The 115343-nt window shown below is 50.0% G+C and carries 120 protein-coding genes and 2 riboswitches (2 of these 122 running past the window's edge); of the genes, 19 read left to right on the forward strand and 101 right to left on the reverse strand.

Features of this window, described 5'->3' with window-relative positions:
- From Q0757_RS07420 to Q0757_RS07435, 4 genes are all read right to left on the reverse strand, one after another.
- Positions 1 to 282, reverse strand: partial view of a hypothetical protein gene (locus tag Q0757_RS07420; protein WP_298785830.1) — the 5' portion only. The gene continues 39 nt to the left of window position 1, outside the view; the window shows 282 of its 321 coding nt (coding positions 1-282); its start codon is at positions 280 to 282; its stop codon lies off the left edge, out of view.
- A 129-nt stretch (positions 283 to 411) separates the two neighbouring features.
- Positions 412 to 1104 (reverse strand): hypothetical protein, encoded by a 693-nt coding sequence (locus Q0757_RS07425; protein WP_298785832.1) that lies wholly within the window; start codon positions 1102 to 1104, stop codon positions 412 to 414.
- Between the two features lie 292 nt (positions 1105 to 1396).
- Positions 1397 to 1786, reverse strand: a complete 390-nt coding sequence (locus tag Q0757_RS07430) for a type II toxin-antitoxin system PemK/MazF family toxin (protein WP_022792199.1) — start codon at positions 1784 to 1786, stop codon at positions 1397 to 1399.
- Between the two features lie 58 nt (positions 1787 to 1844).
- Positions 1845 to 2111 carry a hypothetical protein gene (locus tag Q0757_RS07435; protein WP_298785835.1) on the reverse strand — a complete coding sequence of 89 codons (267 nt, stop codon included), beginning with the start codon at positions 2109 to 2111 and terminating at the stop codon, positions 1845 to 1847.
- Positions 2112 to 2391: 280 nt separating this feature from the next.
- Positions 2392 to 2571, forward strand: a riboswitch (Lysine riboswitch).
- 149 nt (positions 2572 to 2720) lie between these two features.
- Between Q0757_RS07435 and dapA the strand changes: the two genes are divergently transcribed.
- Both dapA and yidD read left to right on the forward strand, forming a co-directional pair.
- Complete coding sequence (gene dapA / locus Q0757_RS07440) at positions 2721 to 3608, forward strand: 4-hydroxy-tetrahydrodipicolinate synthase (RefSeq protein WP_298785836.1); 888 nt, start codon at positions 2721 to 2723, stop codon at positions 3606 to 3608.
- Between the two features lie 107 nt (positions 3609 to 3715).
- Positions 3716 to 3946, forward strand: a complete 231-nt coding sequence (yidD, locus tag Q0757_RS07445; protein ID WP_298785838.1) for a membrane protein insertion efficiency factor YidD — start codon at positions 3716 to 3718, stop codon at positions 3944 to 3946.
- On the opposite strand, the gene Q0757_RS07450 is transcribed toward yidD, so the two are convergent.
- The 7 genes from Q0757_RS07450 to Q0757_RS07480 all read right to left on the reverse strand — a co-directional run bounded on the left by Q0757_RS07450 (position 3943) and on the right by Q0757_RS07480 (position 12617).
- Entirely contained in the window at positions 3943 to 4884 is a 942-nt protein-coding gene (locus Q0757_RS07450) for a DMT family transporter (protein WP_298785840.1), read from the reverse strand. The genes yidD and Q0757_RS07450 overlap by 4 nt on opposite strands.
- Before the next feature lie 21 nt (positions 4885 to 4905).
- Positions 4906 to 6306, reverse strand: coding sequence for a hypothetical protein (locus tag Q0757_RS07455; RefSeq protein WP_298785842.1), 1401 nt, complete (start codon positions 6304 to 6306; stop codon positions 4906 to 4908).
- A 107-nt stretch (positions 6307 to 6413) separates the two neighbouring features.
- On the reverse strand, positions 6414 to 7637 hold the full coding sequence (locus Q0757_RS07460; RefSeq protein WP_298785844.1) for a M24 family metallopeptidase: 1224 nt from the start codon (positions 7635 to 7637) through the stop codon (positions 6414 to 6416).
- A 35-nt stretch (positions 7638 to 7672) separates the two neighbouring features.
- Positions 7673 to 9112 carry an aldehyde dehydrogenase family protein gene (locus Q0757_RS07465; protein ID WP_298785846.1) on the reverse strand — a complete coding sequence of 480 codons (1440 nt, stop codon included), beginning with the start codon at positions 9110 to 9112 and terminating at the stop codon, positions 7673 to 7675.
- 12 nt (positions 9113 to 9124) lie between these two features.
- Positions 9125 to 10165: a homoserine dehydrogenase gene (locus tag Q0757_RS07470; protein ID WP_298785848.1), complete on the reverse strand. Its 1041-nt coding sequence runs from the start codon at positions 10163 to 10165 to the stop codon at positions 9125 to 9127.
- Positions 10166 to 10181: 16 nt separating this feature from the next.
- Positions 10182 to 11396 (reverse strand): M20 family metallopeptidase, encoded by a 1215-nt coding sequence (locus tag Q0757_RS07475; RefSeq protein ID WP_298785850.1) that lies wholly within the window; start codon positions 11394 to 11396, stop codon positions 10182 to 10184.
- Between the two features lie 15 nt (positions 11397 to 11411).
- Positions 11412 to 12617 carry a cystathionine gamma-synthase family protein gene (locus tag Q0757_RS07480; protein WP_298785852.1) on the reverse strand — a complete coding sequence of 402 codons (1206 nt, stop codon included), beginning with the start codon at positions 12615 to 12617 and terminating at the stop codon, positions 11412 to 11414.
- Between the two features lie 204 nt (positions 12618 to 12821).
- Here Q0757_RS07480 and Q0757_RS07485 point away from each other — a divergent pair, with 204 nt between their 5' ends.
- Positions 12822 to 14531 carry a PucR family transcriptional regulator gene (locus tag Q0757_RS07485; protein ID WP_298785854.1) on the forward strand — a complete coding sequence of 570 codons (1710 nt, stop codon included), beginning with the start codon at positions 12822 to 12824 and terminating at the stop codon, positions 14529 to 14531.
- 41 nt (positions 14532 to 14572) lie between these two features.
- On the opposite strand, the gene kapB is transcribed toward Q0757_RS07485, so the two are convergent.
- From kapB to Q0757_RS07510, 5 genes are all read right to left on the reverse strand, one after another.
- A complete protein-coding gene (gene kapB / locus Q0757_RS07490) occupies positions 14573 to 14950 on the reverse strand; it encodes a sporulation phosphorelay system protein KapB (protein WP_298785858.1) in 378 nt (125 codons plus the stop codon).
- 19 nt (positions 14951 to 14969) lie between these two features.
- A complete protein-coding gene (locus tag Q0757_RS07495; RefSeq protein WP_298785860.1) occupies positions 14970 to 15194 on the reverse strand; it encodes a hypothetical protein in 225 nt (74 codons plus the stop codon).
- A 123-nt stretch (positions 15195 to 15317) separates the two neighbouring features.
- Positions 15318 to 16802, reverse strand: a complete 1485-nt coding sequence (locus Q0757_RS07500) for a glutamate synthase subunit beta (RefSeq protein ID WP_298785863.1) — start codon at positions 16800 to 16802, stop codon at positions 15318 to 15320.
- 90 nt (positions 16803 to 16892) lie between these two features.
- Positions 16893 to 21494, reverse strand: coding sequence for a glutamate synthase large subunit (gene gltB / locus Q0757_RS07505; protein ID WP_298785866.1), 4602 nt, complete (start codon positions 21492 to 21494; stop codon positions 16893 to 16895).
- A gap of 197 nt (positions 21495 to 21691) precedes the next feature.
- Positions 21692 to 22444 (reverse strand): NRDE family protein, encoded by a 753-nt coding sequence (locus Q0757_RS07510; protein WP_298785868.1) that lies wholly within the window; start codon positions 22442 to 22444, stop codon positions 21692 to 21694.
- Positions 22445 to 22833: 389 nt separating this feature from the next.
- Here Q0757_RS07510 and Q0757_RS07515 point away from each other — a divergent pair, with 389 nt between their 5' ends.
- From Q0757_RS07515 to Q0757_RS07525, 3 genes are read left to right on the forward strand one after another with little or no spacing between them, the layout of a single operon-like run.
- Complete coding sequence (locus Q0757_RS07515; protein ID WP_298785871.1) at positions 22834 to 23889, forward strand: toxic anion resistance protein; 1056 nt, start codon at positions 22834 to 22836, stop codon at positions 23887 to 23889.
- A 30-nt stretch (positions 23890 to 23919) separates the two neighbouring features.
- Entirely contained in the window at positions 23920 to 24831 is a 912-nt protein-coding gene (locus Q0757_RS07520; protein ID WP_298785874.1) for a hypothetical protein, read from the forward strand.
- Between the two features lie 21 nt (positions 24832 to 24852).
- Entirely contained in the window at positions 24853 to 25815 is a 963-nt protein-coding gene (locus tag Q0757_RS07525; protein ID WP_298785876.1) for a DUF2777 family protein, read from the forward strand.
- A gap of 36 nt (positions 25816 to 25851) precedes the next feature.
- Here Q0757_RS07525 and Q0757_RS07530 read toward each other — a convergent pair whose 3' ends face one another.
- Genes Q0757_RS07530 through Q0757_RS07545 form a run of 4 tightly spaced genes read right to left on the reverse strand, consistent with a single transcriptional unit; the run spans position 25852 to position 29205 of the window.
- Positions 25852 to 27330 carry a PH domain-containing protein gene (locus Q0757_RS07530; protein ID WP_298785878.1) on the reverse strand — a complete coding sequence of 493 codons (1479 nt, stop codon included), beginning with the start codon at positions 27328 to 27330 and terminating at the stop codon, positions 25852 to 25854.
- Positions 27314 to 27835, reverse strand: a complete 522-nt coding sequence (locus Q0757_RS07535) for a PH domain-containing protein (protein WP_298785880.1) — start codon at positions 27833 to 27835, stop codon at positions 27314 to 27316. Before Q0757_RS07535 ends, Q0757_RS07530 begins: the two co-directional genes overlap by 17 nt.
- The gene (locus tag Q0757_RS07540; RefSeq protein WP_022792221.1) at positions 27832 to 28041 is read right to left on the reverse strand and encodes a hypothetical protein; all 210 of its coding nucleotides are present in this window, start codon (positions 28039 to 28041) and stop codon (positions 27832 to 27834) included. Before Q0757_RS07540 ends, Q0757_RS07535 begins: the two co-directional genes overlap by 4 nt.
- A gap of 24 nt (positions 28042 to 28065) precedes the next feature.
- Complete coding sequence (locus Q0757_RS07545) at positions 28066 to 29205, reverse strand: conserved virulence factor C family protein (RefSeq protein ID WP_298785885.1); 1140 nt, start codon at positions 29203 to 29205, stop codon at positions 28066 to 28068.
- Positions 29206 to 29370: 165 nt separating this feature from the next.
- On the opposite strand from Q0757_RS07545, the gene Q0757_RS07550 reads away from it, so the two are divergent.
- Positions 29371 to 30096: a metallophosphoesterase gene (locus Q0757_RS07550; protein ID WP_298785888.1), complete on the forward strand. Its 726-nt coding sequence runs from the start codon at positions 29371 to 29373 to the stop codon at positions 30094 to 30096.
- A gap of 47 nt (positions 30097 to 30143) precedes the next feature.
- Here Q0757_RS07550 and Q0757_RS07555 read toward each other — a convergent pair whose 3' ends face one another.
- The 5 genes from Q0757_RS07555 to ilvA all read right to left on the reverse strand — a co-directional run bounded on the left by Q0757_RS07555 (position 30144) and on the right by ilvA (position 33576).
- Positions 30144 to 30569 carry a TlpA disulfide reductase family protein gene (locus Q0757_RS07555; RefSeq protein WP_298785890.1) on the reverse strand — a complete coding sequence of 142 codons (426 nt, stop codon included), beginning with the start codon at positions 30567 to 30569 and terminating at the stop codon, positions 30144 to 30146.
- Entirely contained in the window at positions 30523 to 30909 is a 387-nt protein-coding gene (locus Q0757_RS07560) for a thioredoxin family protein (protein WP_298785892.1), read from the reverse strand. The genes Q0757_RS07555 and Q0757_RS07560 overlap by 47 nt, the downstream gene beginning before the upstream one ends.
- A gap of 78 nt (positions 30910 to 30987) precedes the next feature.
- The gene (locus Q0757_RS07565; protein ID WP_298786162.1) at positions 30988 to 31512 is read right to left on the reverse strand and encodes a type 1 glutamine amidotransferase domain-containing protein; all 525 of its coding nucleotides are present in this window, start codon (positions 31510 to 31512) and stop codon (positions 30988 to 30990) included.
- Between the two features lie 31 nt (positions 31513 to 31543).
- On the reverse strand, positions 31544 to 32290 hold the full coding sequence (locus Q0757_RS07570) for a DUF3891 family protein (protein WP_298785893.1): 747 nt from the start codon (positions 32288 to 32290) through the stop codon (positions 31544 to 31546).
- A gap of 38 nt (positions 32291 to 32328) precedes the next feature.
- Positions 32329 to 33576, reverse strand: a complete 1248-nt coding sequence (gene ilvA, locus Q0757_RS07575) for a threonine ammonia-lyase IlvA (RefSeq protein ID WP_298785895.1) — start codon at positions 33574 to 33576, stop codon at positions 32329 to 32331.
- A 286-nt stretch (positions 33577 to 33862) separates the two neighbouring features.
- On the opposite strand from ilvA, the gene Q0757_RS07580 reads away from it, so the two are divergent.
- Positions 33863 to 34171 (forward strand): phasin family protein, encoded by a 309-nt coding sequence (locus Q0757_RS07580; protein WP_298785897.1) that lies wholly within the window; start codon positions 33863 to 33865, stop codon positions 34169 to 34171.
- 32 nt (positions 34172 to 34203) lie between these two features.
- The gene (locus tag Q0757_RS07585; protein ID WP_298785900.1) at positions 34204 to 35880 is read left to right on the forward strand and encodes an AarF/ABC1/UbiB kinase family protein; all 1677 of its coding nucleotides are present in this window, start codon (positions 34204 to 34206) and stop codon (positions 35878 to 35880) included.
- A gap of 54 nt (positions 35881 to 35934) precedes the next feature.
- Here the strand turns inward: Q0757_RS07585 and Q0757_RS07590 are convergent, their stop codons facing one another.
- The 3 genes from Q0757_RS07590 to Q0757_RS07600 are packed head-to-tail and all read right to left on the reverse strand — an operon-like array spanning position 35935 to position 37474.
- Positions 35935 to 36777, reverse strand: coding sequence for a sulfurtransferase (locus Q0757_RS07590; RefSeq protein ID WP_298785902.1), 843 nt, complete (start codon positions 36775 to 36777; stop codon positions 35935 to 35937).
- A gap of 15 nt (positions 36778 to 36792) precedes the next feature.
- On the reverse strand, positions 36793 to 37152 hold the full coding sequence (locus Q0757_RS07595) for a DUF1798 family protein (protein ID WP_022792232.1): 360 nt from the start codon (positions 37150 to 37152) through the stop codon (positions 36793 to 36795).
- Positions 37153 to 37207: 55 nt separating this feature from the next.
- Positions 37208 to 37474, reverse strand: coding sequence for a DUF370 domain-containing protein (locus tag Q0757_RS07600; protein WP_022792233.1), 267 nt, complete (start codon positions 37472 to 37474; stop codon positions 37208 to 37210).
- A gap of 146 nt (positions 37475 to 37620) precedes the next feature.
- Here Q0757_RS07600 and recU point away from each other — a divergent pair, with 146 nt between their 5' ends.
- Together recU and Q0757_RS07610 are read left to right on the forward strand one after the other, a co-directional pair.
- Complete coding sequence (gene recU, locus Q0757_RS07605) at positions 37621 to 38223, forward strand: Holliday junction resolvase RecU (protein WP_298785907.1); 603 nt, start codon at positions 37621 to 37623, stop codon at positions 38221 to 38223.
- Positions 38224 to 38310: 87 nt separating this feature from the next.
- Positions 38311 to 40851 carry a PBP1A family penicillin-binding protein gene (locus tag Q0757_RS07610; RefSeq protein ID WP_298785908.1) on the forward strand — a complete coding sequence of 847 codons (2541 nt, stop codon included), beginning with the start codon at positions 38311 to 38313 and terminating at the stop codon, positions 40849 to 40851.
- Between the two features lie 37 nt (positions 40852 to 40888).
- On the opposite strand, the gene Q0757_RS07615 is transcribed toward Q0757_RS07610, so the two are convergent.
- The 17 genes from Q0757_RS07615 to Q0757_RS07695 form a co-directional block, all read right to left on the reverse strand.
- Entirely contained in the window at positions 40889 to 44431 is a 3543-nt protein-coding gene (locus tag Q0757_RS07615) for a dynamin family protein (RefSeq protein ID WP_298785910.1), read from the reverse strand.
- Positions 44432 to 44445: 14 nt separating this feature from the next.
- On the reverse strand, positions 44446 to 44970 hold the full coding sequence (locus Q0757_RS07620) for a YpoC family protein (protein ID WP_298785912.1): 525 nt from the start codon (positions 44968 to 44970) through the stop codon (positions 44446 to 44448).
- Positions 44964 to 45626, reverse strand: a complete 663-nt coding sequence (gene nth / locus Q0757_RS07625) for an endonuclease III (RefSeq protein ID WP_298785914.1) — start codon at positions 45624 to 45626, stop codon at positions 44964 to 44966. Before nth ends, Q0757_RS07620 begins: the two co-directional genes overlap by 7 nt.
- Before the next feature lie 11 nt (positions 45627 to 45637).
- On the reverse strand, positions 45638 to 46324 hold the full coding sequence (locus tag Q0757_RS07630; protein WP_298785916.1) for a DnaD domain protein: 687 nt from the start codon (positions 46322 to 46324) through the stop codon (positions 45638 to 45640).
- Between the two features lie 78 nt (positions 46325 to 46402).
- Positions 46403 to 47692, reverse strand: coding sequence for an asparagine--tRNA ligase (gene asnS / locus Q0757_RS07635; RefSeq protein WP_298785918.1), 1290 nt, complete (start codon positions 47690 to 47692; stop codon positions 46403 to 46405).
- A 38-nt stretch (positions 47693 to 47730) separates the two neighbouring features.
- Positions 47731 to 48900, reverse strand: a complete 1170-nt coding sequence (locus Q0757_RS07640) for a pyridoxal phosphate-dependent aminotransferase (RefSeq protein ID WP_298785920.1) — start codon at positions 48898 to 48900, stop codon at positions 47731 to 47733.
- A gap of 90 nt (positions 48901 to 48990) precedes the next feature.
- Positions 48991 to 49467, reverse strand: coding sequence for a PepSY domain-containing protein (locus Q0757_RS07645; RefSeq protein ID WP_298785922.1), 477 nt, complete (start codon positions 49465 to 49467; stop codon positions 48991 to 48993).
- Positions 49468 to 49478: 11 nt separating this feature from the next.
- Complete coding sequence (locus Q0757_RS07650; RefSeq protein WP_022792243.1) at positions 49479 to 49652, reverse strand: YpmA family protein; 174 nt, start codon at positions 49650 to 49652, stop codon at positions 49479 to 49481.
- 21 nt (positions 49653 to 49673) lie between these two features.
- The gene (locus tag Q0757_RS07655) at positions 49674 to 50981 is read right to left on the reverse strand and encodes an amidohydrolase (RefSeq protein ID WP_298785925.1); all 1308 of its coding nucleotides are present in this window, start codon (positions 50979 to 50981) and stop codon (positions 49674 to 49676) included.
- Between the two features lie 12 nt (positions 50982 to 50993).
- Positions 50994 to 53798: an ATP-dependent DNA helicase DinG gene (gene dinG / locus Q0757_RS07660; RefSeq protein ID WP_298785927.1), complete on the reverse strand. Its 2805-nt coding sequence runs from the start codon at positions 53796 to 53798 to the stop codon at positions 50994 to 50996.
- Between the two features lie 21 nt (positions 53799 to 53819).
- Positions 53820 to 54803 (reverse strand): biotin--[acetyl-CoA-carboxylase] ligase, encoded by a 984-nt coding sequence (locus tag Q0757_RS07665; protein ID WP_298785929.1) that lies wholly within the window; start codon positions 54801 to 54803, stop codon positions 53820 to 53822.
- Entirely contained in the window at positions 54796 to 55953 is a 1158-nt protein-coding gene (locus Q0757_RS07670; protein ID WP_298785931.1) for a hypothetical protein, read from the reverse strand. The genes Q0757_RS07665 and Q0757_RS07670 overlap by 8 nt, the downstream gene beginning before the upstream one ends.
- The gene (gene bshA / locus Q0757_RS07675) at positions 55953 to 57080 is read right to left on the reverse strand and encodes an N-acetyl-alpha-D-glucosaminyl L-malate synthase BshA (RefSeq protein ID WP_298785933.1); all 1128 of its coding nucleotides are present in this window, start codon (positions 57078 to 57080) and stop codon (positions 55953 to 55955) included. The genes Q0757_RS07670 and bshA overlap by 1 nt, the downstream gene beginning before the upstream one ends.
- Before the next feature lie 2 nt (positions 57081 to 57082).
- Complete coding sequence (gene bshB1 / locus Q0757_RS07680) at positions 57083 to 57793, reverse strand: bacillithiol biosynthesis deacetylase BshB1 (protein WP_298785935.1); 711 nt, start codon at positions 57791 to 57793, stop codon at positions 57083 to 57085.
- Positions 57783 to 58202, reverse strand: a complete 420-nt coding sequence (mgsA, locus tag Q0757_RS07685) for a methylglyoxal synthase (protein WP_091611155.1) — start codon at positions 58200 to 58202, stop codon at positions 57783 to 57785. The genes bshB1 and mgsA overlap by 11 nt, the downstream gene beginning before the upstream one ends.
- Positions 58203 to 58214: 12 nt before the next feature.
- Positions 58215 to 59018, reverse strand: coding sequence for a 4-hydroxy-tetrahydrodipicolinate reductase (dapB, locus tag Q0757_RS07690; protein ID WP_298785940.1), 804 nt, complete (start codon positions 59016 to 59018; stop codon positions 58215 to 58217).
- Positions 59015 to 59356, reverse strand: coding sequence for a nucleotide pyrophosphohydrolase (locus Q0757_RS07695; RefSeq protein WP_298785942.1), 342 nt, complete (start codon positions 59354 to 59356; stop codon positions 59015 to 59017). Before Q0757_RS07695 ends, dapB begins: the two co-directional genes overlap by 4 nt.
- Before the next feature lie 127 nt (positions 59357 to 59483).
- Between Q0757_RS07695 and Q0757_RS07700 the strand changes: the two genes are divergently transcribed.
- On the forward strand, positions 59484 to 60353 hold the full coding sequence (locus tag Q0757_RS07700) for a YitT family protein (RefSeq protein WP_298785944.1): 870 nt from the start codon (positions 59484 to 59486) through the stop codon (positions 60351 to 60353).
- Positions 60354 to 60428: 75 nt separating this feature from the next.
- Here the strand turns inward: Q0757_RS07700 and Q0757_RS07705 are convergent, their stop codons facing one another.
- From Q0757_RS07705 to prsW, 36 genes are all read right to left on the reverse strand, one after another.
- Positions 60429 to 61106, reverse strand: coding sequence for a zinc metallopeptidase (locus tag Q0757_RS07705; RefSeq protein WP_298785946.1), 678 nt, complete (start codon positions 61104 to 61106; stop codon positions 60429 to 60431).
- A gap of 71 nt (positions 61107 to 61177) precedes the next feature.
- Positions 61178 to 61780, reverse strand: a complete 603-nt coding sequence (locus Q0757_RS07710) for a DUF1405 domain-containing protein (RefSeq protein ID WP_298785948.1) — start codon at positions 61778 to 61780, stop codon at positions 61178 to 61180.
- 51 nt (positions 61781 to 61831) lie between these two features.
- Positions 61832 to 63091, reverse strand: a complete 1260-nt coding sequence (locus Q0757_RS07715) for a tetratricopeptide repeat protein (RefSeq protein WP_298785950.1) — start codon at positions 63089 to 63091, stop codon at positions 61832 to 61834.
- Positions 63092 to 63375: 284 nt separating this feature from the next.
- Positions 63376 to 64476, reverse strand: a complete 1101-nt coding sequence (locus tag Q0757_RS07720; RefSeq protein ID WP_298785952.1) for a prephenate dehydrogenase — start codon at positions 64474 to 64476, stop codon at positions 63376 to 63378.
- An 81-nt stretch (positions 64477 to 64557) separates the two neighbouring features.
- Positions 64558 to 65658, reverse strand: a complete 1101-nt coding sequence (hisC, locus tag Q0757_RS07725; RefSeq protein WP_298786164.1) for a histidinol-phosphate transaminase — start codon at positions 65656 to 65658, stop codon at positions 64558 to 64560.
- A 35-nt stretch (positions 65659 to 65693) separates the two neighbouring features.
- Positions 65694 to 66518 carry a tryptophan synthase subunit alpha gene (trpA, locus tag Q0757_RS07730; protein ID WP_298785955.1) on the reverse strand — a complete coding sequence of 275 codons (825 nt, stop codon included), beginning with the start codon at positions 66516 to 66518 and terminating at the stop codon, positions 65694 to 65696.
- Entirely contained in the window at positions 66511 to 67713 is a 1203-nt protein-coding gene (gene trpB / locus Q0757_RS07735) for a tryptophan synthase subunit beta (RefSeq protein WP_298785957.1), read from the reverse strand. The genes trpA and trpB overlap by 8 nt, the downstream gene beginning before the upstream one ends.
- The gene (locus Q0757_RS07740; RefSeq protein ID WP_298785959.1) at positions 67691 to 68356 is read right to left on the reverse strand and encodes a phosphoribosylanthranilate isomerase; all 666 of its coding nucleotides are present in this window, start codon (positions 68354 to 68356) and stop codon (positions 67691 to 67693) included. The genes trpB and Q0757_RS07740 overlap by 23 nt, the downstream gene beginning before the upstream one ends.
- Positions 68331 to 69113 carry an indole-3-glycerol phosphate synthase TrpC gene (gene trpC / locus Q0757_RS07745; RefSeq protein ID WP_298785960.1) on the reverse strand — a complete coding sequence of 261 codons (783 nt, stop codon included), beginning with the start codon at positions 69111 to 69113 and terminating at the stop codon, positions 68331 to 68333. The genes Q0757_RS07740 and trpC overlap by 26 nt, the downstream gene beginning before the upstream one ends.
- Positions 69106 to 70131: an anthranilate phosphoribosyltransferase gene (gene trpD, locus Q0757_RS07750; protein WP_298785962.1), complete on the reverse strand. Its 1026-nt coding sequence runs from the start codon at positions 70129 to 70131 to the stop codon at positions 69106 to 69108. The genes trpC and trpD overlap by 8 nt, the downstream gene beginning before the upstream one ends.
- Positions 70124 to 71632 carry an anthranilate synthase component I gene (gene trpE / locus Q0757_RS07755; protein ID WP_298785964.1) on the reverse strand — a complete coding sequence of 503 codons (1509 nt, stop codon included), beginning with the start codon at positions 71630 to 71632 and terminating at the stop codon, positions 70124 to 70126. Before trpE ends, trpD begins: the two co-directional genes overlap by 8 nt.
- Positions 71633 to 71872: 240 nt before the next feature.
- Positions 71873 to 72253, reverse strand: a complete 381-nt coding sequence (aroH, locus tag Q0757_RS07760; protein WP_298785966.1) for a chorismate mutase — start codon at positions 72251 to 72253, stop codon at positions 71873 to 71875.
- Between the two features lie 13 nt (positions 72254 to 72266).
- Complete coding sequence (gene aroB / locus Q0757_RS07765; RefSeq protein ID WP_298785968.1) at positions 72267 to 73346, reverse strand: 3-dehydroquinate synthase; 1080 nt, start codon at positions 73344 to 73346, stop codon at positions 72267 to 72269.
- 3 nt (positions 73347 to 73349) lie between these two features.
- On the reverse strand, positions 73350 to 74522 hold the full coding sequence (aroC, locus tag Q0757_RS07770) for a chorismate synthase (protein WP_298785970.1): 1173 nt from the start codon (positions 74520 to 74522) through the stop codon (positions 73350 to 73352).
- Between the two features lie 113 nt (positions 74523 to 74635).
- Positions 74636 to 75451 (reverse strand): protein-glutamate O-methyltransferase CheR, encoded by an 816-nt coding sequence (locus tag Q0757_RS07775; RefSeq protein WP_298785972.1) that lies wholly within the window; start codon positions 75449 to 75451, stop codon positions 74636 to 74638.
- A gap of 183 nt (positions 75452 to 75634) precedes the next feature.
- Complete coding sequence (locus tag Q0757_RS07780; RefSeq protein ID WP_022792269.1) at positions 75635 to 75808, reverse strand: YqaE/Pmp3 family membrane protein; 174 nt, start codon at positions 75806 to 75808, stop codon at positions 75635 to 75637.
- A gap of 69 nt (positions 75809 to 75877) precedes the next feature.
- On the reverse strand, positions 75878 to 76327 hold the full coding sequence (gene ndk / locus Q0757_RS07785; protein WP_298785976.1) for a nucleoside-diphosphate kinase: 450 nt from the start codon (positions 76325 to 76327) through the stop codon (positions 75878 to 75880).
- Positions 76328 to 76410: 83 nt separating this feature from the next.
- Positions 76411 to 77391, reverse strand: coding sequence for a heptaprenyl diphosphate synthase component II (gene hepT / locus Q0757_RS07790; RefSeq protein ID WP_366139523.1), 981 nt, complete (start codon positions 77389 to 77391; stop codon positions 76411 to 76413).
- 2 nt (positions 77392 to 77393) lie between these two features.
- The gene (locus tag Q0757_RS07795) at positions 77394 to 78254 is read right to left on the reverse strand and encodes a menaquinone biosynthesis protein (RefSeq protein ID WP_298785978.1); all 861 of its coding nucleotides are present in this window, start codon (positions 78252 to 78254) and stop codon (positions 77394 to 77396) included.
- A gap of 50 nt (positions 78255 to 78304) precedes the next feature.
- On the reverse strand, positions 78305 to 79165 hold the full coding sequence (locus tag Q0757_RS07800; protein ID WP_298785979.1) for a UbiA-like polyprenyltransferase: 861 nt from the start codon (positions 79163 to 79165) through the stop codon (positions 78305 to 78307).
- A gap of 30 nt (positions 79166 to 79195) precedes the next feature.
- Positions 79196 to 79900, reverse strand: a complete 705-nt coding sequence (locus Q0757_RS07805; RefSeq protein ID WP_298785981.1) for a demethylmenaquinone methyltransferase — start codon at positions 79898 to 79900, stop codon at positions 79196 to 79198.
- Between the two features lie 14 nt (positions 79901 to 79914).
- Positions 79915 to 80673: a heptaprenyl diphosphate synthase component 1 gene (locus Q0757_RS07810; protein ID WP_298785983.1), complete on the reverse strand. Its 759-nt coding sequence runs from the start codon at positions 80671 to 80673 to the stop codon at positions 79915 to 79917.
- 98 nt (positions 80674 to 80771) lie between these two features.
- Positions 80772 to 80999 carry a trp RNA-binding attenuation protein MtrB gene (mtrB, locus tag Q0757_RS07815; protein WP_298785985.1) on the reverse strand — a complete coding sequence of 76 codons (228 nt, stop codon included), beginning with the start codon at positions 80997 to 80999 and terminating at the stop codon, positions 80772 to 80774.
- An 82-nt stretch (positions 81000 to 81081) separates the two neighbouring features.
- Positions 81082 to 81648, reverse strand: a complete 567-nt coding sequence (gene folE, locus Q0757_RS07820; protein WP_298785987.1) for a GTP cyclohydrolase I FolE — start codon at positions 81646 to 81648, stop codon at positions 81082 to 81084.
- 113 nt (positions 81649 to 81761) lie between these two features.
- On the reverse strand, positions 81762 to 82799 hold the full coding sequence (locus tag Q0757_RS07825) for an NAD(P)H-dependent glycerol-3-phosphate dehydrogenase (protein WP_298785989.1): 1038 nt from the start codon (positions 82797 to 82799) through the stop codon (positions 81762 to 81764).
- A gap of 14 nt (positions 82800 to 82813) precedes the next feature.
- Entirely contained in the window at positions 82814 to 83470 is a 657-nt protein-coding gene (gene plsY / locus Q0757_RS07830) for a glycerol-3-phosphate 1-O-acyltransferase PlsY (RefSeq protein ID WP_298785991.1), read from the reverse strand.
- A 33-nt stretch (positions 83471 to 83503) separates the two neighbouring features.
- Positions 83504 to 84817 carry a ribosome biogenesis GTPase Der gene (gene der, locus Q0757_RS07835; protein WP_298786168.1) on the reverse strand — a complete coding sequence of 438 codons (1314 nt, stop codon included), beginning with the start codon at positions 84815 to 84817 and terminating at the stop codon, positions 83504 to 83506.
- Between the two features lie 142 nt (positions 84818 to 84959).
- Positions 84960 to 86015 carry a type 2 isopentenyl-diphosphate Delta-isomerase gene (fni, locus tag Q0757_RS07840; protein WP_298785993.1) on the reverse strand — a complete coding sequence of 352 codons (1056 nt, stop codon included), beginning with the start codon at positions 86013 to 86015 and terminating at the stop codon, positions 84960 to 84962.
- A gap of 12 nt (positions 86016 to 86027) precedes the next feature.
- A complete protein-coding gene (rpsA, locus tag Q0757_RS07845; protein WP_298785995.1) occupies positions 86028 to 87182 on the reverse strand; it encodes a 30S ribosomal protein S1 in 1155 nt (384 codons plus the stop codon).
- Positions 87183 to 87243: 61 nt separating this feature from the next.
- On the reverse strand, positions 87244 to 87849 hold the full coding sequence (locus Q0757_RS07850) for a 1-acyl-sn-glycerol-3-phosphate acyltransferase (protein WP_298785997.1): 606 nt from the start codon (positions 87847 to 87849) through the stop codon (positions 87244 to 87246).
- Positions 87839 to 88525: a (d)CMP kinase gene (gene cmk / locus Q0757_RS07855; RefSeq protein ID WP_298785999.1), complete on the reverse strand. Its 687-nt coding sequence runs from the start codon at positions 88523 to 88525 to the stop codon at positions 87839 to 87841. Before cmk ends, Q0757_RS07850 begins: the two co-directional genes overlap by 11 nt.
- Positions 88526 to 88684: 159 nt before the next feature.
- Positions 88685 to 89359, reverse strand: a complete 675-nt coding sequence (locus tag Q0757_RS07860; RefSeq protein ID WP_298786001.1) for a flagellar brake protein — start codon at positions 89357 to 89359, stop codon at positions 88685 to 88687.
- Between the two features lie 47 nt (positions 89360 to 89406).
- The gene (locus Q0757_RS07865) at positions 89407 to 91248 is read right to left on the reverse strand and encodes a bifunctional homocysteine S-methyltransferase/methylenetetrahydrofolate reductase (protein WP_298786003.1); all 1842 of its coding nucleotides are present in this window, start codon (positions 91246 to 91248) and stop codon (positions 89407 to 89409) included.
- A gap of 26 nt (positions 91249 to 91274) precedes the next feature.
- Positions 91275 to 92378 carry a methionine biosynthesis PLP-dependent protein gene (locus tag Q0757_RS07870; RefSeq protein ID WP_298786005.1) on the reverse strand — a complete coding sequence of 368 codons (1104 nt, stop codon included), beginning with the start codon at positions 92376 to 92378 and terminating at the stop codon, positions 91275 to 91277.
- Between the two features lie 92 nt (positions 92379 to 92470).
- Positions 92471 to 92577, reverse strand: a riboswitch (SAM riboswitch).
- Positions 92578 to 92635: 58 nt separating this feature from the next.
- Complete coding sequence (locus Q0757_RS07875; RefSeq protein ID WP_176967630.1) at positions 92636 to 92800, reverse strand: hypothetical protein; 165 nt, start codon at positions 92798 to 92800, stop codon at positions 92636 to 92638.
- 23 nt (positions 92801 to 92823) lie between these two features.
- Positions 92824 to 93471, reverse strand: coding sequence for a glutamic-type intramembrane protease PrsW (gene prsW, locus Q0757_RS07880; protein ID WP_298786008.1), 648 nt, complete (start codon positions 93469 to 93471; stop codon positions 92824 to 92826).
- A gap of 103 nt (positions 93472 to 93574) precedes the next feature.
- Between prsW and Q0757_RS07885 the strand changes: the two genes are divergently transcribed.
- Positions 93575 to 94549 (forward strand): asparaginase, encoded by a 975-nt coding sequence (locus Q0757_RS07885; protein ID WP_298786010.1) that lies wholly within the window; start codon positions 93575 to 93577, stop codon positions 94547 to 94549.
- Positions 94550 to 94582: 33 nt separating this feature from the next.
- On the opposite strand, the gene Q0757_RS07890 is transcribed toward Q0757_RS07885, so the two are convergent.
- Positions 94583 to 95569, reverse strand: coding sequence for a YpdA family putative bacillithiol disulfide reductase (locus Q0757_RS07890; protein ID WP_298786012.1), 987 nt, complete (start codon positions 95567 to 95569; stop codon positions 94583 to 94585).
- Positions 95570 to 95581: 12 nt separating this feature from the next.
- The gene (locus Q0757_RS07895) at positions 95582 to 96346 is read right to left on the reverse strand and encodes a metallophosphoesterase (RefSeq protein WP_298786014.1); all 765 of its coding nucleotides are present in this window, start codon (positions 96344 to 96346) and stop codon (positions 95582 to 95584) included.
- A gap of 184 nt (positions 96347 to 96530) precedes the next feature.
- Between Q0757_RS07895 and Q0757_RS07900 the strand changes: the two genes are divergently transcribed.
- Positions 96531 to 96683: a hypothetical protein gene (locus tag Q0757_RS07900; protein WP_298786016.1), complete on the forward strand. Its 153-nt coding sequence runs from the start codon at positions 96531 to 96533 to the stop codon at positions 96681 to 96683.
- Here the strand turns inward: Q0757_RS07900 and Q0757_RS07905 are convergent.
- The 3 genes from Q0757_RS07905 to Q0757_RS07915 are packed head-to-tail and all read right to left on the reverse strand — an operon-like array spanning position 96664 to position 99467.
- Positions 96664 to 96954: a hypothetical protein gene (locus Q0757_RS07905; protein WP_298786017.1), complete on the reverse strand. Its 291-nt coding sequence runs from the start codon at positions 96952 to 96954 to the stop codon at positions 96664 to 96666. The genes Q0757_RS07900 and Q0757_RS07905 overlap by 20 nt on opposite strands.
- A gap of 1 nt (position 96955) precedes the next feature.
- Complete coding sequence (locus tag Q0757_RS07910) at positions 96956 to 98440, reverse strand: ATP-dependent DNA helicase RecQ (RefSeq protein WP_298786019.1); 1485 nt, start codon at positions 98438 to 98440, stop codon at positions 96956 to 96958.
- Positions 98412 to 99467: a helix-turn-helix domain-containing protein gene (locus Q0757_RS07915; RefSeq protein ID WP_298786021.1), complete on the reverse strand. Its 1056-nt coding sequence runs from the start codon at positions 99465 to 99467 to the stop codon at positions 98412 to 98414. The genes Q0757_RS07910 and Q0757_RS07915 overlap by 29 nt, the downstream gene beginning before the upstream one ends.
- Positions 99468 to 99639: 172 nt before the next feature.
- On the opposite strand from Q0757_RS07915, the gene Q0757_RS07920 reads away from it, so the two are divergent.
- Together Q0757_RS07920 and Q0757_RS07925 are read left to right on the forward strand one after the other, a co-directional pair.
- Complete coding sequence (locus Q0757_RS07920; RefSeq protein ID WP_298786022.1) at positions 99640 to 99888, forward strand: ferredoxin; 249 nt, start codon at positions 99640 to 99642, stop codon at positions 99886 to 99888.
- Between the two features lie 123 nt (positions 99889 to 100011).
- Entirely contained in the window at positions 100012 to 100503 is a 492-nt protein-coding gene (locus Q0757_RS07925) for an inorganic diphosphatase (protein ID WP_022792297.1), read from the forward strand.
- Here Q0757_RS07925 and Q0757_RS07930 read toward each other — a convergent pair whose 3' ends face one another.
- Positions 100504 to 100662 (reverse strand): hypothetical protein, encoded by a 159-nt coding sequence (locus Q0757_RS07930; RefSeq protein WP_298786025.1) that lies wholly within the window; start codon positions 100660 to 100662, stop codon positions 100504 to 100506.
- Positions 100663 to 100756: 94 nt separating this feature from the next.
- Between Q0757_RS07930 and serA the strand changes: the two genes are divergently transcribed.
- The gene (serA, locus tag Q0757_RS07935; protein WP_298786027.1) at positions 100757 to 102373 is read left to right on the forward strand and encodes a phosphoglycerate dehydrogenase; all 1617 of its coding nucleotides are present in this window, start codon (positions 100757 to 100759) and stop codon (positions 102371 to 102373) included.
- Positions 102374 to 102496: 123 nt separating this feature from the next.
- Here serA and Q0757_RS07940 read toward each other — a convergent pair whose 3' ends face one another.
- The 9 genes from Q0757_RS07940 to Q0757_RS07980 all read right to left on the reverse strand — a co-directional run bounded on the left by Q0757_RS07940 (position 102497) and on the right by Q0757_RS07980 (position 110867).
- Entirely contained in the window at positions 102497 to 102931 is a 435-nt protein-coding gene (locus Q0757_RS07940; RefSeq protein ID WP_298786029.1) for a hypothetical protein, read from the reverse strand.
- Positions 102928 to 103515 carry a cob(I)yrinic acid a,c-diamide adenosyltransferase gene (locus tag Q0757_RS07945; RefSeq protein ID WP_298786031.1) on the reverse strand — a complete coding sequence of 196 codons (588 nt, stop codon included), beginning with the start codon at positions 103513 to 103515 and terminating at the stop codon, positions 102928 to 102930. The genes Q0757_RS07940 and Q0757_RS07945 overlap by 4 nt, the downstream gene beginning before the upstream one ends.
- A 15-nt stretch (positions 103516 to 103530) precedes the next feature.
- A complete protein-coding gene (locus Q0757_RS07950; protein ID WP_298786033.1) occupies positions 103531 to 104853 on the reverse strand; it encodes an ABC transporter ATP-binding protein in 1323 nt (440 codons plus the stop codon).
- Positions 104853 to 105929 carry an iron ABC transporter permease gene (locus tag Q0757_RS07955; RefSeq protein WP_298786035.1) on the reverse strand — a complete coding sequence of 359 codons (1077 nt, stop codon included), beginning with the start codon at positions 105927 to 105929 and terminating at the stop codon, positions 104853 to 104855. Before Q0757_RS07955 ends, Q0757_RS07950 begins: the two co-directional genes overlap by 1 nt.
- Positions 105880 to 106824, reverse strand: coding sequence for an ABC transporter substrate-binding protein (locus Q0757_RS07960; RefSeq protein ID WP_298786037.1), 945 nt, complete (start codon positions 106822 to 106824; stop codon positions 105880 to 105882). Before Q0757_RS07960 ends, Q0757_RS07955 begins: the two co-directional genes overlap by 50 nt.
- A gap of 19 nt (positions 106825 to 106843) precedes the next feature.
- Positions 106844 to 107578, reverse strand: coding sequence for a bifunctional 2-polyprenyl-6-hydroxyphenol methylase/3-demethylubiquinol 3-O-methyltransferase UbiG (locus Q0757_RS07965; RefSeq protein ID WP_298786039.1), 735 nt, complete (start codon positions 107576 to 107578; stop codon positions 106844 to 106846).
- Positions 107579 to 107599: 21 nt separating this feature from the next.
- Entirely contained in the window at positions 107600 to 109345 is a 1746-nt protein-coding gene (locus Q0757_RS07970; RefSeq protein WP_298786041.1) for an ATP-binding protein, read from the reverse strand.
- On the reverse strand, positions 109342 to 110061 hold the full coding sequence (locus Q0757_RS07975) for a response regulator transcription factor (protein ID WP_022792306.1): 720 nt from the start codon (positions 110059 to 110061) through the stop codon (positions 109342 to 109344). Before Q0757_RS07975 ends, Q0757_RS07970 begins: the two co-directional genes overlap by 4 nt.
- Before the next feature lie 92 nt (positions 110062 to 110153).
- On the reverse strand, positions 110154 to 110867 hold the full coding sequence (locus tag Q0757_RS07980; protein WP_298786043.1) for a pseudouridine synthase: 714 nt from the start codon (positions 110865 to 110867) through the stop codon (positions 110154 to 110156).
- 83 nt (positions 110868 to 110950) lie between these two features.
- Between Q0757_RS07980 and Q0757_RS07985 the strand changes: the two genes are divergently transcribed.
- Entirely contained in the window at positions 110951 to 111478 is a 528-nt protein-coding gene (locus Q0757_RS07985) for a hypothetical protein (protein ID WP_298786045.1), read from the forward strand.
- Here the strand turns inward: Q0757_RS07985 and scpB are convergent.
- Together scpB and Q0757_RS07995 are read right to left on the reverse strand one after the other, a co-directional pair.
- The gene (gene scpB, locus Q0757_RS07990; protein WP_298786047.1) at positions 111463 to 112035 is read right to left on the reverse strand and encodes an SMC-Scp complex subunit ScpB; all 573 of its coding nucleotides are present in this window, start codon (positions 112033 to 112035) and stop codon (positions 111463 to 111465) included. The genes Q0757_RS07985 and scpB overlap by 16 nt on opposite strands.
- Positions 112032 to 112772 carry a segregation/condensation protein A gene (locus Q0757_RS07995; RefSeq protein ID WP_298786049.1) on the reverse strand — a complete coding sequence of 247 codons (741 nt, stop codon included), beginning with the start codon at positions 112770 to 112772 and terminating at the stop codon, positions 112032 to 112034. Before Q0757_RS07995 ends, scpB begins: the two co-directional genes overlap by 4 nt.
- A gap of 132 nt (positions 112773 to 112904) precedes the next feature.
- Between Q0757_RS07995 and Q0757_RS08000 the strand changes: the two genes are divergently transcribed.
- Positions 112905 to 113435 carry a DUF309 domain-containing protein gene (locus tag Q0757_RS08000; RefSeq protein WP_298786051.1) on the forward strand — a complete coding sequence of 177 codons (531 nt, stop codon included), beginning with the start codon at positions 112905 to 112907 and terminating at the stop codon, positions 113433 to 113435.
- Positions 113436 to 113491: 56 nt separating this feature from the next.
- Here the strand turns inward: Q0757_RS08000 and Q0757_RS08005 are convergent, their stop codons facing one another.
- The 3 genes from Q0757_RS08005 to Q0757_RS08015 form a co-directional block, all read right to left on the reverse strand.
- The gene (locus Q0757_RS08005) at positions 113492 to 113869 is read right to left on the reverse strand and encodes a GNAT family N-acetyltransferase (protein WP_298786053.1); all 378 of its coding nucleotides are present in this window, start codon (positions 113867 to 113869) and stop codon (positions 113492 to 113494) included.
- 209 nt (positions 113870 to 114078) lie between these two features.
- A complete protein-coding gene (ribE, locus tag Q0757_RS08010; protein WP_298786055.1) occupies positions 114079 to 114552 on the reverse strand; it encodes a 6,7-dimethyl-8-ribityllumazine synthase in 474 nt (157 codons plus the stop codon).
- 12 nt (positions 114553 to 114564) lie between these two features.
- A protein-coding gene (locus Q0757_RS08015; RefSeq protein ID WP_298786057.1) for a bifunctional 3,4-dihydroxy-2-butanone-4-phosphate synthase/GTP cyclohydrolase II crosses the window boundary here: on the reverse strand, positions 114565 to 115343 show its 3' portion. Its footprint extends 430 nt past the window's final position; only the last 779 of its 1209 coding nucleotides appear in the window; its start codon lies beyond the right edge, outside the window; the stop codon is at positions 114565 to 114567.

Raw genomic sequence — 115343 nt, forward strand, 5'->3', positions numbered from 1 at the left:
CACTTTTGCATCGAGTATTTTGCTTTCAATAAATTTCTGCTGTTTCGTTTTAAATTCTTTCTGCCAGTCGATATTTAGTTCCTCAGCAAGCTCCACAGTAGTGAGCAGCTCCTGCCAGGCTACGTACCGTTTATACCAGAAAAACTGCGGCTGTTCATTCATATAAGGGTATAAGTCGTCAAAAGCTGTGTGTTTACAGTCAATGGTGCGCTCAAATTGAGTTTTGGCTTCCTGCAATTTGTCGGCAAAAAACGTGCTGAGATTCGTTTTGTTTTGACTCATCAGCTCTCCATCCCTTCTGTATATTTACCTACATTCTGCCACAGAAACGCCTGATCGAAAAGAATTATGTTTTCCCTGAATTTTCAGAGCAATAAAAAACGCTGCGTTTGGCAGCGTTTTGTTCGTCGATTAACCAATCCGGTCAAGGCGGCGCTCCATCCGTTCAAGCTGATGGTCGCCCGCTCTCTTTTTATTCGAGGATTTAATTATTTTTTTCAGCTTTTTCTTTGTCGTTCCTGCCGGAAGAAGACCTTCACTGATCAGAAACTTGTAAAAGAAGTCGAGACGCCCCGTTTCGAGCTGATAAGAACGCGGCACCTGCTGCAGGTACGAAGTGACCGCATCTGACAAGGAATCGTTGTGAGCATCCAATTCGCTGTAACGTTCTTTATACATGCGGTAATTGTTTTCACTGAGGCGGTTCATAAGCGTCAGCAGAAAACGTTCTTCATTTCCCTGAAGCTGAAAGCCTTTCTTTTCAATCAAACGGAGAAACACCGCAAGATCCGTGTTGTAAAAGTCGAGCGCAAGCTTCATTTCACTTGTGACAGAAAGCGTCAGTGAATACTTTCCCTGCGCCCGGGCAAGCAGCCGGTTGTAAAGCGCCCGGTTCACACGGTCATTTAACAGAAACGACGGATGGATCGTATACAAATATTTTTCAATATCTTTATTGAGAAGTTCATCAGTCCAATCATCGTTTTCACGCCTCTGTCTCATCTGTACCTGCAGATCCGTATTATAACCCTGAATCCGTTCTTCTGTTTGACGGGCGAGCTGATCGCGCTTGTCCATCCATTTTTGCTTCATTGCTTTAAGCATATGAAAGCCTCCCTTCCTTATCCTCTCTCTTATAGACTGGTTGATCCAGTCCTCTCTTTATTTCCTAGAGCAGTGTATCACATCACAACTTAAAATAAAATAGAGCATTTAAAAGTTTTTCGTATGAATTTACATCTTTGCGCTACTGAGTGCTTTTATTAGACTCACAGGACGATATATCGCATTTTAAAGGCACTCACTTCTTTTTTTGCAGTAAAAAAACCTTCCCAGATTGGGAAGGCTTCAGGTATTCATATGCCGGCGGGGGCCCGCAGTCGTTATGTATGATGGACTAATTGAACTCATGAAGGCCGAGGCTTATTTCCAAACCTTTACGCACCTGCTCCATGGTTTCATCATCGAGGTGGGTAATCTTATCGGTTAACCGCTGCTTATCAATAGTGCGAAGCTGCTCAAGCAGAATAACGCTGTCACGGTCAAAACGATGCTTGGCGGCATCAATTTCCACGTGTGTCGGCATTTTTGCCTTTTTAATCTGTGCCGTAATAGCAGCCACAATCACTGTGGGACTGAAGCGGTTACCAATATTATTTTGAATAATAAGTACGGGGCGGACGCCTCCCTGCTCTGACCCGACTACCGGAGACAGGTCCGCAAAAAATACGTCCCCCCGTTTAACTACTTTTTTATGATGCTGATTGTTTTGTTTCGAATCACTCAAACCACCCATTCACCTCCTTTTCCGGTTGCGCGCTTATGCTGCCGGACAGGATGAACAGCTAGTCTTGTTCGTTCAGCCGCCGTTCTGTCGTCTGTGTAGATTCTGTTTCAGCATATTCAAATTCAGCGCATATTTCAGCATTTAGTGCAGCCATTTCTGCATATCCGTTCTTCAATTGTTCCTGCATGTCTGTGGATTTTTGTTTTTCAATCTGATCTTTTAATACCTGATGAAAAAAAGAATCCTTTTCTGACTGGGACAGATGTTCGATTTCCGTATAGAGTTCTTCTGGAAGTTCTAGAGCGATCTGCTGAAGCTGCGACATACGTAATTGGCCCCCTAATGTTCTGTTTTCCCTCTCTCATTATATAAGAAAGGTTCCCTAAAATGAAATGTGTTTTTAAAATTTTTTTGCCAGCCTCGTCCTTTATCCGCCCAAACAGGGGTGGTGAAGGGAAATGCAGGCGATATTTAATTATGTTTATTCACGCCAAAATCAGGCAATACGTAATTTATAATTGATTTTCAGCCGTACTATTGTCTTTCGGGGCGTTATCTGCTATGGTGTAGTTAATTAATTTCATATCCTGCTTCTTTATTTGAGAAGTGAGGTTAGAGGCTGCGAAAACTATTAGTACGCTTTAGGAAGAGAATGAGCTCTGGTGATTAAAGCGGAAAGGGGTTTTTGCCGAAGCTGCGGACGACTCAATCGTTCAACGCTGGTCTCGTATTGAATAAATGCGGGACTGTCATACAGATTTTCTGTATGGAGGGCTATCTCACGCACGTGCGGTTCTGCTTAACAGCTGAAACGTTCCTGCAACGATGGGCTCTTTCCATGGTTGCTTTTTTCGTGTCCGGACGGAGACGAAGACGTGAAACCGCAAGCCCTCTCTTTTTAGGCAAGACTATACTTTTAAGAGGGTGAGTAAACATGAATTTTGGCAGACTGAGTACAGCGATGGTGACTCCATTCGATGAACATGGAGATATAGATTACACTGCATTAACCAGACTCATTAATCATTTGATCAGCACAGGAACAGAAAGCATCGTGGTTGCAGGGACAACCGGCGAGTCTCCAACGCTTTCCCATGAGGAAAAAATCTCGTTGTTCCGTCACACTGTACAGACTGTAAACGGCCGGGTGCCGGTCATTGCTGGCACAGGATCCAACGATACAAGGGCTTCACTCGCCTTGTCCCTCGAAGCGGAAAAAACCGGCATTGATGCCGTTATGCTCGTTACTCCGTACTATAATAAACCTTCCCAGGAAGGGATGTACCAGCACTTCCGTACAATTGCTGAAGGAATTAACACTCCGGTGATGCTTTATAATATTCCGGGGCGGAGTGCAGCCGGCATGACGCCGGAAACCATTGTACGACTGTCCCATGTCAGAAACATCTGCTCCATTAAAGAAGCGAGCGGTGATCTCGAAGCTGCGGCCTATATCCTGCAGCATGCACCGCAGGACTTTACTTTATACAGCGGCGATGACAGCCTGACGCTTCCACTTCTGTCTGTTGGAGCTACCGGCGTCGTTTCTGTGTCTGCCCATGTGGCTGGAGAAAGCATGCAGGACATGATTCAAAGCTTCTTTAACGGACAGCCGGTTTATGCCGCTTCCCGGCACCGTGATCTGCTTCCGCTGATGAAATCGATGTTTGCGGCTCCAAGTCCGACTCCTGTCAAAGCTGCGCTTGAGATGCGCGGTATCATTTCCGGCGACGTCCGCCTCCCGATGGTACGTTTAAACGCAGAAGAAGAAGCGCTTCTCCGTCAGGTCGTTGAACCGGCAGCCTCCTTCTACGTCGGCTGATACAAATTTACGGTTTTAAACCCCGCTCATTCAGGCGGGGTTTTTCAGTTATGTGCTTATTTATGCTACGCTTTAAGTGTAAAAAAAGTCGCTAGGAGTGCGTATATATGAAAACATTAATAGTGGCGCTGATCCGGCTGTATCAACGTTACATTTCCCGGTTCACACCTCCCTCCTGCCGGTTCTATCCCACCTGTTCCCAGTACAGTATTACCGCCTTTGAGCGTTTCGGCTTTTGGAAAGGGTCCTTTTTAACAGTCAAGCGCATTGTCAAATGCCATCCCTTCCATCCGGGCGGTTTTGACGAGGTTCCGGATAAAAAAACAGACATCCGCTAAGCATGGCGTTTAGCGGATGTCTGTTTACGTTTTTTTAACAGCAGCTGATCCACCCAGCCGGTGCCAAGCAGCACTCCGGCCACAATAAATACAAATCCTCCAAGCTGGGCCGGTGATACGTTTTCTCCGAGAATAAGCGCTGAGCTTAACAGACCGAAAAACGGTACAAAGTTGTTAAATATGGCTGTTTTCCCCGGTCCGATTTTAGAGATCGAGGCGTTATATAAAATCTGCCCGAGACCGGTGGCAAAAATCCCGGAAAGTAAAAACACGAGCCATACCCAGCCTGGAGCCGTTATATACGACTCCCACCCGGAGGGAGAAAGCACGAAGCTCACTACGAACAAACCAACAGAGCCAAGCATCAGTGTGTAAATCGTTAATACTCTTGGGGCCACCAGATCAGAAGCTTTTTTAATGAACAAAAAGCTGACGGCCTGGGCAGTCATTGCCGCAAAGATAAAAGCGTCTCCCCTCGCGGCGCCCTGTACCGCTCCCCCGCCTTCTCCGGTGACATTAATAAGTACTGCTCCTGCAAACCCGGCAAATACCCCGAGCCAGCGAAGCTTCGTAAAGGCATCCCCCAAAAACAGCATGGACAGGAGCGCTGTCGTAATAGGAAGAAGCGCAAGGATGAGCGAGCTTTTCACAGCGGTTGTTTCACTCAATCCTATAGCTAAAAACGTATGGTGACCGGTCATGCCAAACACCGCGGCCAGCAGTATATACATAAAAGCAGCCTGGGGTACCCGTTCATGTTCTTTGCGCAGAAACACAAACAAGGCGACAGACAGACCGGCAAGCAAAATCCGGGCTGCCTGCATATAAACCGGGCTTATTTCAGCCACCAGCACCTTCAATGCCACGACATTCAGCCCCCACATCAGCATCACAAGCATGACTGATCCATATAATTTTCCAGCTTCAAGTGGACGCATGCTGCATTCTCTCCTTCATTTTTACATTACTGTTTCTCCGAGTATAAATAACACAAGGCTCAGCACGACGGCTGCGCTTAGAATAAATGCTGTATTTTTCCTGATGACCTGAATGGTGGTCGTCCCCATCAAATGGGATGTCATAAGTATTGCTCCTGTAAACGGAGACACCTGGACGCCGAGCATCCAGGACATGAGCAGCAGCACAGCCATAAACGGAGCCCCCACCCCGAAAATTTCCGGCGAAAGGGCCCCTCCGAGGCCAGTGACAATGATAACGGGATGAATACCCACAGCAGATAGTCCCATTACGATAGCAACCACCCAGGCAATCAGCAGAATCATATAGCCCTGGGACAGAAAGCTGATGGCTTCAGAAAGCCACACCCCGGCATCACTGCTCCGAAGCGCAACACTGAAAAATCCGGCCGTCACAAAAATACCAATTTCGTTGTACAGTCGTTCAAACGAACCGCCTACGTGTTTCCACGTTGACTGTGCAAACGAGGCGGCCTGTTTTCGTGCAATGGCCCACACCCACGGATACAAAAGAGCAAACACAGAAACAATCGTCAGCATATTGTAGGGCAGCAGCGCTTCAAGCAAAAAAGAAGCAGCAAGCAAAATACCTAAAAAGAGTATAAACGTGCGCATCGAAGAGACGGTCGGATTAGCTTCTTTTTCCTTGTCCGGAACCGTCCAGCTGTCATCGGCGAACGCCGACGAACGGAAAAATACAACGACCAGACCCGTTAATACCGCAGCCATCACGATCCCGTACGGACCAACCTCTCCCCAACTCAAATCATAGATGCTTAAAATCAGGGCCATGTTTACAAAGTACGGCGACCAGAGCATGCACGAGCCAAATCCTCTGAGCACCGTTAACGCCATTCTTTTTTGTTCAAACGACGGAAAGCTTTCCTTGGCTATGCCGTACACAAGCGGCATAGAGCCGAGATTAAGAATAGCACCGATGCTTGCCGTCACTCCGTAGCCAAGCCGATGCGGCGGCACTCCCTTTTTATCGTTTTGACGTTCAAGATACTGCTGAAACGCATGCAGATGTCCGGCTTCTGACATGTACGTCCCAATCAGCGGTACCGTCAAAAAGAGGGCCAGCAGCGGCAGATTTTCCCCGAAGCTTGTCCATACTGTCTGCCAGGAGACCCCGTAGGTCCAGAACAGAGCAATACCGACAGCGATCAGCACGTAAACCACCCGCCGGTTCAGGGGCGGCATCACAGGCATTGATGCCACAAGCAGCACACCGGCAATCAGGCTGTACGCGTATTCGACAAATGGAACGCTTAAAAGCACTTCTAAAAAATAGCAAAATACAGCCGCAAAAGCAGCAGCTCCAAGTGTTGGTTTTATGTAGGCCTGCCGGTTCATGATCATTCCTCTTTTTCGTCCAGTCATCATTGCAAACACCTTTATGCTATCACTATCCGAAAAAAATAGCCAATACCTGCATTCCCATCCATAAAAAAGCGGACTTCCAAAAAAAGAAGTCCGCTGCCTGTTTCTTATTTGTAATGGGCGTTCATCCGGTTTTCCGCAAAGCCGTCACCGAGCACCCCGGGTTCTTTGATATACATATCCCTTGGCACATGGCTGAGCAGTTCACATCCGTTTTCCGTGATGCGGATCGACTCGGTAATTTCCACACCGTGATCATCGAGCCAGATGCCAGGCATCAGGTGAAACGTCATATTCGGCTGCAAAATAGTGTGATCGCCCTTCCGGAAGCTGACTGTATGCTCGCCCCAGTCCGGCGGATAGCTGAGCCCGATGGAGTAGCCAAGACGGGATTCCTTAAAATACCCGCGTCTTGCGATTGTCCTGCTCCACACACTTTCCACCTCTTCAGCTGTCATCCCAGGCTTAATTGCATCCATCGTCGTTTCGATGCCTTCAACGACCGTTTCCGACAGATCATACATTTTTTCAGGGGCCTGGCCGATCGCCATCGTTCTTGCCATCGGAGTGTGATAGCGCATATACGCTCCGGCAATTTCGATCGTCAAAAAGTCCCCGTAGTTATATCTGCGATCCGTCCATGTCAAATGCGGAGTGGCTGTGTTTTCGTTTGCGGGAATCATCGGCACAATCGAAGTATAATCGCCGCCAAATTCCTTTGTCCCGAGAATCTGGGCATTGGTGATAGCCGCAGCCACTTCATTTTCACGAACGCCGACATCCACCGTATCAAAACCAGCCTGCATGGCATTTTCCAGTATCCGGCCAGCGCGGTACATGCATTCAATTTCCGCTTCCGATTTTATCAGGCGGACCCAGTTAACGAGTGTGCTGAAATTACGGAATTCGGCATTCGGGAGACCAGCCTGGATTCGTTCGTAGCACATCGCGGTAAAATAAAATGCATCCATCTCCAGTCCGATTTTCCGGTTGCCCTGGCCGATTTCGGTCAGGATGTTTGCTGCAAAATCCATCGGATGCTTGATTGTCGACTGCACAAATTCATCAGGGTACGGAATGATATGGTCGTCGTCGAGCCAGGTGGTGACCGCGGCACTGTGGGCATCCATTTCTCTCCCGATCCATAACGGCTGATCCTCATCAATCATCACAATCACCATTTGATGCACATAAAATGACCATGCATTATATCCTGTTAAATAATACATATTGGATGGATTGGAGACCAATAGCACTTCAATACCATATTCCATCATTTTCATTTTTGTCTGATTCATCCTCATCAGGTACTCATCTTTTTCAAATAACATGAGCTGATCCCCCCTTTTATCCCGTTTACGTTTAATTATTCATCAATGGTGAAGCATACGAGCCGTTTTTCTGACATTTCTTCAATTGCAAACGCTACGCCTTCCCGGCCGATGCCCGAATGCTTCACGCCGCCAAACGGCATGGCATCGATCCGGAAATCGCTGCTGTCGTTTACCATAACACCGCCAACGTGAAGCTTGCGTACTGCCTTCAGCGCTAAATTAATATCATTCGTGTAAATACCGGCCTGCAGCCCGAAAGGTACGCTGTTCGAGCGTGTGACTGCTTCATCAAATGTTGCCACAGAAGCAAGTATCACTACCGGCCCGAACACTTCTTCTTTTACAATTGTTATGTGCTCCGGCACATTCGATAGAACCGTCGGCTCGATAAAGGCCCCGTGCCGTTTTCCGCCGGCAAGCACTTTGGCTCCCGCCTCCACTGCTTCTTCAATCCAGCTTTCAATCCGTTTGGCTTCTTTTTCGTTGATGACCGGTCCGATATCTGAATCCTTGTCCATCTTTCTGCCGGCGCGCACCTGTTTGGCTTTATCCACAAACGATGCTTCAAACGCATCATAAATTTCTTCATGAGCGTACACCCGCTGAACACTCAGGCAGTTCTGGCCGGCCGCTCCAAACGCTCCGTCCACGCCGGATTGCGCTGCCTTTTCAATGTCTGTATCCTTCCATACGATAAACGGGGAATTCGAGCCGAGCTCCATGGAAAGCTTTTTCAGCCCTGCTTTGTGGGCAATGCTTTTTCCTGTTTCATAGCCACCGGTAAAGCTGATCATCTGTACGTCCTCTGCTTCAACCAGAATGTCGCCAATGTCACGGCCTCTTCCGGTAATCACTGTCATCACCTTTTTCGGAAGACCGGCAGCAATAAATGCTTCAGCCAGCTTTAATGCGCTGAGCGGTGTTTCTGTTGCCGGCTTCACGATAACAGCGTTACCAGCAGCAATTGCCGGTGCTACCTTATGGGCCACCAGGTTCAACGGATCGTTAAACGGCGTGATGGCTGCTACCACACCCACCGGAAAATGATAGTAATAGCCCATCCGGTTCGTATTACCTTCCATTTGGTCGAAATTAATCGATTCCCCGGAAAGACGGCGTGCCTCCTCTGCCCCAAGGCGTATCGTTTCAGCAGTTCTCCGTGCTTCGCCGGAAGCTTCCGCTATCGTTTTGCTTCCTTCAAGCGCAATGATTTCTGCAAACTCCTCTGCATGATCGAGCACATAATCCGCCACTTTATTTAATATATCCATGCGCTCCCGGATACTCAGCGCTTCGGCGATTTCTTTTCCTTCAACAGCAATCCGTACGGCTTCGCGTGCATCGTCGCTGCTAGCCATTGGGACTGTACTGATAACAGACTGGTCTTCGGGATTGACGACGTCCAGTGTCTGCTCCCGGCCGACCCATTCTCCGCCGAGCAGCATCTTTTGCTCTGTGATTTTTGTTGTCATATTATCCCGCCTTTATATAGTATTTCGGTCCATGTTAATCAAATCGATTAACAAGGCAAATCCTGTTTCCGGCACCCCGGCCCCGGCACCCATCAGCGTAATCGGGCCGCTCAGGTCGCATTCATAGGTAACCGCGTTTACCGCACCGCCCACGTTGGCGAGGGCGTCGTCTTCGGAGAGGAGCTCCGGTTTTACAGACCCTTTGATTGTGCCGTTGACGTTTTCAACGCGCCCGATCAGCTTCCAATGCTTGTTTTCATTTTTTGCCTGCTGCATATCTTCGGCAGAAAGAGACGTAATTCCCTGGCGCTCCACATCTTCTTTTTTCAAATCAGCTCCCATGACGACATTGGCAAGAATGACTACTTTATACAATACGTCATAGCCTTCGACATCGCTCGTGGGATCCGCTTCCGCGTATCCGCGGGACTGGGCTTCTTTTAAAGCTTCGCTGTATCCCATGCCCTGCTCCATCTGAGTGAGCATGTAATTTGTTGTGCCATTCATAATCCCTTTAATGGACGTAATCCGGTTTCCGGAAAGACTTGTAAGCGGCATCCGGAGCGCCGGTGTTCCGCTCATGACCGTTCCTTCGAATAAAAACCGTACACCGTTCTCTTCTGCCAGTGCCTGAAGCTCTTTATAGGCAAGTGCTACGGGACCTTTATTCGTAAGAACGGCGTTTTTGCCGGCCTTAAATGCCGTTTTGCAGTGATCAATCGCCGGCTGTCCGGTCTCCACGTTGGTGAACGTAATTTCGATTACAGTATCAGCGTTTGACTGGGTAATGGTTTCGATGCTGTCCCAGCCGCGCACGAGCCCTTCGGTATCAGGATAGTTTTCGACTGTCCCATCTTTTTTCAGGCAGTCAAGCACCTTCTGCATGTCAAGGCCTTCCGGGTGGTGAAGGGAGCCTTTGTACAAATCGGAAACGGAAACGACCAAAAAGTCGGAACCGAAGGTATCCTTCAGCCAGTCTCCCCGTTCCAGCAGTATATCTGCAAGTCCGCGGCCCACTCCGCCAAACCCGATAAAATCTAATTTATGCGGCATATTTTTTCCTCCCAGTCTAATCTGTCTTGTGCTTTGTCATATAGTGTACAGCTGCTCCTGCAAGCAGGGAAGCGCCAATTGGTAAAATGGTTTCTTCAATATCAAACTGGGGCATGTGCAGCCCGCTGTCTGCACGATCAGGGTAGCCTGCGCCGAGAAACATCATGCAGGACGGCACCTGACGGGCCATGTAGCTGAAATCTTCTCCGCCCATGCCATAGGATTCTTCGTGGATCATCGTGTCCGGGTACAGTTCCTTTAGCACGGACCGGTAAGCCTTCACCGCTACAGGACTATTAACGAGTGCCGGCTCACCTTCTGCAATCGTTACCTCCTGGGAGGCGTTCATCGATTCTGCTATACGGAAGGCCTGCTGAAGCTCCTCACGAAGATGCTTGCGGGTGTCATCCGAATAGCTTCGCATCGTTCCCCGGATACGGACTTCGTCCGGGATAACGTTCGTCGAAGCTCCTGCCTTTAATTCACCGATACTCACAACCGCCGGTTCAAGCGGAGACGTCCGCCGTGAAACGATCCCCTGCATCGCCTGCATCACAAACGTGCTGATCCACACCGGATCCGTGGCGAGATGAGGATACGCCCCGTGGCCGCCGCTTGCGCGAATGACCCCTTCAAACGTATCAATACCTGCCATGGATGGGCCTTCCTGCAGCCTTACATGACCCGGCGTAAACTCAGGGTCCATGTGCAGCGCAAAGGCTGCTTCAGCTCCTTCAAGCCACCCACGGCTGATCAAGTACGGGCTGCCGGTGCTTCCGTACTCATCCGTATCTTCTTCTGCCGGCTGAAAAATGAACCGGATGGTTCCGTTCAAATGCTCCTGCTGGTTGTGAAGCACAACGCAGGCACCAAGCAGCATAGCAGTGTGGGCATCATGCCCGCACGCATGCATTTTACCTTCGTGCGTGGAAGCATAGTCACAGTCATTTTCTTCCTGGATCGGAAGGGCATCAATATCAGCGCGCAGAATGACGAGAGGGCCGTCACCGGCCCCGAGCTCTGCGATCACGGCCGTGTCGAGACCCGTTTCTTCTCTCCCGCTGTATAATGTTAGATGCTGAAGACCGGCAAGCGCCTGTTTAATAAACGCTGACGTTTCATACTCTTCAAAGCTCAGCTCCGGGCGGCGATGCAGGCTGCGCCTCCATTCGACCAGCTGCTCTCTGATCGCTTCTGCTTCTTCTTTAATCGTTTTTGTCGCTATAGTCATCGTTCAAACCGTCCTTTAGTTTTGCACGCTTGCGGTTTTTGGCAGCGAGGCCAGCGCCTGTTCCAAATCGTTAATGAGATCCTCTGTATCTTCAATTCCGACCGAGTAGCGCACAAGGCTTTCCGGAATACCGAGCGCTGCCCGCTCTTCCGGCGTATTTTCCACGTGGCTTGTCGTTCTTGCCGGCCCTACCGTTGTTTCCACCGATCCCAGGTTTGCTGCCCGGTTGGCATACTCGAGTTTTGGCAGGAACTGGCGAACAGCATCCATTCCACCTTTTAACGAGAAGCTGAACATGCCGCCAAACTGGTTCATCTGTTTTGCTGCAATATCATGACCAGGGTGTGTTTTGAGCCCCGGATAGAATACCTGATCCACCTGCTCATGATTTTGCAGGTGTTCAGCGATTTTCATCGCGGATTCACACTGCTGGCGTACCCGGAGATGAAGCGTCTTCATGCCCCGGATCATCAGGTAGGCAGCCATTGGATCCATCGTCGCTCCATTAATTTCGCGGTAATGAAATATTTTTTCAACCAGATCTTTCCGGCCGCATACCGCTCCGCCAAGGGCATCTGCGTGTCCTCCCAGAAATTTCGTCGCACTGTGAATAACTAGGTCCACGCCAAATTCGAGCGGGTTCTGGTTGATTGGAGTAGCAAATGTGTTGTCAACGAACACAAGCGCGCCCACTTCCTTCGCTACCCTGGTCATTCGTTCAATGTCAGTAATTTTTACCGTTGGATTGGTTGGTGTTTCCAGATATAAAATATCGCAGCCTTTACGAACTTCTGTCTCAATTTCTTCATGATTGCCTGTTTCGCATAGTGACACTTCGATATCCATATGCGGCAGAAATTCAGTAAAGATTTTATTTGTACCACCGTACGTGTCCTTCATCGATACCACCCGGTCGCCCGGACGGAGGAACGTAGCCAGAGAGTTGCTGATTGCAGCCATGCCGGTTGAAAAGCTTGTAGCCGCTTCAGCGTCTTCCAGAATTCTGATTTTTTCTTCGAACGATTGCAGGGTAGGATTAGTGTTCCGACCATAGATATGCCCTTCCTTTTTTCCTGTTGCCACGTCATACCAATGGTCTAAATCATCGTAAGTATAGGCAACACTGTGGACTACCGGGACCTGGGTAGCTCCAAATGCCCGGTATTCTTTTTCTCCTGCCCATACTGCTTTTGTCGAACGATTAATGTGTGTGTTTGTCATGATTGAACACAACCTTCCCTGGTACTATTTTTTCTCTATCTTCAGTGTATAGGTTATCTGTTCAAATTCCATTCACACAATTGTATGAAGTTTCGCACTTTCTTTTGCACAATGTGCATGACACATTATCTTCCATGCAAATATGGTAAAATAATAATCAGAAGATGAATTTACGTTTTTGGTATTGTAAAGGGGTGTCTGGCGATGATTTCTATGCAACAAGTATTACAGCTTCCAATTATGAACACGGCCCTTCCACTGACATCAAATGCCGATTCAAGCTCTATTACCGTCTACTGGGCATCGGTTATAGAAACACCTGTGGAAGATTTCGTCCGTCCGAGAGAATTAATTTTAAGCTCGGGGATCGGCTGTCAAAATGAAAGGGATCTGCTTGAATTTATTGAAGAGCTGATGGAGGCGGGTGCGAGCGGTTTGATTTTATCTATCGGCCACTACATCTCGTCAATTCCTGACAACGTGATCGACTTTTGTGAAACAAAGGCATTTCCGCTCGTGGAAATCCCATGGGAAATCCGCTTTTCGGACATTACAGAAGCCATTTCTGAAGCCCTTCATAAAAGCTCGCTGCGCTCGATCGACGTTTCGAATAAAATCCGTACAGATCTTCTCGAAATTATTCTTGAAGGCAAGGGCATGGAGGCAATTGCCTCTTATGTATACAAGCAGCTGCATATACCGATGCTTGTAGTGGATAAGCGGGGGCGCCTGAAGACCCAGACAGAGCATTCGTCGGACCTCGCCGAATGGTGGAACCAGTATTTAAGCCAGGGGGGAAATCCGCTTTTTCCTCCTTTTCAGCAGACAGATCCTGAAAAGAGCCTGCCGGCGAACATGGAATGGATGGACACAGACGCCGGGATCCTGCTGCGCTTAACCGTGCAGACGACCCAGGACATTCAGGGCTATATGATCCTGCAGTGGCCCCCTCATAAAGAAAAGCACGATGTTTTTGAAGAATACACCCTGCTTCTGCTTGAACACTCGGTCACCACTTCCGCTCTCTGCTTTTTGCATGACCAGACGGCGCTTGAAACCGAGATGCGCCTGAAGGATGATTTTGTCTGGAGTCTGGCAAAGGATAATTATGAATCCCGGGACCAGGCGCTTTCGCGCGGCAAATCATTAGGCTATAACCTTGAGCTTCCTTATATCTGCTTTGTCGCCAAACCCGAAAATGTTGAACGGGTCTTTCACGCAGAATCTCCGCCGCTTTCCTATGACCACTGGCTCGAACAGATTGGGTATATGTTTGAAGAGGAAGTCTCTCACGCAAGCCGTTATTTAAAAGCACGTGTGATGAGCACGTTCCAAAAATCGGAGCTGATCGTATATCTGGAAATGCATCCAACCATGATGTATGACACAGTATATTATTTCGCTGAGACGGTGCAGTACCGCCTCGAACAAAAAATCCCTCATCTTGTCATTTCCTGGGGAGTAAGCAAGACGGCCGCACCGTGGGAGTTTGTGACAAGCTTTTCAGAAGCCTCTTCTGCTCTTGATGCCGGGCGCAGACAGCGGGGGTTCGGCTACATCCATACGTATGAAGATACACGCTTTGACCGGGCTCTCATGTCTCTGGCTAAAAATGAAGAAATCCGCCAGATTGCTGAAGCTACAGTTGCCCCCCTTCATCATTATTCTGTCGAACGCGGCATTGATTTAATGAAAACGGTTCGCACCTATAATGAGTGCAAGGGCAATGTCAGCCAGACATCCCGGGAGCTAAATCTCCACCGTCAGTCCTTGTTATACCGTTTGAAAAAAATTGAATCACTCACAAGCTGTGATCTGAATAATTCCGATGATCTGTTTTTAATCGAACTTTCCATTCGGCTGCACACAGCCGGGGCTCTGTTTGTCACCGATGAACGGACTCCACACGTATAAATAAAATAAAGATACGAAAATAACTCTGCCCGCGGGCAGAGTTATAATAGTTTTTGCCGTTCATAATCGGCTTTTACTGCATAGAGCGTTTTCAGCGATTTCTGGGAAAATTCATCTTCTTTACTTTCGAGCTCCTGCTCATAAGCATCAAACGCCTGTCGCAGAGATTCTTTATACGTCATGTCCGGTACTGTTTCGAGCGGCTTCACCGCTTTTTTCTGCACCCAGATTTTTTCTTTTTCCGCCAGCGCCCGGCGTTCGTGAAAAATCGGCACATTTGTTTTCTTCGGCTGATGCAGATCTCCCTGCCGGGGGTGCTCCAGCACGACTTGTACTTCCATCAGCCACTGTTCGGGATTTTCTTTAACAGGGATTCCAACGTAAACTCCTGATTTATAAGGAAATCGATATTGTTCCATTCTTTTTCCACCTTTCCTGTCAGCCTCCTGGCGTTATAGCAACAAACCATTCCCACAGTATCTCTGCCCAGGGAGCCAGATGCGTGTTTGTCCATTCATTGTATTCGTCCCATCCGAGAAGTACCTGGGCCATCTCTCCGGAAAATGAAACCATTACAAACAATAACGCCGTTGCCAAAATAAGTACGATGATGACTGCGTAAACCATTACTGCTGTTAAAATCCCTTTTGCAACCTTTTTCAATGTGACTCCTACTCCAACAAAGTTTTAATCTATTGTATCAGATTATTAATAAAAATTCATTACAGTACGTGAAATTTAAAAATCTTTTCTTGAAAAAGCCCGGATTAACCGGACTTTTTCATTTTACTGCAGGTTAGTCGTTCCCATCAGGAAACGGTCGCACTCCCGTGCTGCTTCACGTCCTTCATGGATAGCCCATACTACAAGGCTCTGACCGCGGCGGTTATCGCCTGCTGCAAATACGTTTTCATGATTTGTGACATAGCTTCCGTATTCGGCATTTACCGTGCTTCGTTCTGTGCGTTCGACTTCCATCTGCTCCAGAAGCTCCTGCTCGGGACCGGTAAAGCCGACAGCAAGCAGTACGAGGTCTGCTTTCCAGACGCGCTCGGTTCCAGGCACTTCGTGACGAACTTTTTTGCCGTCTTCAAAGACCGTTTCCACTTCCACCGTATGAATTTCTTTTACCTGGCCTTTTTCGTTTCCGACAAATTTCTTTGTCATAACTTTATATGCACGCGGGTCCTCGCCCTGAAGCGCGGCTGCTTCTTTGTGCCCGTCTTCCTGCTTATAAACAAGTGGATACAGCGGCCATGGATTGTCTTCCGGACGGTCGTTGTCCTTTTCTTTATTAATATCGAACTGTGTCAGAGAGGCACAGTTGTGACGAAGCGAGGTCGTAATACAGTCCACCCCGGTGTCCCCACCGCCGATAACGATCACATGCTTATCCTTCGCGCTGATATATCTTCCGTCTTCGAGGTTCGAGTCCAACAGGGATTTAGTGTTTCCCCGCAGAAAGTCCATCGCATAATGGATTCCTTTTAGACCGCGTCCTTCCGCCGGCACATCGCGGTGATTCTGCGCACCGGTACAGAGAATAACTGAATCGTATTCTTCATCGAGCTGTTCAGAGGTAATATCTTTTCCTACATCGACACTCGTCCGGAATTCGATGCCCTCTTCTTCCATAATGTCTGTTCTTCTTGTAATTGTTTCATTTTCAAGCTTTACTTCCGGAATGCCGTAGGCAAGCAGCCCGCCGATGCGGTCGTCTTTTTCGAACACCGTCACCATGTGGCCGGCCCGATTTAACTGCTGGGCGGCTGCAAGTCCTGCCGGACCGGAACCGATCACTGCTACTTTTTTGCCAGTTCTTGATTTTGGCGGATCAGCCGTAATCCATCCTTCTTTAAAACCTTTTTCTACGATGTGGTATTCAATGGATTTGATAGTTACCGGATCATCGTTGATGGCTACTGTGCAGGAGCCTTCACAAGGAGCCGGGCACACTCTGCCGGTAAATTCCGGGAAGTTGTTTGTTTTATGCAGACGTGTCAATGCTTCCTGCCATTTTCCACGATAAACAAGATCATTCCATTCCGGAATCAAATTGTATACGGGACAGCCGATTTCATCGGAACCAACCATGGAAGTACCGGCCTGACAGAACGGGATCGCACAGTCCATACAGCGGGCGCCCTGCTCCTGAAGCTTGTCTTCCGGCATCATGACTTGAAACTCCTGCCAGTTTTTCACCCGTTCGAGCGGGTCCAGTTTACTTGGAGCTTCTCTTTTATATTCCAGAAAACCTGTTGGTTTCCCCATTTCCCTCACTCCCATTTTTAACGTTGTATGCTGTGCATTCAACGCCTTTATTCGAAAAGCCAGGAAGGCTCTGAAAGCCTTCCCGGACTATTAATTTCCAGTGACTTTTTCTTTATCTTTATCTTCTTCTGTCGTGGCTTCCTGGAAAGCTTCGAGCACAGCGTCTGATTCGCTCAAGCCGTTGTCTATTCTTTCCTGGATCGATTGCAGCATTGCCTGATAATCATACGGAATAACCTTCACGAAATGCTTGCGTTCGGTCTCCCAGTCGGCCAGGATGCGCTCTGCAGCTTCACTGCCCGTCTGCTTTCCGTGAGATTCAATCATTTGCCGGATCTCCTGCTCATCCCCGGCAGATTCGATCACCTCAAGGCCTACCATTTCGCTGTTGTATTTACTTTCAAGCGTATGGTCAGGGTCGTATACGTACGCTACGCCGCCCGACATACCCGCTGCAAAGTTTTTCCCGGTAACGCCAAGATTAACGACAACACCGCCAGTCATATATTCACAGCCATGGTCCCCAACGCCTTCGACGACGACTCTTGCACCACTGTTTCTGACACAGAACCGCTCACCGGCCACCCCGCGGATATAAGCCTCCCCGGACGTAGCTCCGTAAAACGTCGTGTTTCCAATAATGATATTATCTTCCGCATCAAATGTAGAAGTATCCGGCGGCGTGACGATCAATTTTCCGCCTGACAGACCTTTGCCGATGTAGTCATTGGCATCGCCAATCAGGCTCATTGTCATGCCTTTAGGAATAAACGCCCCGAAGCTCTGGCCGGCCGAACCGTAGAAAGTAAATCTGATAGTGTCCTCCGGCAGGCCTTCGGCACCGTACTTCTGCGTAATTTCGCTTCCAAGCATCGTCCCGGCCACACGATTGGTGTTTTGGATATCAAACTCCCCAAACACCGGTGTCTGTGATTCTAGAGCGTCCTTCGCCGCATGCTTTAGCGTCGTTTCATCAAGAGATATATTCAGCTCATGGTCCTGTTTAATGTGGGCCACATGCTTGGATTGATTTTTCGCTTTCGGGCGGTGAAGCAGGTTCGACAGGTTCACGGTCTGTGCTTTTTTATTATTCACCGAGTCCACCTGCTTCAGCACTTCGGTGTGCCCCACCATATCATCAATGCTTTGGAAACCGAGCTCCGCCATGATTTCACGAAGCTCTTCAGCCACAAATGTCATGAAGTTTACGACATTGTCCGGCTTGCCCATGAACTTTTTACGCAGTTCAGGGTTTTGGGTTGCAACACCTACCGGGCATGTATCGAGATGACACACACGCATGATGACACAGCCGAGTACAACGAGCGGCGCTGTGGAAAATGCATATTCTTCCGCACCGAGAAGAGCGGCTACCGCGACATCGCGGCCCGTCATCAGCTTGCCGTCTGTTTCCACTGAAATCCGGTTCCGCAAATTGTTCATGACAAGCGTCTGATGCGTTTCTGCGAGACCGATTTCCCACGGAAGGCCGGCATGCTTAATGCTCGTGCGGGCAGCGGCTCCTGTGCCGCCGTCATAGCCGCTGATAACTACATGGTCAGCTCGGCCTTTCGCGACGCCGGCAGCAATCGTACCAACGCCGGTTCCTGAAACAAGCTTCACACTGACCCGGGCGTTTGGATTGGCGTTTTTCAAGTCATGGATCAGTTCGGCTAAATCTTCAATCGAATAGATATCGTGGTGTGGAGGAGGCGAAATCAGGCCCACGCCTGCAGTCGTTCCGCGCACTTCCGCAATCCACGGATACACTTTTTTGCCGGGAAGCTGGCCGCCTTCGCCAGGCTTTGCCCCCTGGGCAATTTTGATTTGTATTTCGTCAGCATTAACCAGGTAGTGACTCGTAACCCCAAAGCGTCCCGAAGCCACTTGTTTGATCGCGCTCCGGCGAAGGTCGCCATTTTCATCCGGGGTAAACCGCTCTGGATTTTCCCCGCCTTCACCCGTATTCGATTTCCCGCCGATACGGTTCATAGCGATTGCAAGCGCCTCGTGAGCCTCCTCGGAGATGGAACCGAATGACATCGCTCCAGTTTTAAAGCGTTTGAAGATATTTTCTGCCGGCTCCACTTCATCGATACTGATCGGCTCGCGGACACCTTTATCAAACTCAAGCAGACCGCGGAGCGTTGTCTGCTCCTGTTCCTGTTTATCGATAGCGTCTGAATACTTTTTAAACAGCGTAAAATCATTGGTTTTTGCAGCGTGCTGCAGCATATGGATCGTATGCGGATTGTATTGATGAGGTTCACCGTACCGTCTCCACTGCAGGTCGTCCCCTGGATCAAGCGTTGTATCCAGCCCTTCACGGTCATTGTAGGCGCGGAAGTGGCGTTCGAGAACGTCTTCTGCAATGATCTCCGTGCTCACGCCTCCGATTCTCGAGGATGTCCATGTGAAATAGCGGTTGATTACTTCATCATTAATGCCAACGGCTTCAAAAACCTGCGCCCCCCGGTAACTTTGTACCGTGGAAATGCCTATTTTTGAGAGGACTTTCATGATGCCTTTTGTGGCACCTTTAATATACGTGCTTACCGCTTCAACGTACGAGCCTTCCATTAATCCCTCTTTGATCATATCATCGACCGAATCAAAGACAAGGTATGGGTTGATTACCTCTGCCCCGTACCCGAGCAGTACCGCAAGATGGTGTACTTCCCTTGGCTCGGCACTTTCAAGCACAAGGCTTACGTCTGTACGGCGGCCTGTGCGGATGAGATGGTGGTGCAGTCCGCTGACCGCCAGCAGCGCCGGTATCGGCGCATAATTCCCATTCACATCACGATCGCTTAATATAAGAATAGTCGAGCCTTCATCAATGACCTGGTCCGCCTGCTCAAATATACGTTCGAGGGCACGTTCCATTTCATTGGCTCCTTTTGCTGCTTCAAAAACGATGGAAAGCGTGGAAGCTGCAAATCCTTCCAGTTCATTGGAGCGGAGCTTGGCTAAATCTTCGTTATTGACAATCGGTTTTTTTAAATACAGCTGCTGGGCATGCGATGGCTTTGGATCGAGCAGATTGCCCTGCTTTCCGATAGTCGTGCCGACAGCAGTGACTATTTCCTCGCGGATAGCGTCTATCGGCGGATTTGTCACCTGTGCAAACAGCTGTTTAAAGTAGTTGTACAAAAGCTGGGGCTTTTTCGAAAGCACAGCAAGCGGAGAATCGTAGCCCATCGAGCTGACCGGGTCGCCCGAGCCTGTGGCAAGTGGCTTAACCACTTTTTCAAGTTCTTCATACGTATAGCCAAAAGCAAGCTGGCGCTGCTCTAACTTTTCAAAATTGGTATTGTATACGTCCTGGCTTTCAAGCACATCCTCTAAATCCGTCAGGTATTCGTCGGTCCATTCCTGGTACGGATGCTCGCCGGCAATTTTATCCTTGATCTCTCCATCAGGAACGATACGCCCTTCTTCAAGATCTACAAGCAGCATATGGCCGGGATGCAGACGTTCTTTATACAGGACGTCCTCGGGAGCTATATCAAGCACACCTACCTCTGAGGACATAACAATCTGGTCGTCTTTAGTAACGTAATAACGGGCCGGACGCAGGCCGTTTCTGTCGAGACAGGCGCCGATCTGGCTTCCGTCGGTGTATGCGATGGCTGTGGGACCGTCCCACGGCTCCATTAAGCAGCTGTGGTACTGATAAAACGCACGTCTTTTTTCATTCATGAGCGGGTTGTTCTGCCACGGTTCAGGAATCATCATCATTGCTGCATGAGGCATTTTATGTCCTGACAGTGTTAAAAATTCAAACGCGTTATCAAACATCGACGAGTCACTGCCTTCAGCATCCACGACTGGATGAACCTTCTCCATGTCGCTGCCGAAGAGATCCGATTCAAACTTCGGCTCTCTGGCATGCATCCAGTTAACATTTCCTTTAATCGTATTGATTTCCCCGTTATGGATAAGGTAACGGTTCGGGTGCGCCCGCTCCCAGCTTGGAAACGTGTTGGTGGAGAAACGGGAGTGCACAAGCGCGAGCGCCGTTTCAAACTGCCGGTCGTTTAAATCTTTGTAAAACTGATTCAGCTGCTCTGTGGTAAGCATTCCTTTATACACAATGGTCCGCGAGGACAGACTGGCAAAATAAAAGCTGTCCTGGTCATGAAGCTTGACTCCGTGCTCATGCTCAGACCGTTTTCTGACAATATACAATTTTCGCTCAAAATCTTCTCTCGTTTTTACATTTTCCGGGCGTTTAATAAACAGCTGACGGATGGCAGGCATAGCTGAAAGTGCCGCATTTCCAAGCATGGAATCGTCAGAAGGCACCTCGCGCCATCCGAGCAGTGGAAGCCCCTCTTCTTTCACCATTTTCTCAATGGCCTGTTCGCACTGCGCACGCCGGGTGTGGTCTACAGGCAGAAACAGCATTCCAACCCCGTAATCACCTTCCTCCGGCAGTGAAAAGCCAAGCTCATTTTCTTTATTTTTAAAGAAACGGTGTGGGATTTGCAGAAGCATTCCCGCGCCGTCCCCGGTATTTACTTCATCTCCCTGGCCGCCGCGGTGGTCCAGGTTTCTTAAAATTTGCAATCCTTTTTCGACAATGTCATGTGACTTTTTCCCTTTAATATCCGCAAGAAAGCCAATCCCACAGTTATCCTTTTCAAACTGGGAGTCATACAAGCCTTCTTTATAATGTTTTCTAGGCAATAACATATACCCCTCTCCACCTCTCTCCATGGTGTCCAAATTTAAATTGGTTTGCATATTATATCATTTTTCTAAACATTCGACAAATTAAGATTTGAGTTTCACTAGTCATGTAAACGCTTATAGGCAGGCCTGCAAGCTTTTATTCTTTTGATACTTTTTTATATTCATACGCTTCAAAGAATAAATATTCAAACTTATACATGCCATTCATAGTAGCCCGTTCCGGTGCGGGCGTCTGTCATCCGCTCGATCATTGTAATTTTTCCGTCTTTACGCACAATAAACATGGTCTGGCATCTCGTTTTGTATTCCGGGAGATCAATAAACATCGATGAGAGCTGTTTCTCAAGCTGTTTATCCACCCCAGTATCTGGAAGGTCCTGGTCGGCGGCCGGCTCTGCATTTTGCATTGCTTTAAAAAAGGCGTCAGGGTCCAGCGTGCTTTTTGAAGAAGCAAGCAGTGCTTCCACATGCTTTTTTGCTTTTTCGACCTTCGGCCAGGGCGTGTTCAAAGACGCATTGCTGAGCGCGTGAACTCCTGGTGCAAGACGCTCTGCATATGGCCCTTCCTTGTGATTATGTAAATAAAAAATTTCCTTCTCTGAGCCGGCAATCATGTTGAACCCTCTGTACTCGTTCCGGTCTTTTTCCACCGATTCAATGGCCTGCTTCGTTTCGCCCCGCAAAAACCGCAGCGGCAGATGCCCGCGTGATTTTTCACCGGCTTCCATACCTGGCCTCCGAATGTTTGTCACAGCCGCAAACCGTCCGGAAAGACTGCCTCCCATCCATGTACCGCCCTGCTGTAAATCTTTCCCTGCAATGATGCCTTCCCCCTGCCATTTATGAAGGCGTTGTGTCGGCCGTTCTAAAAATTCATCCCGGTTAGAAACAACGACAAGCGGAAACCACGGATGCACCTGGTACGCAAAAGCAATTAAACACATGCCATTCGTTCCTTTCTTATTTCAGCGGTAGTTCTTTGCACGCTGAATCTGATTCGTCGTTATCCGCTATTGTTTTGTGAATAGAGCAAATACTTCTTCCATTGAACAGCACTTGCTGGAGCTGGCAATTCTCCCTGAAAAACCCCCTGGCTGCTGCCGACTGGTTTATATACTGCTTCTATAATATGTTACAAAAAATTTTCAAAATTGCAAAGTAAAATGATTTATTCTGTCCAGCAGGGCAAGGCTCTTTTAATGGACATTTTTTTACTATTGCCCGCTCTAATGCTAAACTATAAGTATTATACTTCCTGTTTATAAACTATTATTAATGATTATACGATATATAAGTAAAGGCCCCGCCGAATTCACTATGAGGAGGAATCCGTATGACTGATGAGCCCAACACAAATCAAGAAGATTTAACTCCCTCCACGAACGAAGGGAAAAGCAAGGAAGAAGCTGAAAAATTCATTGAACGCTTTAAAAGTGAAAAAGATACAGATCAGCTTGTAAGTACTCTCGGTGGTCTTGGGGAAGCGGAGCAGCGCAAAGCCGGTGACTCCCTTGAAGCATTGAAGCGGCCCGTCCGGGAAATGATGGATCAAAAAGACAATGAGCTTCCCGATAAGCTTCATGAATTAAAAACAGTGGTCGGCGAACTTGAACCGGAATATTTGAAAGAAGGCCGCCTGCAGAAAACGATGAACAAAATTTTACGCCGGGATCCGGTCGAACAATACGCGAAAAAATATGAAACCGTGGAATCCCAGGTGGACAATATTATTCACGGCCTACTCGCCGGCCGGGACAAGCTGCAGGAAGACAACGTCATGCTTGAAGAATTAAAAGAAACGGCCATTAAGCGCATTGAAGAACTTGAAATACAGATTGAAACCGGCAAGCAGCTGAATTCCATGCTTGAGGAAGAAATGCTCGAGGAACAATGGCGCGACAACCCGGCCGCTATTCAAAAGGGACAGCAAAAAGTAATATCCCGGGTAAAAAACATGACCCAGGCAGTTATGGTCCTTCAGCAGTCAATTGCTTCAATCGATCTGATTGTCGATAACAATGGAAAGCTCGAGGAAGCGATTTTTAACGCCATTACCATGACGAAAAACATCGTTACCGTCACCGCTTCCATCCAGCTTGCTCTCGGCAACCAGCGGAAAGTGATCAATGCGGTGCAGAGTGTTAACGAATCTACTGAAAATATGCTCACCAACAATGCACGTATGCTGAAAGAAAACACGGCCGACACCCTGAAGACACTCGAAGAGCCGGCGATCGCCCTCGAAACGTTCCAGCAGGCTTACCAGGATGTGTACGAGGCCATCCAGATGACGGAGCAGTCCAATGAACGTATTGTCGCCTCCAGTAAACAGTTCATTTCCGAAATGGACGAATTAAACAAGCAGATGAAGCACAAATTGTTAAACTGATAGATATCAACGTATAGGACGGTGAATCCCTTGGCTAACAGATGGTTCGAACATCCCTGGGTTGAACGCTTCCTGCCGGACCATATGCGCCCGGTGGATGATCATATCTTCTCCGACAGCCACGGATTGTTTATCGTGGAGGAAATGGAAGCCGCAATCGACCGGGTGATTGCCCGCGCGGATGAACTCCGGCAGTCCAGGCGCCTAAAACGCGAAAACGAACTTTTTTTGTTCCGCATGAAGCTGACCGCCCGGCGCATCCGCATTACAAGCTTTGAAAAAGAGCGGTCCCAGGCGGCCATTCAAAAAACAGTGACGATTGACTACGTACGAAGTACTGACGTCCACACTCCGGCTTTTTTGCGGGAAGCGCTGGTGCATTATATGAAAAACGGAAAAATGCATGCCCGCAATATTGAAAAATCGTCCTACTTTCAGCATATTTTCCGCAAGCTTGAAGTACTCGATTACACCCTTCAGGGCCGGGCGCCCCGAGACATTCAGCTGCAGACAGCCGAACCGGTTCAGAAAGAGGAAGTACCGGAGGACGAGCCAGCAAAATGGCATAAAGCGCTCGACCGCTTTCATCAGCACTACGTGAAGCAAAAGAGCAGCCTCCCGGCAGATATTCACCAGGAGCTGCAGCAGATTGACAGCGAGCTTGAGGAGCTGCGCTCTTCGCCCTCCCTGCAGCTTGATGTAGAGGATGAGTATTTGGTCGAGCGGATGCTTGGCCGTGAAATACCGGACCTGATCGAAACGTACAGACTGCTTGAACCAAATCACAGAAATGAGCAGCACGGTGCTCTGCTGCAGGCGCTTGAAGCGATGCGCGGACGGATCAGCTCACTGCGCATGGAACAAAATGACGTTCATGCCCGGAAAATGCGCCAGCTGTTGAAGGTAAACGAAAAAAGATATAGGCAGGAAAAGAAATTTTAAAGGTATAAAGCGAGGTCCATTATGAAACGACAAGAAGCATTCGAGCATCAAGGCCGCCCCGTGGTTGTCGATTACGGCAGATCCGGGGCCTATTACGGTATTTTAGAGCAGACATCCGCCGCCCCCCGGAAAATTTGGGAAGGGCGTGTCCGGATTCAACAGGCCCACCGCCTTCCGGACGTGGAAAGAAAAGAAGCGGTGTATGAATTTAACCTCGAAACCATTACTGTCCCGGGAACAAAAATCTCCGCTGCTGACGACCGTTCCCCTGTTTCCTACGAGCATTCCGTCGTGCAGCTGCTTGAAAAAGAGATCTCTTCCCCACTCGTCTCCTACAGCGATAAAAAAGAATGGAGGCACCTGCTGCATTCTCTTTCCGCTACTTTTACACCGGAACCAAAAGAGCCTCAGGAAGAGTCGTATATTTATTATGAAATTCACCGCTCGCGGGGAAACGTATTCCTCCGGGAGGCGCCGGATGGCCAGGCCCTTGACATTGAAGACTGCCCGTTTGAACTCGAAATTTCCCCGGCCGGTCTTCCCTGGCGCCGCGCGGTCCATTACTACGATATGTATTTCCGAAACGATCACGGCCAGATATTTGAGTTGCAGGAGCATGATCATGTCCGTATTCACAGTGATCAATTCCGGCCATTCGCTATCTTTTTAAATGAACTCGAAGATCCTTCCCGCTACAGCCTGGTTAAAAATATTCATTCCAACGGATTCAGTAAAGACGATCTGGTTGAATGCCATAACCATTTGCTGTACCAATTGATGCAGGAGCCTGAAGAAACTTCTTTTACCGGAGTGAATTTTCTCTACTTCCGAAAACAGCAGTCTGTACTCATCGTGCAGCACCATTATGAACGGGCCCTGCACGCAGACGATGAGGACTATGTGTTTGACCGTTTTGAAATTACGACCGATAAGGGCGTCCGCAACCTGTTTATCTATACAAACTCGTTTGCCCGTGGGAAGTAATTCCCCACTATGCAAAAAAGGCTTTTGAACCGGAGTTCAAAAGCCTTTTTTTTGTGTTCTCGCAGCACGATCCCAGGTTTTCTGATACCAGGAAAAATAAACTGCTTCATCCTTTTCATCCACATCCCGTAAATAAACCGTCCGCCCGGTAACACTGCTGATAACCGAAGCCGAGACCGTATACAGTCTGCGTCTCCGCTGGAAAAAGGACTGGGTGTTTTCCAAATATTGAATACGTCGTTTAGGCACAAAATTATAAATGGCACTCCAGGCTCTTTGCCGGATAATCAGCTGCTTTTCGTCCACTTTCATGCCGGAGCCTTTATAGCATATCCAGCCCCACCAGGTGAAAAACAGCGGCACCACTGCGGCTGCCCATCCGTAAGGCACCCAGATCACCGTCGGAATAAATACCAGCCACCAAAAAACTGAAGCCCGGAACATATATCTTCTTGCCGCGCGTTTTGGCAGTTTGTTCACCTTTTCCGGAATCAATGCCGTGTCGTCAATCTGCTCCATAAAGGTATGTAGCTGCTTCTGGTGAATCAGCGGCAGCAGCATTATCGAATTCTGGCCCCGTTCAGTACTCCCGCCGGCACTGTCTATATAAACCGCCCACATACCGAGCGCCTGTCTGGCTGGATTACTGATAAAACGAATACACGTTATCCGGTGCATTTGAAGCGTAATCTGCTTTCGTTCGAGGAGCCCCCAATTAATTTCAAGATCATTCCCGGTACGGTTCACTTCGAAATTTCCGTGCTGCACGAGCGTCCATGCCGACGAAACAAGCCAGCTTAGCAGCGCTGTCACTAACAGTCCCCCGATAATAAACCAGTAGCTGAGCTCGATTAAAATGCCAATTGACTGCTCGACCCACGCATCGGGAAGAAGATTTCCCACCTGGGAATACAGGCCTGCAAGCGCCGCAAAAATAATACCCGCCCGGCCGGAGGTAAGCCCGGCTGTGAAAATGGTACTCATTGGCACTTTCCAGGAAAACGATGGTTCTGAAGGCTCCGCAGATATGCCGTCCCCGGAAAAATCTTCCGTTGCTTCAGCAGCAGGAGATTTTTGAATCAGAGCCGCCTGAATAATATCCGCCTCTTCCCGGCGGATCGCCTGAATCGAAGCCTCCGCTTCTGCTCCTCCGCCTGCTGTTTCAATATTAAGACGAACAAGACCGAACATCCGCTGAATGATACCGGCAGTGATATCTACCGATTGAACGCGCTGACTGCGGAGAAATCGTTCTTTTTTCACAAAAATGCCGTAATGGATTTGAAGCTCCTTCTCGATCAGACGGTAACGAAAAAAGATCCATTTCATGATGCTGCTCATGATGATAAACAGCACTAAAAGCAAAAAGATCCAGTTGACTGGAAGCGGCCCGGAAGCGTTACCGCCAGCAAAGAAAGTAATAATCAGCGGAAAAAGAAAATCCTTCAGCTGCCGGAAAAATACGGTGACAATGGCTGCCGGATGCATTCGTCTCCATTCATTCATCGTCATCATCCGTCCCCGCCAAAAAGGCGATCCGGTTGCGCAGCTCCGGCGCCGTCTCTTCTTTAAGCGCTGGAATCTCATGCATCCCGGCTGCGGTGGAAATCGTCACAGTGGAAAGCCCATACCGCTTGTATATCGGCCCCTGGGCTGTATCCACGTGCTGGACGCGCACCATGGGAATCAATACGTGTTTAGAAATAATCACACCGTACTGAAGCTCTACCTCTGTCTCATACACCTCGTAGCGCCAGCGCTGCCATTGCCATTTTGGGAGCACCCATGCATACCAGACAGAAAAAAAAACTAAAAATAGCAGGATCGCGCCGAGGGCCCACCGGACCCATTCGGACCATCCAAACCAGAAGGCAAGCACAAGTAAAGCAAAAGGGATGAAAGAAACAATGGCCATTTCAATCATCCCCTTGAAACGCCAGACCGTCAGCGCATCTTCAGATATGCGCTGCGACGGTGCCGGCCTTGTTACATTTTCTTCCTCGTAGATGCCGTCATTCATTCCTCATCCTCCACGTAAATAATCGTGACTCCTTCGTCCTGCAGCACCTTCAGCACTGCATCGTTCAGTGTTTCATCACGAAGAAGACCGAGAGAAGCGGCCAACTCAAGCTCTTTTAAATCGCCATTTTCAGCGTCCTCAATCAGCTCGAGCACTTCCTCCATATTTCGTTCTTCAAGCTGCTGTCGTACTTCTGCTTTCGTCATCGTTCAGGCTCCTTCCCTTCTCGTTTACGACCTGGGCTTTCGCTCCTGCTCCATTTTCTCACTCATCTGCTTCCAGATGGACCCTTTTGCTTCTTTCCCGCCTTCAATTCGTTTCAGTGCGAGCTTAATCTGCAGATCCACTTCAAACTCCGGATCTCCGTCGGCTTCCTTTAACGCCTCCACGGCCGAAGTGTCACCTACTTCATATAAAAACATTGCCGCACGCCAGCGCACCAGCTTGTTTTTGTCCTTCAGTGCTTCGATCATGTCCGGGATCCCCGCAGGATCCCCCAAATCAGAATACGTGTCTGCTGCTGTTCTTCGCACCGTGACCGATGGGTCCTGCATCGCTTTTTGAAGGTCCGGCAGCACCTGAGGATCTTCAAGCATCCCTAAATACACGACCGCCAGCCGGCGGATGGCCGGTTTTTCATCTGCAAGCCCTTTTTGTATAACCGGGAGGTCTTCCATGGAAGGATCCATCTGATCAAAGGCTGCATAGCGCTGTTTCCAGTCCGGCTCCTCCATCATATCCATTGTGACTTTTTTAAATTTCGGCTCTGTGTTTTCTGCTTCCGGAGTATTTGCGATCCGTACCAGGCGTTTCAGCCGCTCTTCCGGATAGGCAGCAGCAATTTCCTCTGCCATCTCACTGCCGATCTGTTCGAGATCCTGACCGTAACGAACCCCGTAATCCTCCCATTTGCGCTGCATCACGATGTTATCGTCTTCAAGCTGGGCTTCAAACGCTGCGGTCTGAAAACGTTCCGGCAGACCCTGACGTTTTTCTTCCTCACCGGACAATAGCTTTATCTGCATCGGTATGTTTTTAAAAATCTGTACCTGTGCCTGTACCTCCCCAAAAGCCTCCTGTGGCTCCTCCGGCTCTTCGGCCGGCTGCTCCACCTCTTCGCCGAACGCCTGGCGCACCTGGGGCAGCAGCTGCTCCCAGTCGGCTTTTGGATGACGCTCGAGGGCCATGAAGTCAGCGACGTGATAGACACCTTTAATGCCTTCGATCTCCAGCAGCTGCTGGATTGGCGCCGGTGCTTCTTCTTTATTTTCCGGTTTATAATTGCTGCTCGTTCCGGCGGGCAGCGATTCGTTAACATTCAGCTTCATCGTATGAGGACTCGGTGTTGGCTCAATGGATGTAATATGCATGATCAATCTCTCTCCTTTAAAATAACGTCCCAATTTGCACGTCTGATTATAGCACAGGAGAAGCCTCTCCTGCCAACCGGCTTGTGCATTTGCATTCCAAACCAGCCCGCTGTTCTGATACACTGTAATAAGATTGTTTCAAAAGCTCATGAGGAGGTTATTACGTTGCAAATTGCACTTCTTTCAGACGTACACGGTAATGCCCGTGCATTAAAAGCTGTTTTAAACGACCTGCACGCTTTATCGGTAGACCATATGTATATGCTCGGGGACCTTGCTTTCCGCGGTCCGGAACCAAAAAATTCGATTGAAACCGTTCAATCCCTGCCTGCAAAAGTATTGAAGGGCAACGCAGACGAATGGATTGTCCGCGGTGTCCGGGAAGGAGAAGTCCCCGAGAGCAAACGCTCGATCATGAATCAGGAGAGGGAGTGGGCCCTCGAACGGCTCTCCACAAATGATGTTAAATACTTAGAAGAGCTTCCCGAATCATTTCTCGATGAGTATGAAGGCTTTCGTTTGTTCGCCTTCCACGCAGTGCCAGGCAGCCTGTTTCCACCGGTTCCGGTCGACAGTGAGGCTTCCGTCTTTGAAGAATCGTTTTTTCAGAAGCAGGAAGCAGACATTTATGTGTATGGACATGTGCACACCCCCTCCATCCGAAAAATTGGGGATAAATGGGTAATCAACACGGGCAGTATCGGCCTTCCGTTTGATGGGGACCCGACACCATCGTACGTCCTTCTGACCATTGAAGATGGGGAGGTCATTCCGGAAATTCGCCGGGTGCCCTACGATACGGATGAAGTTTTAGCCCAGTTTGACGCCAATGATTATCCGAACAGCGACCAGGTAAAGCGTATTATTTCTTCTGGCCGTCCGCCAAAATAACGTTTATTCAATATATACAAAAAACCCGCCGTTCGCGGCGGGCCTTTTTATATGCTGTTCACCTTTTGCAGGCTTTGCATAATATCAATAAACGATGCTTTATCTCCGTACTGCGCCACAATCTCACCATGCTCATCAATAATAAACGTACTCGGCACGCCTTCACATTTATAGCGTCTGTACGTATCCACACCTTCGTCCTGAAGCACTGGAAAACGATAATTGTTGTTTTCCACGTACGTTTTAGGATCTTCTTCCCGCCGTTCGCGGCCGGTCACATTAATCGTCACAAACTGCAGCGGGCTGTCTTCATTCATTTGTTCATAAAACCGGTTCTTCTGCACCAGATCTGCAGAAGAGTCCGGACACCAGGATGCCCAGAACGTTAACAGCACTGGTTTTCCTTTCAGCTGCTCCAGCGACCATTCATCGCCGCTGGACATTTCTTTGAGTTGAAACTGAGGGGCCTGCATAGGAATCCTCCTTTTTATCGGTTAAATCTTTTTTCAGATACGAATGCAGCTGCTCAAGTAAATACGAGCCCGATTGCATTTTGTACAGCCGCTCTCTTTCCTCCCCGCTGTCAAATACGATTAAGCACGGCACACTCTGAATTTCGAGCTGCCGGGCCCGTACAGGGGCAGTATTGATATCCACTTCCAGAAATGAAGCGCCGGCGTACAATTTTTCTATTGGCGCAAGCATACGTTTTGCCAGCTGGCACGTGCCGCACGTAGGGGAGGTAAACAAAACCACCTGGCGTCCGTCCCGCGCTTCTATCTGCTCAAGCTGCTTGTTTGTTATTCGTTCCAATCTGTTTCACCCGCTTTATATCCAAGACCAAAACGACCGCATTTTTAAGATACAGCCGGCCGTTTCGGTCTTTTCTTTTTACTGACTGCGAAAAGCTTCGACAAGCGCCTGGTTGTACGCTGGAATATCCGGTGGACGCTGGCTTGACACGATATGGCCGTCTACGACGACCGGATCGTCCGACCAAATAGCCCCGGCGTTGGTCATATCATCCTTAATACCGGGAGTACTTGTGACGTGCACACCCTGCAGAATGCCTGCGGAGGAAAGCACCCATCCGGCATGGCAGATTTCACCGATGATTTTTTTATGCTCATCCATATGCCGGACGATGGCGAGCACTTCGCTGTAGCGGCGGAGTTTGTCCGGTGCCCATCCTCCAGGCACCAGCACCCCGTCATAGTCTGCCGGATTCACCTCGGCAAGTGCTGCCTCTGACACTGCCGGCACCCCGTGTTTTCCTGTATATGATTTGCCGTTTTCTTTACCGGTAAGCAGTACTTCAGCACCTTCTTCGCGCAGGCGCATGACCGGCACCCACAGCTCTAAATCTTCAAAATCATCTTCGACAAATGCAATAATTCTTTTTCCCTGCAGTGTCATCATGATTCCTCCTTTATCTTACTTTCAGCATTTATTCGGCAGGCTTTAATGTGACGCGGCGGCTGTCCGGCTTCACGTTCCACAGCTCCCCGGGCGACTCAAGCGGCTCCTGTACACAGCGCCGCTTCACCTCGATGGTAAAGGACTCCGTAAACGGAAACGGCTGCAGAGCTATCGTCTCTTCGTCTTCCCAACGGGCATGGATTGTTTCATGATCAAGAGACGCGAACGTCTGGCGGAAGCCGTCCCGGAACCATGGGACCTCCTCATCCTTAGAAGCCCCCGGCGTATTCATGCATATATAAAGGGAGAGATCGTCAAAAAACTGAAGCAGATGAAAATGTTCAGCTGCCATCAGAAAATTCCAATGGTAGCCGGTAATCAGCCGCTGCTGGCGGGCGATTTCCTCCTGCATAAATGCAATTTCCTCCGGTGCCTCGGATTCTTTGAAAAACGAGCCATAGTGGCTGCTGATCAAATACGCCTGGTACGGGTCCTCTTCTTCGAGGGCGTTAATGGTGTTGCGGTAGGCGCCGAGCTTCGGCGGGACCGGGTAATTTACAAAGGATACCGGCCAGCCGTTTTCATCAAGTACCGGCTCTTCATCAAGTGTTTTCCAGGCATCATCGTGGCGGGCCGTGGCCTGAAGCGCCGATGACCAGGACACCTGTTCTTTAAACGTCGTATGGTGCCAGTACTTCATGCACTCTCCGGAAAGAGCCGCATGCTCCTGCTGCATCATTACTTCCACCCAGCCGTTCCGGTTCTCGCTGATCATTGTATCCGCTCCCTTTCTGCCCGTGTATACCGTCTTAATTAGATGAGGAAATTAAACAGCGTTTCCTCTTTATTGATTTCTGTATATTTGATGCCGCGGTCTTTCATTCTCGTCAGAAGCTTATCGTAGTCCGACGGATAGGTGACCTCGATGCCGACAAGCGCCGGCCCGTTGGATTTATTGTTTTTCTTGTTGTATTCAAAACGGGTAATATCGTCGTCCGGGCCGAGTACATCATGAAGGAATTCCCGTAGTGCGCCGGCACGCTGCGGAAAATTCACAATGAAGTAATGCTGCAGTCCTTCATAGATCAATGATTTCTCCCTCATTTCTTCCATGCGGCCGATATCATTGTTTCCTCCGCTGACGATACAAACGACCGTTTTTCCTTTAATTTCTTCTTTATGAAAATCAAGAGCCGCAATTGACAGGGCACCCGCTGGTTCAGCCACAACGGCATTTTCATTGTACAGTTCCAGAATAGTTGTACATATCTTGCCCTCAGGTACGAGCGTGATGCTGTCAAGCAGATCCTTACAAACGTCATATGTGAGCTCCCCCACCCGCTTCACAGCAGCCCCGTCAACAAACTTGTCAATGTAGTCGAGAGAGACGACACCCTGATTTTCAATGGATGCTTTCATACCTGGAGCTCCGGCAGGCTCACAGCCGATAATCTTCGTTGCAGGGGAAATCGAGTTTACGTACGTGCCAACGCCGGATACGAGTCCGCCTCCACCGATGCAGGAAAATAAATAATCGATCGGCTCTTCAATATCATTCATAATTTCCATTCCGACAGTGCCCTGACCAGCGATCACTTTTTCGTTGTTAAACGGATGCACAAATTCCATGTCGTGTGCTTCGCCGTAAGCATTGGCTTCGTAATAGGCATCGTCAAACGTGTCGCCCGTAAGTACTACTTCCACGTATTCCTTTCCAAATAACTTCACCTGCGAAATTTTCTGGCGCGGAGTCGTGTTTGGCATAAAAATATGACCCTTCACCTTCAGCGCCTGGCAGGAGTAAGCCACGCCCTGAGCGTGGTTTCCAGCGCTTGCACATACCACTCCGTTTTCAAGCTTCTCCTTGGGAATGCTGCTCATCATATAGTACGCCCCGCGGATTTTAAATGAGCGCACCACCTGGAGGTCCTCCCGTTTTAAATAAATATTGGCCCCGTAACGTTCAGAAAGCACCTGGTTTTTCTGCAATGGGGTATGCGTGACCACGTCTTTCAGCGTTTGATTTGCGATGATAATGTCTTCAATGTGTATATTCCCCATACAAGCAACGTTCCTTTCTACTTAGCGTGCGTCCACTTCAACTGTGAATGCCCGGTTAACATGATTAGTGTAAATGCTCGAAAGCGGCGGAGAATGTCTCCGCCGCCTTTTGATCCCGTTCAAACCCCTACTATTATAACATGAATATGCACACTGAAAAGCCGTCCGTTTTCCTGCTTTATGCGAAGGGTACATAAATGTTAATACCGGCAGTTCTTTACCCGCCCCAATCTTTGGTATAATGTTAATAGTACACTTTTTCACAAAACATAAAGGGGGATTTTTCATGAACGACATGCTGAAAAAAGGATTTTTTCTGGGACTTGGAGCCGCTTCATATGGGCGGGAAAAGGTACAGACATATCTCGATGACCTCGTAACCAAGGGAAAGATCACACCCAGGGAAGCTGACGAGTGGAAAGAGGAAATGATTCAACGGGGTTCGGCTCAAAGCGACTCCTGGAACAGCCAGGCGAAAAACTCCTTCGAAAATCGGATGGAAAGCATGGGCATCGCCACCAAGCGTGATATTGACCGTCTCGAACAAAAGCTCGATGCCATTGAAAAGGCGATGCACAAACCAGAGGACGAATAACCGCCAATTTTAATTAAAGGAAGGAACGCTTCATGGCTATAACAAAAAGTATCCGGCACGCAAATCGATACAGAAAGATTGCTACTACGCTTGCGAAACACGGCTTCGGATATATTTTGCAGGAAGTGGGACTTTTTCATATTCTTTCTCTTCCCAAGCGCATCATGTCGGATCCCAATGACTGGAACACGCAGTCGATCGGGGTCCGTCTTCGGCTTGTTGTGGAGGAGCTTGGCCCTGCGTTCATCAAACTCGGCCAGCTTGTAAGCACCCGCAGGGATATTTTCCCTCCGTCCATTGTGGATGAACTTGCAAAGCTGCAGGATCACGTTCCCCCGTTTCCATACGAAACGGCCAAATCGGTGATCGAGCATGACCTTCATGAACCCCTTGGCAATATTTATTCCTATTTTGATGAAACTCCCATCGCCGCGGCTTCCATCGGCCAGGTACATAAAGCGGTTCTCCATGACGGCCGGGATGTTGTTGTAAAGATCAGCCGGCCGCATATTAAAGAAATTATCGAACAGGACATCGATATTCTGCGGGATCTGGCCCGGCTTCTCACCCAGCGGTTTCAATGGGCCCGGTTCTATCAGCTTCAGGATGTTGTAGAGGAGTATGTATCTGCTATACGGGATGAATTTGATTACTTTACTGAAGCCCGAAATGTGGAAAAAATGTCCCGGACCCTTCAGCATTTTGATTCTGTCCAGGTGCCTGAAGTGTATGAAGCCTGGTCGTCACGCCGCGTTCTGACCATTGAATATATCGATGGCTATAAGCTTTCCGAGCTTAATTACTCCACTGCCGAGTTTGATAAAAAGAAGCTTGCTCACCATCTGGTGGATTCCTTTTTACACCAGGTGCTTCGCACCGGCTTCTTTCACAGCGACCCTCATCCCGGGAATCTGCTTTTTAAAGAGGGAAACGTGGTCGCCTACATTGACTTCGGCCAGGTCGGCCGCTTGAGCAAAAGCATGCGCAGGCAGTTCATTAACTATGTTATCGCCATGACAAGGCGAAACACCCGGGACGTAGCGGCAGCTATCTATGAAATGGCCGATTTTCCGGAAGATATGGATACAGAAATTTTTGAAGAAGATGTGGAATACCTTCTGTCCAAATATTACGACACGCCGTTTAAAGATATTGAAATCGGTGCAGCCATCAATGATGTATTTTCCACCTCCCACCGGTACGGCATCAGCATCCATAAAGAGTTTACGATGCTTGCTAAAGCCATTATTACCATTGAATCCATTGCCACCGATCTCGACCCGGACTTAAGCATCGTCGAAATTGCCGAGCCCTACGGCAGGATGCTCGTTAAAGAACGCCTGAACCCGCGCGACCGGATCGAGGACGTTTTCCGCGAAGGTAAAGAACAGTTTGGCTACCTGCGTGAGCTGCCGAAGGAGATTCGTTCCGCCCTGAAAAAAATCAATGATGATGAACTGGGCGTCGATATACGCATGCCCCGCATTAATATTTTAATGAACAAGCTTGACCGTATTGGCAACCGCCTAAGCTTCAGTGTCATACTTCTCGCCTTCAGCATCGTAATGGTCGGCTTGATTGTCGGATCCACATTCGGGGATACCAATTCGATTCTCGTCCGGCTCCCTGTCATTGAAATCAGCTTTATTGTGGCGTTCTTTCTCTTCATCTGGCTCCTGTATGCGATTTTCCGCTCCGGACGGTTTTGACCGCCTATACAAAGCAAAGCTGCCGGCAGAAGCCGGCAGCTTTTGTATATCCTTTTACAGCCTGTTTGGCTCTTTTTCGATCGGAAGGTCCGGATAGGAAATCCAGTCGCTCCAGCTTCCGTTATAAAGTCGCACCTGCTCAATTCCGGCTTCTCTCATGCCGAGCACATTGACACAGGCCGTAATACCGGATCCGCAGTAAGAAATAACTTCATCAAAACCCTCGAGCTCCTGAAAATGGTCACGCAGTTCACTCTGCGATTTCCATGTGCCGTCTTCGCGGAGCACATCCTTCCAGAAATAATGATAGGCACCAGGGATATGGCCGGAAACAGCGTCCACTTCCTCATTTTCCCCAGCGTAGCGCTCGTAGCTTCTTGCATCCACCAGCGCTGCATGTTCATTACGCAGCTGCTGCTTTACTTCTTCCAGGTGAACCAGCTGATTCGGCTCGCGGTCGATGATCATCTGCTTCATGAGCGGGGTCGGAATCTCCTCTGTTGTCGGAAATCCTTCCTCCACCCAATGGGAATAAGAACGGTCGAGGACGTATGTATTCGTATGACCCGCATACTGCATCAGCCACCAAAAGCGGGCAGCACCCATACCTCCCTGATCGTCATAAGCTACGACGGTCGTCTGCATGTCTATGCCCCGTTCCGAGAGAACCTGAGCGAAAAAGTCCATATCCGGCAGCGGATGACGTCCCCCGTGGGTCCCGGCCTGGGCGGATAAATGCTTTTCCACATCGATAAAGACAGCACCTGGAATATGATCCTTAACATACGCTTTATGCCCAGCTGCTGCGTCTTTTAGTTCAAACCGGCAGTCCACCACCCGGACATGTTCATCGCGGCGGTGGTCATTCAGCCATTCAGAAGAAATTAGAAAGCTCAACTTACTCTCCCCTTTCTAGGATTCCTGTGTTAACTGTGTTTGAATGCTATTTAGAATAAACTCCACGGCCTGCAGCGTTTCCTTGAATTGTTTTTCTTTCGTTGTCCGCTGGTAAGCCTGAAGAGAGGCATTCATGATGTTATCATATGTGTCTTCCATCTGGGATTCGTGCAGGTACGGGTAGCTTGTTGTCTGCACCCAGGCAGAAGCTTCCTCTTTCCATACATCTGCTTCCCCTTTTACCTTGTCGACAAACGGTTTCACTTCCTCATAAAAATCCGGGCGGTCGTCCCGCTCCTGTACTTCATAAAAAATCTGCTCTGCTTCATCCATGCGCCGTTTCATCTGGTCACAGCTTTCGAAAAGCCCGGGCATCGAAAAACCCCCTCTGATACAAAGAACGCTTCCCTTTAAAGGAAAGCGAATATTTTTAGGATGTGCTTTCTTCCTGATCCTGCTGGTTGCTTACCCGCTGGGCTACTGTTTCCGGCTGAATGGCCGACAGAAGCACGTGATCACTGTCCGACAGGATGATGCTTCTTGTTTTCCGTCCATTAGTCACGTCGATGAGCATCTTTCTTTCACGTGCCTCCTGGATCAAACGTTTTGTCGGGGCAGAATCAGAGCTCACAATTGAAATTACCCGTTCTGCCATCACCATATTGCCAAAACCAATATTAATCGGTGTATCGCTCATGCTATCCCCTTCCTTTCTCGTTCTTTTCTATCCTAACACGAATAACCGAGGCTTTGTCTATCATTCTAAGCACGGCGTACGTAATATCCGGCTGAAATTGTGGTAAAATAGCAGCAGGCAGTAAATTCTAGCAAAGGAAGATTCTCATGGCTTACCGCTACCCAAACGGAAAAGTATACCGTCCGAAAAAAAATGCTTCCTCCCGTCAGGGCCCGCCGGCGGAAAAAAGCTTCGCCAACCGCGGCATGACGCTTGAAGAAGACATTAATGAGTCCAATGAATATTATATCGCACGCGACATCGGCATCATACATAAAAAACCGACACCTGTTCAGATAGTCGATGTTCATTATCCGAAACGGAGCGCCGCGCGCATCACCGAAGCATATTTTAAACAGGCCTCCACCACAGACTATAACGGTGTATTTGCCGGCCGCTACATTGATTTTGAAGCAAAGGAAACGCGCAACAAAACAGCCTTTCCCCTGCAGAACTTTCATGACCACCAGGCAGATCATATGCACAAGGTCCAAAAGCAGGACGGCATCGCATTTGTGCTTCTTCGTTTTGCCGCACACGGGGAGACCTATTTATATGACGCTTCCCGGTTTCTTCACTGGTATTACGGACAGACAAAACGAAAATCCATTCCCTATCAGGAAATCCAGACGCACGGTCATTCAATTCCGCTCGGTCTTCACCCGAGACTGGACTACTTAAAAACCGTGAAGGACGTTTATTTTCATTGAATACGCCTGTAACAAAACAAAAAATTGAACGTCTAATGCCTGGGCACACAGAACCAGATGCTATGCACAACGAAAGGACGAACGTCAATGAGTGACAATTACCGGTCCCGCCAGGAAAAGCGCACGGCCGACCAGAAAAACCCTAAAAAGAAGCAGAAGAAAAACCGCAAACGACCGCTTTGGCAGACGTTCATTATATGGGCCCTTTCGCTCATGCTTGTCTTCATGACTGCCGGTGTCATCATTGTCGCCTATATGATCAATCAGGCCCCTGAATTAGATGCGGAAGCGATAGTATTATCAGAAGCGGCTACTGTATATGACCAGAACGACGAAGAGATTGCCCAGCTGCAAAACAGCAGTAACCGGGAACTAGCCGATATAGAAGAAATGCCTGACTATGCGAAGGAAGCATTTATAGCTGTGGAGGACGAACGTTTTTACAGCCACTTCGGCATCGACGTTCAGCGGATTTTTGGCGCGTTATGGGCAAACGTGACTGACGGCTTCGGATCCCAGGGGGCAAGCACAATTACCCAGCAGGTTGTGAAAAATGCGTTTCTTTCCCCTGATAAAAACATATCGCGTAAAGTCCAGGAACAGTATTTGGCCATTAAGCTTGAACAGCAGTACAGTAAGGATGAAATTCTTGAAATGTACGTTAACCTGATCTATTTCAATCAGGGTGCCTATGGCATCACCCAGGCCGGACAAACCTATTTTGGAAAAGAGGATCCAGGCGAGCTCACGATCGCAGACGCTGCTCTGCTCGCGGCCATCCCGCGCCGGCCTTCGTATTATGACCCGGTTCAAAATCCGGAAAACGCCGAGGATCGCAGAAATCAGATTATTTCCATGATGAATGAACAAGGATATATTACGGATGAAGAAGCCGAAGAGGCTTCCAGCACTCCGGTGGATGAGCAGCTTAACTACCAGCCGCCGGAAAACGAAGTTGCCTATGATTCATTCATGTCATACGTGCAAAACGAGCTCGAAGACTTTGACGGCATTGAGGCCTCAGACATATATACAGCCGGGCTGAAGGTCTACACGACGCTTGACACCGAAGCTCAGGACCAGGCGGAGGAACTCATTCAAAGTTCAGATGCGCTCGACAGCTTTCCAGACAATGAACAGTTTCAGATCGGTTTTACACTGCTTGATACCCAGACCGGAGCAGTGAAAGCCATTGTCGGCAACCGCCAGAGCCCTGATACGGCAATGAGCTATAATTTCGCTACCGATCCTAATCAGCCTGGGTCGACCATTAAGCCCGTCCTGGATTACGGGCCGGCCATTGAAAACATGCAGTGGTCCACGTACCATCAGATCGAAGATGAAGAATACCAGTACCCGGACACAGACACCGATGTGCGAAACTATACCCGGAACTACCGGGGCAGCGTCAGCATGCGTGAAGCGCTGACGGATTCCCTGAACGTCCCTGCAGTAAAAACGCTTGAGGAAGTCGGCCTTGGTAATGCCAGATCGTTTGCAAACGGTCTTGGCCTTGGCCTTGAGGACGTCTACTATGGTTCAGCTCTCGGCGGGCTTGAGCAGGGGGTTTCCTCTGAGCAGATGGCCGGGGCCTACGCCGCTTTCGGAAACGAAGGGGTTTATAACGATCCTCACTCCATCCGGCGGATTGAGTTCCCGGACGGACGAACGATTGACTTTGAACCAGAGCAGGAGCAGGCAATGGAAGACTATACGGCCTATATGATCACGGATATGCTTAAAGACGTCGTCTCCGATGGTACCGGCACCGGTGCCCAGATTGACGGCCTTCCGCTCGCCGGCAAAACCGGAACCACCAATTTCACCGAGGACGAAATGAGTACGCTGAATATTCCCGACGGAGGCGTTCCGGATGTATGGTTCAACGGCTACACTACGAACTACACGGCTTCGGTCTGGGCCGGCTTCGAAACCCGGTCGGAAAATAATTATCTTGTAGACGGGCAGACTGATGCTGCCAAGGATGTTTTCCGCCAAATCATGCAGCAGGTCAGCAGCGGCATCGACACTCCCGACTTTGAACAGCCGGAGTCTGTAGTATCAGTGCGGCTCAATGAAGAGACTGGGGAGCGCGCTACGTCAAACACCTCTGACGCTGACACCATTACTGAACTGTTTGTAGAAGGCGAGGTGGACGCCCAGGTCGCTGAACCATCCTCTGATAACGGCTCGGATAACAGCGGGGATTCAGAAAGCGGCGAGCCTGCCGGTGACAGCGGTTCTGAGGAAACAAACGACTCTCAGAATGAGCCTGAACCTGCAGAGGAGCCTGCGGAAGAAACTGGGGAAAATGAAGAAAATACAGAAGATACACCGGAAGAGACTACAGAGCCAGACCAGGAAGAAAATGGCGAAACTGAACAGTCTCCGGCAGATGAAGATTCAGGTGCCTCCGAAGAAGGCCGCGAAGAAGAAACAGACACGAGCGGTGAGGAGCCTGCAGAATCCGAGCCGGACTCCGGCGGCGAAAGCGACACCGGTGAAAATACCGAAGACGAAAGCTCTGGGGACACAGAGCCGGAAACAGATACCTCTGGTGAAGAAGAGCCTGCTGAAACCGAAGACAGCCCTTCTGAACCCGAACAGGAATCAGGAACTAACGAATAACAAAAACCGCACTGCCCCAAAAGGCGTGCGGTTTTTGCTATACCTGAACATGGTCTTCTTTTCTCGTTAACGGAGCAAGCTTCTCCCATTCTGTCTGCAATACGGAATAATAGCTCTGGTCATACCACGTAGACAGTCGATCGAATTCCTTGTCGAGCGCCTGCTTGTGTTCGGCATAAATATAATCAGACGCTGCTTTAACACCGTTCTCTATTTTTTCTTCAAGCTCCTGCGCCACTTCTTTCGTTACTTCCGCAGCAGCACTCTGGACATTTTCCCCGTACGCCTCTTTCAGGGTTTTTATTTCCTGATGCACAAAGAAGTCCTTTGCCGAACGGAAGTACGTTTCATATGCCTTCGCATCCACCTCAAGCTCAAGCGTCTTTTCCGGCTTTGGGATAAAAGAACGGCTGGCGTCAGGAATCTGAAACATCGGGAAATCCGCCTGAACCTCCCTGTACTGTTCTTCGGTCTCCTGCTTCAGCTGCCGTTTCATTAATTCCTCCAGACGGATGAACGCCGTTTCTCTCTCCTGCCCTGCCTGCACCAGTATCTCTTCTTTAATTTCCATCAGTCTTCCGGACAGCTGCCTGCGCTGTTCTTTTCGTGAGGATCCGTCTATAGTGACTGGGTTCACCACTTTATTAAAGTAATCCTGATAGAATAAATACAAGCGCTTGCGCACGTGAATCAGCCGTTCTTCGGTGTCTGAAGCGAGTTCTTTTCGCAGCCGCTCCATATGAAAATGTTCCGGCACTTCTTTATACTGGCCGAGCTTTTGCTTCAGCCGTTCTGCTTCTGCAGCCACGCTTTTTGCATCGTGCTTCTGCACCTGCAGCGCCCGCCCAAGCTGTTCTTTTAAATTAAGCGCCTGTTCGATGACATACTGCTGCTGCACGACAAGAAGCTCCTGCCAGATTTGTCCGGATAAATAGTTTTCAAAGGCTGAAAACATTTCGTCTTCCCTGCCCTGCTGCTTTTCCTCCAGCCCGCGCTGGCTTGAAACAGGAAGCAGAAACGGCTCCTCAAACCCATTCTGCCGCAGCTGACCGCGCACATGGTTGACAACCTGACGGCGCTCGTTCTCGTCCCTTGCCAGATCTGCGGCATTGATCAGAAAGTACAGCTTATTTTGTTCAAATTCTTCATTTGCCCGGGAGAGCTGCTGGATGAATCTTTCATCGGCATCCGAGAACGCATGATTAAAGTACGTGACGTAAAAAATGGCGTCCGACTGACGCAGGTGATCAAATGCGACATTGGTGTGGCGTCCGTGGATCGAATTCACCCCCGGCGTATCGGTCAACACCAGGCCCCGATCCGTCCAGTAACTCCCGTAATAAAGCGTCACCTGTTTGACAAGACACGCCTTCTGCTCATCCGCCACCCAGGACCCCCAGTCCTCCATCCCAATCGTGCGGGTCTCCCCGAGTGTGGAGCGGTGTTTTTTGATGCTTTCCTGCAGCGTGAACATGTACTGGCTGTAGGTTTCCATCCGTGCATCCCGGGTGCGGTTCGGCTTTCTCCATTTTTGGATGGAGGCAAGCGTGTACACTTCCCCGAGCTCCTTTGATACGGCCTGAATTTCTTCGTCAAGAAAAGCCTCATCCTTCAGCTGCAGAATAACCGTACCGTGTGTGTAGTCTTTTTCCGGGGCCCGCACAATATTTACGGCCGCTGTGGTCGGATGCGGCGAAACAGGAAGTGCCGGAGCACCGAGAAGCGCATTGATAAAGCTAGACTTCCCGGCACTGAAAGCACCAAAGACTGAAACGTGAAGCTCCTGGTTCTGCAGATTTTCACATAAACGCTGCAGATGCTTCTTTTCCTCTTCGATTAACGGAGATTCGGAAGAATCGGCGGCAAAGGCCTCCACCATCTGGATTTCTTCGCTGTACGAAGGAAGCTCCTTTTGTCCGGGAGAAGCACTCTCCTGCTCTTCCACCGCTTCATCCTCCCGGGAAATGGAGATCTCCGGAACATCGGACGGGGCCTCTTCGCTCATCATCTGCCGGATTTCCTGCTCCCATTCCCGCCGGGCGGATACGCTTTCCATCTGGCGCTCCACCTGGGCGATTTCCTGCTCCAGCCGTTTTTTTTCCTCTTTCCATCCATGCTGAAGTTCATTTAATTTCGTTTGCTCTGCTTCTGTTAAAGCCGGGCCCGCGGCGGAGGTAAGCACACGCTCTTTTTCTTCAAGCAGCGGCTCCGCCTGGTCCTTGAACCGCCTGGTAATTACGCCGGCCAGCTGGTCGGTTACTTGAAACACATACTGCCTGCCGGTTTCACCTTCTGGAATAAAGGGCTCCAGGTCCGCGTGTTCAAGCTGTACATCAATATTTTGCACCTGGTCAGCATAATCGGCACTGTGGGAGGAAACGTCCTGCTTTTCCGGCTGCAACAGTTCACGCACATGGAACGTCAAAGACGCTTTAATATTTTCATTTATATCTGAAAGCAGGGCCTCCGCCCGTTCCTTGCGGGCTTCTTCCGTTTTTCGTTTTTTATTAAACAGGGAGCCTGCTTTGAACCCCGGCTGCCAGCTTTCAAGCCAGTCCCTGGCTTTATCCACAGTGGAGGCTGGAAACAAATGAGCCTGATCCAGCGTTCGCTTCCATTCCCTGAACCAGCTGCTCCATCTTTCGTCACTGTCCGGCTGATCGTTATCATCCATCAGCTGTGCAGGTAAGCCGGCATGCTCCGCCCGCTCCTGCCAGTCTTCGAGGGCTGTCTGCTGTTCCTCCCGCAGCCTGTCACGGATTCGTGACAAAACGGTCTGGCGCATCCGTTCCTCACTTCTTTCCAGCAGCTCGCTTCCGTGGTACAGAAGGCCGCGTACATGAGAGGAGAATGTTTTCAGTTCATTGTCCGGGTGCTGCTCATCGCGCATGGAAATATAATATGTGGCAAGCACATGCACCTGATTTCGTTCAAGCGTCGCAGCAATCTGGTTGCGGTAGGACCGCATCGTGATTTCTTCTTCCCGGTGCTTGTCCATCTGATTGATAACAAAAATAATCGGTTTGCCCTCCGCTGTCAGCTGCTGTAAAAACCGGATGTTTGTTTCCGACTGGGCATGATTGTAATCCGTCACGTAAATAACAGCATCGGTCGACAGCAGTCTCTCCATTGTTACTGCCTGATGCAGCGGATCTGTCGAGTCCACCCCCGGCGTGTCCACCATCCGGCTGTAAGATCCTAAAAATGGCAGCGGGGCCTGCATACGGATCGATCTGATATCCGCTCCGTCCCTGCCCCACTTCTGCACTTGTCCCCACGGGATATCGGATTCCCAGGCTTTTGTCTGGCCTTCGCCCGTTTCAACCTCGAGCCCAAGCTCCCCGTTTTCAATCGATATAATATTGGCGCTTGTTGGAATCGGACTCGCGGGCAGCAGCTCGTTTTGAAGCAGGCCATTTAATACGGTCGACTTTCCGGCTGAAAAATGCCCGCAAAAAGCAACTTCAAAATAAGGATGCTCAATTTTTTTTTGCACGTCTTCAAGCATCGCGGTTTCTGCCGGATCCAAATGCATGTCTGTCTGCAGCCATTGTTGTTCCCAACCGCTCGTATATGCCATATTTTACTCCTTTATCATTCGTGATTTCGGGAGCGCTTTGCCAGCGCTTCTTTTTTCTTCACTTCTGTGTACAGCTCCTTCAGCTGAAGGTAGGAATGAAAATAATTCGGATACTCAAGCAGAAAGCCGAGACGCTCCTCTACGTTGATCGGCTTATGTGCAAGCTTCCTGCTTTCTGCGATCAATTCCTCCGGCTCTGCCGAAGGCACCGGCCGTTCGTTCATCCAAAACAGCGTGCACAGCCAGTGGGCGAGCCCGAGTCTCATGTATGGAGCTGCCTTTTCCTTGTCTCGTTCGTCCCAGCATTCATCCAAAAAAGGCAGATGCTCTTCCCACCACTGCATAAATCCTTTAATGTGCTGATTAATGTTTTCCTGCCACGGAGGTGTACCGGCGATGCCGTTGTCATAGGCGATCTCATACCAGAACGGGTGGCTCAGAGCCGCCGTCTGCCGGTCTGTTTTTTCATCTACTTCGATCTGCGTTACAGTATAAAAAATTTCGTGCTGAAATGACGCTGGAATTTGTATGTTTACCATGCTGCACCTTCTTTCCGCATCCGTTTTTGCCCTTCCCTGCAGTAGTCAAGCACTGGACAGGACGGACACTGGGGGGCCTGGGACTTGCAGTGGTAGCGGCCGAAAAAAATAAGCTGGTGATGCATCTGGGACCATTTTTCTTTTGGCAGCCGCTTCATCAGCGTCTGCTCCACCTGGGTGACGTTGTCTTTCCATCTGCATATGCCCAGACGCTTGGACACCCGCTCAACATGCGTATCCACCGCAATGGCCGGTACCCCGAATGCTACCGACGCTACCACATTCGCCGTTTTTCTGCCGACGCCCGCAAGCTCGACCAACTCTTCCTGTGTTTCCGGCACGCGCCCGTCATGGCGTTCGAGCAGAGACGCCGAAAGCTTTTTTAAATTTTTCGCTTTATTGCGGTAAAGTCCAATCGAACGAATAGCCTGTTCAATATCCTCAAGCGGTGCCTCAGCGAAGTCCTCCGGGGAGCTGTACTGTTCAAACAATCCAGGGGTCACTTTATTCACCAGTGCATCGGTTGCCTGGGCGGAAAGCACGACTGCCACCAGCAGCTCAAAGGGATTGCGGTGATTCAGTTCACATTCCGCTTCCGGAAACATGTGCTCGATCCGTTCAATCACAACTTGTAAATCTTTATTCGTTAATGCCATTTTTTTCTCCTCTACTCTTCATCCAGCCAGTTAATATTGGGGTATTCCGGCAGTTTTTCCGACTGGGCCGCCTGCGTGCGCCGTCCGCCTTTTTGTTTAAACTGTTCGGTCTGGGCCTTAGCATCTTCTTTGTTCTGAATGCCTTTGCGCTTCCATTCGTGCAGCATCCGGTCCATGTAGCGAAGACTGAATTTCTGATTCATGACCGCTTCTTTCAGCGCAATCTGGATCATATCCGGCGAGTAATGATCCTGGTCGAGCCAGACGTTAATCGTTTCCCACTCCATTGGGGAAAGCGGGCGGGAAAACTCCTGCTCAATGTTTTGAAACAGATGCTGCTCTTCAATCTGATCCCCTTCCCCGGACGGGACCTCCGCTGTAAGAGCCTGGCGGAAAAAAGGATAGAGGGAGTATGATTCCTGCCGGATTTGGTCGCGTTCAAATTCATCAATCTGCAGCAGATTGCGTTTAATCATCGACCGCAGGCAGCCTGCACATTCATTTTCATCCATACTCATTTTTTCAGCCAGTTCTTTCGGTGTTGGAAGCGGCACATTGTTCTGGCCGAAACGGTATATATGCAAAAGCATCATTGCTTCTGTCTCATTCAGCCCAACCTGCTGGTATTTGTCCAGAATAATTACTGGAATGGAAAGGTGCCCGTGCATGAGTGCTTCTATTTCTTTATCTTTGTTCATCTGTTTGTCCTCCTTCTCACCCGGCCGGCTGTCGGCAAAGTGCATAAAGGAAAACCCCCGGGACGGGGGCTTTTTCTCTTATGGATACAGCCTGTTTAACAAACGCGGAAACGGTATCGTTTCCCGGACGTGTTCGGTGCCGGCAATCCAGCCGACCGTCCGTTCCAGACCGAGACCGAATCCGGAGTGCGGCACGGTGCCGTATTTTCTTAAGTCCAGATACCAGCCGTAGGCTTCTTCCGATAAGTTGTGTTCTTCGTACCGCTGCTTCATAAGCTGCGGATCATCGATGCGCTGACTGCCGCCGATAATCTCCCCGTAGCCTTCCGGAGCAATAAGGTCGGCACAGAGCGCAGTTTCCGGATAGTCCGGATCAGGCTTCATGTAAAAAGCTTTGATTTCGAGCGGGTAATTAGTAATAAACACCGGCTTTTGAAACTGCTCCGCGATATATGTTTCGTGCGGAGCCCCAAAATCCTCGCCCCAGCTCACTTCGTAGCCAGCCTCCTGCAGCATCTCCACCGCTTTGTCGTACGTGATGCGCGGAAACGGCGCCTGGATGGCTTCGAGCTTGGAGGTGTCGCGCTCCAGCGTCGTAAGCTCCTGGCGGCAGTTGGCAAGCACCGCCTGCACGACATGGGAGACATACTGCTCCTGAATTTCGAGACTTTCATTATGATCGCAGAAAGCCATCTCCGGCTCAATCATCCAAAATTCAATCAAGTGCCGGCGGGTTTTTGATTTTTCCGCCCGAAATGTCGGTCCGAACGAAAACACGCGCTGAAAAGCGAGGGCCGCTGCTTCCATATACAATTGACCGGACTGGGACAGGTACGCATCTTCATCAAAGTATTTCGTATGAAAAAGCGATGTCGTCCCCTCCGCCGAGCTTCCGGTCAGAATCGGCGGATCCACCTTAATAAACTGATTCTCCCGGAAAAAAGCGTAGGTTGCCTGAATGATTTCATCGCGTATACGCAAAAGTGCGTGCTGCTTACGCGAACGCATCCACAGATGACGGTTGTCCATTAAAAATTCTGTGCCGTGCTCTTTCGGGGTGATCGGGTAAGGCTCCGCTTCCTGGATAATTTCAAATCCGGTCACCTGAAGCTCCACCCCGGTCGGCGAACGGTCGTCTTCTTTTACTGTCCCGTCCACATACAGCGAGCTTTCCTGGGGAAGGTTCTTCGCCTGGGCGAACAGCTCTTCGCCGACATCATTTTTCACAATGACCCCCTGCACAAAGCCAGTGCCATCCCGCAGCTGTAAAAAGGCAATTTTGCCGCTCGAGCGCTTATTGGCCAGCCATGCACCAAATCTTACTTCCTGGCCGATATATTGATTCAAACGTTCAATAGTTGCTTTCACGATAGTCCCTCCGGTTCGTCCTGTTTATACTTATTGAATTATTTTTCTACGAAACGGCGGATTCTCGCCACCGCTTCTTCAAGCTGCTCCAGGGAAGTAGCGTAGGAAAGGCGCACGTTTTGCGGAGAACCGAAGCCGCTGCCTGGAACCACTGCTACGTTTTCTTCCTCGAGCAGCGCCTTTACCCATTCGTCAACATCTTTATACGAAGCAGCTGCCTCCTCAACGTTTGGGAACAGATAAAAAGCGCCTTCCGGCTTCACGCAGGTGATTCCCGGAATCGAAACAAGCTTGTCGTAAATGGTGTTCAGCCGTTCGCTGAATGCCTGGCGCATCGTCTCAACAGCACCGTCATCCTTCGTATAGGCAGCGATAGCTCCGTACTGGGCGTTCGTCGTCGGGTTGGATGTTGAATGGCTCGCAAGGCTAGTCATTGCCTTTACAATAGCACGGTTGCCGGCTGCGTAGCCTATTCTCCACCCGGTCATCGAATGGGATTTGGAAACGCCGTTGACGATGATGGTCTGTTCCTTTAGCTCCGGGGAAAGCTCTGCTATGGAAGTGTGCTGCTTGTCCCCGTAAATCAGTTTTTCATAAATCTCATCGGAAACAATCAGCAGCCCTTCCGCTTTCGCGGCTTCGCCTAGCGCCCGCAGCTCCTCCCGGCTGTACATGGTGCCGGTTGGGTTACTCGGAGAATTAATGATGACGGCCTTCGTTTTTTTCGTTACAGCCCCGCGCAGCTGCTCTGGAAGAATTTTAAACTGGTTTTCTTCCTTACCGTCCACAAATACCGGGCGCCCGCCAGCAAGCTTGACCTGTTCCGGATAGCTGACCCAGTAAGGCGTCGGGATAATCACTTCATCGCCTGGATCAAGGATGGTTTGAAACAGCGTGAACAAAATGTGCTTGGCACCGGTGCCGACGATGATTTCGTCGCGGATATAATCAAGGCCCTGATCCTGCTTAAACTTTTGAATGACTGCATCCTTCAGTTCCGGAAGGCCGCCGGAAGGAGTATATTTCGTTTTCCCTTCCTGCATGGAACGTACGGCTGCATCAATGACGTACTGCGGAGTATTAAAATCCGGTTCGCCGGCGCCGAGGCCGATCACGTCCTGGCCGGCTGCCTTTAGTTCATTGGCTTTGGCAGTGATCGCCAGGGTTGTTGAAGGGGTAATTTCTTTCACTCGTTGGGACAATTCCATACTCTTTCCTCCTCAATAGTTTCCGTTCTCAATCTATCCATAGTTAGTGTAAAGAAAAGCGAAAAGGAGTTCAAGCGTGGTATCCGCCGCTTAACCGCGCTCCAGGCTGAAGCTTTTCACAAATTCTCCCGTTTCCATATCAATGTACACATAATGCTGCTGGTTTTCTGTCCGGTATTTTCCTTCATAAACCGGACGCCCGTCTTCGTAGCCTGGTGTCACTGTCCGCACGGCGTCAATTCCCTCTATTTCCACTATTCGCTCTTCAGCCTCCTGGATACTCAGTGTTTCAGCAGCCGCCAGGCGTTCGAGCATTTCCCCGTTGTGGAAAAACAGCCAGTCCCTGCTGCCGTCGTTGGTTTCGACGCGTGCTGTTTTCACCGGCTGTTTGCCGTTATATATAAACGTGTTCTGTACTTCGGCGACATTATTTTCTTCAAGGGCCAGTGCCTCTGCCCGCTCCCTGTCGTCAGCAAGCGGAGCACGGGCCTGAAAATAGCCGGCCACAAGCACCAGAACGACTAGAAAGACAATTGAAAAAGCCGCGAGCGTTATCCAGTTTTTCACGACATATCCCCCTATGTGCGGTAAATGGTAAACACCATCTGTTCTTCGTTTTCCTTATCAAGAGAAAGGCCGAACATTAACTCCTCCTGCTTTAACGTCCGATTCAGTGTATCAACAATTTTGTACAGATCGGACGACGCTTCGATTTTGACCGACGCGACAACTTCAAGCTGTTCATTTCCCATCGTTTCACCTCACCCGGCGTATTATAAGTACGCTTCATTTAATTTGCGGTAATGGCGGTTGGCCTCGGCGGTAATTTTTTCTTCATCGAGTGTCAGAAGTTCGCCGTCTTTCATCAGCTGTCTGCCGTTCACAAAGCTGTCTGTTACATCCCGACCGGAAGCAGCGTACACCAGATGCGATAAAATATTATCGTATGGCTGAAGCGCGAATGACTCGCTGTTAAGCAGAATAAAGTCCGCTGCGGCTCCTGCTTCCAGTTTGCCGCTGTCGCCAAAGCCCATCGAGGCTGCCCCGTTTTCTGTTGCCATTTTCCAGACCGCTTCCGTTTCAATCGAACTCGGGTCCTGGAAGGCGACCTTCTGCATCAGGGCTCCCAAACGGAGCTCCTCAAACATATCGAGATTGTTATTAGACACGGCACTGTCGGTTCCGATCGTAATCCGGAGACCGCGCTTTTGCATTTCGGGAATGCGTGCAATACCCGAGCCGAGCTTGGCGTTGCTCATCGGATTGTAGGAAATCGTCACTTCCGGTACATTCATGTCGTCCAGGTCTTCATCTGTCGCATGCACGACATGTGTAAGCATTGCCGGGCGTGTATAAAACCCGATTTCTTTTAGCTTTTTGGCCGGCGTCATGCCGTAGTCACGCTGATAATCCGCTACCTCTCTGGCCGTTTCCTCAAGGTGAATGCCCAGCGGCAGGCTGTGTTTATGCCCGGCATCAACCACCTTTTCCAAAAACTCCGGCGTGCACGTATACGGAGCATGCGGGAAAAGCATGCCCGTTATCCGGCCGCTTGTGTCCTGCTCCCATTCCTTTAAGTCACGGGCCGCCGCTGCAAGCTTTTCGCTCTGCTCCTCCGGCGTTCCAATACTCATCATTCCCTTGGAAATCATGGATTTGATGCCGGAGCTTTTCACGAGCTCATATGTGTTCTGCATCCCCATATGATACATATCAAGAAACCCGGTCGTTCCGGTCCGGATCATTTCCGCAAGAGCAAGACCTGTACCGGCCTTCGCCGTTTCGTTGGTAAACAGGCGCTCCCGTGGCCATACATGGTTGTTCAGCCATTCCTGGAGCACCACATCGTCCGAGACGCCGCGCATCATTGTCATCGGGGTGTGTCCATGGGTGTTATAAAGGCCCGGGCTGAGCCACTTGCCCCGCCCGTTCAGAATACTGACGCCGTTCTCTCTTTCCGGATAGTCTCCCGGCTCTACTGTAACAATTTTACCGTCCTTGACTTCAATATAGCTTTTAACTGCCCGAACGCCCCGTGCCTTTGGGATCGGGTAAACGTGCTCGATTACAAAGTGTTCCATCTCCACACTCCTTTAACGTTTTTTTGCTTCTTCAAAAAAGTCAGCGATACGGTCCAGCACCGCGTCCATCGGTTCATAATACGTATTTGTCCGGGGAATCGAATCAATAAACGACGAGCCGTAGGAAGCTTCCATAATCCGCTTATCTAGTACTGTTACCACGCCCCGGTCCTCGGAATGACGGATCAGCCGGCCAAAGCCCTGTTTGAATCGGAGAACAGCGTGCGGCAGGGCCTCTGCGTAAAACGACCTTTTCCCCTGACGCTGCATTTTGTCCGACACAGCTTCGTATACGGGGTCTGTGGGCGGAGAAAAAGGCAGACGCACAATGATCACGTGCTGCAGCTTTTCCCCGGGAATATCGACGCCCTCCCAGAACGCATTGGTCCCAAGAAGAAGCGCATTGTCCTGCTGCTGAAACAGCTTAGTCAGCTTGGCGTGGGTACCGCTCGTAATTCCCTGCCCAATGACGCTCAGCGTCGATTCTTCAGTCCATTCTTTCAGCTGGTGATACACCTGCTTAAGCATGTTAAAGGACGTAAACAGAACCATCGTTTTTCCTTCCGTAATATTGACAGCATGAAAAATATATTCAGCTGCTTCCTGTGCAAAATCAGCGTGTTTATCATTCACGCCGGAAATATCTTTTGGAACGAGCAGCTGCGTCTGGGAAGCATAATGATAGGGGGAATCAATCAGACTTGTCTGCGGCAGAAAATCGTTCAGCCCCATTTTTGATTTCATGTATTCAAATGAGCCATTTACTGCAAGGGACCCGGAGGTAAGGACGACGCTTGCTTTTTTCATAAACAGCTGCTCACTAAGCTCCGAGGCCACCTCCACCGGCCGGGCGTAAATGTACGCAGCATTTTTAGCCCCGCTCTGCTCTGCTTCCACCCAGTAAACATGCTCAGGCTCCCGTTCAAATAACAGATGGAACAGATTGTCCCCAAGCTCGTCCAGCTGTTCGAGATAGGCGTTCAATTCGGCAAGTTCATTTACAAAGCTTTTGGAGGACGGCTGCGTCTCCCATACTTTTCCGAACGCTTCCCATGCTTTAAATTCCTGTTCCAGAAGGGTGAGAAAACGCCGCCCGGCATCCTCCACCTGCTCCCACACCGGTCCGGATTCCCTGCCAGGCATAAAGCGCTGGCTGTACCGGCCCACTTCCGAGCGCCGACGGCCGGAAGCCGAGCGGCACCAGCGCGTGAGCAGACGAAAGAGCTCGTCGCATTCATACATCAGCACCGCATGGTTATCCTCGCGTTCCTGGTACCAGCCAGGCTCAAACACGATGCCTGCTTCTTCCCCAAACCAGATGAGCGGGCGCACGACGCTCTGTTTTGTATCCAGGCCGAACCTGCGGAGCAGCCGGTTTGCTTTTGTATAGTGAACGGATCTTCCTGCATATTTCCCCGCCGTTTCCGGAAGGTGATGGGCTTCATCAATGATCACGTACGGATAGGCGGAAAATAAATTTTTTCCCTGGTACATATCGCTTAAAAGCATCGCATGATTGGTGACGACGATATCAGCATATTCGGCTTTGCGGCGGGCGCGAGCATAAAAACAGTACTCCTCCCACCCTCTTTGAGCGTGCTCATCCTGGTAATGATTCTGGCGGAGGCTTTCCCAGAGAGCATTCCTGCGGCCGCCGGCCATATTAATTTCATCAAGATCTCCGTGCCGGGTTTCCGTCAGCCATATCAGCACCTGGCCGAGGCCGAGCGCTTCTTCGAGCGAAAACTGACAGTGCTGCAGCCATTTTTCAAATCGCTGCAACGAGATGTAGTTGCCGCGGCCCTTTAAAACAGCCACAGAAACCCGGTCATCAATCAGCCGCTCAAGCAGCGGGAGATCTTCATTCATCAGCTGCTCCTGCAGGGTGAGCGTCTGAGTGGAAATTAATATTTTTTGATTGTATGTACGATGATACTTTACGGCTGGAAGCAGGTAGGCGAGCGTTTTTCCCAGACCGGTTCCCGCTTCTATAACGGCGTGGGAGCGTTCCTCAAACGAGGCATAGACCATTTCTGCCATCTCCAGCTGTCCCGGACGCTCTTCGAAACGGTCCCAGCCCCGGCTTTTGGCATGACTTCCACTCAGGGTCTCCTGCATCGATACATTTCTCTGCTCCGGCTTTTCCGCCGGAAGCTCTTTGCGGAACACAATGCCGTGATTTTCCTCTAAATCATACGGAAGCTGCTGCGGCGCTTTTGCGATGCAGCGCTCAATGTACCGGTGAAGATCACTGTGCAGAAAGGCAGCCAGGCGGTCCAGACGGTGAAGCGCGTCCTTTGGAAGCACAGCTAACTTTTTACGGATAGATATCCACAGCTCTGCAGTGACGAGGGCATCGCTGTCCGCCCGGTGCGGACGGTCATGGTCGAGGTCCAGCCACGACGTAATCTGTGACAGCCGAAACCCCGGCGCCTCTGGGTAAGCGAGCCTCGCACACTCTACTGTATCCACCACTGGTCCCTGAAACAGCGGGAATCCGGCTTCCTGCATGCCTGCATTGATAAAGGCCAGATCAAACTGCACGTTATGCCCGACAAAGGCAGCGTCCTCCAGCCAGGCGGTTAATGTGGGAGCCACCTCATAAAACTCCGGAGCATGCTCCACATCCTGATCCCGGATGCCGGTAAACTGCTGGATAAAAGGAGGGATCGGCATATGCGGCTGAATAAAGGTGGAAAGAGTGTCAAGTACATCTTCGTCCTCCATCAGCACTGCGCCGATTTCAATTATTTTTGCTCCTTTTCTCGGAGACGTGCCGGTTGTTTCTACATCTATGACTACATATTTTTGTCCCATCTGCCTGCCTCCTTTCTTCCGCTATTCCGGTGGGGGACTGTCCAGAATTTCACCGCTGTGTACCGTTTGAATACTGCCATCTGTCTTTTGGACCTGAAGAGCCCCCTCTTCGGTTATACGAAGAGCCGTTCCCTCCACTGTCTGCCGGGACGTTTCGACCTGGATAAAGCATCCCAGTGTATCTGTTTTAGCGGACCAGGCAGCTTTGACTGCACCGAACCCATTCGTTAAGTATTCATTATACCAGGACTCATAGCTTTTTAAGATAGATGCAATAATCTGCGGACGACTCTGCCGGGCTCCTGCATACTGCCGGATGGAAGCGGCTTTTTCCGCAAGCTCTCCGGTAAAGTCCCCGTCAGCCTGGTTTACGTTAATACCCATGCCGACAATGACCGTCTGTACTTCATCCATGTCTGCCTGCATTTCCGTTAGTATACCTGCGAGCTTCCTTTTATGAATACGGATATCGTTCGGCCATTTAATCGCCGTGGGCTCCGGAAGATAGCTGTCCAGCGCCTCGGCAAGAGCCACCGCTGACAGCAGCGTAAGCTGTGGAGCATAGCGGGGGGGCACCTGCGGGCGGAGCAGCAGGCTCATCCATATGCCCTGCTCCGGACTGCTCTGCCATACACGCCCCAGTCTTCCCCGTCCCTGTACCTGTTCATTCGCTACAGCAACAAGACCCTCTTCCGCTCCTTTTTCAGCCTGTCCCCGTACAATTTCCTGGGTGGAGGGTACGATATCGTTATAAACAATCGACCGGCCAAGACGAGCAGTTGTAAGATGAAGCATAATTTCTTCTGTGCCGACCCGGTCCGGAAACCGAACCAGCCGGTACCCTCGCCGGGATGCCGCTTCAATTTCATATCCATTTTTCCGAAGCTCTTCGATCTGCTTCCATACAGCGGTACGGGACACCTGCAGTTCGTCGCTGAGCTCCTGGCCGGATACCGGACGGTCCTGGTGGTTCATCAACAGCTGCAGCAATCGGTTTTTATTCATCGTTCATTTCCTCCAAATAGGCTAACAGCTTCTGTTCACTGTTTTCCACCTTTTCATTCACGACTGCCTGTTCCAAAAACGCGATCGCCTGCCCGACTTTTGCCGTGCCTTTGAAAGCCGGCATCGAGGCGATCGACTTTGGCGGAAGGGCCAGCTCCTTCCTGGAATGAATCGGAAGGGCCTCCCATTTCTTTTTCCATTCTGCATAGGACATTGGCCGGTAAGTAAAATACTTCCACTGTTTGAGCTTCTCCAGATCTGCCACCTGCTTGGGCCCGAAATAATACAGCCACTGCAGCCACGTCTCAGAAGAAGCAGCAACATCGACTCGTTCGAGTAGCCAGCGGCACTGCTTTCGTACCTGATTGGAAAACCGCCATCCATTCAGCACGTCCAGGCTTTTTCGTCCATACAGGGCATACAGCAGTGCTGCCCATGAAACCTTTATGCCTTCAGGGAACTGCACAAGCGTGGGATGATGAAAAGAGGGAGATGCCGGCCGGACCTTTTCGGGAAAACAGGAAAACAAACGCAGCTCTCTCATGTTTTCTAGGGCGCACAGACGTTTCTGTCCTTCAAGCAGCTTGGTTATTTCACCGTTTATTCGTTCCAAGGCGGTATGTGAAAGCCCTTCTGCAGCTGTTTTCGCTGCTCGTTCAGTTTCCGGATCCAGCGAAAAACCGAGAACTGCACAAAAGCGGAATGCCCGTATTACCCGGAGCGGATCGAGGGAAAAAGCGCGTTCAGCCGACTCCGGCGTACGCAGTATCTGGTCGCGGATATCTTTCTGTCCATTGAACGGATCGATCACTCTCCCCTGTGCATCTGCTGCCATCGCGTTGCATGTGAAATCCCGATGCTTTAGGTCCTCTTCAATTGTTTCCGCCCCATTTCGGAACGGAGTAACCTCTACGATGCTCTTTCCACTCTTTACGAGCAGGGTACCGTGCTTTTCCGATGGCTTCACAGCGTGCGGAAAAACAATCAAAAGCTCTCCGGTGGTCGCTGCTGCTGCAATATCCATATCGCTCGGATTCCGGTTCATCAGGCGGTCACGTACGGCTCCGCCTACAATATAGGCAGTAATTCCGTTTCTCTGTAATGTTTTAATAACAAGCAGCGCCTCTTCCCACGTCTGCCGGCCATTCATTACTCGTCCTCCACGGTCCGACGGTACACTTCTTCATATTGGGCTACGATGCGTGAGGAGGAGAAATATTCTTCCACCACGTCGAGCGAGCGCTGTTTGAAACTTTTCATCTTATCTGGATCCGTCAGCAGCCCGACTGCCTGCTGAGCAGCCAGCTCTACTGCCCCGAGCGGTACAACATAGCCGGTTTCATTATGAAAAACCACCTCAGGAATACCTCCGACATCTGTGCCGAGAACTGGCACGCCGCACGCCATCGCTTCAAGTGCAGCCAGGCCGAAGCTTTCTTTTTCAGAAAGCAGCAGCATCAGATCGGCAATGTGCAAATAGTCGGCTACCTGCCGCTGATTGCCTAAAAACAGTACGTCCTGGTCAACGCCGAGCCTTTTCGCCTCTGCCCATGCCTTTTCCCGGTCCGGACCGTCCCCAAGCATAACCAGCTTACAGGAAACCTCCGTCTGTACTGCAGCAAATGTACGAACGACGTCCACAACCCGCTTTACCGGACGAAAATTAGAGACATGCAGAAGCACCTTTTCGTCCTCGTCAATATTGTATGCTTTTTTTAAATCCTTCTTGTCCGTTTTCGGACCGTACACCCGCTCGTCCACGAAATTATAAATCGTATGAATATCACGGCCAACTTCAAGCATCTGTCTTGTCTGATCCACCAGAGCGTCCGATACCGCGGTCACTTCGTCCGAGCGCTGAATGGCGTAGCGGATAATATCACGAAGCGAGGAGTCATGGCCAAGCACGGTGATGTCTGTACCGTGAAGCGTTGTTACTACTTTTACGGGATGATCGGTCATATCCCTGGCTAAAATCGCACAGACAGCGTGAGGCACGGCGTAATGCACGTGCAGGACGTCGAGTTGCTCCCGGTTGACAACTTCCGCCATTTTGCTTGCAAGCGTTAACGAGTAAGGCGGATACTGGAACACTTCGTATTGGTTTACTGAGACTTCATGATAATAAATATTCGGTGAGGTTTCGGTTAAACGATACGGAATCGCCGAGGTAATGAAATGAATTTCATGGCCTCGTTCAGCAAGCAGCTTGCCGAGCTCCGTCGCAATTACTCCTGAGCCTCCCACTGTCGGGTAGCACGTTATTCCAATTTTCACGCTTAGTCACTTCCTTGTCTGCCGGGCACCTGTTGAAAAAGCATCGGAGTTTCTGCGATAAACCCTTCCGCGTAAGTCACTCCCGTTTCTTTGCCGAATAGTCGGTCTCTTGCCTGAATCGTTTCGAGGTACCCGTCCGTAAGCGGCGTACTTACGGCATCTTCTCCCGGATTAAACTGGCTTTTATACGCTCTTAAGGCCGCTTCTTTGTCACCGGCCGCCTGGGTGATATCCACATAAAAGGCGGGCCGGTGGTAGCCGTTGATCATATAATAGTACATGTCCGGTACTTTGTGGGCGTTTTCGTCCACACCCGGATAAAGCTTGACTCCTGCATCAAACACAGCCCGCTTAACAATATTTCCGGCATCGCCGTGGTCCGGGTGCCGGTCAAGGTAGTACGGGGCAAATATCACGTCTGGCTGGATGCGCCGGATCAGCTGCACAAGCTGGGTGTACTCTTCCTGGGTTACTGCTGTAAGCATCCGGTCCCTCCAGGTAAGCTGAAGCCTTCCGGCACCAAGGATCTCTGCTGCCCGCTCTGCTTCCTGCTGTCTTGTTTCCACGGTCCCATTGGATGAAAGATCCCCCTCTGTCAGGGAAAGCATATAGACGTTATCTTTTTTACTGTGCAGTGCTACCGTCCCGCCCATTCCGATTTCAATATCATCAGGATGGGCCCCTACGGTTAACAGCGTTCGTTTATGTGTCATATTGATCTGTAGACTCCTTTAAAATATCCCGAAAGGCAAACAATCCATGTTCAAGCCCTTTGATCAGCACCTCAGCTGCGGCCATGTTTGTCGCAAGCGGTACCCCGTGTACGTCGGCGAGCCTCATCAATGCGGTGATATCAGGCTCATGCGGCTGCGCGGTCAATGGGTCCCGGAAAAAAAGCACCAGGTCCACCTGCTGTTCTGCAATCTGTGCCCCGATCTGCTGATCGCCGCCGAGCGGCCCGGACTGGTACTGTTTGACGTTCAGGCCTACTTCCTCCTTCAGTCTCCCACCGGTCGTTCCGGTTGCTGAAAGGGTATGACGCTCGAGGATATGCCTGTATGCTTCGGCAAACCGGATAAGATCATCCTTTTTCTTATCATGGGCAATCAGTGCGATATTCATAAAAGCTCCCCTTTACTCCAGAATGTTTTCGAGGCCGTAGACGAGCTCGTTCATCGTGACTACCTGCTCAATCGCAAATTTGACACCCGGCATAAATGAGGCCCGGTTGATCGAGTCGTGACGAATAGTAAGCGTCTGGCCTTCGCCGCCAAACATCACCTGCTGATGTGCCACCAGGCCCGGAAGACGTGTACTGTGAATTCTCATACCGTCAAGCTCCGCTCCGCGTGCTCCCGGCATCGTTTCTTTTTCCTCCGGGTGCCCCTGTGTTTTTTTAGTCCGGTTTTCCTGAATCAGCTTTGCCGTTTTCACAGCGGTGCCGGACGGGGCATCAAGCTTTCGGTCATGATGCAGTTCGGTAATCTCAACGTCAGGGAAGTAGGCCGCAGCCATTTGCGACATTTTCATCATCAGTACAGCGCCGATAGCAAAATTTGGTACAATAAGCACTCCCCGCTGCTGCTCTTTTGCTTTCTGACGCAGGCGGTCGAGATCTTCATCGGAAAATCCGGTCGTACCAACGACGGGCGCAAGACCGTAGTCGAGTGCTTTTTCTGTATGTATCTTTCCAATTTCCGGCGTGGTCAAGTCTACAAAAACTTCTGCTTCGACCTCGCTGAGACACTGGTCAACGTCTGTATAGACGCGTGCGCCGGAATTTGGCATTCCTTCGATTTCTGACAGCAGTGAGCCTTCGTATTTATGGTCCACCACAGCGGCAAGCTGCAGATTCTCTGCTGCTTCAATCATATGTACAGCTTCCTTACCCATGTTTCCTCTCGGCCCGGCCACGATAACGCGGATTGATTCACTCATTTGTCATTCTCCTTTTTCGTCCATCTATCCTGATCTCTTGTCTCAAACTTTTCCATTACGATACGAAACGCTTCATCCAGATCAATATCAAGTGAATTCGCAAAGCAGATGAGCACAAACAGCATGTCGCCCATTTCTTTATCCAGTGATTTATGCTCTTCGCTTTCTTTTTTCGGCTTTTCACCGTAGTAGTGATTAATTTCTCTGGCAAGCTCTCCAGTTTCTTCTGTCATTCTTGCAAGCATGGCAAGCGGACTGAAATACCCTTCTTCAAACTGGCCAATGAAGGCATCCACTTTTTCCTGCATTTCTTTCATCGTCATCTGTTCCTGGGACATTCCGGCGTCCTCCCTTCAATCGTATAAAAATCCATTCGGTTTGACAAACATAGATTGCCTCCTGCTCTGGGCTTTACTATAATATAACGGTTGATACAAGCTTTCCGACCGGAGAGGAGGAACCATCATGAGCATTTGGATACATACCCGTAACATCTTTTTTGTTGTGCTTGGCTCTGCCATTATGAGTTTTGGACTCGTCTATTTTAACATGCAAAACCAGCTAGCGGACGGCGGCTTTACTGGTATTACCCTAATTCTTTATAATTTATTCAATATCAACCCGGCCTTCAGCAACCTCGTTCTGAACATTCCCGTCCTGATTCTGGGCTGGCGGCTGCTCGGGCGGCACGTATTTGTCTATACGCTTATAAGTACAGCTGCTGTCAGCTTTTTTCTGTGGCTGTTTCAAAAAGTCGACCTTCTCCGCCTGCCGCTTCAGGATGATCTTGTTCTGGTCGCTCTGTTTGCCGGTGTTTTTGTCGGCTCGGGCCTCGGCATTGTTTTCCGGTACGGCGGTACGACCGGGGGAGCCGATATTATCGCCAAGCTTGCAAGCAACGTATTCGGCTGGACGATGGGACGGTCATTGTTTATGTTTGATGCCTTCGTAATCATTGCCTCTCTGCTGTATTTAGACTACCGGGAAGCAATGTACACGCTCGTGTTTGTATTCGTGGCTGCCCGCGTCATCGATTTTATTCAGCAGGGGGCATACTCCGGCAAAGCCGCCATGATCATTTCCGATCAGGCTCCGGAGGTAGCTGAAGCCATTTTACAGGAGATGAACCGGGGAGCAACTATACTAAACGGCAAGGGCAGCTTCACCCGCCAGGAAAAAGAGATTCTCTACTGCGTCGTTGGCAAAAACGAACTGATGCGCCTGAAACACCTTGTCGAACGGGTGGACCCCCATGCGTTTGTTACGGTTAACGATGTCCAGGATGTTATCGGCGAGGGCTTCACGCTCGATGAAAACAAAAACCCGCTGCAGTAAGGCGGATTCGACCCACATCTTCATCAGATTCAATACACAAAAACACCTGCGCGATGCCGGCGCAGGTGTTTTTTACTATTCTTGGCTTGTCATGAGGAACATGGCGATAAAACGCCCCAGTTCCAGCACGGCTACCAGAGCAGCTGCCACGTACGTTAATGCAGCGGCATCTAGCACTTTTTTCGTTTCCCGTTCTTCATTGTTGCTGATTATACCGGTCGCCACAATCTGATTCATGGCCCGGCTGCTCGCATTAAATTCCACCGGAAGAGTGACAACCTGGAACAGTACGGCGGCCGAAAAGAATACGATGCCCGCCAGAAACATTCCGGTCGACTGCAGCAAAATACCGGCAAGAATTAAAAAGAAGGAAAGGTTGGACCCGGTCGAAGCCACCGGGGCAAGCGAGGAACGGAATCGTAAAAACGCATAGTTTTCCGCATCCTGAATTGCGTGTCCCACTTCGTGGGAAGCGATCGCCTGAGCCGCTACTGTCGAATTGTAATAGTTCTCCTCCGACAAGCGGACAACTTTTTTCGAGGGATCATAGTGATCCGTTAATTTTCCTTTAGTCGGCTCTACGCGTACATTATAGATGCCGTTTTCCTCCAGGATTTTTTTTGCCACGGAGGCCCCTGTCATTCCAGATGAATTGCTTACGTTCGAATATTTTTTATATGCTTTTTTCACTTTGGACTGTGCCCAAAGCGGAATGAGGATCAGCGCTGCTAAATATAACAGAAGCATTCCCATTTTTTCTCATCCCTCCATTTATATATACTTATATTGTATGCAGGCAGGGGTATAATGTCAAAGATTCTGCTCTATTCCTCCATGAGCCGAAGCTCCGTCCGGCCGGGACTGAGCCTCCACCAGAGCAGGAGCCCGATCGAAATCACACTAAGCCAGAACGTCCCGTAGCCGATCAGGGAAATGTACGGCTGGAGCGATGCTGACACCCACGGATACATTCCAAAAACGTAGTCAATTATATCATTATGCAGTGTCCATACCGCTACTGCCCCGATATGCCAAAGCTTCACCCGGTAGTACGGAAGATACAGGAACGCCTGCAGGGCCATACCCGCGTGAGAGGCGATAAGCATGTAATGCTGCCAGCTGAGAGCCTCTCCGGCCACGCCGGAAAACACATTCATTCCCACCGCCCAAAGCCCATACTTTACAAGCGTTATAAAAGCAAACGCTTCCGCCAGTCCGCTCCTTCTGCCGATAATATAGAGTCCGAGAACGATCGTAAAAACCAGGCTTGCGGTCGGACTGTCCGGGACGAAGGGCAGAAACACAGCCGGCGTCTGCTGCAGCTGCTGCCCGTACCAAATATAGCCGTAAATGGTACCGAGCGCGTTAATGATAAAAAGCGGGATTAACACGTAAGGTGTCCCAAACCATCCAAGTAGCTGTTTCACTGTATCATCCGCCTCATTTTATATGTAGAAAAAGACACCAGGTTCGTGTCTTCATTCGCTCATTCGAAGGTCTTCAAGCAAAAGCTGAAGCTCAGTGTTATCCGGCTGCATGGCCGAAGCCTGCTCCAGATGCTTCAACGCATTCTCCCGGTAGCCGAGCTCAAGCAGCAGACGGCCGTATTCTTCAAGAAATACTTCGTTTTCCTGATACACGCTGTACACTTCTTCGTATTTTTCTTTTGCTTCGACGGGCTCGTCCTGAAGATTTTTAGCCCGGGCGTAGTACCACTGAAAACGCACATCCGGCTCGCCCATTTCGTATAAATGATCAATCAGGTCAATCATTGCCTCCGGTTCTTCCTGCTCCATCCACATGCTGAGAAGCGCATTCGCCGCTTCAAGATGAGCCGGATTTAAAGCAAGCGCCTCCTTGAGATGTTTTTCTCCCTCTTCTTCGTTGCCAAGCGCCATATACAGCTTCCCGGCCTCGGTATATAGATTTTCATTGTATTCATCTTCTTTAATGCCAGCCTTGGCTGCTTCGAGGGCTTTTTCATGGTCCTCGAGGCCTTCGTAGCTTCGCACGAGATACGGATAGAGGGCTACAAAGTCTTTATCCATGTTCCGGAGCTCTTCGAATTTTTCCGCAGCAAGCTGATAATCGCTGACCTGCAGCGCCGTATAGCCGTACCCAAACAAAGCATGGAGCTCCGTGTGTTCTTTCAGTCCGGCCTCGTAGTAGCTCAGCGCATCCTCAAACGAACCGGTCACGCTGTAAGCTTCAGCGAGACGAAGACTCAGGCTCCCATCCGGAAATTTAAACCCGGCACCTTCCGCCTGCTTCAAATAAGGAATGCTCTTAGCGTAGTCTCCGCGGGATAAATAATAATCCCCGACGGCGGCAAGCAGCACCGGCTCTTCAGGACTCTGCTTTAGTGCATCCAAAAGCTTCTGTTCCGCTACTTCATCGAGCCCCTGCATCTGATACAAGTCAGCAAGCAGCAGCTGCGCCCGCAGATACTCTTCGTCCGACTCCTTTACCTCAAGCAGCCACTCAATCGCCTCATCCTCATCGTCAAGATCAATCGCATTCTCGGCTGCAGTAGTCAGCAGTGCCCCTTCATCGGGATAGCGTCCAAGCAGGTCTTCAATCAGCGGCTGTGCCTTATCCGAGCGGCCCAGCTCCTGATACATTTCCACTATATCGTATTTTTCCTGATCATTTGCAGAGTGGCTGTATTTCTCCATCTCTTCAAGCCCTTTTTCCGTATCGCCGTTTCTTATCGTTTCAAGGATCGTTTCTAAATTCACGCCGTCAACAACCTTTCTTCCAGGTAAATCTCGTTTAGCACTGTGTAATTATAGCAAACATTGCCCGCTGTGACGAACAGAAAACCTTCTATACGCAGAACGTGATAACGTTTACAAAAACAAAAAAAACACCTGATGTCTACTCATCAGGTGTGCCGCCACATCGGCTAGTTTTAAGATAAAGAGTATGGATAGGAGTGGAGAGAAACCATACGCTAATATTAGTATAACGTAATTGTAAGCGTTGTCAATGCTTCTCTCCTATTTTTTTATCCTTTTTTCGGTTAACCAATGTAGGATTCATAATCGTGCTTTTCAAGCTGCTGCATGCCGGCCCGCCGGTCGTCTTCAGTACGGAACGTCAACTGCAGCACGCCCATAATGTCCTCTCTCGTCTCAAGGATCCGGATATTGATAATACTGATGCCGGTCCGGCCAAGAATTCCGGTTACATCCGAGATAACTCCGGGATGGTCCGGCACGTCGACAAACAGGTCATAAATGGCCGGTATGGCCCCCTGCTTCTTGGCAGGCAGTCCATCACGATAGGACTTGGCATGCTCAAAAAACTGGTAAATCTGCTCTTTATCCCCCGCGGCAAGCATCTGTTCAATGGCGCTCATCTGCTGCTTCCAGTCCTCCATCAGCTGCCGCATCACGTCATTGTTTTTCAGCAGAATATCCGTCCACATTTCCGGGCTGGCTGAAGCGATTCTCGTAATATCCCGGAACCCTCCGGCAGCGAGCTTTGTCACCCATGCCTGTTCGTCCTCCATCCCCTTCACCTGATGCACAAGGGCCGATGCCACAATATGCGGAAAATGACTGATGACGCCTGTCAGCAGGTCGTGCTGTTCGTAGGAGAGCTCAATAAATTTCGCCTGTGTGCCCTGAAGCCAATCTTTAATCTCACCAATCTTTTCAGAAGAGCCCGGCCCGTTTGGCACCAGCACGTAGTAGGCATTTTCAAACAGACGGACACGGGCAGCGTGGACACCGCTTTTATGGGAACCGGCCATGGGATGGCCGCCAATAAAATGAACGTTCTTTTCCGAAAGAACGTCTGCCTGCTCGCAGATCGATGTTTTTGTACTGCCGACGTCGGTAACGATAGCTCCGGGCTTTAAAGGCATGCCAGCCAGCTGCACGAGCAATTTCTCAGTGGTGGCAACCGGAGTGGCAAGCACAACCAGATCTGCTTCTTTTACAGCGTTCTCCAGGTCCGGGGCAGCCTCATCAATAACACTCAAGGATACCGCCAGCTTTGTCTGGGCTTCATCTACATCTGTTCCTGTAATATAAACACCGGGATGTTCCTGTTTGATGGCAAGGGCAATTGACCCTCCGATCAGTCCCAGCCCGATAACTGCTGCTTTTTTCTGCATCTGTTTCCCTCCAGGCCTCTCTTTGTTTCCATAAATAAAAACACCCAGCCCCGAGCGGAGCCGGATTCCGGGTGTTGTCCGCTAAAGCCTGGCCTGCTGACGTTCAAGCACTTCACTCAGCGTCTGGCGAAAAGCTTCATTCTGCTCTTCGGTCCCTATCGTTACACGGATCGATTCCGGATAGCCGAGAGCTTCTCCTGAGCGGATGATGATACCCTTTTTCAGCATTTCGTCAAAAACAACGCTTCCTGCAACTCCTGTATGAATCAGCAGAAAATTGGTCTGCGAAGGGACATAGTCCAGGCCCTGTTCTTCACAGAAGGCTGTCATTTTATCGAGTTCAGTTTTATTTTTCGTCCGGCACTTCTCAATAAAGCCGTGGTCCTTCAAGGCTGCCGTTGCCGCCCGCTGAGCTACAGCTGTAACGTTGAACGGAGGCCGGACCGGATCCAGGGACTGAATCAACTCTTCATGGCTTACGCCATAACCGACCCGGAGAGAGGCCAGACCATAAGCCTTTGAGAATGTACGCAAAAGAAGAAGGTTCGGGTACTCCTGCAGCAGCTTCAGCGTATCCGGATAATCCTTTGCGGTCACGTATTCAATGTAAGCCTCGTCCGAAACGACTAGTACGTTTTCCGGCACCCGATCGAGAAATGCCACAAATGCTTCATCATTTATATAGGCACCGGACGGATTGTTCGGGTTACATACCCAGACAATACGTGTCTGTTCATCAATCGCTTCAAGCATTGCTTCGAGCTGATGTTCTCCGTCCACTGCCGGAATTTCACGGATTTCCGCTCCTTCAATGGCCGCATTATGCTTGTACTGCGAAAACGATGGCACCGCCATGACGGTATTTGTGTCCGGCCCAAGCATGGCCCGGCAGAGCATTAAAATCACCTCGTCGGAACCGGCCCCAAACAGCAGCTGCTTTTCTCCAACATTCAGCTCCTCGGCCACTGCCTGGCGGAGCTCAGCTGCATAACCATCCGGATAAATTTCCGGATCGGCGGCCGCTTCTTCGATTGCTTGTTTGGCCTCCGGCGGGGCACCGTATGGATTTTCGTTGGAAGCCATTTTATGGACGGTGGTCAGTCCAAGCTCCCGTTTCACTTCTTCAATTGGTTTTCCCGGCTGGTAAGGCGTCATGCCTTTGATTTGTTTTTTAATATACAACTTTGTCACCTCGTCTTTGTATGCTGATTACTATCTTACGACGAAATTAGCCCGGAGACAAAGGTTTTAATTTCGTTCAGTGCCTGCTCGCGCTCTGTCTTTTCAGCCGAAACGAGTGCCTCCTGCTCCTGTTCGACGATTTTCATAATCGCACTGCCGACAACAATGCCATCGCTCACGCCGTCAAGCAGCTCCACCTGCCGGCGGTTGGAGATGCCAAATCCAACAGCGACCGGCACCGTGCTTGCTTCTTTTACTTTGCGGATAAACGCATAGGCCTCATCCGGGAAAGCGTCTCTCGTACCTGTTACACCAAGACTTGAAACGCAGTACAGAAAGCCCTGGGCCTGGGAGGCAATTTTTTCAATACGGTGGGCTGACGTCGGCGCCACAAGTGAAATGACCGACAACTCCTTCTCTCTTGCAAGCTCACTGATAAAACTGCTTTCTTCCATGGGAAGATCCGGAATCAGTACCCCGTTCGCTCCCGCGGACGCCGCTTCTTTGACAAACGTTTCTTCTCCCATGCGGAGCACGGGATTGACGTAGGAAAACACGACGACCGGAATCGTCAGTCCGCGTTCTCTCATCGTCCGGATCATGCGCAGAGCCCCTTTCAGGCTCATACCTCCTTTGAGTGCGCGCTGGGCTGAGCGCTGAAGCAGCGGCCCATCAGCCAGCGGATCAGAGTACGGAATGCCAAGCTCTAAAATATGGGCGCCCGCTTCCTGAAGCGAAAGAGCAATTGAAATGGTCGCTTCCTCATCCGGGTCCCCTGCCATAATAAATGGCACAAACAGAGGGTAAGGCGCCTGCGCTGCTGCTTCTTCCACAGACAGCACATTTGTTGCTTTATTCATCACTGCTCTCTCCTTCCATGCGGCGGCGGATCGTTTCAACGTCTTTATCTCCACGCCCCGAGAGGCAGATAACGATTCGTTCATTTCTGTCCATCTGTTTGGCCTTTTCAAATGCCAGGTAGAGCGCGTGAGAGGATTCAATTGCCGGTAGAATACCTTCTTTCTTCGTTAACAGCGAAAGTGCTTCAAGCGATTGTTCGTCTGTCACGCCCGTGTATTCCACGCGGCCGCTTTCGGCCAGATGGGCGTGCTCCGGACCAATGCCCGGGTAGTCCAGTCCGGCAGAAATAGAATACGGCTCAATAATCTGTCCATTTTCGTCCTGGATTAAATACGTCAGTGACCCGTGAATGACCCCGCGGGTACCCTTTGAAATCGTTGCTGCGTGCAATGCTGTATGAATTCCCATACCAGCTGCCTCTGCCCCGTAAAGCTTTACATCGTCTTCCAGAAACGGATAAAACATGCCGATCGCATTGCTCCCGCCTCCCACGCATGCTGCAATCGCATCCGGAAGAGCGCCGCAACGCGTCTGCATCTGCCGTTTCGTTTCATCGCCGATGATCCGCTGGTAGTTCCGCACAATCATTGGATATGGATGCGGACCAACGACTGAACCGATTAAATAAAACGTATCTTCGACGTTGGTCACCCAGTAACGGATCGCTTCATTGGTGGCATCCTTTAAGGTTTTGTTTCCGGACGATGCAGGCAGTACTTCTGCTCCCAGCAGCTCCATGCGGAAAACATTCAGTGCCTGCCGCTCCATATCCTCTTCGCCCATAAACACCTTGCACTCCAGCCCAAACTTAGCACAGACGGTCGCCGTCGCCACGCCGTGCTGGCCGGCACCTGTTTCGGCAACGATTTTTGATTTCCCCATGCGTCTTGCCAGAAGCACCTGGCCGATGGCATTGTTTAATTTATGGGCACCGGTATGAAGAAGATCCTCCCGTTTTAAATAAATCTGAGCTCCGCCCAGATGCTCCGTCAAATGCCCTGCAAACGTCAGCGGCGTTTCGCGGCCGGCATATTCACGCAGAATATCCTGGTACTCCTCGTGAAAGGATTCATCCTCCCAGGCAGCGTTAAATGCCTCTTCAAGCTCCTCCAGTGCATACATGAGCGTTTCGGGTACATATTTTCCGCCATAATCCCCGTACCGTCCATGTTCATCGGGATATATCTGCTGCATAGCTATTCAACCTCTTCTCTAATTGTTCTAATAAACCGGCATCTTTTATTCCGTCTTTTTCCAGTCCGCTGGAAATGTCAATACCTGCCGGATGATACGCAAGCAGGTCTTCAACATTTTCCGGGCGAACTCCTCCTGCGATAAATAGCGGAAGCCGGTGGGCTTTTCCGGCTTTAATATAGCCCGGCACGTGCTCCCAGGCGAAGGATTCGCCGGAGCCTCCAAACCGGCCATTGACTTTGGCGTCGATGATGAAGCCATCCACGTAGTCCGCATAGGCATCAATCTGTTGATGCGTATATTCTCCGTGCGGCAGGGCTTTCCAAACATTCTTGCCAGTACGGTGCCGAATGATCGCCGCTTCTTCCGGCGGCTCCTCGCCGTGCAGCTGAATCACGTCTGCCTGTATTTCTTCCACGGTCGCAATCACTCTTCGCACCGGCGCATTCACAAACAGGGCGGTAACCTTTTTACCGTGCAGCGGGTGGACCTGCAGCCACTCGCGAACGGCTCCCGGCTCCACTTCCCGTTTCCCCGGGGCAAATACAAACCCCGCAAAGTCAGCAGAGGAAGAAGCTGCAAGCCGCACATCATTTTCGGAGTGCAGGCCGCACATTTTAAACATCGGTGTCTGTGGAGGCATGCTCGTTCACTCCCCGCAGTTTTAGTAAAGCTTCACGTACGTCCGGCTGCCTCATCAGGGATTCACCGACAAGCGCCGCCTCTGCCCCGAGCAGCTGTATATAATCAAGGTCTTCGTTTGTCCGGATGCCACTTTCACTGACGAGTACGCTGCCTTCCGGTATAAACGAAGCTGCTTTTCCTGTCTGCCCGAGTTCTGTATGAAACGTATGAAGATCACGGTTGTTGATGCCGATAATTTCCGGCGTAAACTGATGGAGAAGGTCGTGCAGCTTTTCGGGGGAATGTGCTTCTACAAGCACCTCCATCCCGAGCCCGTAAGCCTGCCGGTACAATTCGTGCAGCTTTTCCGGCGCAAGGGCTTCTGCGATCAGTAAAATAACGTCTGCCCCGATCGCTGCACTTTCCTCCACCTGTCTGGTATCAATAATAAAGTCCTTGCGCAGTACAGGCAGAGAAGATATTTTTTTGACCGCTGTCAGATAGCTGCTGCTTCCCTGAAAATACGTTTCATCCGTCAGCACCGACAGGGCAGCGGCACCTCCCTGTTCATAGCCAAGAGCGATGGCCTCCGGATCAAAATCGCTCCGTATCAGTCCTTTGGAGGGCGAAGCTTTTTTGACCTCCGCAATAATCTGTACGTTCTGCGGATCCTGCTGAAGTGCTTTTTTCAGTGAATAAAACGGTACATCCGGACGCTCACCAACCGTAATATGGGAGAGCTCCTCCTGTTTAGTTTGCAGTATTTTTTCAAGCATACGTTGATTTAACCTCATTTCCCCGCAGGCGCTGCAGCTGCTGTTCGGCTTTGCCCCCGCGGATGACTTCCTCCGCAAGCTGCACACCGTCTGCGATTGTTTCTGCCCGGCCGGCAGCATAAAATGCAGCACCCATGTTTAATAGTAAAATATCTTTTGCGGCTCCCGTTTCTGAGCCGTTAAAAATGCTTTCAATCAGCGCTGCGCTTTCTTCGGCTGTCTCCACCTGCACCTCTTCGACGGGAGCTCTCTTCAGCCCTGCCTCTTCCGGCGTAATTTCATATTTCGTAATTTCACCGTCGCGAAGCTCCGTAATATAGGTACTGTCCGAAATTGTCATTTCATCCAGTCCATCTCTGCCGGTCACAAATAACGCCCGGCTCGCACCTAGATTTTTCAGTACGTAGGCCATTTTCTCTCCGTATTCCCGGTCAAACACACCGACCACCTGAATATCAGCATTTGCCGGATTTGTTAACGGCCCGAGCACGTTAAAGATTGTACGAAAACCGAGTTCTTTTCTTGGGGTGCCTGCATGCTTCATCGCTACGTGGTAAAGCGGGGCAAACAAAAAGGCAAGCCCTTTTTCCTGCAGTGCTTTAACCGCTTCCTCAGGTCCTGACTGCACGGGCACCTGCAGTGTTTCCAATACGTCGGCGCTGCCGCTTTTGGATGATACCGAGCGGTTGCCGTGCTTGGCTACCTTGATTCCCGCTCCGCTTAACGCGATCGCAGAAGCAGTGGAAATATTGTACGTTGAACTTACGTCGCCGCCGGTTCCGCACGTATCGAGAAGAGAAGGCTCCTCATGCTCTAATGAAAGGGCGTGACGTCGCATACTGCGGACAAATCCGGTCAGCTCTTCCACAGTCTCGCCCCGAAACCGCATAATGGAAATAAGACCGGCAATCTGACTCGGTGTAGCCTCTCCCTGCATAATAAAGTCCATTGCCTGTTCTGCTTCCTGTTCTTTTAGTGTATGCCCCTCAATACATTTATTCAACAGTGCTTTAAGCATGAATATTCTCTCCCTTCTCATCGGTGAACATTGCTTCGGCAGCGGCTACAGTACGAAGAAGAGCGGCTGCTTTATTCTGCGTCTCTTCGTATTCCGATGCCGGGTCTGAATCGGCAACGATACCAGCACCGGCCTGGACCTTTGCCGTCTGATTTTCCACAAGCATCGTCCGGATGGCAATGCAGGAGTCAATGTTGCCGTCAAAGCCCATATAGCACACAGCACCGGCATACATTCCGCGTCTTGTCGGCTCGAGTTCCTTTAAAATTTCCATCGCACGGATTTTCGGTGCTCCGGAAACGGTTCCGGCCGGGAAAGCAGACTGGAGAGCTGCGACCGGGGAAACGAAAGGAGAAAGCCTTCCTGTCACCTTCGAAATAATATGCATCACGTGAGAAAAACGGACTGTTTCTAGCAGCACCGGCGTTTCCACCGTGCCGTAGGAGGCAATTCGGCCAACATCATTTCGAGCCAAATCAACGAGCATAAAGTGCTCCGCCCGCTCTTTTTCATCGGCAAGCAGTTCTTCTTCGAGTGCTTTATCTTCTGTGTCAGTCTGTCCCCGTTTGCGGGTTCCGGCAATCGGATGAATTTCCACGTGACCGTCCAGCACCTGCACGAGCCGTTCCGGAGAGCTTCCCACCACTTCAGTTTCGCCAAGCCGCAGGTAAAACAAGTACGGCGACGGATTAATCATGCGAAGCACCCGGTAAAGGTCGAAGCCACTCACTGTTGTCGGCAGCTCAAAGCGCTGGGACAGCACTGTCTGAAACACGTCTCCGGCTACAATATATTCTTTAATTTTCTCCACCGCATCCATGAAATCTTCCTTCGAATAATTGGACTGGACCCGGCTGAAGTCCACGGCTGTATTTTTTTCAAGCGGCGGATACATTGCGGAGCCGGAATTACCGTTCTGAAGACTTTTTTGAAGCTTTCCTACCGTTGCCTTCGCTTCCTCAAAGCGTTTTTCAGTTTCTTTCTCTGTATGTTCATCATAATAGATGATCGTCAGTTCTTTGTTCGTCTGATCAAGTGCCATAATCGTGCGGCAGTACACAAAGTGTATGCGTGATTCCGGGGCGTTCTCCGGCGCAAGCTTTGGCTCAAACAATTCCACAGCATCGTACGAGAGGGCACCGACAGCACCGCCTTTAAATGGGAGATCCACATCCGGCAGCGAAGGATCAATATAGTCTGTCGCCTGCTGCATGCAGGCTTCCAGATCGGAAGCTGTAAGTATGAGGGCGCCGTCCGTTTTCTCGAGACGGAATTCTCCTCCCTGCTCTACAATCCGGTAGGAGGGGTGAAGCCCGACAAACGAGTAGCGCGACCATGGAGAGGCTTCGTCTTTACTTTCAAGCAGATATACTGCGTCCTCCTGAAAGTGACGAAATACATCAATGGGGGTGAGGGTATCGGAAAAGTAATGCTCCATATATGGAATTGTGCGGTGGGATAAAGACTCGTCAGTGAATGCCTGCTTCGTTGTTTTGGTCACGGTTTTTCCTCCTTTAATAGGAAAAGCATGCCAGAACACGAGAAAAACCTCTCTGCGGACAGAGAGGCATGATAGAAGAGAACCCTGCATATACTACGCAGGATTTATTGGTTAAATGTGTTGTCAGGTATCTTCTATTCTCCGCTATTCTGCCTCTGCTCTTCTAACTCTCTATGCTGCCTCCGGTGGCAGCGCTCATCTATACCTTAACTGTCGTTACTCTAGCTTATACTTATCCTACTAGGAATCCTTCTGCTTTGTCAATCCAAGGTCCGGACGAAGCGCCACCGCTTCGTTTAAAAAGATATGCTGCACATCTTTTGCAGGTACATTTACATCCGCAGTCATCATCACACGGATGCAACGCTCCAGGCTGCCAGGCACCGGGATTTCCTGGGCACACATTACCGGAACAAACTCCCATCCAGGAATCTCCCTCGCTGCTTTTGCCGGAAAAGCAGCATCCAGATCAGAAGTGACCGTAAACCAAATATGCGATACCTGGTCTGCGGTAATATGATTTTCCGCTATCATTTCCTTAAGTACCCGTCCGGTTTCTTCCCAGATCTCTTCTGCGTGGTTTTCTTTTACCGTTGTTGCACCCCGTACACCTCGTATCACTGTTGTCACCTGCCTATTTATAATAGCGATCGAGCAGCTGCCTGATCGTGTTTTCTTCCACTTTTGCTGTCAGCGGCTTCCCCGGCTTTTCGAGCAGTACGTAATGAATATCCCCGTAGGAAGCTTTTTTATCTCTTTTCATCGCCTCCACTAGCGTGTCAGCTGAAAGTCCGCCTGGGGCGTCCACCGGGTAGCCCAGTGATTCGAGCCATGCTTTTTCTTTTTCCAGATCCCAGTGGCCTGCCCCTTCGTAATTACTTACCGCAAGAGCAAACCACAGACCGGTCGCCACTCCTTCTCCGTGCGTGATACGTCCGTAGCCCATTTCTTTCTCCAGGGCATGCCCAAGTGTGTGCCCCAGATTCAAAAAGGCCCGCACGCCCTGCTCGCGTTCATCCTCTTCGACAATACGCGCTTTGACTTCAATCGACCGTTTAATCCAGGAAGCTACTTCGGGCGACTTCATATCCTCCACGCTCTGCACGCGGGCTTTTAAATCCTGCAAAAAGACCTCTCCGTCAAGGTAGGCGTGCTTGATCATTTCGGCAAAGCCGGAGCGCCACTCGGCGTCGGGCAGGGTGTGCAGTGTCTGCGTGTCATATATGACAGCCAGAGGCGGATGGAAGGCACCGGCCAGGTTTTTGCCTGCACGCAGGTTAATGCCCGTCTTCCCTCCTACGCTGCTGTCCTGGGCAAGAAGAGTGGTCGGCAGCTGAATATAGTCTACTCCCCTCATGTATCCGGCCGCTGCGAACCCGGTCAAATCACCTGCAACACCCCCGCCGAGCGCCACAAATACCGACTTTCTGTCCATTTCGCTTTCCGCCGCGAACTCCCACAGCCGGGAAAGCTCCTCCACCGATTTGGACTGCTCTCCTGACGGCATAACATAGGTGCTCACAGGCAGAAGCCGGGCCAGCTGGCTTTCTGTTTCTTCCCGGTAGAGGGCTTCCACCGCCTCGTCCACGACGAGCAGGAAACGGCTGCTGTCTGCTGTTATCTCCTTTAAAACGGCTGCAAGCTGATAGCGGAGCCCTCCCCCGATTATTACCGGGTAGCTTCTTTTCTCCGCCTGTATCTGTACAGTTTCCATCGGTTAAAAATCCTTCGCTTCCTGTACGTACTCTTCAAAGTTCCGGCGGATACGGTCAACATTATCTGTGCCGAACATATCCAGAAAGGAGACGGCTACCTCAAACGCCACGACGTTTTCCATTACAACCGAAGCAGCAGGCACCGCACAGCTGTCCGAACGCTCAATGCTCGCTTTAAACGGTTCTTTGGAATCAATATCTACGCTTTGCAGCGGCTTATAGAGGGTCGGGATCGGCTTCATCACGCCCTGGATGACCACCGGCATGCCATTGGTCATCCCGCCTTCAAATCCGCCAAGGTTGTTCGTGCTCCGGTAATAGCCGTTCTCTTCGTCCCAGACAATCTCGTCATGCACCTGGCTTCCCGGCCGGTTAGCCGCTTCAAAGCCGATACCAACTTCAGCCCCTTTAAAGGCATTAATGCTTGCAACCGCGCCGACGATTTTGCCATCAAGCTTGTGATCATACTGCACGTGACTGCCCAAACCTACCGGCAGGCCTTCCACTACAGTCTGGACAACGCCGCCAATGGAATCGCCATCCGCCTTCGCCTTGTCGATCGCTTCCATCATTTGTTTCTCCGCTTCAGGGTCCAGGCAGCGGACTGGAGACGCTTCTGACTTTTCCTGAAGCTCCTGCATGGAGGAATAAGACGTCTGTGCTGAATGAATACCACCTATCGTAAGAACCTGGCCTCCAACTTCTATTCCGAAGGTTTTGAGAATTTTTTTTGCCAGTGCCCCTGCCATCACCCGGGCAGTTGTTTCTCTGGCCGAGGAACGCTCGAGCACGTTTCTCATGTCACGATGCCCGTATTTAATAGCCCCGTTCAAATCTGCGTGCCCGGGACGGGGACGGGTAATTTTGCGCTTCACTTTTTCCGCTTCCTCTTCAGAGAGCGGTTCGGTGCCCATAATCTTTTCCCAGTGCACAAAATCGTCATTTTCGACGACCATTGTAATTGGTGCGCCGGTTGTTTTCCCGTGCCGGACCCCGCTTAAAAACTTCACCTTATCTTTTTCGATCTGCATTCTGCGGCCGCGTCCGTATCCACCCTGCCGTCTTGCAAGCTCCTGGTTGATATCCTCTTCAAGAAGCTCCATCTGTGCCGGAACTCCCTCAACGATCGTTGTCTGCTGTGGTCCGTGTGATTCTCCTGCGGTTAAAAATCTCATATGTGCCATCTCTCCCCTTTGCTCCATACGTATCTCTTTAGTGCTTTTATGCAGTAAATGATAACATAATCCTCTATTTAGTGAAACTGCCTTCTTTCATCTTCCTGAAAAGCTTAGCTTTTGCGGTAAAAAAAGGTACCGGCCGGCTCAAACTTATACTTTTCCGGGTGAAACATCTGCTCCGTGCTTCCGACAAACAAAACACCTCCCGGGCGCAGCGCACCGTAGAACTGCTGGTAGATATAATCCTTCGCTTCTTCTGTAAAATAAATCATTACATTTCTGCAAATGATAACATCCACCTCCCTCACTGGATTATCTGCAAGCAGATTCTGCTTTTTAAAGCGAATGTCCCGGGCTGCCGCTTTTGTATCAAACTGGTAGGCCGGCGGACTCGCTTCAAAATATTTCTGCAGATACGCCGGAGGCACATTTTCTACTGCACGGGCCGAGTAGAGACCCATCTGCGCCTGTTCAAGGATGCGGCTGTCTATATCCGTCGCCGTAATGGAAAAGGAAGAACCCGGAAATGCTTCTTTCATCATCATCCAGAGCGAGTACGGTTCTTCACCAGTAGAACACGCTGCAGACCATATGTGCGGATCACTGCGTTTGTTAAGTATTCCCGGAAGAATCGATGTCTGAAGCACCTCCCAACGGGCAGGATTACGAAAAAATTCGGAAACATTGATAGTCATCCGGTCAAGTATTTCCTTCAAAAGCACTTCGTCTCTCTGAAGACCCCGGTCAAATAAATCTGTGAACGAATGAAAACCTTTTTTCTGTAAAAAGGAAAACAGCCGCCGCTTCATCTGCGCCTCTTTGTATAAATGCAGGTCCAGGCCGGTTAGGCCCTTCATTTTTTGCACGAACAAACCGTAATCATCATCCATTTGATTTTCCACTGCTGCATTTTGCCTGCTTGTCATCGTATCCCCACTTTGCTGAGTATCGTTATTATATCACGGCAGCCTTGATTCTTCAGATTCCGATCAAAGATCTTTTTCATTATATCGACCAGCAGAAAGAAAATATTCACCTGATAACCAGGTGAAGGGCTTTTATCAGTAAATAATAAAAAAAGCGGGCCCCCTGCAGGGACACGCTTTAGATTAATACCTTTTCGCCCGTTTTTCCGCTTTGGAATCAGCTACGACGAAGCAGGCGTGAATGGATGCCGGCACCCAGAAAATCAGGAGCAGCAGAAAATTGATAAATGCCTGAAACGGCCGGCCGACGATCAGCACCGCTACCGGCGGCAACAGTATTGCCAGTAAATACATCATTGATTATCACCCTTATCTTGAATTGTCTATAAGAGTGTATTCCCAAAAGTGTATCAGCTTAATCTTGTTTTACAGCCATGCATCGATGGAGCGTTCATATTCGAGTACTTCCTCCGGTTTGAAAAACAAACCGATCTCCCGGTCCGCGCTCTCCAGGGAATCTGAGCCGTGGATAACATTTTTCTCTTTCACGTGCCCGTAATCGCCGCGGATCGTTCCTGCCGGTGCTTCTTTTGGATCTGTTTTCCCGATCAGCAGCCGCGAAATATGTATAGCATCCTGGCCTTCGAGTACTACGGCAAATACGGGGCCCGACGTAATAAAACCGACCAGGTCATTAAAAAAAGGTTTTTCTTTATGTTCTTCGTAATGCTTCTGGGCTAATTCAGGTGAAATCTGCATAAATTTACCGGCGGCGATTTTCAGCCCTTTTTCTTCAAAACGCTGAACAATGCTGCCGACCAGTCCGCGCTGAACCCCGTCCGGCTTAACCATCACAAACGTGCGTTCACTTGTCATATTTTTTCCCCCATCCATTACTAATTACCAAAATTAGTATAGCAAAAGTTGAAAGCGTTAGCAATTACGGACTGGAAGGGGATCTAATATTTTCTGCCGCCAATATACGCAGCTATATCCTTTAAGGAATCCTTTGCCTCTATGTCCGGCAAAGTGGCAATCGCTTCATACGCTTTCTCCAGATAACGCTCACTCATTGTTTTCGCATATTCGATGCCCCCGGAATTATTAACTTCCGACAATATACGTTGCACCTGGCCTTCGTCGACTGCCTCCTCCTGAATAGCTGCACTGATTTTTTCCTGCAGATGCGGATTATGATGCATCGCATACAGCGCAGGCAGCGTTACATTTCCCTGCCTAAGGTCCCCTCCAGCAGGTTTTCCAAGCTCTTTTTCACTCCCGGTAAAATCGAGAATATCATCGATAATCTGGTAGGACATGCCAAGGTGATAGCCGTACCGGTAAAGCTGACGCTGCGTCTTTTTTGATGCTCCGGCGCTTGCAGCACCGAGCTCACAGCCGGCGGCAATCAAAACCGCTGTCTTTCTGCGGATTCTGCGCAGATACGTCCGCAGCGGCTGCTCCCAGTTGTACTGGTCCCGGATCTGTTCGATCTCGCCGACGCATATTTCGATCAGCGTCTTTGAGATAATCCGGTTGATGACAGGGTCTCGGTAATAGGCTGCGCGCTCGACCGCACTTCCAAAGATATAATCGCCGGTGTACATCGCTACTTTGTTGTCCCATGCCGCTTTGACTGTAGATTCGCCCCGGCGCAGCTCAGCATCATCTATCACATCATCATGAACAAGAGAAGCCATGTGTATCAGTTCAAGTGAAGCAGCAGCATGTTTGATATGCCCGATATCATAATTTCCAAATTTCGCACTTAGCAGCACTAAAACCGGCCGGATTCGTTTGCCTCCAGCTTTTAATAAATGATTCGACGCTTCAGTCAGGACGGCGTGCTTCGAGTCCACCGCTTCTTCAAGCGTTTTTTCGATCACTTTTATCTCCGGTTTTAAATCTCTGTACAGATCCATCAGCTTCATCTTATTCACCTTCAAAATAAATAATGCACCTCGTCTCCCGGCTGCAAAATATCTAAACTTTCAACTGCTTCATTTAAATATCCATACTTATAAGCGAGATGGTAATAATAAAGCAGGCCTTCCTGCTCTCTGGTCCCAAGCGTGAAATGAAGCCCCCGGAAGTAGTTCTGCCAATACGTCCTGCTGCCTCCAAGCCTGTGACTGTAATCACTGGCCATTTCGGCAAAATTGTCCTGCTGTGCTGTGCGGCGGCTTTGTAAAAAATCCTGATGCAGAGCAGACCATGTGCTCTCAGCCTGATGGAACGATTCGTTTTGAACAGCAAATACAGCGTAAACCATCGGCAGGCCGGTATGAGCATACCAAAGTTCGCCGAGATCGTAACAGAACCAGTCGCTTTCCTCCCAGGAAGCCCTGATGGCGTCATCGCCAATTAACAGGTAAGCGTCGTTCTGCTCTTTCATTTTCACCGGATCCGGTGCCTGCGTCTGATACTGCGCTTCTGTCACCTGATAGAATTCCCGCAGTATAATTTTCAGCAGATGAACGCTTGTCGCACTTGTCGATGTTAACGCAATCCGCCTCCCCACAAGCTCATCAAGAGGGTAACGGGAATAGAACAAAATGGACCGTACTTTGCCGGCAGAAGCTACACAAAGAGAAGGCAGAAGCGAAAGAGCATGCGTACTGGACCCAAAAGCAAATGAAGATACAGCACTTCCGCTCAGCTTTTGTTCTTCGAGTTTTCGGTTCAGCGAAGCAGGTACGTCCTGTTCGAACTGCACCCCCTCCTGCTCAAGCTTTTGACGGTCGAGATAATAAAAAAACGGTTTTGCGTTCGTATAAGCGATTTCTCCCATTGTTATGGACATAACCATCTCTCCAAATCGTATACATCTTCACTGTACAGGTGTACATGTTTTTACATTAAAATATCTCCAAGGGTAAATACTAATATCACGATGCTGATAATCCCATTCATGGGAAAAAAGGCGACTCCAACCTTCGACAAATCATAAGGCTTCACCAGAGAATGCTCGTAAATCATGATTGCCGCAGCTGCGGCCAGTCCAATAAGATAAAACCAGCTGAGCGGCGAAAGCAGATACAGTGCAAGCAGGGAAATCAGACTGACGAGGTGAAACCCCCGGGAAATGTAAAGAGCTTTCGCAATCCCGAAGCAGGCCGGGATGGAATTCAGCCCGACGCGCTTGTCATACTCCGCATCCTGTGTGGCATAAATTATATCAAATCCACCAATCCACATAGCTACCGCCGTAAACAGCAAAAATGCCTCCGGCTGAAGCGTGCCAGTTACTCCTACCCATCCGCCGAGCGGCGCGATACCAATTGTTATTCCTAAAAACACATGGCAAAGCCAGGTGAAGCGCTTTGTGTAGGAATACAGCGTCATAAAAAAGACAGGAATCGGCAGAAGGTAGACCGCCAGCATGTTTAACTGAAACGCAGCGATAAATAAAACAAAAAAAGATCCAAGCACAAATAAAATGGCTTGACCTCTTGAAACGTCTCCTGCAGGAATGGCACGTGTTTCCGTTCGCGGATTGCGGGCGTCTATTTCTGCATCAATCAGGCGGTTCAACGTCATTGCAGCGCTGCGGGCACCAAACATTGCCAGTGTGATCCATATCCAGTCAGCAATGGAGGGCCAGGAGCCGTTGATCATCAGGCCGCCGAGCGCCGCTCCCAAAAACGCAAAAGGGAGGGCGAATACGGTATGTTCGAATTTTATCATTTCTAAAATGGTTTTAATTTTATTCATTGGTTCAACTTCCTTATCACTGTCATTTTATCACTTTTTGCGTGCAATATGGGCACAGACGGTGCCGGCAGAAAAAGGAGACATCTGCACCCGGCTGAACCCTGCTTCCATGAACATAACCCCAAGCGTTTCTTTTGACGGAAAGGCCATGGTCGATTCCTGGAGCCAACGATATTCATCGTACCGGTTAATCAGCACTTTCCCTATGACCGGCATAACCGACTGAAAATAAAAGGAATAAAATTTTTCTACAAGGCTGTTTTCCGGCCAGGACGTTTCCAGGCACACAGCGGTACCGCCAGGCTTCAGCACCCGCTGCATTTCCTTAAGCACCCGCAGGTAATCGGATACGTTCCGGAGACCGAAGCCTATCGTTACATAATCAAACGAGTCATCCGGAAACGGAAGGCTGTTTACATTTCCATGTATTAAATCGATGTTTGCGAGCTGTTCCCGGTGCACCTTCTCCCGGCCGACCTCCAGCATTTTTTCACTGAAATCAATGCCGGTAGCGCTGCCGCCTTTTCCTACTGCTTTTCCAAGCTGAATCGTCCAGTCTGCCGTGCCACAGCATAAATCGAGCGTTTTCGCTCCACGGTGGACGTTCATCTGCTTCATTGTTTTTTTCCGCCAGCGTTTATGCAGCCGAAAGCTGATCACGCTGTTCATGTGGTCGTAGTTGCCTGAAATAGACTGGAAGACCTGATATACTTTATTTTCTTTTTGGGTAGCCATCATTGAAACCCCTTTTACTCAATACCTACAGCTATCCATTCATCCATTAGCGAGTGCAGCCCCTCAGAGAGCTGTTCGTCTTTTTCGACATGCTGATGAAAAAAGCTGTGTTCTTGATCGATTAATTGTTTTAATATTTGGCGGGCGCTCTGCGAGTGACCTTCCCAGTGCTGCACCTGGGCAGCGCTGGCTGAAAATTCTTCGGTACGGCCAAACCATTCCCATTCATGAAGCAGTCTTTTCAAGGCAAAAATAGAGGAGGAAGCCACTGCAAGATGCGTGCGCCCGTAAAAATGGATAACCGCTTCCACAATGCCCGCTTCACTCATTCTAAGTGTTTGAAGCATATCGGTATAGTCCTGGCACTCACCAAAATGCAGCTTCATTTTCGCTTCATTCATGCTCCGGATTGCTGATGTGAAAACTATAAGGATTTCCTGATGAAAAGCAGTACTGAGCAGACGATAGTAAAGACTGCTCATCAAATCCCCGTTCAAAATCGTCAGCTGCCTTATTTTCTTGTCATCGCCGTCGTTATGCAGGTGAATCTGTTCATGAGCCTTAAATGCTGACTGCACGAGCAGTACAGCTGTAATTTGTTCCACCATCCGTTTCCGGGGCACTTTGGCCCCACTTAACGCTTCCAGCAGAAGGTGAACCGTCTCTTCGTGCGCTTCCGGCAGCCCGATTTTCTGCTCAATGTACGAGTGCTGGGTCAGGCGCTGAAACTCTTTTTTTATTTCCTCTGCACATGGTGTCCAGTAGTTGTTCATGCCGCTTCCCCCAACCCCTTAAATGCTGGTGATTTCATTTCTTACGTCCTATGCTCTCCAATTATAGCACAGGCTCTTTGTTTCCAAGAAAGATTACATTAATCTTCCCCGCTTCCTGCCTTTATTTCGCCGTAGCTTGTTTGTATAACCGCGTTGCCGCGTACCTTGATCGCAGATGTATGCTCGGTAAACTGAGCAATAAGTACTTCTCCGCCGTCTAATTTTTCCAAGTGATGAAAACGAGTGTCCTTGCCGCGGGTCAAGCCCATAACGTTGACACCGTCTTCTTCTGCACGGATGACGATAAAATCATCTCCATTCTGCATTTTAAGACCCTCCCTGTTTTCGGTTTGTGCCCATGGTAAAGCGCCTGCTTTCTGCAGGCGCCTGATTTTTATCTGCTGGTGATCAGTGCTTAATCAGCGAAAGAACTTCGCTCCTTGCCGCCTGATCTTCTTCAAATGTTCCTCTCACTGCGGACGTTACCGTCATAGATCCCGGCTTTTTCACGCCGCGCATCGTCATACACATATGTTCAGCTTCAAGAACGACCATCACTCCGTGAGGTTCAAGTGTCGAAACAATTTCGTTTGCAATAGTATACGTGATACGCTCCTGAAGCTGCGGACGTTTGGCAATTGTTTCCACGGTCCGGGCCAGCTTACTCAGACCTGTCACCATTCCGCCTTTTGGAATGTAGGCTACGTGAGCCTTACCGAAAAAGGGGACAAGGTGATGCTCGCACATCGAAAAAAACGGAATATCTTTTACCAGTACCAGTTCCTCATGGTCTTCCCCAAATACAGTTTTTAAATGCTCGTCTGCTGATTCATGCAGCCCGGCAAAAACCTCCTGGTATAAACGGGCTACCCTGTCCGGAGTGTCGAGCAGGCCTTCCCGGCCGGCATCTTCACCAACACCTTCAAGAATCAGCCTGACACCTTCTTTTATTTTTTCGTGATCAAAATTAGCCACCGTAAGTCCTCCAATCAACTTCTGCTGCCTTCAGCCACTGCTGTTTGTCTTGAGAAATTTTAGCACAAGCCCTTTTAGAAAGCAAAAGGGGCGCCTTTAACGTAACAGGCGCATTAATCATTATCATCGAGCAGCATGATGGAGTGCTCTTTTTCATTTTTCTTTCCACGCTCCATCAGGGACTTTGCCATTTTCTCCGGCGGCACGTGTTCAAACAGGACTTTGTACAGCCCTTCTGTAATTGGCATTTCCACTCCAAGAGACCTGGACCAGTGGTAGACAGCTTCGGTAGTCCGTACTCCTTCAACGACCATCCCCATCTGCTCCAGTACGTCTTCGAGGCTTTTGCCGGAGCCGATTTGATTTCCAGCCCGCCAGTTCCGGCTGTGTTCACTTGTACATGTAACGATCAAATCCCCAAGACCCGAAAGGCCGGTAAAGGTAAGCGGGGATGCTCCCAGATGGGTGCCAAGACGTGTAATTTCCGCCAGCCCTCTTGTCATTAAAGCAGCTTTTGCGTTATCCCCGTATCCAAGTCCTGATGTAAGACCGATACCGAGGGCAATAATGTTTTTCAGCGCCCCGCCAATCTCGACACCGAGAAAATCATCATTTGTGTATACACGGAAAGCCTGGTTCATAAACAGCTCCTGCACCCGGGTCTGTACTTGTTCAGAGGTGCCTGACACCGCGACAGTGGTTGGCTGCTGCTCTGCCACTTCTTCCGCGTGGCTTGGCCCCGAAAGCACGGCCATTCCTTTAAAAGAAATATCCGTCCACTCTTCTTCGAGAATTTGCGATACTCTTAAAAAGGAGTCAGGCTCGATGCCTTTAGCTGCATGTACGACAATGGTTTCCGGGTGAAGATACGGCATTAACTCGCGGGCGATTTTTCTTACTGCCCCGCTCGGAACCGCAAGCACAATGTAGGAAGCCTCACCTGCTGCTTCCTTTACATCAGTGGTGGCCACTATATTTTCGGGCAGGACAATCCCTTTTAAATAGCCTTCATTTCTGTGTGTGGTGTTGATTTCTTCAGCCAGCGCTTCTCTGCGGCACCAAAGACGCACCGAATGCTGATTTTGTCCTAACACAGAAGCCAGGGCCGTTCCCCAGCTTCCTGCTCCAATAACAGCTGCCTGTTTCTTCATGTTTTTAACTCCTTTTATCCTTCACTGCTCTTTTTATACAATGAGCTTTCATTGCCACGCAGCAGGCGGACGATATTTGTACGGTGCTTCCATATCGACAGAAGGCCAAGAAAAACGGTTAAATACAGATAGGTCTCCGGATGTCCGTTGGTCGACTGGGTATAGAAAACCGCCACCGGGGTTAAAACAGCAAACAACAGAGAGCCTAGAGACACGTAACCGGTAACTGCAATCGCTGCAATCGCTATAATCCCGACATAAATTGCCGGAAAAAAGACTAGTACACTAATAACTCCGATGGCCGTTGCTACACCTTTGCCACCGCGGAAGCCAAAATAGACCGGCCAGTTATGTCCAAGTACGGCGGCAAGACCGCCAAGAGCGGGAGCCAGACCGTCCACCTGGCTTAACGACAAAAATCCGGGCAAAAGGGCCGAGGCTGTCCATTGGAAAAAGAAACCGAGCCAGACCGCCACCATTCCTTTCAGCACGTCTAAAAGCAGCACCACCACCGCCCATTTTGTGCCCAGGACCCGCCGGGTATTTGTGGCTCCGGCATTGCCGCTCCCGACAGAACGGACGTCCACCTTTTTTATTCGCTGCACAAATAGATAACTAAAACTAACTGAGCCGATTAGATAGCCAATCACAACTGCAAGAATTACTCCCATTGCACTCTCCCCTTACCAAACCATTTCCGGCTGCTATTCGTTTTTCTTTCTGGCCACGATTCGAAGCGGTGTCCCTTCAAACGAGAAGGCTTCGCGGCATTTATTTTCCAAATATCTGCGATATGAAAAATGCAGAAGCTCCGGATCATTTACAAACAACACGATAACCGGAGGGCCTGAAGCCACCTGTGTTGCAAAATTGATACGCAGGCGTTTATTGCTGTGGGTCGGGGTTGGATTCATAATAACCGCATCCATAATAACTTCATTTAACACATTGGTAGGGACCCGTACGTGATGATTTTCAGCCACCTGACTTACTACCGGCAAAAGGTTCTGTATTCTCCGCTTCGTCTTGGCCGAAAGGAAAACGATCGGGGCATAGTCGAGGAACTGGAACTCCTCCCGAATTTCTTCGGTGAACCGGTGCATCGTTTTGTCGTCTTTTTCCACTACATCCCATTTGTTAACGACAATAACGATAGCCCGGCCGGAGTCGTGCGCATAGCCTGCTACTTTTTTGTCCTGTTCCCGGATGCCTGCTTCGCCGTCGAGAACGACAACAGCTACATCGGCCCGTTCCATGGCACGCATCGCCCGGAGTACACTGTATTTTTCTGCTTTTTCATACACTTTTCCCCGCCGGCGCATACCCGCCGTATCAATGATGCTGTATTTCTGGCCGTCTTTTTCGAACTCCGTGTCCACCGCATCTCTCGTAGTGCCCGGAATATCGCTCACAATGACGCGTTCTTCCCCGAGTACTGCGTTCACGAGGGAGGATTTCCCCACATTCGGCTGGCCGATGACTGCCATATGAATCGTGTCATCGTCCTTTTCCTCTTCGTCCTCCACAGGAAACCGTTCGAGCACTTCATCCAGCAGATCACCGAGGCCGAGGCCGTGGGAACCGGAAATCGGAAATACTTCTCCGAGGCCAAGGGAATAGAACTCATACATCTGCTCCCGCATTTCATAGTTGTCTATTTTATTCACGGCCGTGAGGACCGGTTTTTTGGATCGAAGCAGAATATCTGCGACTTCTTCATCTGAAGCCGTAATGCCGTCCCGCCCGTTCACGATAAAAATAATGACATCTGCCTCGTCGATAGCAAGCTTCGCCTGCTCCCGAATTTGAGTGAGCAAAGGTTCATCATTCAGTTCAATGCCTCCGGTGTCAATCACGTGAAAGAAGCGGTGCAGCCATTCACCTTCCCCGTAAAGCCTGTCTCTTGTAATACCTGGCTCGTCTTCGACGATAGCCATTCGTTCTCCGATAATACGGTTGAATATTGTTGATTTGCCGACATTTGGCCTGCCGACAATGGCGACTGTAGGTTTTACCATCATTTTGATTCCTTTCTGTCTCTAAATCTATCTTCATTATCATAACATGAAACAGATACGTTCCTCTCCCCCAAATTTGTATCCGGCGGGTAAAACAAGGAAAAACCAGGCAGCAAAATGCGCCTGGTTGGTTTTTCTCCCCTTATATCGAACGGCGGCTGTATACAGACGTATCAATGCCTCGCTCCTTCAGCCAGTGGGCTGTTTCCCCGCGCAGAACCACTGGTGCCCTTTGCAGTTCCTTAATGTTTTGAGCCCCAACTGCCGTCATTACTGTTTTCAATTCCTCCTGTATCTGCCGGAGAAAAGAAGCAGCGCCCTCCGCTCCGCTGTTTTTCGCTTCTCTTAGGACGGCTCCTGCCATTCCGCTGGCGCTACCTCCAAGGGCAATAATCCTTGCGACATCCAGGCCGTGTCTTACGCCCCCTGAACCGATAACGCTGCCGGGATGCCAGGCATGCACAGTTTCAGCGATAGCGGCTGCTGTCGGGATACCCCATTGATCGAAAAAAGCAAACGGACGCTCCCGTCTTTTGTTTTCAATCATGGAAAAATTCGTACCCCCGCTGCCACCAGCGTCAATAACGGCTACTCCGGAGCTTCTCAGCTTAACTGCCGTTTCAAAGGAAATGCCAAACCCTACTTCTTTTACAATTACCGGAACAGAAAGCTCACTTGCAATCCGTCCGATCCGCTCCAGGGCTCCCTGAAAGTCCCTGTCACCTTCAGGCATAACAAGCTCCTGGATGACATTCAAATGAATCTGAAGAGCATCAGCTTCAATCATTTCGACCGCCTGCACCGCCTGGTCAACGCTTACCTCACTTCCTGTATTGGCAAAAATAATACCATCAGGATTTTTTTCCCGTACGATTCTGTATGTATAGGATTCCTGCTCGTTTTTGATGGCCGATGTTTGAGAACCGACTGCCATAGCAACGCCCGTTGCTGCTGCAGCTTCTGCCAGTGAAGCATTAACAGCGGCTGTTTCGCCGCCGCCTCCACCCGTCATTGCATTAATAAGAATCGGCGAACTTAACGAAAGTCCGCCGATTTCTACTGATGCATCTGTATAAAGAGAAGCTGAGTCAGGCAGACTTTGATGGACAAATTGAATGTCATCTAAACTGCTTTCGGCTGAAAAACCTGTGGATAAAGCATATTCAATGTGGTCCTGTTTCCGCCTAGCCCTTGACACAAGCAAATCTCCTTACTTTTTATATTTTTTCAACTGATCGCCGACCATATCTCCAAGGGAGAAGCCGGCATGATCTTCTTCCGGTGCTTCGTATTCGCTTTGAACCTTCGAATCACCGGTTTCAGGATTTTCAAGTTCTCTGATGCTTAACGAAATACGGTGTTCGGCAGGGTTAATATCAAGCACTTTAGCCGTTACTGCCTGACCTTCTTCAAGAACCTCTCCCGGCGTTCCGATATGACGGTTCGCGATTTGGGAAATGTGAACAAGGCCTTCCACTCCGGGAGCCACTTCAACGAATGCGCCGAAGCTGACCAGCCGTTTTACCTGGCCGTCGATAACGTCCCCGGCTTCAATTTGTCCTTCAATGGTCGTCCATGGTCCAGGAAGGGTATCTTTAATCGACAGAGAAACTCTTTCGCTGTCCGGATCAACAGCTAAGATTTTCACTTCGACCTCATCGCCTTCGTTGACGATTTCTCCTGGTGATTCTACCCGGTGATGGGCCATTTGCGAAATGTGGACAAGACCGTCGACACCGCCGACATCCACAAATGCGCCAAAGTTAGTCAGGCGCTGCACTGTTCCTTTCACCGTATCTCCTACATTCAAGTTTTCAAGCACTTCTTTCTTCTTCACTTCGGCCTCCTCGTCCAGAACGGCACGCTGAGATAAAATCAGCTTGTTTTCTTCCGGATCTATTTCTGCAATTTTTAGTCTTAATGTTTTTCCCTGATAATCTGAAAAGTCTTCCACATAATATCTTTCCACGAGCGAAGCCGGGATAAAGCCGCGCACGCCCAGATCGACTACAAGCCCGCCTTTGACAATTTCAGCCACCTGGGCCTCAATAACATCGCCGGATTCATACTTTTCCTGAAGCTCGCCCCAGGATTTATCGGCAAGTGCTGCCCGGCGGGAGAGAACCAGCTCATCATCTTCCATTTTTGTTACTTTGAATTCGAGCTGATCTCCTTCCTTGAGCACATCGTCTACTTTCTCCACGTGCAGGCTGGAAAGTTCGCTGATCGGAATAACCGCATCCACTTTATAGCCGGCATCCGCGTACGCCTGTTTCTCTTCCACCTTTGTTACTGTGGCAGTAATGATATCTCCCACGTTAAACTCTTTCATACCTTCAAGTTCGTTGTTCATTTCATCTGCCATTGACCATTGCCTCCTTCAGTGTCCTTAAATCCTGCCTATGGGGTTTGGGGATTTTGAGGAATTAACCGGACTGCAGCCGGCTGGTGCCTGTCTTCGCCTGCTGATGAACGGCTTTGATTTCTTCCATGATTACTTCGGTCGCTTCCTCAGCTTTCGCTTTATTCGTCCGAAGGTCCTGCATGGGCACCGGCCGGCCTATCACTACGTTCACACGCCGGAATAAACCGTAGCGGCCACTGATAGCAACCGGAACTACTGCCGCGTCTGAACGGAGAGCAAAAAAGCCGGCACCGGTTAATCCTTTTCCTATTTCCCCGCTTTTACTCCTAGTACCCTCAGGAAAAAGACATAAAACCTGTCCCTCGTTTAAAAATTGAATTCCCTGTTTCAATGACTTTCGGTCCACTACGCCTCTGCGGACGGGAAAGGCTCCGACAAAATACATAATAAAACCGAGAATTTTTTTATTAAACAATTCGCTTTTAGCCATAAAGTGCACTTTTCTGCGAATATGAGTGGCAAGCAAAGGGGGATCAAAGTTGCTGATATGATTCGAGCAGATGAGAACCGGCCCTTCCTTCGGCACGTTTTCCCTTCCGGTCACCCGGACGCGCATAAAAATAACCGCAAGAAAGTAGGAAGAATACTTTACGATATTATACATCATGGGAGTAATTCACCTTCTCTTCTGCAAGCGCTGTGATCCTGCTGATAACTTCCGGGATGGTAAGAGCGGTGGTATCAATCTCCACAGCATCCTCTGCTTTTTTTAACGGTGAATGCTCTCTGGATTTATCGAACTCGTCCCGGTGAATGATCGCTTCGTAAATTTCATCGTAATCCGCCGGCGCCCCCCGCTCCTGCATCTCCTTGTACCTTCGCATTGCACGCTCCTCTGCAGAAGCAACCAGAAATATTTTCAACTCCGCGTCCGGAAGGATAGTAGTACCGATATCCCGGCCATCGAGCACCGCCCCTTTTTCTGCCGCAAGCCGGCGCTGCTTCAGGGCCATTTCCTCACGCACCCCAAGGTGGGCCGCGGTCAGAGACACTACGCTGTCCACTTCACTCGTCCGGATAGCTGCAGAAACATCTTCCCCGTCGAGGTAGACTTCACTCACTCTCGGATTGCCCACAAGGCGGATATTGGCGGCTTTTAACAGCTCCGTCATTTTCCCGCCGTCGTCCAGGGGCGTGCCTGTGCGCAGCGCCTTTAACGACAGCGCCCGGTACATTGCTCCTGTATCGATGTATGTATAATCAAGCTGAACGGCACATCCCTTCGATACAGTGCTCTTTCCAGCACCGGCCGGCCCGTCGATCGCAATATTGATTTTTCTCATCCTCCTGCACCCCGCCCATTAGATTGTTGAACATTTAGCATTTGCTCATCATTTTCAAAACTAACATATTTCGCCCCGTTTGCATATATTGTACCTGCCGAACTTTTTATTTACCGGTGCTTTACAAAAAGAAAAAGACCGCTCCGGCGGTCTAACGCACTAGCTTCCTATTCGTTTTTCCTGATTCGCTGCGGCCCGCTGCCGTTCAAAACAGTACCGGATTACTGCCTGACGCTCTTTTTCGGCAAGATCCAAAAACTCCATGCTTGCCCGCTTCGGCCGGCGTTCTTCTTTTTCCAGTACTCTTCTTACCGCAGCAGTACAATGCAGATAATGCATCGCCCCATCTTCCATCGGGAAAGCGAGCGTAATCTGTACCTGTTCATCTTCAAGCAGCTTTGCTTTTGGCGGCACGACGATCATGCATCCACCGCCGCTCACATTTACCGTGACCGTGGTGAACGGGCGGTAATGGCCGTGAACAGCTGCGTTGACGCTTGTTTCCACACGCACGTAGTTTCTTCGCTGCACCCGCTGCCATTCCTTTTTCGCAGGACGTTCAATGATCAGGGCCGGTATATGCCCCTTTTGGCGGGAAAGTACTGTCGAGCGAAACGAATAAACAGCGCTATCCTCCCCGACGAACCAGACGTGGACGGCTCTCCCTGCGTGAAAGGAAGTAATTTTACCGGTCTCTCTTTCCGAAGGCATGGCAATCGTGAACGTGTGTTCATCTGCATCAAGCAGCTGGGATTTATATTGGATATCATTGTCATGTGGTGCTTTCGTTTTTATATTTTCATGCAGATGCCAAACGCTTCCAATCTCGTACAATAGCTAAAACCCCTTTTACTAAATATATCGGATAGAAAGAAATACTGTTAAATTTCAGTTACGCCGGCACTGGTCTCCTCCCGAACATATTTCGTCAGTTCGGCCGTAATTTCATAGCGCAGAAACGGCGTAATTAAATAAATGCCATTAAAATAGCGGAGCGTTTCATCAATTAGTTCTTTTGCGATAGCGATACCTTCCCGTTGGGCTGCTTCAGCATCATCCCCGCAGGCTGCCATCCGTTTTCGCGTGTCTTCCGTCAATTGAATGCCTGGCACCTCGTTATGAAGAAACTCTGCATTTCCCGCGCTCACAAGAGGCATGATGCCGATAAAAACAGGCGCCTTCAGCTCCTTTACCGCTTCATGGATTGTTTTAATCCGGTTTATATCATACACCGGCTGAGTCATAAAATAATGCGCGCCTGCATTCACTTTCTTTTCCAGCCTTTTTACAGCTTTATCAATATGAAGCACATTGGGATTGAAGGCTCCCCCGATGGAAAAATTCGTTTTTTCCCCGAGGGATTTCCCGGAAAACAGCCGTCCTTCGTTCATTTCCCGGATCAGGGAAATAAGCGATACGGAGTTGGCATCATACACAGACTTTGCCCCCGGAAAATCCCCAACCTTCGAAGGATCACCGGTGATCGCCAGCAGATCCCGCACGCCAATGGTATGAAGCCCGAGCAGATGCGACTGGAGGCCAATCAGGTTCCGGTCCCGGCAGGCGATATGCAGCAGCGGCCGGGCAGAGGTCTGCTGCTTAAGCATCGCTCCCATTGCGAGATTGTCGATACGGGGGGAGGCAAGGGAATTATCGGCAAGCGTAACCGCATCAGCCCCTGCGTCATGAAGCGCCTGGGAGCCGCGTATGAATTTTCCAGTTTTCAGCTTTTTCGGCGGATCCAGCTCCACGATGACTGTTTTTTCGTTTTTTACTTTTTCATGAAGAGGCACAAACGGTTCCTTATCGGCTGTCGCCTCAGCCACCGCAGTCTCCACCTTCACCGGACGCTTCGTTTTTTCTGGAGCGTCGTGTTTGACCGCTTCCGCTATCATGCGGACATGCTCAGGCGTCGTACCGCAGCAGCCGCCAATCAGACGGATGCCCTGCTCTTTAAAACGGAACGCCTGCTTGTAAAAGTACTCGGGGTTGGACTGGTACACGTAACGGCCGTCGTACCAGTTTGGCAGACTGGCGTTAGGGTAGGCGGAATAGTACGCCCGGTCGGTCAGTTCCGCCTGCTCCAGTGATTTCAATATATGATACGGGCCCATCCGGCAGTTGAGCCCGACCACCGAAGCTCCGGCATCCTCAAGCCGGCTGAAGGCTTCACTGATCTGCACTCCCCCGTGCATGACCCCGACGTCTCCAAGCGCCACCTGGGCAATAACCGGAATTTCTGCATCTCTGCTCCGAATGTAGCGGACGATCTGCAGAAGCTCCGGCAGGTCATAGAACGTTTCAAGCAGCAGGCCATCCACCGGTTCCGCCAGCAAGATATCCACCTGCTCCTGCAGCGCGTCTCTTAAAAAGTCATCCGAATGTTCGCTCACCTGAACGCCTTTTATACCGCCGACTGTAGCAAATACATACGCTGAGCCTCCGGAGGCATTTCTCGCCAGCTGCACGCCGGCCCGGTTAATATCCTGCACTTTATCTTCAAGGCCGTAGCCTGCAAGCTTCACCCGGTTCGCTGCATAGGTGTTTGTCTGTAAAATATCCGCCCCGGCTTCTGCGTATTCCCGGTGAGCATGCTCCACAGCCTCAGGATCCGTTAAATTCATGGCTTCAAACGAGCCCTTATAGCCCTTCTGGTACAGATACGTGCCCATGGCCCCGTCACCGATCAAAATCGAGGAATCGAGTTTTTCGAGTACGTTCATAGCTTTGCCCCTCTCCTGCTTATGAGTTACAGCGCTCTGAGCGCCTGTTCGAGATCTTCAATTAAATCGTCCTTATCCTCTATGCCAATGCTGAAGCGGAGAAGACGGTTATCAACACCGTTATGGACCCGTACTGCTTCCGGCATGTCTGCATGCGTCTGCGTGGCCGGGTACGTAATAAAGCTTTCGACTCCGCCCAGACTTTCTGCGAACGTAATGATTTTAATGTTTCGCAAAAATGAATCCACCCACTCTTCGTTTTCAAGACGGAAGGAAAGCATGCCTCCCCGACCCGAATAAAGCACATCTGTTACCTTCTCGTGACGGCTGAGGTACTCTGCGATCGCTTTTCCGTTTTCTGTATGCTGCTTCATGCGGAGCTTTAAGGTTTTCATCCCGCGCATAAGAAGCCAGGAGTCAAACGGGCTTAAAATTGTTCCCATGCCGTTTTGAAGCGCGCCAATTTTTTCAGAAAGCTCGTCCACGTTTGATACAATCAGCCCGGCAATCAAATCATTGTGACCGCCCAAATATTTTGAGGCCGAGTGCACCACAATATCAGCACCTTCTTCTATCGGACGCTGAAGCACTGGAGTGTAAAACGTATTGTCTACAATGAGCCAGGCCCCGTGCTTTTTCGCGAGCAGCGAAAGCTCCTTCAGATCTGCTTCCTGCATCAGCGGGTTTGTCGGCGTCTCAATAAACAGGGCCTTCGTCTTATCTGTTATCAGCTGTTCAAAGGCTTCGAGATCCCTCGGGTCGCCGTATGTAACCGTCACGCCCCAGTGCCGCCATCCCTCCTCGAACAGACGGTATGTACCGCCGTAAATATCGCTTGTGGCAATCACTTCATCACCAGTTTCAAATATCGCAAACAGCGTCTGTATAGCAGCCATCCCCGAGCTGAGGGCAAACCCATGTTTACCTCCTTCAAGCGCAGCGATACCGTTTTCAAGCAGATCTCTCGTCGGGTTAGCCGTCCGGGAATAGTCGTATCCTGTGGACTCTCCGATGCCTGTATGCTTATACGCTGTGGAAAAATAAACAGGCGGGTTGATCGCCCCGGTCCGCGGGTCAGAATTATTCCCCAGTTGTGCCAGGATGGTTTCTATCTGCAGTTGCTTTGACATGTCACAGCCCTCATTTCTTTAAAATTAATGCATTAAATGTACGAAAAGGCCTTCTTCCTTAGACAGAAGAAGACCTTGGCATGCAATACTTCTTCTCATCTCGCAAGCACAGCTTGCAGGAGTTAGCACCTGACCGCATTGCCTGCGGCTGGTTGCTGAGACTTCCAAGGGCCGATCCCTCCATCTCTCTTGATAAGAAACGTTATATGATTACTTTCCAAAGTACAGGAAACGAATTGATATTGCAAGCAGCCTTTTTATTCCGGCGCAATATCCACGTGCAGCTGGTTTTCATTACCACAGACGCAGCGGCGAAAACCCGTTTCCATTTCCCCGGCCTTGTTCTTTCTGCCGCGGAGAATATACTTTTCCCCGCATTTCGGACAGCGGATAACAACGCGGTAACGGCGGTCTTCTGACATAGTAGCTTCGTCCTTTCGAGTTGTTATTTCGCATTGGCTTTATTTGCTTTCGACAACGCAAACCACCACAAAAATAGCATGAACGGGACAAGATAATACAGAATATTGCCTAGAGAAGCACTCAGTATATAGTCGTACAGCCCGTGGAAGATAAGCGGAATAGCGAGAGCAAGGAAAAAAGAGAAGAAGCGCCTGCCATGACGGGAGGCGCGCTTCGCTGATACCGCATAATACCCCATAATCACACCCAGGAGCGCATGCACCGTTACCGGCAGCAGAGCTCTTGTGACAGCCGTTTCAATGCCGTTTGCAATTAAGTACAGGATGTTTTCAAGTGAAGCAAAGCCAAGCGACAGGGAAAGCCCGTAAATAACGCCGTCGTATGTATTTTTAATCGGGGCAAATCGAAGCACAAACGTATACAGCAGGAAAAACTTGATGCCTTCCTCAAGTACGGCAGCCTGGGTATACTGCGCCGCAAAAAACGGTATGCTTACCCCTTCCGTTTCAAGCGCATGCTCGATCACAAGTACCGGGAACACAATCAGTACCCCTATGACAAACGCACGGATGACCGGCAGCCTCCGCTCTACGTCCGCCCGGCGTTTTAATGTGAAATATAACAGTAAAGCAACAGCCGGCGCCAGGGCCGCCATAATCAGTGCGATCACCTTTCGTTCTCACCCTCTCTTGTTAAACGTATCGTATCATGCTATGTTCAGATTCGTAAAAGAATAATGCCACTCACAGCCGAGCCGACGAGGAGGAATTGAAATGAAAAAAATACTGGTTATTCACACAGGCGGCACGATCGCCATGACCCAGACGGAGGAAAGCGGCGTGGAACCGGGGCTTCACAATCCGTTAAGCCACTGGAGCCGTATTGCCAATCAAATTGCTGAAATTGTGACGAGCGATTTCCTGCATCTGCCGTCCCCTCACATTACTCCGGAGCACATGCTTTCTTTGCACGAGCATATGCTTGAGAAGCTTTCCGAGGATACATATGACGGCGTCGTTATTACCCACGGCACCGACACCCTGGAAGAAACCGCCTACGCGCTCGATCTTTTTCACGACAAAGACCTGCCGGTGGTAGTGACGGGTGCTATGCGCTCAAGCAATGAGATCAGCGCTGACGGCCCTCAGAATTTCCTTGCAGCAGTCCGCACCGCCGCAAGTGATAAAGCCCGGAACATCGGTGTTCTCGTCGTTTTAAACGAAGAGATTCATTCTGCAAAAAACGTGACAAAAACCCACTCATCCAACATCGCCACTTTTCAGAGTCCGCAATATGGGCCACTCGGCTTTGTGACAAACAACGAAATATTTATTCATCACTATCCGGTGAGCCGGGAGCATTTTTCACCGGTCCATATGAACAAGAAGGTACTCCTCTTAAAAATGGCAGCCGGCATGGATGCTGCTTTACTTTCCCCGCTGCTTGACCAGCCTCTTGACGGTATTATCATCGAAGCATTCGGTCAGGGGAACATTCCTCCAACCATCGTGCCGCTGATTGAGGATTCGATTGCCAAGCAGGTGCCTGTGGTTCTTGTCTCCCGCTGCCACAGCGGTGTGGTCCAGGCCACCTACAGCTACGAAGGAGGCGGCTACCAGCTGAAGCAAAAGGGCGTTATTTTTACGAACGGGCTGAACGGCCAGAAAGCGCGCCTGAAGCTGCTCGCTGCCCTGGATGAAAAGCGGCCGCTCGAAAACATACGCGACTGTTTTGAATATATTGAATAGCCTCCCCCTCCATATTAAAAAGCCACCAGTTTTTCAAAACGAAGTGGCTTTTTTTCGTGCTATATTTTCCGCTATTTTTTCTCCATGAAAGCGCCCGTTTTCGATAAATATCTCGTTTGCTTCATCACCGGCAGCGATGACTCCGGCAATATAAATGTTTTCCCGGTTTGTTTCCATCGTTTCTTCGTCAAAGGACGGACGGCCCGACTGTTCATCAACGGCGATACCGAGCTGGCGGAAAAAAGCTCTTGATGGATGATAGCCGGTCATGGCGAAAACAAAGTCAGCAGGTACGGAGTGGGAGACGCCCCCCTGCTCATAAACAACCTGGTCAGGCTCAATACGCACCACGTCTGCTTCAAACTCCATATGGGCTGCACCGCGCCGGACCATTGCCTGAAAATCCGGAAGGATCCACGGCTTGATGCTTTTGGAATACGCCTCTCCCCGGTAGAGCACCGTCACCTGTGCGTTCACCTGCTCAAGGGCAAGAGCAGCATCCACAGCTGAATTTCTTCCGCCGATAATTACGACCTGCTGGTTAAAGTGAGGATGGGCTTCTTCAAAGTAATGCTTTACATGCGGCAGGCTTTCTCCAGGCACGCCCATATGGTTTGGGTTATCGTAGTAGCCTGTGGCTATAATAACGTGAAGAGCTTCCCACTCCCGGGTCTCGCCCTGAAGCGTTTCGGTTTGAACCAGGTAGCCGTCGTCCGTTTCCTGGACCGTCTGTACTTCCTCATAGTTATAAATACGGAGTTTTTCCGCTTCCGCTACCTTGCGGTAATAAACCAGAGCCTCCTGGCGCCGGGGCTTTCGGTCTACCACCGGGAAGGGATGGCCGCCGATTTCGAGTTTATCCGCAGAGCTGAAAAACGTCTGATGGACGGGATACTCGTAAATGCTGTGAACGATATTTTTCTTTTCTATGATAGCCGCATCAATTCCCCTGCGCTTTAAAGCGATAGCTGCCGACAGACCGCATGGCCCGCCCCCAATAATAATTACTTGTTCCTTCATATTCATACTCCTTTATTCGCTGCTGAAATGGCTGTTTGTCAGCACAAACAGGTGTGTTTCCGCCGGGGCGCCGTGGCGCATCGGTATGCTGGTCGTGCCGTAGCCGTTGCTGATAAACAAAGACTGGGAGGTTTCATTATACCAGCCTCCCTTTAATTTCGGCCCCCAGCCAAACAGCCGGATCTGGCCGCCATGGGTGTGGCCGGTAAGCATATAGGCCGCACGTCCGGAAAAAGGGCCGTACCGGTAATATGCTTCCGGGTTGTGGGCGATAAGCAGGTCTGCCTCCGGCAGACCTGCCGGGTTACGGTAGGATTCGTAAAAGCGTTCCTCTCCGAAGGCAGCAATGGTAAAAGCACTTTCGTTCAACGTATACGCTTTTTTTTCGAGAATTTCGATTCCTTCCTGATGCAGCAGCGGCCTCAGCCATCTGCGGCCCACCTGCAGGTCATGGTTCCCCCAGACAAACAGGACCGGTGCATAGCTGCGGAGCAGGCGTAGATTCTGTCTGATACGTTCAGCCGGCACCCCGAGCTCGGCCAGGTCGCCGCCGATAATAATCAGGTCAGGCTCCCGTTCGAGCTGCCGGAATAATGCAGGTGACACCCGCCGGCGGTGAATATCGGTAATGAAAAAGATGGAGCAGCCCTCCACCTCCGGCGGCAGATTCTTGTAATCAAGCTCATGAGTTCTCACTTTGTTCTGCCATGTTTCCTGCAGGACCCTGCCGGCATACAGCACAGAAAAAAGAAGAGGAGCCAGCAGCCATTTTTTCATGATGGAACCCCTCTTTTCCTTTATAAAATTTGAACGTTTCCGGACAATTTAAAAACGAGTATACGTATACCGTTTATCTCCGCTATACTTGTGTAAGGGAAAAATTGACCGGAAAGAAGGTATTTAAACGATGGATCTTATTGTCTTTTTAGCAGGAGCCGCTTTATTTGGAGGAGGCTTTTTTTTGCTTTTATATTTTTTATTCAGAAAAAAACCGCTCACCTGGCCGTTTGTATTAATGATCTTTGGCGTGATCGCCTGCTTTGTCGGTCTTCTTCTGTCTTCACCGCTGACTGAAACAACCGCCGCGTTCATTTCTACTGAAACATACTTATGATAAACGGGGACGCCAGGGCGGTAATGACAATAAATATAAATGCAGCCAACAGCGTATGGGGAAGAGTCAGCATGGGGCTCTCTTCTTCATCGGGTTCTTCATCTTTTCCAGAGTAACGTGAACGTCTTGAAGCCTCCTGATTTTCCTCTTCATTTAAAGTCTCCCCGCCCATACTGCCCCGGCGGCGGCCGAGGCGGCTTCGTTCTGCGTCCGGATGCTTTGCATTTTCCTCCGCACCGGCGTTTCGCCTTTCCATGCGTGTTTTATTCATGCTACGCTCTCTCCCTTCCGAAAAACAGCTCCTGCAGTCGTGCTTCCCACGGTGCTGTTTCTTGTTCTCTCTCTACTCCCTGAGGCTCACGAAAAGGAATCCTGCCCCCGCACCTATCGCAGCAGGGCTCGGGACGTTTCCTTAAAGCTTCCCCAAAAACCTGCAGTAATAAACGTCTCCGGCAGGCTTCGTTATTTTCCAACCATTGTATCATAGCCTTGAGCTTTTTCTGCTTTTCAAACCATCGCTGCTGCACCTGCTTTTCCAATTCTTCATGAAGCTCTCCCCGGCGCTTTCCTGGATATTTATCAAGATAGTACGCAAGAAACCGGGCAGCAGTTTCTGTCCATCCCATTCTATTTATCAGATCATCTGTTATTTCTCCACGGCTGCTTCCGGCTGCCGTTTCCAATGCAGGGCCGATTTCATTTACAGGGGGAAGCTCCGATTCCATCAGCATCTGCGGAATAATAATGTCTTCCTCCAGGTAGAGCACCGCTGCCCATGCCTGCCTTCCGTCCCTCCCTGCTCGCCCGATTTCCTGAATATACGATTCTGCGTCTTTTGGAAAATGATAGTGAAGAACAAATTCGACGTCGGCTTTATTCAGCCCCATCCCAAAGGAATTTGTGCACACAACGACATCCAGATCACCGTGTAAAAACTGCTGCTGAATCATTAATCTGGCCTCATTTTCGAGTCCGCCGTGATACGCCTCCACACGGTGGGATGTTTCTTCCTGGAGCAGTGCTTTAAGCTCTTCGCATCTTTTCCGGCTCGATACGTAAACCAGGCCGGGGCCCGGAGCCTTCTGGACGAGCCTGATCATTTCTTTTTTCTTTTCCCGTTCGTCCCTGCACTGCTGAACAAATAGAGCGATATTCGCACGATCCACCGAATGAATGTACTCTGCCGGCTCTTCCATCTGCAGCTGTTTTTTTATGTCCATCTGCACTTCCGGTGTCGCCGTTGCCGTAAAGGCTGCCATACATGGACGTCCCAATGCTTGCCGTACCGGCCCGATTTTCAAATAATCCGTACGGAACTCATGCCCCCACTGGGAAATACAGTGAGCCTCATCCACTACCATCATTGACACTTTTACCGTCTTCAGCCGCTCTACGATAAACGGCAGTGAAAGAGCTTCCGGGGAAATATACAAAAGCTTTAACGACGAAAGCCGGCCCAGCACCCGGGATTTTTCCTCCGGGGTCATAAAGCTGTTGTAGGCGGCAGCTGTTTTAATATGTTTCGCCCGCAGCTCCTGAAGCTGATTATCCATTAATGAGAGCAGCGGGGAAACGATAATCGTCAGACCGTTCTTCATTAAAGCGGGCAGCTGAAAGCAGATGGATTTGCCGCTTCCAGTTGGCAGAACAGCCAGGGTGTCTGTATCTGCAAGCAGCGCATCCACAATTGGCTCCTGGTATTCATGCAGAGAAGGAAAGCCAAAGTATTTATTCAGCGCTTCTGTTTTTCCGCTCACCTTTCTCCCCTCCTTTTGCCAGTGCAAGCCGGATCGCAAAATATGTGACATCAACATCCAGCTGTTCTTTCAGCGCTTTCAGCTTAAACGTATCAAGAGATACAGCTGTCCGGCGTATTGCTTCCTGCTTTTCTCGCGGCACCAGATGATCAATGGAAAATTCTTCGACCTCACCCGCAATTTCCACGAAATGGTCTTCAATAGTGCTCTCCTTCAGCCGCCGGGCACGGGCGATTCCATCGAGCGTCATTCCATGATTTATGAAATTAAGCGTCTTTTCAGCTGTAACGGTAAGCTTAGGATTCCCTTCGGTATCCAGGCATTCATGAAGCACCGTCCCCGGTTGGTTTTCCGCTTTTTTTATTAAAGAGTGCACAGCCCCCTGAAACAAGTACTCAATTTCAACCTTTTCCCTGCCCTGGAAGCGCGCTATCTGCTCTGTCGTTTTCCCGAGATTTTCCACTCCTGTCAGCCTGTACGCAAATATAAATGCCTGCACCTCTTTCAGTTCATGCAAACAATTTTTCACTTCTCCATATAACCTGTTCATAACAGTATATTTTTCCGGGCCCCAGGCCGCAAGCTTTCGTTTCACCCACTCCTGTGCTGCCACGTCCTGAATAATAGGAACAAACTGTTTTTCCTGCTGATACAGGTGGGAGAGCGTCTGAATCAACAGAGCAATCCTTCTCCAAAACTGCCGTCCCGTGTCACGGTACGTCCATCCATCAAAGCCCGCCTCCTCTACTATCTTCTCCCACGGCTCGATGGCAGCGGAAGCCTCAGCACCCGGTACTCCTCCGGTCTCCAGCCAGCCGCGTTGGTAAAAAGAGGCGGTAAGGCGTTCAAATTGCGGCTTATCAAGTGCAGGAACCGCCCCGAACAGATCCTTTGATTGAAACCATTTGGCATCCGTGATCGTCTGGGAGGAGCGTTTTCCGGACAAAAGATGATAGGCAGAAGCGTCTGTACGCTCTCCGCGGAGCCTTTTTAATGCTATCAGGATCATCGCCTCTTGAAACAGCAATACGCCTCTTCCTTTCTATTCGTTCATCAAAATGCCACACGTTAGGCTGTGCGGGGCATTTCATATCTGTTGAAAAGTTTATCATGAAGAAATACAATATGGAATAGACCTTACGACGCTCTTCGCTCAAGCGCATAAATTTATAGATATTTAATCATATGGAGGGACACAGATGGCGAAATACACCATTGTTGATAAAGATACATGTATCGCCTGCGGTGCCTGCGGAGCAGCAGCTCCCGATATTTTCGATTACGATGAGGAGGGCCTGGCCGAAAATATTGTCGATGACAACCAGGGTACAGAAAGCATCCCGGACGACCTTGAAGAGGATATGATCGACGCTTTTGAAGGCTGCCCGACCGATTCCATCAAAGTCGCGGAAAAACCGTTCGCCGGGGATCCGTTTAAATTCGAATAAGCACCGTTCCTCCCGGCGTCCGGGAGGTTTTTTTACGGATTCTTTCCCCTGCCTTTCTTCCATGTTTCATTCCTGCTATAATGCAGAAGATGTTTACTATACATACTGAAGGAGGAGATTGCCTTGGCAGAGAACAAAGAAGTGGAAGTACTTATTGAAATTCCGACAGGCAGCCAGAACAAATACGAATTTGACAAAGATAAAGGGGTCTTTAAACTCGACCGCGTACTATTCTCCCCGATGTTTTATCCAGCGGAATATGGCTACATCGATGACACGCTTGCGCTCGACGGCGATCCGCTTGACGTACTCGTACTTGTTACCAACCCAACCTTCCCAGGCTGCGTCATTGACGCACGGGTCATCGGCTATTTAAACATGATCGATGATGGGGACGAGGACCAGAAGCTGCTGGCTGTGCCAACGGAGGACCCGCGTTTTGAAGGAGTAACTACGCTTGATGACGTACCTCAGCACAAGCTTGATGAAATCTCCCACTTTTTCCAGACGTACAAAGAGCTTGAAAAGAAAACGACTAAAATCGGCGGCTGGGAAAACGAAGCAGAAGCAGCTAAGCTTGTGCAGGAATCCATCGACCGCTACAACAACCAGTAATTATAAAACGGGCCGGCAGCGGGTATTTTCTGCCGCCGGTTTTTTATACATGCGCGTAACCGAAGAGGCTGAATACCAGTCTCTTTTTCGTATTTCCGGCGGCGTCAGGTAAATTGACACCTGTACTGGAGTATGATAAAGTTCTTCCCAACTACGCATAGACATTTGTCCTCCAGAGAAATACATTTGGACATTTAAAGCACAAAACGTCAACAAACTTTTTGTGAATGAACGAACAAGGGAGTGGAGTAACATGCAGAAAACTATGAACGAAGAAGAAACAGTGACCAGCAATCAGACGTTTCGTGTGCTTGTATCCGATTCGATGAGCAGCGAGGGCCTCGCCCCGCTGCTTGAAAGTGATCAGGTACAGTGCGTTCAGCAGCACGTTGATGATGCAGAAGAGCTAGATTCGTTTGATGCCCTGCTCGTCCGGAGCGGCACCACTGTCACAGCAGAAGTAATGGATTCCATGCCAAACCTCCGCATCGTAGCCCGCGCCGGTGTCGGTGTGGATAACATTGACATCGATGCCGCTACCAAACGAGGGGTTGTGGTGATAAATGCCCCGGACGGCAACACAATCTCCACGGCCGAGCATACATTTGCCATGATGGCTTCGCTCGCCCGGAAAATTCCGCAGGCGAACGCTTCACTGAAATCCGGTGAATGGAACCGTAAAGGCTTCCAGGGAACGGAGCTTCGCGGAAAGACGCTTGGCATTGTAGGCTTCGGCCGTATTGGTTCGGAGCTGTCCAAGCGGGCCCAGAGCTTTGAAATGAGCGTCATCGTGTATGATCCGTTTTTGACAAAGGAACGGGCAAACGAAATGGGCGTAGACCTGCGGGACTTCGAAGAGCTGCTCGGGGAGGCGGACGTAATCACCGTTCATACACCGCTCACCAAGGATACAAAAGGCATGCTTGGCCACGAGAACCTTGGCAAAACAAAGCCTGGAGTTATGCTTTTAAACTGCGCCCGCGGCGGCATTATTGACGAAGAAGCACTCGCCCATTATCTCGAAACCGGCCATGTGGCTGGCGCGGCCCTTGATGTTTACGAAGAAGAACCGGCGAATGAAAACCCTCTCGTCGCGTTTGACCAGGTAGTCAGCACGCCGCACATAGCCGCTTCAACAAAAGAAGCCCAGTTAAATGTGGCTTCCCAGGTTTCAGACGAAGTGCTTCAGTTTCTGCAGGGGCTCCCTGCCTTAAACTCTATCAATCTCCCGACAATGTCAAAAGAAAAGTTTGAAGCGATACGCCCGTACTATGAATTTGCCCGCCGCATGGGTAACATCATGTCCCAGAGCGTAAAAACGCCTGTTCAGGAGCTGAACGTACGCTACAGCGGAAACGTCACCGACCTTGAAACGTCCATTCTGACCCGCTCTCTGCTCGCCGGCTTTCTCCAGAGCCGCATCGACGCGCCGGTCAACGATGTGAATGCTTCCACCATCGCCAAGGAGCGGGGCATTGACTACGGGGAGCAGTTCGGCTCCCAGTCGCTCGGCTATTCCAACCTGATTCAGGCGACCGTCGAAGGCGAAGGCCGTTCGTTTGCGCTGTACGGCACGTATGTGAAGGAATACGGCCCACGTATTGTCCGCATTAACGACTTTAATGTCGACTTCTATCCGACCGGCCATCTTATTTATATCCAGCATACGGACAAGCCGGGGGTTATCGGTAAAATGGGACAAATTCTAGGACGGCATCAGATCAATATCGCCACCATGCAGGTGGGACGCCGCGAAGAAGGCGGCGAGGCTATCATGATGCTCGCCGTTGACCGTGAAGCCAACCAGGATGTCGTAAAGGATTTAACGTCCATTGAAGAAATTTCTCTGGCCGACACGATTGAACTATAGCCATAATACAAAAAAGCGCGCCCACGGGCACGCTTTTTTTGTACAGTTTTCCTTCTATCTGTTTTTTTAAAATTCTTTTAGTGATATCAAAAACGACGGGCCCAGGCCCGTCGTTTTCACTTTTTATGCTTTTGGCCACAAATAGCCAAGCAGTTCATTAAGCTGTTTTTCCCGGTTTTCATGCAAAAAAGCACTACCACTGCGGGTAATAAATGCATGCTTCCCGTCTTTTTGAATCCACTGCTTCTGCATGGCCATCTGTTCTAAAAAGCAGTAGATAAAAATATGCTTCGTTTTAATATGCTTCCCGTGCTTTTCCAGCTTCAGCGACTTCTCCATGACCTTCCAGAAGCGCCGGTGGATATGCCCGTCCTCATCAAGCCGGATATGTCCATGCACCTTCAGACGGGTCAGAAAGAACAAGCATGCAGAAAGCAGCCAGTTGTCCCGTTCCACTGGCCCGCTCTGCTCATTCAGCCAGCGTAGCAGCCCGACGTCAATGAAAACATCTTCACCGCTCAGCTGTGTTTGAATAGTCTGCTCCGGAAGCTGCTTCATTTTTTGTTTTTCCTATCCTGTTCCGTAGTAAATACTTCTGCGCTTCGTTCATATTCAACGTCTGCTTTGCCCGACCGGCTGTTCGCAATTCTCGCGGCACTGAACAGGTAATCCGACAGGCGGTTTATATACATAAGCACCGGTGCGGGCACGTCTTCGGTTTCTCCTGCGCGAACAAGCTCCCGTTCTGCCCTCCGGCAAACGGTGCGGGCGAAATGAAGCTCTGCCGAAAGAGCCGTCCCTCCCGGAAGAATAAATTTTTTCAGCGCCGGGGCTTCCTCCGTATATTGATCAATCCGGCGCTCGAGCCATTCCACGGTGGAATTATCAACCTTACGCACCGCCTCAGCCCTTATGTCAGCCACATCACTGCCGCAGTCAAATAATTCATGCTGAATACGCTCAAGATCCTTTTGCAGATCTGGCCCGCTTTTTTCCTCCACCGCCATCAACTGCGCCTTGCCAATCAATGCGTTAACTTCTTCAAAGCTTCCAAACGCTTCAACTCTGGCATCGTCCTTTTTTCTTTTTCCGCCCACCACGGAGGTATCTCCACGGTCCCCCTGTTTGGTATACAGCTTCAAGTATAATCACCCTTTCTATCCGGAAGCCGAATTGTAGTCATCCAACACTGATTCTATCAATTCTCCGATGTGAAGGTAGTGCCAATGTAACTGTTCTTTCGAAAATACTTCATTCTTTTTTATCGGCGCGGTTACTATAACCTCTTTGAGCGCTCCATAGGAAAGCCCAGTATATCCGCGGTCATGCATCCATTCGAATGCTTTTCTTTGCATGTACAGCTGTAAGGCTGAAATCTCCCAGGCCGGCCAGCCTTCGGCCATGTGGAGCCACAGAAAGCATGATCGTCCGGAACCAAAAACAGCCTCCCGGCTGCCTGTGCTTTTTCTCCATACTCGCATGCCCTCTGAAAAATGGATGGTGTGGGCCAGCTGTCCATCAGCGGAAATATGTACAGCACCGTTGATTGTATCCACTGAAAACACCGTTCCATAAACCAGCTTTTTTAAGGAAGGGGCATACACATTTAAAGCTGTACGTGAGACTGCTTCCATTCGATGCGGTGCTTCCGACCATGAAAGCGGGACATCATCCGCACCGTTACCTTCCGGCTGTGGCGGGCGCCAGTGCACGGCTGGTGCTTTTATTTCATGCTGCAGGTTGACATGAATATCGGCCTGGTACACTTGGCCCAAACGTTTTTCGGTAAAAACAGCTGTCGGTTCATCAAACGCTTCCACTCTGCCCTCTGAGAGCATCAGCACCCGGTCACAGTATAGCGCAGCTGCCTGAATATCGTGCATTACAACTACCACAGCCCGTTTTTCTTCTAAAGTCCAGCTGCGAATATAATTCAACAGTTCAATACGATAGTGAATATCGAGATGGTTCGTCGGCTCGTCGAGCAGCAGACACTCGGGCTCCTGTGCAAGAAGTCTTGCAAGCAGCACCCGCTGTTTTTCACCGCCACTTAACGCGTGGAATGAATGGAATCTTTTAGCCCACACCTGCATCTGCTGCATAGCGTTTTGGATGACTTGTTCGTCTTCCTTATTATTTGCTGCCGGCCACAGGCCATGCTGGTAAGCATACCTTCCTATCTCTACGACCTGGCGGGCCGAATAGGCTGCTGTTAATTCGTCAAACTGCGGCAGATAGGCGACAGTCTTTGCTCTTTCCGAAGAAGTGAACGAGCTCAAAGGGATGTTTTTATACCGGACGCTCCCGGCGGCCGCTTCATGCAGACCAGCCATCACACGAAGCAGTGTAGACTTTCCGCTGCCGTTCGGCCCGACAATACCGATCATCTCTCCGGCCTCGACGTTAAAGGAGACCCGGTCAACGACCGTACTCCTTTTTCCGTAGCCGGCAGTTACGTTTTCGACTTGGACTACCCCCATTACTGCCACCGCCTTCTTCGCTGATAAAATAAAAGCAGGGCAAATACCGGCGCTCCGGCCAGAGCCGTAATCACCCCGACCGGAACCTCTGCCGGAGCAGCTGCCGTGCGTGCGATCAGATCCGCAAGCGTTAAAAACACTGCCCCACCGCCAAAAGACAACGGCAGCAGATGTTTATGATCCGGCCCCCACAGAAGCCGGATCATATGCGGAATCACGAGCCCTACAAAACCAATAGTGCCCGAAACAGCAACCGCTCCTCCTGTCAGTACTGATGCGCCGACTAGAAGCAGCAGCCTTGTCCTCGCTACATTTACCCCTACCGAGGAAGCACTGTCTTCGCCAAACGCAAATGCGTTGAGCGCGCGCGCCTGTGGAAGCAGAAGCAGCACTCCCACCAGCAGACACGGAACAATCAGCTGAAAATAATCCCATCCTCTGCGGCTTACACTGCCAAGCAGCCACTGAATAATCTGCCGGAGCTCTTCTCCGCTGAACGCAATCAACAGCGACATAAATGCGCTGAGAAATGCGGTAATGATAATACCTGCAAGAATCATTGTTTCAGTGCGCACTGCCCGTTCCACGGAATAAACAAAAAGAAGCAGCACAGCAAGCGTTAAAAAACCGCAGATAATGCTGACTACCGGCAGGGTAAACCCGCCAAGCAGAGGAATCTGCCATCCAAAATACAATACCGCCACCGCCCCAAGCGAGGATCCCGAGGAGACGCCAAGCGTATAAGGATCGGCAAGCGGGTTTCGCAGCAGTCCCTGAAAGACAGCTCCTGCCAGTCCCAGTGCCCCTCCCACTGCGGACGCCAGGAGTACACGCGGCAGCCTCACCTCCTGAATAATCGCTGCAGCACCGGCCTCTGTTTCAAGTGAGATAGGAAGAAAGGGGAAAAACTGGTTTAATACCGCTCTAATGCTTACAGATAAAGGTACTGCCACACTACCGGCGGAAACGGCGAGAAGCAGCACCCCGGTAAACGCTGCAAGCATAAGAAGGTAGGCACCTGTGTAATTATTTTTCAGCCATCGCATCCGGATGAATTCTTTCTGCCATTTCTTCAAGCCCTTCAGTAAGACGCGGACCCGGACGGCTCACTTTATCGCTGCTCAATGCGTACACTTCTTCATTTTCCACCGCAGGCAAAGCTTCCCAGCCTTCTCTTGAGGCAATCATTTCAAGCGGCTCCTCTTCTGTCGGGTACGTTGTTAAAATGACATCCGGGGCAGCATCAATAATTTCTTCTTCGCTCACCATCGACCATCCTTCCAATTCGCCGGCAGCGTTGTCTGCATGAACAGCCGTGAGCATTTCATCAATAAACGTACCGCTTCCCGCGGTATACAGATCAGGGGAGGCCCCTACCTCCACATACACCTGCGGGCTGGCATCAGCTTCTTCGGTCGCTTCCTTTACGTCTGATACATCTTCTTTCATGTCATCGATAACTTCAGCGGCTTCCTCTTCCTCTCCGATAGTGCTGCCGATCAATTCGATGCTGTCATATACAGCTTCAAACGACTGTGCGTCCGGCACGGTAACTACTGGAATCCCCGCTTCCTCCACCTGGGAAAGAGAGTCCTCAATGCCGGAGGAGGCGTGGGCAAGCACCACATCCGGCTCCATGGCAATAATTTCTTCAATATTTGGTTCAAGGCCTGAACCGACGCTTTCGATGTCTGTAACTTCCTCCGGGTATGTATCCGCATCGGTTCTTGCTTCGATCCGGTCGAGCGCTCCCAGCTCATAAACTATTTCTGTATTGCTCGGTATCAGACTGACAATATCTTCAGGCGCCTCGTCGAGTGTGACTGTCTCCCCGGAAGCATCCGTGACTTCAATGGCTTCCGTGTTTTCATTACTGCCGTCGTTCCCGTTTTGACTGCCGCTTTCTCCATTAGTACTGCAGGCAGCAAGCGCACCTGCTGCCGGGATTATCATCAGTGCTTTAAATTTCATCCATGTTCTTCCTTCCTGCTTATTGTTCTGCAAGCTGGGCGATAAATATCTGCCTCGGGGAAGTTTCGAGTTGAAAAGGAGAAGCATCGTAATCGCCGTAAAAAGCATGAACCTGCAGACCGTGCGCTTCCATCATGCTGCGCAGCTGGCTTTCCTGATACATTTTCACTTTTTCCATGTACCTTCTGGTGGAATCCCCTTCTACTATACTAATGCGTTTTACGACAAATTCATCCTGAATGCTCCGCTCCTGATAAATTTTCAGTCCATCCTTCACCGTTTCATCCCGGGGGACAATATGCTGTTTAATATACTCCGGGTTCAAATAATCAAAAACAAACCATCCGCCCGGCTTTAACGCAGAGGCCGCCTGCTGGAATATTAACTCATTTTCTTCATCGTCCGGAAAATAGCCAAAGCTTGTAAACAAATTAAAGGCCAGATCGTATTCCTTCCGGATCTGTACGTTTCGAATATCGCCGCGCTGGTACTGCACCGCCAGGTCGTTCGTCAGTTCAATTGCTTTTTTCAGCAGTGCCGGCGAGAGATCGATGCCGGTAACGTCCACACCTTTTCTCGCCAGCCAGCGGGCATGACGTCCGTTTCCGCAGCAAAGATCAATAGCCTTGGCGCCGGGCGTCAACGGAATTTTTTCCAAAATCGTATTCAATTCACTGGCCGCTTTCGTTTCATCGCGGTGATCGTACACTCGTAAATAGTCTTCCTGAAAGTGCTCTTCGTACCAAGCTTTCATCCTGAACCGCTCCTCTGGGCTTTACTTATTCGGCAGGTCAATATAAAACGTCGTTCCTTCTCCTGGTTCACTTTCCGCTGCAATAGCACCGTGATGGGCGTCAACAATATTTTTAACAATGGCAAGGCCGAGTCCGGTACCTCCCTTGCCCCGCGTCCTCGCTTTGTCTGCTTTATAAAAGCGTTCAAATACATACGGCAGGTCTTCTTTCGAGATTCCGCTCCCTGTGTCGCTTACTTCCATATGCAGCGATTCCCCGTTCACAGCCCTGATGGTAATGGAGCCTCCCGCTTCGGTGTGTCGGATCGCGTTATGGACCAGGTTTGTCAGAATCTGCTCTACCCGGTCAACATCGATATAGGCATATTGTTCCGGAGCATCCAGATCCAGATCAAGCTGCACTTCCGATTCATCAGCAAGCCCCTGGAATTTCCGTTCCACCCGCTGAAAGAAGGATGTCACTTCCTCCTCTTCTTTTTCGAGCTTCAGGTAGCCGGCCTCCATCCGGGCAAGGTCCAGCAGTTCATTCACCAGGCGTCCCATCCGCAAGGATTCATCGTAAATGATGCGGCCGATTTCTTTCTTTTCTTCCTCCGTTGCTGCAATATCATCTACGATGGCTTCACTGTACCCCTGCAGCATGCTGATTGGTGTCCGCAGTTCATGAGAGACGTTGGCAATGAAGTCCTTACGCAGCTTATCGTGCCGGCGTTCTTCTGTCATATCCCTGACCACGGCTACCGCACCACGCACATCTTCGTTGCCGTAAAGCGGGGTAACAAGCACCGCAAAGCTCCGGTCCTGCACCTCAAATTCATCAAGCTGCTCCATTTCTGTCTCCACTGCTTTTTCAAACAGACTGATAACCTCCGCCGGGAGCGAGCTTGCTTCCTGTTTATCCTCGAGCCGGTTTAAACGGATAAAGTAGTCTGCCGGGGGATTGGTCAGAACCATCGTCCCCCCCCGGTCAAAGGTGATGACCCCATCAGCCATGCTGTGCAGGATGCGGCTCAGCTGCTCTTTTTCCTGATTTAATGCTGTCAGGTTATGTGAAAGCTCCCGTCGCATCCGGTTAAACGCATTGCCGAGCTGGCCGATTTCATCGTTGCTTACTACAGGCACCTTGGAGTCGAAATCCCCTTTCAGCACATTGAGGGCAAGCTCGCGCATTTTCCGTAGAGGTGCTGTAATACGGGTACTCAGAAAAAAAGCAAAAACGGTGGTTAAAATAATCGCAATACCGGCCGAAAGCAGAATAATCTGCTTTGTTTCCCCAGTGGTCTCTTCAATGACCGAGAGTGACTGGTACACATATACTTCCCCCTCGCGGCCGTCGTTAGTTGTAAACGGCTCGCCGACAGCAAAAATCTCGTCCTCTCCGCCATCCATGGAAAAGGTATCATGAACCGTCACCTGCTCCCGTTCTCCGGCCACCCGCCCGAGCTCATTACTATTCTGAATATCAGAGGCGGCCAGGCCGTCCCCTCCCCCTGATCCATACCAGAGGTCTCCATCGATAAATACCATCACTTCCGAATTGTACGTGCCGGCAATCTGATCAATGACCGGCTGCGAACTTTCCGGGGAGTTTTCTTCCTGAAGCGCTGTGGCGATGATTTCAGCATTGTTGGTCAGCTGGTTCTCTGCTTCGGAAATATTAAACTGCTCGAAAAACTGAAGCAGCAGAATAGTAAGAATTAACAGGACCACCGTTAACAGTCCAAGTATAGTCAGCCAGAGCTTTCCGACGACACTGCGCCAGATCATTGCTTTTGCTCCACCTCGAATTTATAGCCGACGCCCCATACTGTGGAAATCATGTCTGCCGCGTCTTCAGAAACCTTATTCAGTTTTTCACGCAGTCGCTTGACGTGCGTATCCACCGTCCGGAGATCCCCGAAGAAATCATATTTCCAGACGTCTTTTAAAAGCTGCTCCCGGGAAAATACTTTATCCGGCGACTGGGCCAGATACAGCAGCAGCTCGTACTCCTTCGGTGTCAGGCCGATGATTTTATTGTCCACCGTCACCCGGTGGGCATCGTTATCAATCGTTAAATGGGGGAAAACCAGCACTTCATTGGCAGATGCTTCCGGCTTCATATATTTGGTGGACGATGAACGCCGAAGCAGTGCTTTCACACGCAGCGTTACCTCGCGCGGACTGAACGGCTTGACGATATAGTCATCCGCCCCTACTTCAAACCCCTGTACTCTGTTGGATTCCTCTCCTTTAGCTGTCAGCATAATGACCGGCGTCGCTTTCGTTTCACGCAGCTGTTCACATACTTCTTCGCCGTCCATGCCGGGAAGCATTAAATCAAGCAGGATAACGTCGTAATCCTTTTCCAGGGCCATCGCAAGCGCGTCCTCTCCGTTTTCCGCCTCTTCAATCAAAAAATCTTCGCGCTCCAGATACATCCGGATAAGCCGGCGGATCCGGGCCTCATCGTCTACGACTAATATGGTTGTCTGCTGGTCCATGAAATCCTCTCCTGTCTAAAAAGCTTATGCATTCATTTTACCCGCCCCCAGACTGAGATTCAAAGCGGCAGATCTGAAACATTAATGAACTTTTAGGCCAGATCCTTAAGCTGTTTAACTTCCTTTGGCTTCAGCGGCCGGGTTTCCCCTGGATTCATTCCGAGCAGATCAAGCATGGCGTACTGCTCGCGCTTCAGCTTTTCCACCGGGTGGCCGATCTTTTCGAACATGCGGCGGATCTGGTGATTTCTTCCTTCATGGATCACAATTTCAATAATCGAGCTGTTGCCTTTTTTATTGGCGGATTTAACATTCACCTTCGCAGGGGCCGTTTTTACCCCGTCAAGCTCAATGCCGTGACGGAGAAGCTGCAGCTTTTCTGCTGACGGTTTCCCCGTCACCTTTGCGATATACGTTTTTTTTACGTTGCTTTTTGGGTGCATCATTTTATTGGCGAACTCGCCGTCATTGGTTAAAAGCAGCAGTCCGGAGGTATCGTAATCCAGCCGGCCGACAGGAAAAATACGCGACTTTACTTCGGGAAAGAAATCGGTGACCACTTTGCGGTTTTTATCATCTGCTACCGCAGAAATAACCTGCTTTGGCTTGTACAGCAAATAATAGACCGGCTCTTCCTTCGTGAGCGGAATGCCGTCCACTTCCACCTGATCATGGAGCCCGACCTTACTGCCGAGCTCTTTGACTGTTTTGCCGTTCACCTTTACCCGGCCGTCCGTAATATAATCTTCTGCTTTTCTTCTTGAAGTGATGCCGGCCTGGGCAATCACTTTTTGCAATCTTTCCATAAATAGGCCTCCTCATACAGTTTTTTCTGCTTATTTTATTTTCGTCCTGCTTCCGCTACAATACGGAGAAAGGAGCGTGCCACATGACAATTCATTTTCTAATTCTTTATGCAGCTCTGCCGCTGCTAGCCGGGATAACCGTCTGGACCGCTGTCCGCACACATCTTACAAACAGGCAGCTGCAGCACCTGGTCCAGCGTGCAGACCAGCTCGAAGTCGAAGCAGAAACCACCCGGACACAGGCTTATACCGCTTCCATCGAGCAGGACATCTACATCCGGTTCATGACGGTAAAGGATGCTTTGTTCCGGCAGTTCAATGCGCCTCACCCCCGGGCAGTACGGGAGTCTGAACACGCTCTGCATTTTTCGGAAGATCAGCTGCTCACTGTCTTTTCCTCCGGCGAAGCAGATGAGCTGCAACAGTTTTTCCAGCGCTACCGACTATACCTTGATTCATACTGGAAAACCGGTACGGGCGGCTGGAAAACCGTATTTGTGTCGAACGCACAAAACGGCGCTGACAGTTGGGAAACTGTCCACGCCGCCACTAAGTCACTGTACCAGGAAGCAGAGCGCTTATCAGCGCTTTTCATTTATTCTTCATCCTGATCCAGTTCCCGGAAAAACAGATCCGCCTGTTCCGGCTGTTCTTCATCCTCAAGCGGCGGCAATTCTTCCAGGGTTTCAAGTCCAAAATACTCTAAAAATCGGGTGGACGTTACAAAAGACATCGGTCTCCCTGGCTTCTGGGTACGTTCAAATTCTTTGACGAGCCCTTTGGACAGCAGAGTCTGAAGCGCCCGGTCCGATTTCACTCCGCGCACCTGGTCGATGTCTGCCCTCAGCACCGGCTGATTGTAGGCAATAATGGCAAGCGTCTCCAGTGCTGCCTGGCTGAGCGTCTGCCGGTTCTGCTGCTCACTGAAGTGTTCAATCGCTTCCGCCGCCTCGGGCACTGTCGCGAAGAAAAATGTATTTTCCGCCTGGGTAATCTGCAGGCCGCCTTCCCGCTTTGCCCAGGCATCCTTTAAGGAGATTAAGTGTCTGCGGGCAGAGTCCGTTTCTATACCGAGTGCTCTGGCAGCCTGTTCTGCCTCCAGGCCTTCATCTCCACTAATATACAGCAACGACTCCAGCGCCCCCTCAATCGTTTTTTCCCGTTTCATACCTTCACCTTTTCTGCCAGTTGAATCGTTATATCATCAAAATTATGTGCCTGCTCACAGCGGATCTGCTTTTGTTTCATCAGTTCAAGCAGAGCAAGAAATGTTACCACCATCTGCGGTTTGGTTCTCGTCTCTTCAAATAACTGGTAAAACGAACAGGCATCGAGCTGTTCGAGTTCCACCATTACCTCTGTCATCCGGTCTTCCACCGAATATTCATCCGTCCGGACAGTGGCCTCGGGAGGATGGGCATTTTTTGCCCGTTCTTTCATTTTCTGGAACGCTGCCACCATGTCATATACCGTCAGCCCTTCCGGAAGGCCTTCTTCCTTTTCTTCTCCGGTGCTCCATTCACTGAGCGGTTTTTTGTACACCTGCTGCTGCTCCTGTTCTTTTTGCTGCAGTTTTCCGGCTGCTTCCTTATAGCGCTTGTATTCTTCAAGCTGCTCAATCAGCTGTTCTTTAGGATCTTCTTCCTCGATCCATGCATCCTCGTCCACTTGCACAGGCAGTAAGGTCTGGCTTTTGATCTGCAAAAGCGTGGCTGCCATCACAAGATATTCTCCCGCCACATCAAGCTCAAGCTCCTGCATGGTCCTTACGTATTGCAGATACTGATCCGTAATTGCAGCCAGCGGAATATCCTGGATATCCATCTCCGCCTGCTGGACAAAATGAAGCAGCACATCAAGCGGACCTTCAAATTGATCAATTTTTACTTTATACTGCTCGGACATAATTCCCATCCTTCATCACTTGTTGAGTGCTTTTGCAAGTATATCATATCCGCTGTAAGCAGGGCATGCGTTTCCCTGGCTGTTTTTGATACAATCAATCCTATCAATAATTTTGAAAGGAGAAACCGCCGTATGTATCCAGACGCCTACATTCTATTTCTTGTCGAGTTTCACAGCACCCGTGACTACTTTGAATGCCACGAAATACTCGAAGACCATTGGAAGGAAGCTCCTTCCGGAGAACGTGATCCTGTATGGCCCGGCCTGATTCAGATCGCTGTCGGTCTGTACCATGAGCGGAGGGGTAACCTTACCGGGGCTTCAAAATGTTTGAAAAACGCCGGGTTGATTCTTGGGCCGCTTCCCCGCCGTCTGCAGGCCCTGGGGCTCGACGCCGACAGGCTGCTGCAGGCTATCCAGGAGCAGCTCGATCACCTTGAAGAGCCGTTTCGTGACATGAACCTGCCGATTACCGATCCCGAACTCGAAGCCCAGTGTATTCGTCTTTGTGAACAAAAAAAGACGCGCTGGCTCCAGGACTCCCCGCTTGAGGATACGGACCTTGTCCACAAACACGCGCTCCGTGACCGCACCGATATCGTTCATGAACGCGATAAGCAGCTCCGCATCCGGGATAAACAGCGACGAAGCCGCGGTATGTAATCCGGAGGTTCTTCGTATTCCCATTAAAAAACCCGCCGTTCACCGGCGGGAAAGTATTAGTTCACTTCATTTTCCAGAATATCTTTTTGATGTTCATCGCACACCTGCAGAAACTGAACCGTTTCCTTGCTGGCGACCAGGTCGTGATCGAGACGGCCCCTGACCGCCTGCACCATTTTTTTGCCTATACCTTCATCCCGGTAGGAGGGGTTTACGCATACATGGTGAAGCTCTGCATCTCCATTTTCAGTGTAACGCAGACCGACGACTCCGACAATATCATCGTCTTCCTTCCACATAAACAGCTGCCAGTCATCTGTTTCTTCATACTGCTGGACCGTTTCCTGGAGCTTTTTTACATCTTTTTCTTCCGGCATGTACGAAAGAAGCCCCATCGCTATTTTTTTATAGGATTGTTTATACTTAATCAACATAACCAATTATCCCTCATTGTGATCAGAATTTCAGACAAATTTGTCTTCATTTCCATAATTTACGCAAAGCAGTATCCAAATTCACCATTGACCATACACGCTTTTGGACAGAAATGCAAGAGGAATATAGGTAATTATAACCGAAAGCCGCTCATGCACGCGTAACCCCTCAAAATAAAATCACACGGCTTAAAACCGTGTGATTTATTTTACTCCATGCGGATTTTTTTTGCAAGACTAGCCATCTCCACGGCCCCCATAGCAGCCTCGGATCCTTTATTACCGGCTTTTGTCCCGGCTCGTTCGATTGCCTGTTCAATTGTCTCCACAGTAATGATACCGTTAATAACCGGCAGTTCTTCCTGCAGCGATACATTTGCGACTCCCTTGGCGGATTCGTTGGCCACATAGTCAAAATGGGGAGTGGCGCCGCGAATGATGGTCCCGATTGCCACAATTGCATCGTATTTTTTCGTTTTGGCTGCCTGCTGGGCAGCAAAGGGAATTTCGAATGCCCCGGGCACCCAGATAACGTCTATATCTTCTTCTCTCACTCCGCTGCGGATCAGCGTGCTTTCCGCTCCCTCGAGCAGTTGTTTGTTAATGAATTCATTGAACCGTGCTGCGACGATCGCTATTTTTTGTCCACTGCCGTTTACGTTGCCTTCAATAGTAGTTGTCATTTTATTTTCCTCCTAAAAATGAAGCATATGTCCTAATTTTTGATACTTCGTACGCATATATTTCTCGTTTTCCTCCTGCAGCGGCAGCTGTATTGCAATGCGCTCCGTCACTTCAAGGCCGTAGCCGGAGATGCCTGTTATTTTCCTGGGATTGTTAGTGAGCAGCTTCATTTTCCCTACGCCAATGTCGCGAAGCACCTGGGCGCCAATCCCGTATTCACGCAGATCATCCGGAAAGCCAAGCTTTTTGTTTGCTTCCACTGTATCGTATCCCGCTTCCTGCAGTTCATACGCTTTTAATTTATTGATCAGGCCAATGCCGCGTCCTTCCTGACGCATATACAGCAGCACGCCCTTGCCTTCTTTTTCGATCTGCATCAGTGCCGCCTGCAGCTGCGGCCCGCAGTCACACCGTTTGGAGCCGAAAACGTCCCCTGTCAGGCATTCTGAATGGACCCGGACCAGCGTTTCCTCCTCCGGATCGATTTCCCCTTTCACAAGCGCCATCATTTCTTTCCCATCAATAGATGATGTGAAGCCGAGCGCACGAAAATCACCAAATTCGGTTGGAAGGCTCGTATCCGCTTCCCGTTTTACCAGTTTTTCGCGGTGGCGACGGTAGCTGATTAAGTCTTTGATCGTTACCATTTTCAATCCGAACCGGTCAGCGATTTCGCGCAGCTCCGGCACCCTGGCCATTTCCCCGTCTTCTCTTGTGATTTCACAAATCGTCCCGGACGACGTTTTTCCGGACAGGCGCGCAAGGTCAATCGCGGCTTCCGTGTGACCGG

Source organism: uncultured Marinococcus sp. (assembly GCF_947493875.1).
In the GTDB taxonomy this organism is placed as follows: domain Bacteria; phylum Bacillota; class Bacilli; order Bacillales; family Marinococcaceae; genus Marinococcus.

Coding starts and splice junctions, on each gene's coding strand:
- Q0757_RS07425 (WP_298785832.1), bottom strand. CDS start 1,104: ATGCTTAAAGCAATGAAGCAAAAATGGATGGACAAGCGCGATCAGCTC.
- Q0757_RS07435 (WP_298785835.1), bottom strand. CDS start 2,111: ATGTCGCAGCTTCAGCAGATCGCTCTAGAACTTCCAGAAGAACTCTAT.
- dapA (WP_298785836.1), top strand. CDS start 2,721: ATGAATTTTGGCAGACTGAGTACAGCGATGGTGACTCCATTCGATGAA.
- yidD (WP_298785838.1), top strand. CDS start 3,716: ATGAAAACATTAATAGTGGCGCTGATCCGGCTGTATCAACGTTACATT.
- Q0757_RS07450 (WP_298785840.1), bottom strand. CDS start 4,884: ATGCGTCCACTTGAAGCTGGAAAATTATATGGATCAGTCATGCTTGTG.
- Q0757_RS07455 (WP_298785842.1), bottom strand. CDS start 6,306: ATGACTGGACGAAAAAGAGGAATGATCATGAACCGGCAGGCCTACATA.
- Q0757_RS07460 (WP_298785844.1), bottom strand. CDS start 7,637: ATGTTATTTGAAAAAGATGAGTACCTGATGAGGATGAATCAGACAAAA.
- Q0757_RS07465 (WP_298785846.1), bottom strand. CDS start 9,112: ATGACAACAAAAATCACAGAGCAAAAGATGCTGCTCGGCGGAGAATGG.
- Q0757_RS07470 (WP_298785848.1), bottom strand. CDS start 10,165: ATGCCGCATAAATTAGATTTTATCGGGTTTGGCGGAGTGGGCCGCGGA.
- Q0757_RS07475 (WP_298785850.1), bottom strand. CDS start 11,396: ATGACTATAGCGACAAAAACGATTAAAGAAGAAGCAGAAGCGATCAGA.
- Q0757_RS07480 (WP_298785852.1), bottom strand. CDS start 12,617: ATGACAAACACACACATTAATCGTTCGACAAAAGCAGTATGGGCAGGA.
- Q0757_RS07485 (WP_298785854.1), top strand. CDS start 12,822: ATGATTTCTATGCAACAAGTATTACAGCTTCCAATTATGAACACGGCC.
- kapB (WP_298785858.1), bottom strand. CDS start 14,950: ATGGAACAATATCGATTTCCTTATAAATCAGGAGTTTACGTTGGAATC.
- Q0757_RS07500 (WP_298785863.1), bottom strand. CDS start 16,802: ATGGGGAAACCAACAGGTTTTCTGGAATATAAAAGAGAAGCTCCAAGT.
- Q0757_RS07510 (WP_298785868.1), bottom strand. CDS start 22,444: ATGTGTTTAATTGCTTTTGCGTACCAGGTGCATCCGTGGTTTCCGCTT.
- Q0757_RS07515 (WP_298785871.1), top strand. CDS start 22,834: ATGACTGATGAGCCCAACACAAATCAAGAAGATTTAACTCCCTCCACG.
- Q0757_RS07525 (WP_298785876.1), top strand. CDS start 24,853: ATGAAACGACAAGAAGCATTCGAGCATCAAGGCCGCCCCGTGGTTGTC.
- Q0757_RS07530 (WP_298785878.1), bottom strand. CDS start 27,330: ATGATGACGATGAATGAATGGAGACGAATGCATCCGGCAGCCATTGTC.
- Q0757_RS07535 (WP_298785880.1), bottom strand. CDS start 27,835: ATGAATGACGGCATCTACGAGGAAGAAAATGTAACAAGGCCGGCACCG.
- Q0757_RS07540 (WP_022792221.1), bottom strand. CDS start 28,041: ATGACGAAAGCAGAAGTACGACAGCAGCTTGAAGAACGAAATATGGAG.
- Q0757_RS07545 (WP_298785885.1), bottom strand. CDS start 29,205: ATGCATATTACATCCATTGAGCCAACACCGAGTCCTCATACGATGAAG.
- Q0757_RS07555 (WP_298785890.1), bottom strand. CDS start 30,569: ATGCAGGCCCCTCAGTTTCAACTCAAAGAAATGTCCAGCGGCGATGAA.
- Q0757_RS07565 (WP_298786162.1), bottom strand. CDS start 31,512: ATGACACTGCAGGGAAAAAGAATTATTGCATTTGTCGAAGATGATTTT.
- Q0757_RS07570 (WP_298785893.1), bottom strand. CDS start 32,290: ATGATCAGCGAGAACCGGAACGGCTGGGTGGAAGTAATGATGCAGCAG.
- ilvA (WP_298785895.1), bottom strand. CDS start 33,576: ATGGGGAATATACACATTGAAGACATTATCATCGCAAATCAAACGCTG.
- Q0757_RS07580 (WP_298785897.1), top strand. CDS start 33,863: ATGAACGACATGCTGAAAAAAGGATTTTTTCTGGGACTTGGAGCCGCT.
- Q0757_RS07585 (WP_298785900.1), top strand. CDS start 34,204: ATGGCTATAACAAAAAGTATCCGGCACGCAAATCGATACAGAAAGATT.
- Q0757_RS07595 (WP_022792232.1), bottom strand. CDS start 37,152: ATGCCCGGGCTTTTCGAAAGCTGTGACCAGATGAAACGGCGCATGGAT.
- Q0757_RS07600 (WP_022792233.1), bottom strand. CDS start 37,474: ATGAGCGATACACCGATTAATATTGGTTTTGGCAATATGGTGATGGCA.
- recU (WP_298785907.1), top strand. CDS start 37,621: ATGGCTTACCGCTACCCAAACGGAAAAGTATACCGTCCGAAAAAAAAT.
- Q0757_RS07610 (WP_298785908.1), top strand. CDS start 38,311: ATGAGTGACAATTACCGGTCCCGCCAGGAAAAGCGCACGGCCGACCAG.
- Q0757_RS07615 (WP_298785910.1), bottom strand. CDS start 44,431: ATGGCATATACGAGCGGTTGGGAACAACAATGGCTGCAGACAGACATG.
- Q0757_RS07620 (WP_298785912.1), bottom strand. CDS start 44,970: ATGGTAAACATACAAATTCCAGCGTCATTTCAGCACGAAATTTTTTAT.
- nth (WP_298785914.1), bottom strand. CDS start 45,626: ATGGCATTAACGAATAAAGATTTACAAGTTGTGATTGAACGGATCGAG.
- Q0757_RS07630 (WP_298785916.1), bottom strand. CDS start 46,324: ATGAACAAAGATAAAGAAATAGAAGCACTCATGCACGGGCACCTTTCC.
- Q0757_RS07640 (WP_298785920.1), bottom strand. CDS start 48,900: ATGGAATTGTCCCAACGAGTGAAAGAAATTACCCCTTCAACAACCCTG.
- Q0757_RS07650 (WP_022792243.1), bottom strand. CDS start 49,652: ATGGGAAATGAACAGCTTGAAGTTGTCGCGTCGGTCAAAATCGAAGCG.
- Q0757_RS07655 (WP_298785925.1), bottom strand. CDS start 50,981: ATGGAACACTTTGTAATCGAGCACGTTTACCCGATCCCAAAGGCACGG.
- dinG (WP_298785927.1), bottom strand. CDS start 53,798: ATGGGACAAAAATATGTAGTCATAGATGTAGAAACAACCGGCACGTCT.
- Q0757_RS07665 (WP_298785929.1), bottom strand. CDS start 54,803: ATGAATAAAAACCGATTGCTGCAGCTGTTGATGAACCACCAGGACCGT.
- Q0757_RS07670 (WP_298785931.1), bottom strand. CDS start 55,953: ATGAATGGCCGGCAGACGTGGGAAGAGGCGCTGCTTGTTATTAAAACA.
- bshB1 (WP_298785935.1), bottom strand. CDS start 57,793: ATGACACATAAACGAACGCTGTTAACCGTAGGGGCCCATCCTGATGAT.
- mgsA (WP_091611155.1), bottom strand. CDS start 58,202: ATGAATATCGCACTGATTGCCCATGATAAGAAAAAGGATGATCTTATC.
- dapB (WP_298785940.1), bottom strand. CDS start 59,018: ATGAGTGAATCAATCCGCGTTATCGTGGCCGGGCCGAGAGGAAACATG.
- Q0757_RS07695 (WP_298785942.1), bottom strand. CDS start 59,356: ATGTCCCAGGAACAGATGACGATGAAAGAAATGCAGGAAAAAGTGGAT.
- Q0757_RS07700 (WP_298785944.1), top strand. CDS start 59,484: ATGAGCATTTGGATACATACCCGTAACATCTTTTTTGTTGTGCTTGGC.
- Q0757_RS07705 (WP_298785946.1), bottom strand. CDS start 61,106: ATGGGAATGCTTCTGTTATATTTAGCAGCGCTGATCCTCATTCCGCTT.
- Q0757_RS07720 (WP_298785952.1), bottom strand. CDS start 64,476: ATGCAGAAAAAAGCAGCAGTTATCGGGCTGGGACTGATCGGAGGGTCA.
- trpA (WP_298785955.1), bottom strand. CDS start 66,518: ATGAATAAAGCAACAAATGTGCTGTCTGTGGAAGAAGCAGCAGCGCAG.
- trpB (WP_298785957.1), bottom strand. CDS start 67,713: ATGCAGCAGATATATCCCGATGAACATGGACGGTACGGGGATTATGGC.
- Q0757_RS07740 (WP_298785959.1), bottom strand. CDS start 68,356: ATGCCTCCACAGACACCGATGTTTAAAATGTGCGGCCTGCACTCCGAA.
- trpC (WP_298785960.1), bottom strand. CDS start 69,113: ATGCTTGAAAAAATACTGCAAACTAAACAGGAGGAGCTCTCCCATATT.
- trpD (WP_298785962.1), bottom strand. CDS start 70,131: ATGCTTAAAGCACTGTTGAATAAATGTATTGAGGGGCATACACTAAAA.
- aroB (WP_298785968.1), bottom strand. CDS start 73,346: ATGGAAACTGTACAGATACAGGCGGAGAAAAGAAGCTACCCGGTAATA.
- aroC (WP_298785970.1), bottom strand. CDS start 74,522: ATGAGATTTTTAACCGCAGGAGAATCACACGGACCACAGCAGACAACG.
- Q0757_RS07775 (WP_298785972.1), bottom strand. CDS start 75,451: ATGACAAGCAGGCAAAATGCAGCAGTGGAAAATCAAATGGATGATGAT.
- Q0757_RS07780 (WP_022792269.1), bottom strand. CDS start 75,808: ATGATGTATTTACTGGCAATACTGTTGCCGCCGGTAGCGGTGCTGATC.
- ndk (WP_298785976.1), bottom strand. CDS start 76,327: ATGACAAGTGAACGCACGTTTGTGATGGTTAAGCCGGACGGGGTTCAG.
- Q0757_RS07795 (WP_298785978.1), bottom strand. CDS start 78,254: ATGTCCATAACAATGGGAGAAATCGCTTATACGAACGCAAAACCGTTT.
- Q0757_RS07800 (WP_298785979.1), bottom strand. CDS start 79,165: ATGAATAAAATTAAAACCATTTTAGAAATGATAAAATTCGAACATACC.
- Q0757_RS07805 (WP_298785981.1), bottom strand. CDS start 79,900: ATGGCTACCCAAAAAGAAAATAAAGTATATCAGGTCTTCCAGTCTATT.
- Q0757_RS07810 (WP_298785983.1), bottom strand. CDS start 80,673: ATGAACAACTACTGGACACCATGTGCAGAGGAAATAAAAAAAGAGTTT.
- mtrB (WP_298785985.1), bottom strand. CDS start 80,999: ATGCAGAATGGAGATGATTTTATCGTCATCCGTGCAGAAGAAGACGGT.
- Q0757_RS07825 (WP_298785989.1), bottom strand. CDS start 82,799: ATGAAGAAACAGGCAGCTGTTATTGGAGCAGGAAGCTGGGGAACGGCC.
- plsY (WP_298785991.1), bottom strand. CDS start 83,470: ATGGGAGTAATTCTTGCAGTTGTGATTGGCTATCTAATCGGCTCAGTT.
- der (WP_298786168.1), bottom strand. CDS start 84,817: ATGGTAAAACCTACAGTCGCCATTGTCGGCAGGCCAAATGTCGGCAAA.
- rpsA (WP_298785995.1), bottom strand. CDS start 87,182: ATGGCAGATGAAATGAACAACGAACTTGAAGGTATGAAAGAGTTTAAC.
- Q0757_RS07850 (WP_298785997.1), bottom strand. CDS start 87,849: ATGATGTATAATATCGTAAAGTATTCTTCCTACTTTCTTGCGGTTATT.
- cmk (WP_298785999.1), bottom strand. CDS start 88,525: ATGAGAAAAATCAATATTGCGATCGACGGGCCGGCCGGTGCTGGAAAG.
- Q0757_RS07865 (WP_298786003.1), bottom strand. CDS start 91,248: ATGAACGTACTCGAAAAACTCGATTCCTCGATTTTGATCGGTGACGGG.
- Q0757_RS07870 (WP_298786005.1), bottom strand. CDS start 92,378: ATGTCAAAGCAACTGCAGATAGAAACCATCCTGGCACAACTGGGGAAT.
- Q0757_RS07875 (WP_176967630.1), bottom strand. CDS start 92,800: ATGTCAGAAGACCGCCGTTACCGCGTTGTTATCCGCTGTCCGAAATGC.
- Q0757_RS07885 (WP_298786010.1), top strand. CDS start 93,575: ATGAAAAAAATACTGGTTATTCACACAGGCGGCACGATCGCCATGACC.
- Q0757_RS07890 (WP_298786012.1), bottom strand. CDS start 95,569: ATGAAGGAACAAGTAATTATTATTGGGGGCGGGCCATGCGGTCTGTCG.
- Q0757_RS07895 (WP_298786014.1), bottom strand. CDS start 96,346: ATGAAAAAATGGCTGCTGGCTCCTCTTCTTTTTTCTGTGCTGTATGCC.
- Q0757_RS07905 (WP_298786017.1), bottom strand. CDS start 96,954: ATGAATAAAACACGCATGGAAAGGCGAAACGCCGGTGCGGAGGAAAAT.
- Q0757_RS07920 (WP_298786022.1), top strand. CDS start 99,640: ATGGCGAAATACACCATTGTTGATAAAGATACATGTATCGCCTGCGGT.
- Q0757_RS07930 (WP_298786025.1), bottom strand. CDS start 100,662: ATGCGTAGTTGGGAAGAACTTTATCATACTCCAGTACAGGTGTCAATT.
- serA (WP_298786027.1), top strand. CDS start 100,757: ATGCAGAAAACTATGAACGAAGAAGAAACAGTGACCAGCAATCAGACG.
- Q0757_RS07940 (WP_298786029.1), bottom strand. CDS start 102,931: ATGAAGCAGCTTCCGGAGCAGACTATTCAAACACAGCTGAGCGGTGAA.
- Q0757_RS07950 (WP_298786033.1), bottom strand. CDS start 104,853: ATGGGGGTAGTCCAAGTCGAAAACGTAACTGCCGGCTACGGAAAAAGG.
- Q0757_RS07960 (WP_298786037.1), bottom strand. CDS start 106,824: ATGAAATTTAAAGCACTGATGATAATCCCGGCAGCAGGTGCGCTTGCT.
- Q0757_RS07965 (WP_298786039.1), bottom strand. CDS start 107,578: ATGAAAGCTTGGTACGAAGAGCACTTTCAGGAAGACTATTTACGAGTG.
- Q0757_RS07970 (WP_298786041.1), bottom strand. CDS start 109,345: ATGATCTGGCGCAGTGTCGTCGGAAAGCTCTGGCTGACTATACTTGGA.
- Q0757_RS07975 (WP_022792306.1), bottom strand. CDS start 110,061: ATGGACCAGCAGACAACCATATTAGTCGTAGACGATGAGGCCCGGATC.
- Q0757_RS07980 (WP_298786043.1), bottom strand. CDS start 110,867: ATGGAAAGATTGCAAAAAGTGATTGCCCAGGCCGGCATCACTTCAAGA.
- Q0757_RS07985 (WP_298786045.1), top strand. CDS start 110,951: ATGACAATTCATTTTCTAATTCTTTATGCAGCTCTGCCGCTGCTAGCC.
- scpB (WP_298786047.1), bottom strand. CDS start 112,035: ATGAAACGGGAAAAAACGATTGAGGGGGCGCTGGAGTCGTTGCTGTAT.
- Q0757_RS07995 (WP_298786049.1), bottom strand. CDS start 112,772: ATGTCCGAGCAGTATAAAGTAAAAATTGATCAATTTGAAGGTCCGCTT.
- Q0757_RS08000 (WP_298786051.1), top strand. CDS start 112,905: ATGTATCCAGACGCCTACATTCTATTTCTTGTCGAGTTTCACAGCACC.
- Q0757_RS08005 (WP_298786053.1), bottom strand. CDS start 113,869: ATGTTGATTAAGTATAAACAATCCTATAAAAAAATAGCGATGGGGCTT.
- ribE (WP_298786055.1), bottom strand. CDS start 114,552: ATGACAACTACTATTGAAGGCAACGTAAACGGCAGTGGACAAAAAATA.